108 protein-coding genes and 1 riboswitch (1 of these 109 running past the window's edge) are annotated in these 114,977 nt (G+C 53.0%); of the genes, 51 read left to right on the forward strand and 57 right to left on the reverse strand.

Annotation, left to right across the window (positions count from 1 at the left end):
* Nucleotides 1-141: 141 nt before the first annotated feature.
* From ABDW13_RS03095 to ABDW13_RS03105, 3 genes are all read right to left on the reverse strand, one after another.
* Complete coding sequence (locus ABDW13_RS03095) at nt 142-1,332, reverse strand: MFS transporter (RefSeq protein ID WP_343550942.1); 1,191 nt, start codon at nt 1,330-1,332, stop codon at nt 142-144.
* A 130-nt stretch (nt 1,333-1,462) separates the two neighbouring features.
* Entirely contained in the window at nt 1,463-1,771 is a 309-nt protein-coding gene (locus tag ABDW13_RS03100) for a CcdB family protein (RefSeq protein WP_343550943.1), read from the reverse strand.
* A 2-nt stretch (nt 1,772-1,773) separates the two neighbouring features.
* Nucleotides 1,774-2,013, reverse strand: a complete 240-nt coding sequence (locus ABDW13_RS03105) for a type II toxin-antitoxin system CcdA family antitoxin (RefSeq protein ID WP_343550944.1) — start codon at nt 2,011-2,013, stop codon at nt 1,774-1,776.
* A 188-nt stretch (nt 2,014-2,201) separates the two neighbouring features.
* Here ABDW13_RS03105 and ABDW13_RS03110 point away from each other — a divergent pair, with 188 nt between their 5' ends.
* The gene (locus ABDW13_RS03110) at nt 2,202-2,735 is read left to right on the forward strand and encodes a sterol desaturase family protein (RefSeq protein WP_343550945.1); all 534 of its coding nucleotides are present in this window, start codon (nt 2,202-2,204) and stop codon (nt 2,733-2,735) included.
* Here ABDW13_RS03110 and crtB read toward each other — a convergent pair.
* Genes crtB through ABDW13_RS03135 form a run of 5 tightly spaced genes read right to left on the reverse strand, consistent with a single transcriptional unit; the run spans nt 2,674 to nt 8,438 of the window.
* Nucleotides 2,674-3,603 (reverse strand): 15-cis-phytoene synthase CrtB, encoded by a 930-nt coding sequence (gene crtB / locus ABDW13_RS03115; protein ID WP_343550946.1) that lies wholly within the window; start codon nt 3,601-3,603, stop codon nt 2,674-2,676. The two genes, ABDW13_RS03110 and crtB, sit on opposite strands and share 62 nt — an antisense overlap.
* Nucleotides 3,600-5,081, reverse strand: a complete 1,482-nt coding sequence (locus ABDW13_RS03120) for a phytoene desaturase (RefSeq protein WP_343550947.1) — start codon at nt 5,079-5,081, stop codon at nt 3,600-3,602. The genes crtB and ABDW13_RS03120 overlap by 4 nt, the downstream gene beginning before the upstream one ends.
* Nucleotides 5,078-6,241 (reverse strand): lycopene beta-cyclase CrtY, encoded by a 1,164-nt coding sequence (gene crtY / locus ABDW13_RS03125; protein ID WP_343550948.1) that lies wholly within the window; start codon nt 6,239-6,241, stop codon nt 5,078-5,080. Before crtY ends, ABDW13_RS03120 begins: the two co-directional genes overlap by 4 nt.
* The gene (locus ABDW13_RS03130) at nt 6,241-7,518 is read right to left on the reverse strand and encodes a glycosyltransferase (RefSeq protein ID WP_343550949.1); all 1,278 of its coding nucleotides are present in this window, start codon (nt 7,516-7,518) and stop codon (nt 6,241-6,243) included. The genes crtY and ABDW13_RS03130 overlap by 1 nt, the downstream gene beginning before the upstream one ends.
* A 14-nt stretch (nt 7,519-7,532) precedes the next feature.
* Nucleotides 7,533-8,438: a polyprenyl synthetase family protein gene (locus ABDW13_RS03135; protein ID WP_343550950.1), complete on the reverse strand. Its 906-nt coding sequence runs from the start codon at nt 8,436-8,438 to the stop codon at nt 7,533-7,535.
* A gap of 254 nt (nt 8,439-8,692) precedes the next feature.
* Here ABDW13_RS03135 and ABDW13_RS03140 point away from each other — a divergent pair, with 254 nt between their 5' ends.
* Entirely contained in the window at nt 8,693-9,718 is a 1,026-nt protein-coding gene (locus ABDW13_RS03140) for a Gfo/Idh/MocA family oxidoreductase (RefSeq protein WP_343550951.1), read from the forward strand.
* Nucleotides 9,719-9,928: 210 nt separating this feature from the next.
* A complete protein-coding gene (locus ABDW13_RS03145) occupies nt 9,929-10,912 on the forward strand; it encodes a capsular polysaccharide synthesis protein (protein WP_343550952.1) in 984 nt (327 codons plus the stop codon).
* Here ABDW13_RS03145 and ABDW13_RS03150 read toward each other — a convergent pair.
* On the reverse strand, nt 10,902-11,756 hold the full coding sequence (locus tag ABDW13_RS03150) for a helix-turn-helix transcriptional regulator (RefSeq protein ID WP_343550953.1): 855 nt from the start codon (nt 11,754-11,756) through the stop codon (nt 10,902-10,904). The two genes, ABDW13_RS03145 and ABDW13_RS03150, sit on opposite strands and share 11 nt — an antisense overlap.
* 115 nt (nt 11,757-11,871) lie before the next feature.
* Between ABDW13_RS03150 and ABDW13_RS03155 the strand changes: the two genes are divergently transcribed.
* The gene (locus ABDW13_RS03155; RefSeq protein ID WP_343550954.1) at nt 11,872-13,281 is read left to right on the forward strand and encodes an MFS transporter; all 1,410 of its coding nucleotides are present in this window, start codon (nt 11,872-11,874) and stop codon (nt 13,279-13,281) included.
* A gap of 213 nt (nt 13,282-13,494) precedes the next feature.
* Nucleotides 13,495-15,927, forward strand: a complete 2,433-nt coding sequence (gene bamA / locus ABDW13_RS03160) for an outer membrane protein assembly factor BamA (protein ID WP_343550955.1) — start codon at nt 13,495-13,497, stop codon at nt 15,925-15,927.
* A gap of 300 nt (nt 15,928-16,227) precedes the next feature.
* Here the strand turns inward: bamA and ugpC are convergent, their stop codons facing one another.
* Genes ugpC through ABDW13_RS03185 form a run of 5 tightly spaced genes read right to left on the reverse strand, consistent with a single transcriptional unit; the run spans nt 16,228 to nt 21,251 of the window.
* On the reverse strand, nt 16,228-17,310 hold the full coding sequence (ugpC, locus tag ABDW13_RS03165) for a sn-glycerol-3-phosphate ABC transporter ATP-binding protein UgpC (RefSeq protein WP_343550956.1): 1,083 nt from the start codon (nt 17,308-17,310) through the stop codon (nt 16,228-16,230).
* A 2-nt stretch (nt 17,311-17,312) separates the two neighbouring features.
* Complete coding sequence (locus ABDW13_RS03170) at nt 17,313-18,257, reverse strand: carbohydrate kinase family protein (RefSeq protein WP_343551208.1); 945 nt, start codon at nt 18,255-18,257, stop codon at nt 17,313-17,315.
* Nucleotides 18,257-19,096 (reverse strand): carbohydrate ABC transporter permease, encoded by an 840-nt coding sequence (locus ABDW13_RS03175; protein ID WP_343550957.1) that lies wholly within the window; start codon nt 19,094-19,096, stop codon nt 18,257-18,259. The genes ABDW13_RS03170 and ABDW13_RS03175 overlap by 1 nt, the downstream gene beginning before the upstream one ends.
* Nucleotides 19,086-19,994 carry a sugar ABC transporter permease gene (locus ABDW13_RS03180; RefSeq protein WP_343550958.1) on the reverse strand — a complete coding sequence of 303 codons (909 nt, stop codon included), beginning with the start codon at nt 19,992-19,994 and terminating at the stop codon, nt 19,086-19,088. The genes ABDW13_RS03175 and ABDW13_RS03180 overlap by 11 nt, the downstream gene beginning before the upstream one ends.
* A 9-nt stretch (nt 19,995-20,003) precedes the next feature.
* Entirely contained in the window at nt 20,004-21,251 is a 1,248-nt protein-coding gene (locus ABDW13_RS03185) for an extracellular solute-binding protein (RefSeq protein ID WP_343550959.1), read from the reverse strand.
* A gap of 264 nt (nt 21,252-21,515) precedes the next feature.
* On the opposite strand from ABDW13_RS03185, the gene ABDW13_RS03190 reads away from it, so the two are divergent.
* Both ABDW13_RS03190 and ABDW13_RS03195 read left to right on the forward strand, forming a co-directional pair.
* Entirely contained in the window at nt 21,516-22,685 is a 1,170-nt protein-coding gene (locus ABDW13_RS03190) for an ROK family transcriptional regulator (protein ID WP_343550960.1), read from the forward strand.
* Between the two features lie 111 nt (nt 22,686-22,796).
* The gene (locus ABDW13_RS03195) at nt 22,797-23,165 is read left to right on the forward strand and encodes a hypothetical protein (RefSeq protein WP_343550961.1); all 369 of its coding nucleotides are present in this window, start codon (nt 22,797-22,799) and stop codon (nt 23,163-23,165) included.
* A gap of 60 nt (nt 23,166-23,225) precedes the next feature.
* On the opposite strand, the gene ABDW13_RS03200 is transcribed toward ABDW13_RS03195, so the two are convergent.
* Both ABDW13_RS03200 and ABDW13_RS03205 read right to left on the reverse strand, forming a co-directional pair.
* Nucleotides 23,226-23,516: a hypothetical protein gene (locus ABDW13_RS03200; protein WP_343550962.1), complete on the reverse strand. Its 291-nt coding sequence runs from the start codon at nt 23,514-23,516 to the stop codon at nt 23,226-23,228.
* A 300-nt stretch (nt 23,517-23,816) separates the two neighbouring features.
* A complete protein-coding gene (locus ABDW13_RS03205) occupies nt 23,817-24,953 on the reverse strand; it encodes a phytanoyl-CoA dioxygenase family protein (protein WP_343550963.1) in 1,137 nt (378 codons plus the stop codon).
* Between the two features lie 152 nt (nt 24,954-25,105).
* Between ABDW13_RS03205 and ABDW13_RS03210 the strand changes: the two genes are divergently transcribed.
* The gene (locus ABDW13_RS03210; RefSeq protein WP_343550964.1) at nt 25,106-26,122 is read left to right on the forward strand and encodes a substrate-binding domain-containing protein; all 1,017 of its coding nucleotides are present in this window, start codon (nt 25,106-25,108) and stop codon (nt 26,120-26,122) included.
* Between the two features lie 40 nt (nt 26,123-26,162).
* On the opposite strand, the gene ABDW13_RS03215 is transcribed toward ABDW13_RS03210, so the two are convergent.
* The 7 genes from ABDW13_RS03215 to ABDW13_RS03245 all read right to left on the reverse strand — a co-directional run bounded on the left by ABDW13_RS03215 (nt 26,163) and on the right by ABDW13_RS03245 (nt 33,743).
* Nucleotides 26,163-27,332, reverse strand: a complete 1,170-nt coding sequence (locus ABDW13_RS03215; protein WP_343550965.1) for a Gfo/Idh/MocA family oxidoreductase — start codon at nt 27,330-27,332, stop codon at nt 26,163-26,165.
* The gene (locus tag ABDW13_RS03220) at nt 27,325-28,395 is read right to left on the reverse strand and encodes a sugar phosphate isomerase/epimerase (RefSeq protein WP_343550966.1); all 1,071 of its coding nucleotides are present in this window, start codon (nt 28,393-28,395) and stop codon (nt 27,325-27,327) included. Before ABDW13_RS03220 ends, ABDW13_RS03215 begins: the two co-directional genes overlap by 8 nt.
* A gap of 12 nt (nt 28,396-28,407) precedes the next feature.
* Nucleotides 28,408-29,334 carry a substrate-binding domain-containing protein gene (locus ABDW13_RS03225; protein ID WP_343550967.1) on the reverse strand — a complete coding sequence of 309 codons (927 nt, stop codon included), beginning with the start codon at nt 29,332-29,334 and terminating at the stop codon, nt 28,408-28,410.
* Between the two features lie 141 nt (nt 29,335-29,475).
* The gene (gene iolG, locus ABDW13_RS03230; protein WP_343550968.1) at nt 29,476-30,471 is read right to left on the reverse strand and encodes an inositol 2-dehydrogenase; all 996 of its coding nucleotides are present in this window, start codon (nt 30,469-30,471) and stop codon (nt 29,476-29,478) included.
* Between the two features lie 20 nt (nt 30,472-30,491).
* Nucleotides 30,492-31,484, reverse strand: coding sequence for a hydroxyacid dehydrogenase (locus ABDW13_RS03235; protein ID WP_343550969.1), 993 nt, complete (start codon nt 31,482-31,484; stop codon nt 30,492-30,494).
* Nucleotide 31,485: 1 nt separating this feature from the next.
* Nucleotides 31,486-32,298, reverse strand: coding sequence for an aldolase/citrate lyase family protein (locus ABDW13_RS03240; protein ID WP_343550970.1), 813 nt, complete (start codon nt 32,296-32,298; stop codon nt 31,486-31,488).
* Between the two features lie 11 nt (nt 32,299-32,309).
* Nucleotides 32,310-33,743 carry an NAD-dependent succinate-semialdehyde dehydrogenase gene (locus tag ABDW13_RS03245; protein ID WP_343550971.1) on the reverse strand — a complete coding sequence of 478 codons (1,434 nt, stop codon included), beginning with the start codon at nt 33,741-33,743 and terminating at the stop codon, nt 32,310-32,312.
* A gap of 329 nt (nt 33,744-34,072) precedes the next feature.
* Here ABDW13_RS03245 and ABDW13_RS03250 point away from each other — a divergent pair, with 329 nt between their 5' ends.
* From ABDW13_RS03250 to ABDW13_RS03260, 3 genes are all read left to right on the forward strand, one after another.
* Nucleotides 34,073-35,011: a MurR/RpiR family transcriptional regulator gene (locus tag ABDW13_RS03250; RefSeq protein WP_343550972.1), complete on the forward strand. Its 939-nt coding sequence runs from the start codon at nt 34,073-34,075 to the stop codon at nt 35,009-35,011.
* Between the two features lie 148 nt (nt 35,012-35,159).
* Nucleotides 35,160-37,004 (forward strand): 3D-(3,5/4)-trihydroxycyclohexane-1,2-dione acylhydrolase (decyclizing), encoded by a 1,845-nt coding sequence (iolD, locus tag ABDW13_RS03255; protein ID WP_343550973.1) that lies wholly within the window; start codon nt 35,160-35,162, stop codon nt 37,002-37,004.
* Between the two features lie 28 nt (nt 37,005-37,032).
* Nucleotides 37,033-37,842, forward strand: coding sequence for an SDR family oxidoreductase (locus tag ABDW13_RS03260; protein WP_343550974.1), 810 nt, complete (start codon nt 37,033-37,035; stop codon nt 37,840-37,842).
* Nucleotides 37,843-37,978: 136 nt separating this feature from the next.
* On the opposite strand, the gene ABDW13_RS03265 is transcribed toward ABDW13_RS03260, so the two are convergent.
* Entirely contained in the window at nt 37,979-38,932 is a 954-nt protein-coding gene (locus ABDW13_RS03265; RefSeq protein WP_343550975.1) for a helix-turn-helix domain-containing GNAT family N-acetyltransferase, read from the reverse strand.
* Between the two features lie 412 nt (nt 38,933-39,344).
* Here ABDW13_RS03265 and ABDW13_RS03270 point away from each other — a divergent pair, with 412 nt between their 5' ends.
* The gene (locus ABDW13_RS03270) at nt 39,345-43,193 is read left to right on the forward strand and encodes an autotransporter outer membrane beta-barrel domain-containing protein (RefSeq protein WP_343550976.1); all 3,849 of its coding nucleotides are present in this window, start codon (nt 39,345-39,347) and stop codon (nt 43,191-43,193) included.
* Between the two features lie 20 nt (nt 43,194-43,213).
* On the opposite strand, the gene ABDW13_RS03275 is transcribed toward ABDW13_RS03270, so the two are convergent.
* The 11 genes from ABDW13_RS03275 to fucR all read right to left on the reverse strand — a co-directional run bounded on the left by ABDW13_RS03275 (nt 43,214) and on the right by fucR (nt 53,527).
* Entirely contained in the window at nt 43,214-43,870 is a 657-nt protein-coding gene (locus tag ABDW13_RS03275) for an NAD(P)-binding oxidoreductase (protein WP_343550977.1), read from the reverse strand.
* A gap of 58 nt (nt 43,871-43,928) precedes the next feature.
* Nucleotides 43,929-44,489 (reverse strand): fimbrial protein, encoded by a 561-nt coding sequence (locus tag ABDW13_RS03280; RefSeq protein WP_343550978.1) that lies wholly within the window; start codon nt 44,487-44,489, stop codon nt 43,929-43,931.
* 12 nt (nt 44,490-44,501) lie between these two features.
* Nucleotides 44,502-46,883 carry a fimbria/pilus outer membrane usher protein gene (locus tag ABDW13_RS03285; protein WP_343550979.1) on the reverse strand — a complete coding sequence of 794 codons (2,382 nt, stop codon included), beginning with the start codon at nt 46,881-46,883 and terminating at the stop codon, nt 44,502-44,504.
* Nucleotides 46,884-46,940: 57 nt separating this feature from the next.
* Nucleotides 46,941-47,633, reverse strand: coding sequence for a fimbria/pilus chaperone family protein (locus tag ABDW13_RS03290; protein WP_343550980.1), 693 nt, complete (start codon nt 47,631-47,633; stop codon nt 46,941-46,943).
* Between the two features lie 146 nt (nt 47,634-47,779).
* Nucleotides 47,780-48,490, reverse strand: a complete 711-nt coding sequence (locus ABDW13_RS03295; RefSeq protein WP_343550981.1) for a DUF1120 domain-containing protein — start codon at nt 48,488-48,490, stop codon at nt 47,780-47,782.
* A 264-nt stretch (nt 48,491-48,754) separates the two neighbouring features.
* The gene (locus ABDW13_RS03300) at nt 48,755-49,456 is read right to left on the reverse strand and encodes a GNAT family protein (RefSeq protein ID WP_343550982.1); all 702 of its coding nucleotides are present in this window, start codon (nt 49,454-49,456) and stop codon (nt 48,755-48,757) included.
* Nucleotides 49,457-49,501: 45 nt separating this feature from the next.
* Entirely contained in the window at nt 49,502-51,127 is a 1,626-nt protein-coding gene (locus tag ABDW13_RS03305) for a PTS transporter subunit IIC (RefSeq protein WP_343550983.1), read from the reverse strand.
* A 72-nt stretch (nt 51,128-51,199) separates the two neighbouring features.
* Nucleotides 51,200-51,460 (reverse strand): HPr family phosphocarrier protein, encoded by a 261-nt coding sequence (locus ABDW13_RS03310; RefSeq protein ID WP_343550984.1) that lies wholly within the window; start codon nt 51,458-51,460, stop codon nt 51,200-51,202.
* Between the two features lie 13 nt (nt 51,461-51,473).
* Complete coding sequence (locus ABDW13_RS03315; RefSeq protein WP_343550985.1) at nt 51,474-51,920, reverse strand: PTS sugar transporter subunit IIA; 447 nt, start codon at nt 51,918-51,920, stop codon at nt 51,474-51,476.
* A 33-nt stretch (nt 51,921-51,953) separates the two neighbouring features.
* A complete protein-coding gene (locus ABDW13_RS03320) occupies nt 51,954-52,601 on the reverse strand; it encodes an L-fuculose-phosphate aldolase (RefSeq protein WP_343550986.1) in 648 nt (215 codons plus the stop codon).
* Nucleotides 52,602-52,825: 224 nt separating this feature from the next.
* Nucleotides 52,826-53,527, reverse strand: coding sequence for an L-fucose operon activator (gene fucR, locus ABDW13_RS03325; protein WP_343550987.1), 702 nt, complete (start codon nt 53,525-53,527; stop codon nt 52,826-52,828).
* 194 nt (nt 53,528-53,721) lie between these two features.
* On the opposite strand from fucR, the gene ABDW13_RS03330 reads away from it, so the two are divergent.
* Nucleotides 53,722-54,954 (forward strand): MFS transporter, encoded by a 1,233-nt coding sequence (locus ABDW13_RS03330; RefSeq protein WP_343550988.1) that lies wholly within the window; start codon nt 53,722-53,724, stop codon nt 54,952-54,954.
* Nucleotides 54,955-54,981: 27 nt separating this feature from the next.
* Here the strand turns inward: ABDW13_RS03330 and ABDW13_RS03335 are convergent, their stop codons facing one another.
* A complete protein-coding gene (locus tag ABDW13_RS03335; protein ID WP_343550989.1) occupies nt 54,982-55,857 on the reverse strand; it encodes a LysR substrate-binding domain-containing protein in 876 nt (291 codons plus the stop codon).
* Nucleotides 55,858-55,980: 123 nt separating this feature from the next.
* On the opposite strand from ABDW13_RS03335, the gene ABDW13_RS03340 reads away from it, so the two are divergent.
* Nucleotides 55,981-56,706, forward strand: coding sequence for a pirin family protein (locus ABDW13_RS03340; protein ID WP_343550990.1), 726 nt, complete (start codon nt 55,981-55,983; stop codon nt 56,704-56,706).
* A gap of 186 nt (nt 56,707-56,892) precedes the next feature.
* Complete coding sequence (locus ABDW13_RS03345) at nt 56,893-58,197, forward strand: MFS transporter (RefSeq protein ID WP_343550991.1); 1,305 nt, start codon at nt 56,893-56,895, stop codon at nt 58,195-58,197.
* Between the two features lie 33 nt (nt 58,198-58,230).
* On the opposite strand, the gene ABDW13_RS03350 is transcribed toward ABDW13_RS03345, so the two are convergent.
* From ABDW13_RS03350 to ABDW13_RS03385, 8 genes are all read right to left on the reverse strand, one after another.
* Nucleotides 58,231-59,427, reverse strand: coding sequence for a signal peptide prediction (locus ABDW13_RS03350; RefSeq protein ID WP_343550992.1), 1,197 nt, complete (start codon nt 59,425-59,427; stop codon nt 58,231-58,233).
* A gap of 7 nt (nt 59,428-59,434) precedes the next feature.
* Entirely contained in the window at nt 59,435-60,454 is a 1,020-nt protein-coding gene (locus ABDW13_RS03355; RefSeq protein ID WP_343550993.1) for a GTP-binding protein, read from the reverse strand.
* Between the two features lie 51 nt (nt 60,455-60,505).
* Nucleotides 60,506-60,790 carry a hypothetical protein gene (locus tag ABDW13_RS03360; protein ID WP_343550994.1) on the reverse strand — a complete coding sequence of 95 codons (285 nt, stop codon included), beginning with the start codon at nt 60,788-60,790 and terminating at the stop codon, nt 60,506-60,508.
* A gap of 11 nt (nt 60,791-60,801) precedes the next feature.
* On the reverse strand, nt 60,802-61,548 hold the full coding sequence (locus ABDW13_RS03365; protein ID WP_343550995.1) for an SDR family oxidoreductase: 747 nt from the start codon (nt 61,546-61,548) through the stop codon (nt 60,802-60,804).
* Between the two features lie 9 nt (nt 61,549-61,557).
* Nucleotides 61,558-62,334 carry an SDR family oxidoreductase gene (locus ABDW13_RS03370; RefSeq protein ID WP_343550996.1) on the reverse strand — a complete coding sequence of 259 codons (777 nt, stop codon included), beginning with the start codon at nt 62,332-62,334 and terminating at the stop codon, nt 61,558-61,560.
* Nucleotides 62,335-62,343: 9 nt separating this feature from the next.
* On the reverse strand, nt 62,344-63,717 hold the full coding sequence (locus ABDW13_RS03375; protein ID WP_343550997.1) for an MFS transporter: 1,374 nt from the start codon (nt 63,715-63,717) through the stop codon (nt 62,344-62,346).
* Nucleotides 63,718-63,787: 70 nt separating this feature from the next.
* The gene (locus ABDW13_RS03380) at nt 63,788-64,663 is read right to left on the reverse strand and encodes a polysaccharide deacetylase (RefSeq protein ID WP_343550998.1); all 876 of its coding nucleotides are present in this window, start codon (nt 64,661-64,663) and stop codon (nt 63,788-63,790) included.
* Between the two features lie 12 nt (nt 64,664-64,675).
* Nucleotides 64,676-66,073, reverse strand: a complete 1,398-nt coding sequence (locus tag ABDW13_RS03385; protein ID WP_343550999.1) for an amidase family protein — start codon at nt 66,071-66,073, stop codon at nt 64,676-64,678.
* 317 nt (nt 66,074-66,390) lie between these two features.
* Between ABDW13_RS03385 and ABDW13_RS03390 the strand changes: the two genes are divergently transcribed.
* Entirely contained in the window at nt 66,391-67,401 is a 1,011-nt protein-coding gene (locus ABDW13_RS03390; RefSeq protein WP_343551000.1) for a GntR family transcriptional regulator, read from the forward strand.
* 140 nt (nt 67,402-67,541) lie between these two features.
* Here ABDW13_RS03390 and ABDW13_RS03395 read toward each other — a convergent pair whose 3' ends face one another.
* On the reverse strand, nt 67,542-67,979 hold the full coding sequence (locus ABDW13_RS03395) for a 6,7-dimethyl-8-ribityllumazine synthase (protein ID WP_343551001.1): 438 nt from the start codon (nt 67,977-67,979) through the stop codon (nt 67,542-67,544).
* Nucleotides 67,980-68,215: 236 nt separating this feature from the next.
* A riboswitch (TPP riboswitch) is annotated at nt 68,216-68,335 on the forward strand.
* A 125-nt stretch (nt 68,336-68,460) separates the two neighbouring features.
* On the opposite strand from ABDW13_RS03395, the gene ABDW13_RS03400 reads away from it, so the two are divergent.
* The 10 genes from ABDW13_RS03400 to ABDW13_RS03445 all read left to right on the forward strand — a co-directional run bounded on the left by ABDW13_RS03400 (nt 68,461) and on the right by ABDW13_RS03445 (nt 80,101).
* Nucleotides 68,461-69,405 carry an FAD-dependent oxidoreductase gene (locus tag ABDW13_RS03400; protein ID WP_343551002.1) on the forward strand — a complete coding sequence of 315 codons (945 nt, stop codon included), beginning with the start codon at nt 68,461-68,463 and terminating at the stop codon, nt 69,403-69,405.
* A complete protein-coding gene (gene thiS / locus ABDW13_RS03405) occupies nt 69,389-69,586 on the forward strand; it encodes a sulfur carrier protein ThiS (RefSeq protein WP_343551003.1) in 198 nt (65 codons plus the stop codon). The genes ABDW13_RS03400 and thiS overlap by 17 nt, the downstream gene beginning before the upstream one ends.
* Nucleotides 69,587-69,589: 3 nt before the next feature.
* A complete protein-coding gene (locus ABDW13_RS03410; protein WP_343551004.1) occupies nt 69,590-70,348 on the forward strand; it encodes a thiazole synthase in 759 nt (252 codons plus the stop codon).
* 11 nt (nt 70,349-70,359) lie between these two features.
* The gene (locus ABDW13_RS03415; protein ID WP_343551005.1) at nt 70,360-71,325 is read left to right on the forward strand and encodes a HesA/MoeB/ThiF family protein; all 966 of its coding nucleotides are present in this window, start codon (nt 70,360-70,362) and stop codon (nt 71,323-71,325) included.
* Nucleotides 71,322-72,038 carry an ABC transporter ATP-binding protein gene (locus ABDW13_RS03420; protein WP_343551006.1) on the forward strand — a complete coding sequence of 239 codons (717 nt, stop codon included), beginning with the start codon at nt 71,322-71,324 and terminating at the stop codon, nt 72,036-72,038. The genes ABDW13_RS03415 and ABDW13_RS03420 overlap by 4 nt, the downstream gene beginning before the upstream one ends.
* Complete coding sequence (locus ABDW13_RS03425) at nt 72,022-72,756, forward strand: ABC transporter permease (RefSeq protein WP_343551007.1); 735 nt, start codon at nt 72,022-72,024, stop codon at nt 72,754-72,756. The genes ABDW13_RS03420 and ABDW13_RS03425 overlap by 17 nt, the downstream gene beginning before the upstream one ends.
* A 9-nt stretch (nt 72,757-72,765) precedes the next feature.
* Nucleotides 72,766-73,695 carry an ABC transporter substrate-binding protein gene (locus tag ABDW13_RS03430; RefSeq protein ID WP_343551008.1) on the forward strand — a complete coding sequence of 310 codons (930 nt, stop codon included), beginning with the start codon at nt 72,766-72,768 and terminating at the stop codon, nt 73,693-73,695.
* 254 nt (nt 73,696-73,949) lie between these two features.
* Nucleotides 73,950-77,126: an inverse autotransporter beta domain-containing protein gene (locus tag ABDW13_RS03435; protein WP_343551009.1), complete on the forward strand. Its 3,177-nt coding sequence runs from the start codon at nt 73,950-73,952 to the stop codon at nt 77,124-77,126.
* A gap of 264 nt (nt 77,127-77,390) precedes the next feature.
* Nucleotides 77,391-77,873, forward strand: coding sequence for a hypothetical protein (locus tag ABDW13_RS03440; RefSeq protein WP_343551010.1), 483 nt, complete (start codon nt 77,391-77,393; stop codon nt 77,871-77,873).
* Between the two features lie 371 nt (nt 77,874-78,244).
* Entirely contained in the window at nt 78,245-80,101 is a 1,857-nt protein-coding gene (locus tag ABDW13_RS03445; protein ID WP_343551011.1) for a sigma-54-dependent Fis family transcriptional regulator, read from the forward strand.
* Between the two features lie 43 nt (nt 80,102-80,144).
* Here ABDW13_RS03445 and ABDW13_RS03450 read toward each other — a convergent pair whose 3' ends face one another.
* Nucleotides 80,145-81,200, reverse strand: coding sequence for a 2,3-butanediol dehydrogenase (locus ABDW13_RS03450; RefSeq protein WP_343551012.1), 1,056 nt, complete (start codon nt 81,198-81,200; stop codon nt 80,145-80,147).
* Between the two features lie 318 nt (nt 81,201-81,518).
* Here ABDW13_RS03450 and ABDW13_RS03455 point away from each other — a divergent pair, with 318 nt between their 5' ends.
* Nucleotides 81,519-83,414 (forward strand): acyltransferase family protein, encoded by a 1,896-nt coding sequence (locus ABDW13_RS03455; protein ID WP_343551013.1) that lies wholly within the window; start codon nt 81,519-81,521, stop codon nt 83,412-83,414.
* 6 nt (nt 83,415-83,420) lie between these two features.
* Here the strand turns inward: ABDW13_RS03455 and ABDW13_RS03460 are convergent, their stop codons facing one another.
* The 3 genes from ABDW13_RS03460 to ABDW13_RS03470 all read right to left on the reverse strand — a co-directional run bounded on the left by ABDW13_RS03460 (nt 83,421) and on the right by ABDW13_RS03470 (nt 85,214).
* A complete protein-coding gene (locus tag ABDW13_RS03460) occupies nt 83,421-83,720 on the reverse strand; it encodes a helix-turn-helix domain-containing protein (protein WP_343551014.1) in 300 nt (99 codons plus the stop codon).
* The gene (locus tag ABDW13_RS03465; RefSeq protein WP_343551015.1) at nt 83,707-84,075 is read right to left on the reverse strand and encodes a type II toxin-antitoxin system RelE/ParE family toxin; all 369 of its coding nucleotides are present in this window, start codon (nt 84,073-84,075) and stop codon (nt 83,707-83,709) included. Before ABDW13_RS03465 ends, ABDW13_RS03460 begins: the two co-directional genes overlap by 14 nt.
* Nucleotides 84,076-84,302: 227 nt before the next feature.
* A complete protein-coding gene (locus ABDW13_RS03470) occupies nt 84,303-85,214 on the reverse strand; it encodes a LysR family transcriptional regulator (protein WP_343551016.1) in 912 nt (303 codons plus the stop codon).
* Between the two features lie 141 nt (nt 85,215-85,355).
* Between ABDW13_RS03470 and ABDW13_RS03475 the strand changes: the two genes are divergently transcribed.
* Entirely contained in the window at nt 85,356-86,357 is a 1,002-nt protein-coding gene (locus ABDW13_RS03475; protein ID WP_343551017.1) for a zinc-binding alcohol dehydrogenase family protein, read from the forward strand.
* 66 nt (nt 86,358-86,423) lie between these two features.
* Entirely contained in the window at nt 86,424-87,077 is a 654-nt protein-coding gene (nfsB, locus tag ABDW13_RS03480; RefSeq protein WP_343551018.1) for an oxygen-insensitive NAD(P)H nitroreductase, read from the forward strand.
* Nucleotides 87,078-87,122: 45 nt separating this feature from the next.
* Here nfsB and ABDW13_RS03485 read toward each other — a convergent pair whose 3' ends face one another.
* The 3 genes from ABDW13_RS03485 to ABDW13_RS03495 are packed head-to-tail and all read right to left on the reverse strand — an operon-like array spanning nt 87,123 to nt 89,943.
* The gene (locus ABDW13_RS03485) at nt 87,123-88,487 is read right to left on the reverse strand and encodes a heavy metal sensor histidine kinase (protein ID WP_343551019.1); all 1,365 of its coding nucleotides are present in this window, start codon (nt 88,485-88,487) and stop codon (nt 87,123-87,125) included.
* Complete coding sequence (locus ABDW13_RS03490) at nt 88,484-89,158, reverse strand: heavy metal response regulator transcription factor (protein WP_343551020.1); 675 nt, start codon at nt 89,156-89,158, stop codon at nt 88,484-88,486. The genes ABDW13_RS03485 and ABDW13_RS03490 overlap by 4 nt, the downstream gene beginning before the upstream one ends.
* A gap of 23 nt (nt 89,159-89,181) precedes the next feature.
* On the reverse strand, nt 89,182-89,943 hold the full coding sequence (locus ABDW13_RS03495) for an alpha/beta hydrolase (protein WP_343551021.1): 762 nt from the start codon (nt 89,941-89,943) through the stop codon (nt 89,182-89,184).
* 347 nt (nt 89,944-90,290) lie between these two features.
* Between ABDW13_RS03495 and ABDW13_RS03500 the strand changes: the two genes are divergently transcribed.
* From ABDW13_RS03500 to ABDW13_RS03540, 9 genes are all read left to right on the forward strand, one after another.
* Entirely contained in the window at nt 90,291-90,710 is a 420-nt protein-coding gene (locus tag ABDW13_RS03500; protein WP_343551022.1) for a hypothetical protein, read from the forward strand.
* 297 nt (nt 90,711-91,007) lie between these two features.
* Nucleotides 91,008-91,988, forward strand: coding sequence for a TIM barrel protein (locus ABDW13_RS03505; protein WP_343551023.1), 981 nt, complete (start codon nt 91,008-91,010; stop codon nt 91,986-91,988).
* A gap of 50 nt (nt 91,989-92,038) precedes the next feature.
* Nucleotides 92,039-93,079 (forward strand): substrate-binding domain-containing protein, encoded by a 1,041-nt coding sequence (locus ABDW13_RS03510; RefSeq protein ID WP_343551024.1) that lies wholly within the window; start codon nt 92,039-92,041, stop codon nt 93,077-93,079.
* Between the two features lie 16 nt (nt 93,080-93,095).
* Nucleotides 93,096-94,598 (forward strand): sugar ABC transporter ATP-binding protein, encoded by a 1,503-nt coding sequence (locus ABDW13_RS03515; RefSeq protein ID WP_343551025.1) that lies wholly within the window; start codon nt 93,096-93,098, stop codon nt 94,596-94,598.
* A 24-nt stretch (nt 94,599-94,622) separates the two neighbouring features.
* On the forward strand, nt 94,623-95,594 hold the full coding sequence (locus ABDW13_RS03520; RefSeq protein WP_343551026.1) for a ribose ABC transporter permease: 972 nt from the start codon (nt 94,623-94,625) through the stop codon (nt 95,592-95,594).
* Nucleotides 95,594-96,451, forward strand: coding sequence for a MurR/RpiR family transcriptional regulator (locus tag ABDW13_RS03525; protein ID WP_343551027.1), 858 nt, complete (start codon nt 95,594-95,596; stop codon nt 96,449-96,451). The genes ABDW13_RS03520 and ABDW13_RS03525 overlap by 1 nt, the downstream gene beginning before the upstream one ends.
* A 3-nt stretch (nt 96,452-96,454) precedes the next feature.
* On the forward strand, nt 96,455-97,318 hold the full coding sequence (locus ABDW13_RS03530) for a PfkB family carbohydrate kinase (protein WP_343551028.1): 864 nt from the start codon (nt 96,455-96,457) through the stop codon (nt 97,316-97,318).
* Between the two features lie 172 nt (nt 97,319-97,490).
* Nucleotides 97,491-98,261: an ABC transporter substrate-binding protein gene (locus tag ABDW13_RS03535; protein ID WP_343551029.1), complete on the forward strand. Its 771-nt coding sequence runs from the start codon at nt 97,491-97,493 to the stop codon at nt 98,259-98,261.
* 79 nt (nt 98,262-98,340) lie between these two features.
* Nucleotides 98,341-99,447 (forward strand): DUF2817 domain-containing protein, encoded by a 1,107-nt coding sequence (locus tag ABDW13_RS03540; RefSeq protein WP_343551030.1) that lies wholly within the window; start codon nt 98,341-98,343, stop codon nt 99,445-99,447.
* Here the strand turns inward: ABDW13_RS03540 and ABDW13_RS03545 are convergent.
* A complete protein-coding gene (locus ABDW13_RS03545) occupies nt 99,409-100,179 on the reverse strand; it encodes a 2OG-Fe(II) oxygenase (RefSeq protein WP_343551031.1) in 771 nt (256 codons plus the stop codon). The genes ABDW13_RS03540 and ABDW13_RS03545 overlap by 39 nt on opposite strands.
* Before the next feature lie 99 nt (nt 100,180-100,278).
* Between ABDW13_RS03545 and ABDW13_RS03550 the strand changes: the two genes are divergently transcribed.
* From ABDW13_RS03550 to ABDW13_RS03565, 4 genes are read left to right on the forward strand one after another with little or no spacing between them, the layout of a single operon-like run.
* Nucleotides 100,279-101,178, forward strand: coding sequence for a LysR substrate-binding domain-containing protein (locus ABDW13_RS03550; protein WP_343551032.1), 900 nt, complete (start codon nt 100,279-100,281; stop codon nt 101,176-101,178).
* 54 nt (nt 101,179-101,232) lie between these two features.
* The gene (locus ABDW13_RS03555; protein WP_343551033.1) at nt 101,233-102,531 is read left to right on the forward strand and encodes an SLC13 family permease; all 1,299 of its coding nucleotides are present in this window, start codon (nt 101,233-101,235) and stop codon (nt 102,529-102,531) included.
* 34 nt (nt 102,532-102,565) lie between these two features.
* On the forward strand, nt 102,566-103,423 hold the full coding sequence (locus ABDW13_RS03560) for an AraC family transcriptional regulator (RefSeq protein WP_343551034.1): 858 nt from the start codon (nt 102,566-102,568) through the stop codon (nt 103,421-103,423).
* A gap of 34 nt (nt 103,424-103,457) precedes the next feature.
* Entirely contained in the window at nt 103,458-103,865 is a 408-nt protein-coding gene (locus tag ABDW13_RS03565) for a DUF2000 family protein (protein ID WP_343551035.1), read from the forward strand.
* Nucleotides 103,866-103,945: 80 nt separating this feature from the next.
* On the opposite strand, the gene ABDW13_RS03570 is transcribed toward ABDW13_RS03565, so the two are convergent.
* From ABDW13_RS03570 to ABDW13_RS03580, 3 genes are all read right to left on the reverse strand, one after another.
* A complete protein-coding gene (locus ABDW13_RS03570; protein ID WP_343551036.1) occupies nt 103,946-105,322 on the reverse strand; it encodes an amidase in 1,377 nt (458 codons plus the stop codon).
* Between the two features lie 4 nt (nt 105,323-105,326).
* Nucleotides 105,327-106,148 carry an MBL fold metallo-hydrolase gene (locus ABDW13_RS03575; protein WP_343551037.1) on the reverse strand — a complete coding sequence of 274 codons (822 nt, stop codon included), beginning with the start codon at nt 106,146-106,148 and terminating at the stop codon, nt 105,327-105,329.
* An 86-nt stretch (nt 106,149-106,234) separates the two neighbouring features.
* On the reverse strand, nt 106,235-106,927 hold the full coding sequence (locus ABDW13_RS03580) for an SDR family NAD(P)-dependent oxidoreductase (protein ID WP_343551038.1): 693 nt from the start codon (nt 106,925-106,927) through the stop codon (nt 106,235-106,237).
* 132 nt (nt 106,928-107,059) lie between these two features.
* Here ABDW13_RS03580 and ABDW13_RS03585 point away from each other — a divergent pair, with 132 nt between their 5' ends.
* Both ABDW13_RS03585 and ABDW13_RS03590 read left to right on the forward strand, forming a co-directional pair.
* Complete coding sequence (locus tag ABDW13_RS03585; RefSeq protein ID WP_343551039.1) at nt 107,060-107,965, forward strand: LysR family transcriptional regulator; 906 nt, start codon at nt 107,060-107,062, stop codon at nt 107,963-107,965.
* Nucleotides 107,966-108,036: 71 nt separating this feature from the next.
* A complete protein-coding gene (locus tag ABDW13_RS03590) occupies nt 108,037-108,837 on the forward strand; it encodes an inositol monophosphatase family protein (protein WP_343551040.1) in 801 nt (266 codons plus the stop codon).
* Between the two features lie 45 nt (nt 108,838-108,882).
* Here ABDW13_RS03590 and ABDW13_RS03595 read toward each other — a convergent pair whose 3' ends face one another.
* Nucleotides 108,883-109,521 carry a LysE family transporter gene (locus ABDW13_RS03595; RefSeq protein WP_343551041.1) on the reverse strand — a complete coding sequence of 213 codons (639 nt, stop codon included), beginning with the start codon at nt 109,519-109,521 and terminating at the stop codon, nt 108,883-108,885.
* A gap of 137 nt (nt 109,522-109,658) precedes the next feature.
* Here ABDW13_RS03595 and ABDW13_RS03600 point away from each other — a divergent pair, with 137 nt between their 5' ends.
* The 7 genes from ABDW13_RS03600 to ABDW13_RS03630 all read left to right on the forward strand — a co-directional run.
* The gene (locus ABDW13_RS03600; RefSeq protein WP_343551042.1) at nt 109,659-110,522 is read left to right on the forward strand and encodes a MurR/RpiR family transcriptional regulator; all 864 of its coding nucleotides are present in this window, start codon (nt 109,659-109,661) and stop codon (nt 110,520-110,522) included.
* Nucleotides 110,523-110,648: 126 nt separating this feature from the next.
* On the forward strand, nt 110,649-111,989 hold the full coding sequence (locus tag ABDW13_RS03605) for an aspartate aminotransferase family protein (RefSeq protein ID WP_343551043.1): 1,341 nt from the start codon (nt 110,649-110,651) through the stop codon (nt 111,987-111,989).
* Nucleotides 111,986-112,540 carry a carboxymuconolactone decarboxylase family protein gene (locus ABDW13_RS03610; RefSeq protein WP_343551044.1) on the forward strand — a complete coding sequence of 185 codons (555 nt, stop codon included), beginning with the start codon at nt 111,986-111,988 and terminating at the stop codon, nt 112,538-112,540. The genes ABDW13_RS03605 and ABDW13_RS03610 overlap by 4 nt, the downstream gene beginning before the upstream one ends.
* 131 nt (nt 112,541-112,671) lie before the next feature.
* Complete coding sequence (gene glnH / locus ABDW13_RS03615; protein WP_343551045.1) at nt 112,672-113,424, forward strand: glutamine ABC transporter substrate-binding protein GlnH; 753 nt, start codon at nt 112,672-112,674, stop codon at nt 113,422-113,424.
* Between the two features lie 51 nt (nt 113,425-113,475).
* Complete coding sequence (gene glnP / locus ABDW13_RS03620; RefSeq protein WP_343551046.1) at nt 113,476-114,132, forward strand: glutamine ABC transporter permease GlnP; 657 nt, start codon at nt 113,476-113,478, stop codon at nt 114,130-114,132.
* Between the two features lie 2 nt (nt 114,133-114,134).
* Nucleotides 114,135-114,857 carry a glutamine ABC transporter ATP-binding protein GlnQ gene (gene glnQ, locus ABDW13_RS03625; RefSeq protein WP_343551209.1) on the forward strand — a complete coding sequence of 241 codons (723 nt, stop codon included), beginning with the start codon at nt 114,135-114,137 and terminating at the stop codon, nt 114,855-114,857.
* Between the two features lie 21 nt (nt 114,858-114,878).
* Nucleotides 114,879-114,977, forward strand: partial view of a C45 family peptidase gene (locus tag ABDW13_RS03630; RefSeq protein WP_343551047.1) — the 5' portion only. Its footprint extends 918 nt past the window's final position; only the first 99 of its 1,017 coding nucleotides appear in the window; it begins with the start codon at nt 114,879-114,881; the stop codon falls past the right edge of the window.

Raw genomic sequence — 114,977 nt, forward strand, 5'->3', positions numbered from 1 at the left:
TGAATTGAAGGCGCTGCATGGATACTTTCTCAGTCCAGGGCATAGTGAGTCTCCTCTGCTATGCCGTTTATAACTGTTACCCATGTGCCCGGTCTAAAGTGTTACCCATGTGGCCGGTTTGTACCTTTATGGTGACCTCGATCAAATCACCCGCGCGCGTCCCGCCAGCGTCGCCACCACCATCTGCACCGCCGCAATCACCAACAGCAACATCAGCGGCGCATGCCAGTTGCCGCTCGCATCATGCAACATGCCAAAACATAACGGTCCAAGCGCCGCCAATCCGTAACCGACGCACTGCGCCATGCCGGACAGTTTCGAGGCCTGTAAATGATCGGCAGTACGCAGATTAAACAGTGACAGACAAATCACCATCGATGCGCCCGCGCCCAATCCGGCCAGAATCAACCACATCAGCGCGTAGTTTGGTGCCATTAACAATCCTGCTACGGCGATGAAAATCGACAGCGATGCCAGAAAACCAATCGCCCGCTGATCGCGTAATTTTTTCAATGCGCTCATGCACGCCAAATTCGAAACGATCGCCACAATCTGATAGACAAACAACATGCCGCCCGCTTCAAGTTGGCTGATGCCATTATCTTGCGCGAAAGGGGTGAACCAGCCAATCAAGGTGTAAAACACCAGCGACTGACACGCCATAAACAGTGAAACTTGCCAGCCTAACGCGGCGCGCCACGGCGAGCGGTTGCTGCTGGTTTTTAACGCGGTGTTTGCAGGAGCGGCAGGCTTTTTCAGATAGGGCAGCCAGGCGAAAAGCGCGACGATAGCAGGAATCAGCCACACGGCGAGCGAAAGACGCCAACCGGCACGAGTCATCTCGGCCAGCGGTACCACCACACCAGAGGCAATGCTGGCGGTGATCGCCATGGTCATCGCATACAGCCCAACATAGCGTGCGGTGTGCTCGGTGAAATCTCGCTTTATTAGCGGTGGCAGCAGCACGTTGGCGGCCGCGATACCGGAACTGAGCAGCACCGTTCCGGCCCACAACGCCGTTTCACTGCCGCTGATGCGCATCAGCGATCCCAGGGTAATCAGCAGCAACGCGCCCCACAAACTGCGTTCCAGACCAAAGCGATTACCGAACCAGGCCGCAGGCGGCGCTAAGGTGGCGAACATCAATAGCGGTAAGAAGTTGATAACACCCGCGGCGCTGGCACTGAGGCCAAAGGTTTGACGAATGTTCTCCAGCACCGGCCCAACGGCGGTGATTGGCGTGCGTAAATTTGCCGCGGTGAGCAGCAGCAAGAACAGGAAAAAACCAGAGCGACGCAGGGCAGGAATTGCTGAAAATGCAGATTGGGTCATTTTTCGCACCATAAGAATAAGGCAGACCAAGTCTGCATATGGTGCGTTGGTTGACGTTAACGCTTACGCAGCGGCGCTAACCGCTGAAAGAGGGCAAATACTAGCGAGCAGCATTAAAAATGTAAAGTCTTCAGAAACCGTCAAAAATAAAATCAATCGAATCTTTAATGAGTTGGCGATAGGCTCGGGCATCCATAATGCGCTCACCAATGATTGACGTTCGTATACTGGCCATTTCGTGAGACATAACAAGAAATTCTTCACCTTCAACCTGGATGATAGGATTTAAGCGCTTTACTTGTTTGTTTTTCAATCGGCTAACAGGGAGAAGTGGAATGACAATGCGTGATTTTAAATCGCCAATAATCTCACTTTGCACATCCACTAAATAAGGATAATCACTGTTCTTATTGGTATTTCGATAAATAACATATTGCATCGTTAGAACGTCCTGTATTCATCCGACAAAAGGCCATGTTCATCGATTATTCGGTTGAGTTCCTGTAAACCATCGCTATTTTCTTGCTTCCATTTTTCTGCTTCTGAGGCGCGAATTTCATGCTGCAAAGCTTGTGAAAGAATGGCTGAGAGGTTGAGGCCTGCTTCGCGCGCCTGCTCCAGTAAGGTGGGTTCGAGCGTTACGCTGACTGTTTTCTTTTGTCTAACACTTGTAGATGGCATATTTCCCCCGTGTTATTTACACGTGTACGAACATGCGTACCAGTATGGGTAACGATTATCTTTTGTGCAATGTGTAATGGTCACTTTTCGTTTCATGGCGCATTCGGTATTCATCTCAAGAGATGACTTGCGCCGACGCCCATCCGCGTCCACCTTTACTATCTGCTCTCTCGACGAATGGACGAACAATGCTCTGGTTATGGAATGCGCTCATCCTGTTGGCGACGGTGGTGTTGATGGAGATTGTTGCGGCGTTGTCGCACAAATACATCATGCACGGTTGGGGATGGGGCTGGCATTTGTCGCATCACGAACCGCACAACGGCAAGTTTGAGCTCAACGATCTCTACGCGCTGGTGTTCGCGGTACTGGCGATTGTGCTGATTTATGTCGGCGTGCAAGGCGTGTGGCCGCTGCAATGGATTGGCGCGGGGATGACTACCTATGGCGCGCTCTATTTTATGGTGCACGATGGCTTAGTGCATCAACGTTGGCCGTTCCGCTACATTCCGCGCAAAGGTTATCTCAAGCGTTTATACATGGCGCACCGCATGCATCATGCGGTGCGTGGACGTGAAGGGTGCGTGTCGTTTGGTTTCCTTTACGCACCGCCGCTGCATAAATTGCAAGCGGCGTTGCGCCAGCGTCACGGGCGCAAGGTTAACGTGGACGCTGCCACAAACCCGCCGGACGCGCTTCGGGACGAGCCAAACGCGAAGTAAGCGCCAAACCAGCACCTTTCACCAAAAGCGCCAGTTTCTCGCTGCGACTGGTGCGCTGCCGGCAATCCCAGGCGTGCGCACCGGCGTTCTGCACTTTGACGCCAATTTCGCGATACACGCCACGTGCGGTGGCAATCGCCCACGCTGAACGCAATGGCAAACCAGGCAAACCGGATTGCGCCGATTGGTAATAAGGTTCCGCTTCCGCCACCAAACGCGCCGCCAAAGTTGCCAGAGCGGCGCGATGTTGCGGCGCGCTGAGCGAATCGGCGCGCAATCCGACCTCATCAAGCCAGCTTTTCGGCAAATAGCAACGACCATTACCGGCATCTTCAACGATATCGCGCGCGATGTTGGTTAACTGAAATGCCAGGCCCAAATCGCAGGCGTGATCGAGCACGCTTTCATCGCGCACGCCCATTACTCGCGCCATCATTAAACCGACTACGCCAGCGACGTGATAACAGTAACGCAGCGTATCCTCGAAGCTTTCATAACGTTCTTCGCGCGCATCCATGGCAAAGCCTTCGAGATGGTCAAACGCCAACTGTTGCGGAAGCTGGTGGATCAGCGCCACTTCCTGAAACGCGCGAAACGCCGGTTCATCCATGTGCGCGCCGCTGTAAGCGCGACGCGTTTCAATCTGCAAATGCAGCATGCGCGCCTGAGCATCTTCAACCGCATGTTGCGTGCCACCTTCGCCGAGCGTTTGTCCATCAATAACATCGTCACAGTGACGACACCACGCATACAGCATCAAGGTGCTGCGGCGGGTTGGTGCATCAAATAACTTGGCGGCAGTGGAAAAGCTTTTCGAACCCAGCGCCATGGTTTGCGTGACTTCTTCCAGCAAGGGCTGTCGATTCATTCCGCGCGATCCTCCAGCATCAGCTGGGCGGTGGCTTTGGCGGAACCTATCACGCCGGGCACGCCCGCGCCGGGATGGGTTCCCGCGCCGACCAAATAGAGATTGCGAATAGCGGCATCGCGATTATGCGGACGGAACCAGGCGCTTTGCGTCAAAATCGGCTCCAGCGAAAACGCCGAGCCATGATGGGCATGCAGCGTGTCGCGAAAATCAAACGGCGTAAACATTCTGTGTGTCACCAATTGCTGACGTAATCCCGGCATGTAGTGTTGCTCCAGATAAGCAAAAATTCGATCGCGCAAGCGCGGTCCTTCCTGTTGCCAGTCGATGTCGGCAGTGCCGAGATGCGGCACCGGTGCCAATACGTAAAAGCTGCCGCAGCCCGGCGGCGCCAGCGACGGATCGCTACAGCATGGCGCATGCAGATACAACGAAAAGTCATCTGCCAGTTGATTGCTGTTAAAAATTTCGTCAATCAGCTCGCGATAGCGCGGACCAAAACACACGGTGTGATGCGCCAATTGAGGATGCGGCTGATTCAAACCAAAATAGAGCACAAACAACGAGTTGCTCATACGTTTTTTTTTCAGCGTAGCAGCACGTTTTTGCGCAGCAGGATGATGGCGCAACAAGCGATCGTAGGTGTGCACCACATCCGCATTCGAGGCCACGGCGGCGGCGTCAAAACGGCGTCCATCTTTTAATTGCACGCCGCTAATGCGATCGCCCTGGGTTTCCAGCTGATTCACTTCGGCATTCAGCAGCAATTCACCACCGAGATCGGTAAATAGTCGCGCCATTCCTTGCACCAGCGCGCCAGTGCCGCCGCGCGGAAACCACACACCCCATTCGCGTTCCAGCGCATGAATTAAGGTATAGATCGACGACGTTGCAAAAGGATTACCGCCGACCAGCAGCGAGTGAAAGGAAAATGCCTGACGCAGGTGATCATCCTGTATAAATTTTGCCACCATACTGTAAACGCTGCGCCAGGCCTGCAAACGGCCCAGCTGTGGCGCAACGCTTAACATGTCGCGGAAGTGCAGAAATGGCACCGTGCCAAGCTTGAGATAACCTTCTTTGAATACCGCGCGCGAGTAGCTGAGAAATTCCCGATAACCGGCGACATCTTGCGGGTTAAATTCGGCAATCTGCTGCTCCAGCAAGGTTTGATTGTTGTCGTAATCAAAGCGTTTGCCATCTTCCCAACACAAGCGATAGAAGGGCGTAACCGGCATCATCTCGACGTAATCGCTGAGTGATTTGTCCGCCAGCTGGAACAACTCTTCAATGGCGCTGGGATCGGTGATCACCGTTGGCCCGGCATCAAAAGTAAATCCCTGATCCTGCCAGACATAGGCGCGTCCACCGGGCTTGTCGCGCTGCTCGAGCAGTGTGGTGGGAATGCCTGCCGCTTGCAGACGAATTGCCAGCGCCAGGCCACCAAAGCCAGCGCCAATTACAAAAGTGCGTTTCATTTTGTCTTCCCTGTTGGTTCGGTCAGCAAAGCACGGATGGCTTCGCCGACTGGCACTGGCGGTTTGCCACACAGAATGCGGGCTTTATCACTGAGTCGTAGTTGCCCGGCGTAAAAACGGCGAATCAATCCGCCATCAAGTCGATAAAAGCGTTGCATCACGCGCCAGCGCTGTTGCGGTTCACCGGCGAGAAACAGCATGCGATTTAATAAGCGAAAGAAGCGTTGCTCACGCCATTGTTGGCGGGCGAAATGTTCAATGTGCTGGCTAAGCGTTTGCGCATCGCAGGGCAAATGACGGCTAATCAGATCGGCCAGCGCCACTGCGGATGGCAAGGAATAGCCGGTGGTGGCATGAAACAATCCGGCACGCAGGCCGCTGCACGGTTGGTCGCGCTGCTGTTGCCAGAATTGATTGATATCGCCGCTTAGGGTGATCGGCAGAATTCCGCGCTCTTCACGCAACAGCGACTTCAGCATCCAACCTTGTTGCTGCGCGTATTCATTGATATGTTGACGCGCAACGCCTGCATCCAACATAGGTTGATTGACGTAATGGGTGTCTTCAATCAGCAGCCGGTCGGCGCTGAGCGGCAGCGAGTAAACAAAACGATAGCCATCGCGCTGATCGACGGTGGCATCCATTAAAATTGGCTGGGTTAAACCGTGCGGCTGCATCGTTTGCCATTCCTGGCCGATAAATACCTGAAAACCAAGCTGGAGATGCGGCGTTTGTTGCAAACCGCGGCCATCAATCACCACTTTTGCTGGCAACTTTCGCCCATCGGCAAGCGTGACGTGCGTTGGGCTAAGCGCGCTTACCGCCGCATTTGTCCAAAGATGCTCGCTCATCACATCTATCAACTGACGCGCAAAATCTTCCGAAGCAATCGAGCAATATTCACCACCACAATTACGGCGCAGCGCGGGGAAGCGTACCTGATAGCCTGGCCAGCGCACTGAAATCAGCGGCTCCAGCCAGCTAAATTGTTCTGCGCTGAGGTCGCTGCGATGAAACGACCAGGTATGATTGCCCGCTGGCTGGGCATCGCTTTCCAACAGCAAGCATTTGAGTTGCGGTTGCAACTGGCGCAGACGCAGCGCAATCAAACCATTCGCCAGGCCAGCACCCACCAGAATCACATCATAATCAGGCTGCATCAGGTGGCCTCCGCCAGCACAACTTGCTGCTGACACAGCGCCAGTTCAACAATGTCTGCCGCACGTTCACAGCCACCCGCGCGTTGTAACTGCGCTTGAATGGCCGACATTCGCCGCTTGTAGCGATCGTCAGCCAACAGTTTTTGTAGATGATGTTCCAATTGATGAACCCGGCTAAAACGCGATGCGCGGCGGCCGACACCATGCCATTCAATCCGCGCGGCCACGCCCGGTTGATCAAAGGCAATCGGCAGCGCCAGCATCGGCGTACCGCATTCCAACGCCTCCAACGCGCTGTTCAATCCGGCATGCGTGATAAACAGTTGTGCGTGCTGCAAGGCGGCGCGCTGATCGACAAAATCAGTAACCCACGCGGCACCAGCCAGTTCAAGTTGGCGCACTTGATGGGCATCGAGGCCACCACAATGAGCGATCACTAATGATAATCGCTGCGCGCGGCACGCCTGCGCCAAGTGCTGAAACAAGCTAAAACGATGACCTTGCAGCGTGCCTAGTGAACAATAAACCACGGGTTGATGCAGTTCGGGCCACGGAATGTCAGGCTTTGGAGCCGTAACCGGCGCGCGCAGTGGCCCAACGGCATGAAAACAGGCGGGCAGCTGCTGGCGCGGGAAATCAAACGCCGGCACCATTTGGCTGATTTGCGCCAGCGGCGACAGGCATTGATGCAGGCCGCGACGTGGCGTTAAGCCAAACGCAGCGGCATGTTTAGCGATCACCTCGGCGTGACGTCGCATCAGCCGGTCGTAGATATCGCTGCTGGCCTGAAAACGTTTGAGCGCTTTCTCATCCTGCGCGTACCGGAAAGGCATCACGGCGAGCGGAATGCTGGCTTCACGATTCACCGGCAATGCGCACGCCACGGAAACAAATGGCAGGCGCAAGGCTTCAGCCACCAAACCGCCCGCGGCTTCCATTTCATCGGCAATCACCCCATCGATTTTGAGTGACTTAAACATTGCGGGCAGCTCGCGGCACAGCATGTCGGTGCTTGCCGCCAGATCGCGAATCACGTGAAACAACGATAAACCGCCCGGTGCCGCCAAACGCTGTAATACCGCCGCCAGCGAACCGGCTGGATAGGTCTGATCACCGACCGAAGCAAAGCCGATGCGTTGATCATTCAATAAGTTGCGCGCATCAGCCTGTTGAATAAAGGTGATGCGATGGCCGCGCGCCAGCAGCGTTTGTGCGAGTGCCTGCAACGCATGGAAATGGCTGTACAACGGCGGCGCGATCACCGCGAAATGGCCCATCGGCGGAGCCGCGTTCAGTGGAACATCGCCAACTGTTGATTAAACAGGGCGTGCATATATTGACGTGTGGCGATGCCGCGATGACAGGCGCAGGCGAGATGCGCATCAGCGCTTTGCAGGTGATCGCGCAAGCGGCGTTCTGCACCGTCGGCACCCAGCATCTGCACTAAGGTGGATTTACCCTGATCCTGATGGCGATCTTTGCCGGTGTGCTGGCAACCGTCGATCAGATCATCTAGCAACTGGAAAGCCTGTCCCAAATCCTGGGCGAAGAAACTGAGGCGCTGACGCACCTGCGGCGAGGCATCTGCGGCAATTGCCGCCATCTGCAAAGTGGCACGAAACAGCACGCTGGTTTTCAGTTCATTAGTGATGGCGATAGCTTCTGGGCTGCGGCTCTGCGCGCCATCATGCAGATCCTGGAATTGCCCTTGCACCAAACCTTGTAAACCTACGGCGGAAGAGAGTTCGGCAATGGCTTCGGACTTGTGGAGCGCGGGTAAGCCGGGCGCAACGGCAATCACTTCAAAGGCGCGACTTAGCAGCGCGATCGCCGCCAAAATCGCCACATTCTCGCCAAATTCACGATGTACTGTTGGACGACCACGGCGCATCTGCGCGTTATCCATCGAAGGAATATCATCGAGAATCAGCGATGCCGCGTGCACCATCTCCACCGCACAGGCGAGATCAAGCACGCCATGCTGCGACGATTCGCAGCCCATGTCGCGCGCTGCGAGCAGCAGCAATAACGGGCGAATGCGTTTACCGTGTGCCAGTGTACCGGCACGCATCGCGGCTCTAACCTGATCCGATTGCTGTCCAGCAGGCAATAGATGCTCAAGATGCGCCTGTAAAATTTGCTGCAACTGATGAAGTTCACTTTCCAGAGGTGCTGTGGTGTCGACATGGGCGGTCATAGCGGCTTTCCATGGTTGATGAAATTTTTATGCTTTTTTGATTAACCGTAGACTGCGTAAGGTGAGTTCGCCAGCGTGCAAGGGGTGTTACAGCAGTTTGCATCGATGAAAAGTAATCTCGCCTCGGTGCAATAAAGCCACTTTTATCAAAAATGATATTTTTATGCCAAATGTGGTGGATTGAACGTTTTAAGTTGTTGCAAATATGTTATTACTAAACAGGTTAATCCCGATTCATCTCACACGGAGGCAGCATGAAAATTGGCATTGTGGGCTACGGCGGTGGCGGAAAATACTTTCACGCACCTTTCATTAACGCGGCACAAGGCCTGGAGCTGGCGGGGATTGTTGCTCGCGCTCCTGCAACCGTGGCGCGAGCGAAAGCAGATTTTCCCGATGTGCCGATTTACGCCAGCCTGACTGAGATGCTGGCGGCGGGCATGGATATCGTCACCATCACCACGCCGCCGCAAACGCGTCGCGAATTAGTGTTGGAAGCCATTGAAGCGGGCGTGGCGGTGATTGCCGACAAGCCGTTTGCACCGGATGCGAAGACCGGGCGCGAATTAGCCGCAGCAGCCGCGAAAAAAGGTGTGGTGCTGAGCGTTTACCACAATCGCCGTTACGATGCGGACATCTTGACGCTGAAAAAAATCCTCGATGAACAACGCGTTGGCAAAGTGTGGCGTTTGCATAACCGCATGGATTTTGACGATGCGCTGACGCTGGAAGGTGGACCAACCGGCGGCTTGCTGCGCGATTTAGGTAGCCACATTGTTGATCAGGCGATTTGGCTGATGGGGCCGGTGAAATCGGTGTATGCGCAAATGAATTTCGTTGAATTGCCGGTTGGGCCAACCGATGCCAGTTTTATGCTGACCTTAACCCATCACAACGGCACGCACTCCTACGTTTCCGCTACCAAAATTAATCACATGAAGTGCCGCGAACTGCGTTTGTACGGTGATGAAGGCAGCTACCTGTCGCACGGCACCGATGTGCAGGCACAAGATATTTATGCCGGGAAACGTCCGGCGGATGATTTGGCCGGTTGGGGCTACGAGCCGCGCGAAAGCTGGGGCAGTTTGCACAAAACGGATGGCGACCAGTTGGTGCCATCGGAGCAGGGCGCCTATCACCAATATTACCAACAGTTTGCCGAGGCGGTGCGCAATGGCACGCTACCGCCAGTGACCACCGAGCAAGCAATCAGTGTGCTGGCGGTGTTGGATGCCGCGTTTATCAGCGCGCGTGAAAACCGTGTGGTGGAATTGGAATAGTTGTTTCAATTGATCGAATGAGGTCGTCATAAATGACGACCCTACGAAAACCTGTAAGGTCGCCATTTATGGTGACCCATTCGCACATTTCGCTCCCTCCGTATTCTCTTAAAGTGTTCCATTTCCGCGTTATTAAATTGTCGGAATCACCGCCGTTTGTTAATTTTGAGCCACTTTTGGGGCGAAAATTGGCTACCTGCGGCAGGAATGATGAAAAACAATAAATTCAAAACACATCTGGTTTCGCTATGTTTACTGGCGGAAAAAAAATTCACTAAACGCCGCACGTTGCCGGAATACAATCCCGCGCTGGAACAAGATATCAATCTGTTTTCCCAGCAAAACGCGCCCGCCGCTATTCCACGTCAGGTATGGATGTATTGGGAAAGCGAAACCTTACCTGCTGAAGTACAAATCTTCGTGGATAAAATCATCCGTGAAAATCCAGGCTATCAGGTTACGGTGATTAATAATCTGAACATCAAATCTTATCTTCCTGATTTGGAATTTGTGCATCGCGATATGCGTCCTTCGCACAAAAGCGACGTGATCAGGTTAGAGCTGCTGCATCGTTATGGCGGGATTTGGATGGATGCCACCATCATTCTCAACCGTACGCTGGACGAATTGCTGGCGGTGAATGCTGCGGATAATTATGACCTGATCGCCTTCTATCGCGATGGTTCAACTCTCGATAAAGCCTATCCGGTGATTGAATCCTGGTTCCTCGCTGCACCGAAAAATAACGCCTTTATCGGTCGCTGGCTGCACTATTTCCGTCCGATCATTGAGGTTGGCGCAGAGGAATTTTTCCGCCAGCTGTTAGCGCTGCCAAATTACGAAACCATTGTGCAGGGCATTACGCCGCCGGATTATTTAGTGGTGTATATCGCCCAGCAGCAGGCGCTGCGGGAAAACAATCAATACAACTTCTATCTGCGCAAATGTGAAGCCTGCGCGTTGTTGTATCAAAGCCTGGCGGAATGGCGGCCGGTGAAGTTAAGCCGCATGCTGATGGTGGATCGCTTACCGACGGTGCTGCCGCCGTTAACAAAACTGACCGGCTTGGATCGCAAATATCTCGAAACCAACCTGAAATATGGCGTGGTCAACAAAGATAGTCTGCTGGGCCGGGTGTTGTTGCCCAGCCCGCAAAACACACGTCCGCAGGCGCTGACCAAAATTACGAATTAATCAACTGCTGAAGCGATGTGGCGCTGGTTGCATCGTCCGGCACGTAGACCAGCAAACGATCGCCGTTGCGTGAAGCCGACCACCAGTTATTCTGGCGCAGCGTCATTTCGCCGACTTCCTCGCGATAAAAACGTTTGACGCGATTCTCCACCTGGCCCAATTCGTAACGCTGCCAGGTATGTGCAAATTCATCAGAGCTGTTCAGCAGCCGTGCTAGGAAGTTTTCCCAATGCGGATCGCCCAGATGCTCGCCCATTTGCCCACGAAACATCGCCACCATTTGCGGCATCACCTCGTCCCAATCGCGAATCACTTTGCGCCAAACCGGGTGATTGAACGCCAGCCAGATGCAGTTGCGATCTTCCGGCGCGATTTCCGCCAAATCCACGCCCATTAATCCACACCACGCGGCGTTATAGCCGAGGATATCGAAGCGCGGCGTTTCAATAATCGCCGGTAACTGGATGGCATCCAGCATCTGCTGATTATGCGCGGCAATTTTGCAGCAGGCGGCGGCCACACGCACCGAAGGCAACGCATGTCCCGCCAGCGAGAATAAATGCTGGGTTTCCACATCATTGCATTGCAACGCTGCCGCAATCGCGGTCAGGGTTTTCGGCGAAGCTTTGATATCGCGCCCTTGTTCCAGCCAGGTGTACCAGGTCACGCCAACATCGGCCAACTGCGCCACTTCTTCGCGGCGTAAACCCGGCGTGCGGCGATGACGCATGCGCGGCAAACCGAGGCGATTGGGATCGAGATTTTCGCGTCTGGTGCGCAGAAAAGTGCCCAATAATTTGCGGTTGTTGTGTTCAGCGGTGACGGGCGTGGAAGCGAGGTGCATACACAGATCCTTAACAAGACGGGTAGTGTTTATACCATGATAAACAAGAACTGGTACCCGTTTAACGGTTAGGTGATGCTATGCCGTACTGCAACCAAAAACAAGAGTAAAACCTATGCACACATCGCAACTTCAACGAACAGGATTGATGGTCCTGCTTGCCGGACAACTGCTACCGATGATCGACTTTTCCATTGTCAACGTGGCGTTAGACGCGATGGCCCACTCGCTGCAAGCCACCGCCATCGAACTGGCGCTGATTGTTGCGGTGTACGGTATTGCCTTTGCCATTTGTCTGGCGATGGGTGGACGCCTCGGCGACAACTACGGTCGTCGTCGGGTATTTCTGGCGGGAGTATGGACCTTTGGTATTGCATCTTTATTATGCGGCATCGCCAACAGCGTTGGATTGTTGATGTTTGCCCGCGCGCTGCAAGGTGTGGGCGCGGCGTTTATCGTGCCGCAAATTCTTGCCACGCTGCACATCACCTTGAAGGGCAGAGCACACGCACGTGCGATTGGTTTGTACGGCGGCATCGGTGGCTTGGCCTTTATCATCGGCCAGGTGTTAGGCGGTTTTCTGATCAAAGCGGATATCGGTGGCTACGGCTGGCGCAGCGTGTTCCTGATTAACCTGCCGATCTGCCTGTTTGTGTTGATCACCGCGCGCCGCTTTGTGCCAGAAACGCAAAACAGCCAACGCGTGCCGGTGGATGTCAGCGGCACGTTGCTGCTGGCGGGGGCGATTGGTTGCCTGATGTTGGCGCTGGCGCTCGGCCCGTTATTGCATTGGTCATGGCCGTGCATTCTGCTGCTGGTGCTGTTCCCACTGTTTTTACATCGTCTGCGCCAAACCTCGCTGCGTCTGGAAGCCGCTAACGGCGCGCCGCTGCTGCCGCCTTCGCTGCTGCGTCTGCCGAGCGTACGTTTTGGCTTGACACTGGCGGTGCTGTTTTTCTCCTGCTGGAGCGGCTTCATGTTCTCGGTGGCGCTGACGCTGCAAGCCGGTTTAGGGCTAACCGCATTCCAATCCGGTAACGCCTTTATCGCCCTCGGCCTGGCTTATTTTATCGGCGCGATGCAATCGACGCGCATCGTTGAACGCTTTGGCAAACGCGCCACGTTGCTGATGGGTTGCGGCATTCAAATGGTGGGTCTGCTTGCCTTGATTGCCACATTGCAATTTGCCTGGCCGCAGGTCGGCATTTTCACCCTGATTCCTGCCACGGTGCTGATTGGTTTTGGTCAGTCGTTTATCGTTAGCACCTTCTATCGCATTGGCATGAGCGGTGTACCGCATCATCAAGCCGGTGCGGGCAGCGCGGTGCTCTCGACGGTACAACAATCGGCATTGGGTTTAGGCCCAATGTTGCTGGGTGGCGTCTTCACGCAGATCAATATGCACGGTAATCATTTAACTGCGATTACCGGCACGCTCGGCGTGGAGTTGGCGATGATGGTGGTGTTGGTGATTTTAACCAGCCTTAATCGCCGCACATTCCAGCCGGTGGCGGCAGAAGGGTAATTCTTGTGAAGTGGTTTCGACAGGGACGTTTCAGCTTATTGTAAAACAAACGAAAATCCGTGAGTCGCGCTGAATTTACCTTTGGCTCAGCGGTCTTTTTTCCGGAACATATCGCCGCAATCACGGGCTGAACCGCATGTTCAGCCCGTTTTTATGTGGTGCGGAAGCAAGGCGCTTGAATCAGGCACAGGAAAAACGGCAGGCTCACAGCAGATGAAGAAGATGTTAACCGGGTTACTTTTCATGGTAACCACCACTGCCTTTGGTGCAGATGATTTCACCCTCAAAGACATTCACTTTGATGGTCTCCAGCGCGTCACGCCCGGCGCAGCAATGCTGAGTATGCCGCTGCGCGTTGGCGATCGCGTCAAAGATGATGATATCCGCAACACCATTCGCGCGCTGTTTGCCAGCGGCAACTTTGAGGACGTGCAGGTGCTGCGCGACGGCGATGCGTTGCTAATTAAAGTCAGAGAGCGTCCGGCGATTGCCAGCATTTCGTTCTCTGGCAATAAAGCAATTAAAGAAGATCAGCTCAAGCAGAATCTGGATGCTTCAGGCGTGCGCGTAGGCGAAGCGTTGGATCGCACCACCTTGTCGGATATCGAAAAAGGGCTGGAGGATTTTTACTACAGTGCTGGAAAATATACCGCCAGCGTCAAAGCGGTAGTCACGCCATTGCCGCGTAATCGTGTAGATCTCAAGTTCATCTTCACCGAGGGCGTATCGGCGAAAATTCAGCAAATCAACATCGTGGGTAATAAAGCCTTTTCTTCCGATGAGCTGATTTCGCATTTCCAATTACGTGATGATGTGCCGTGGTGGAATTTCATCGCCGATCAGAAATACCAGAAACAGAAACTCTCTGGCGATTTAGAAACGTTGCGCAGCTATTATCTCGACCGCGGTTATGCGCGCTTTAATCTGGATTCCACTCAAGTCAGTTTAACGCCAAATAAAAAGAGCATTTACGTCACCATCAATATTCACGAAGGCGATATTTATCACATCACTGGCGTAATATTAACTGGCGATATGGCGGGACATTCTGCGGAAATTGAAAAACTGGCAAAACTGCCAGCGGGCGATTTATACAACGGAGCTAAAATTACCGCGAACGAAGAGGCGATTAAAAGTCTGCTCGGTCGTTACGGCTATGCTTTCCCGCAGGTTTCCACGCAACCGGAAATTAACGACGCGGATAAAAGCGTCAAGCTGCACGTCAATGTCGATGCCGGACGGCGTTTTTATGTGCGTCAGGTGCGTTTCTCTGGCAATGACACCTCTAAAGATGCGGTGCTGCGCCGTGAAATGCGCCAGATGGAAGGGGCGTGGCTAGCCAGCAATCAGGTCGATCAAGGTAAAGCGCGTCTCAATCGCACCGGCTATTTTGAAAGCGTCGATGTGGATACGCAACGCGTGCCGGGCAGCCCGGATCAGGTGGATGTGGTGTACAAAGTCAAGGAGCGCAATACCGGCACCTTTAACGTCGGATTCGGCTATGGCACCGACAGCGGCATCAGTTATCAACTCGGCGTCAGCCAGGATAACTGGATGGGCACCGGCAACACTGTGAGTTTTAGCGGCACTAAAAATAGCTACCAAACCTACGTCGAAGTGGCGGCCACCGATCCTTATTTCACCGTCGATGGCGTCAGTTTGGGCGGCAAGTTGTTCTACAACGATTACAGCGCGGAAGATAACGACCTTTCCGAATACACGCTGAAGAGTTTTGGCGCGGGCAGCACCTTAAGCTTCCCGATTAGCGAAAACAGCAGCGTGAATAGCGGCGTAGATTACGTCTATAACCGCGTCAGCAACATGGCGCCGCAGGTGGCGATGTGGCGTTATCTGGGATCGCAAGGCGTGCATCCCAAGGTGATCACCAGCGATGACGACGATGATGATGCAACGGTGGCGGATAAATTCACTGCCAACGATTTCTTCTGGAACATCGGCTGGAGCTACAACTCGCTGGATCGCGGCTTCTTCCCGACCTCGGGCGTGAGCGCAGGCTTTAATACCAAGGTGACGATTCCCGGTTCCACCAACAGTTATTACAAAAGTACGCTGAGCGCCAACGGTTATTTGCCGTTGAGTAGCGATCATCGTTGGGTGTTAATGGGGCGCAGCAAGGCCGGTTTCGCCGATGGTTTAGGCGGAAAAGAAGTGCCGTTCTACGACAACTTCTATGCCGGTGGTTCGAGTTCAGTACGCGGATTCTCCAGTAATACCATCGGCCCGAAAGCGGCGTATTACCGCTGTACCGGCAGCGAAAGCAGTTACGGCGCCTGTCCGGTAGAGAAATCAGACGATGCGGTCGGCGGTAATGCGATGGCGGTGGTCAGCGCTGAACTGATTATGCCGACGCCGTTTATAAGCGATCGTTATGCCGATTCACTGCGTACTTCGTTATTTGTCGATGCGGGCACGGTATGGGATACCCGTTGGGAAAATACCGCCGCCACCAAAGCAGCGGGCATTCCTGATTATGGCGATCCGAGCCAGATTCGCGTGTCGAGCGGTTTAGCGTTGCAATGGCAATCGCCGTTAGGACCGCTGGTGTTCTCTTATGCGTTGCCGATTAAAAAATATGAGGGTGATAAGTCGGAACAATTCCAGTTTAATATTGGCAAAACCTGGTAGCTGTATTTAATCTGTTAAGGGTTGAGATGAGTTTTACATTATCTTTAAACGACTAAGACAAAATAAAATTGCCAGAGGCGTAAACTATCGCTCGTGCAATGCTTAAGGAATGAGTGTTCGCGAATATCGTTGTTATGCATCTAATGAATATTATTTCGCCACCCGGATTGGGTGGCTTTTTTATTTACACATGTTAAACGTCTGCACAAAAATGTAGCGGCGCGATTTATCGCGTTCCTTTGACTTTGTTATCGCGATAAAGATGCGCAATAAATTGCGCCGCTACGGATCGTGCATGCTTTAAATTTCCGTTAACCGCAAGCCGTTTTCGGCATCGAACAGATGAATCTTCTCAGCGTTGAAGCCCAGCATGATGTTATCTCCGCTGGTCGCAGCGTGACGGCCTGCAGCCTGCATATGCAACGCATGTCCGTGCCAGTCGAGATGCAGCAAGGTCGATTCGCCGGTAATCTCGACCACTTTTACCTGCGCCGCCGCAGTGCTGGTGGCTTCCAGCAAATCATGCGGCCGCACGCCGAGCGTCACTGCTGCGCCTTCGCGTTCACGCGCGGCGGCTTGCCAGCGCAGCGGCAGCGGCTGCCACAGATCCTGGCACTGCACGCCCGGCACGCCATCACGGGTAACCAACTGTGCGGGCAACAGATTCATTGGTGGCGAACCGATAAAGCGTGCAACAAAGGTATCGGCTGGGCGATCGTAAATCGCCAGCGGCGCGCCTTGCTGCACAATACGGCCTTCCTTCATCACCACGATTTGATCGGCCAGCGTCATCGCTTCAACCTGGTCATGCGTCACATAAACCATGGTAGTTTTGAAACGTTGATGCAGCGATTTGATCTCCGCGCGCAATTCCATGCGCAACTGCGCATCGAGGTTCGACAGCGGCTCATCGAACAGGAACACTTTGGGATTGCGCACCATCGCCCGGCCCATCGCCACGCGTTGGCGTTGTCCGCCAGATAATGCGCGCGGATAGCGTTGCAACAGCTTGTCGATGCCGAGAATGCCGGCGATGCGCGCAATTTTAGTTTGCTGCTCCTCGCGTTTAATCTTTTTCACCTGCATATGAAACGCCAGGTTTTCTGCCACGGTTAAATGCGGATAGAGCGCGTAGCTCTGGAACACCATGGCAATGTCGCGATCGGCTGGATCGCGATCGTTGATCTGCACGTTATCCATCAAAATCGCGCCATCCGACAGGCTTTCCAATCCGGCCAGCAAGCGCAGCAAGGTTGATTTTCCGCAGCCAGAAGGGCCAACCAGCACGGTAAAACTGCCGTCAGGAATGGTGAGGTCGAGCGGATGCAGCACCGATTGTTTCGCGTAGCGTTTGGCCACTTTTACGAGTTCAACACTGGCCATATTTAAAACTCCTGAGAAAGTTGCAGTTGATGCCAATCGGGGTAGCGCCGCGGCAGGGTGCTGATGGCGAGTGACGCCACGCTGATTCCCCATTGCAGCGCCGTGGCGAGATCTTGTTGATGCAGCAGCGCGGTGAGAAATCCGGCATTGAAACTGTCGCCCGCGCCGATGGTGTCCACTACCGTAACCGGTCGCGCGGGTTGGCTTTGTTGCTGTTCGCCCTGCCAGCAGCGGGCACCTTGCGCGCCGCACTTCACCACGCAGCCGCCGCGTCCGCTCAGTTGCTGCGTCAGGTTTTGCGCGCTGTGTGACAGATCGTCTGACGCGCTTAATCCCAGCGTTTCGACTTCGTTCAGCAACAGCCAATCACACAGCGGCAGCCAGCGCGTGACCTGCTGACGAACTTCATCCGTCCAGCCTTGCGGCGGCCAGCCGGTATCAACGGCGGTGATAAAACCACGTTGTTGTAGCTCGGCCAGCAGCGCCGGGTATTCCTCGTACAGATGCAGACACAAAAAAGTGCCACATAGCAGTACGATATCGCCGTCAGTGGCCTTTTCAGGTAACTGATCCAGCACATCCTGCGCGCTGAGTTTAACGATATGGCCGAGATTACTCAGGAAGGAACGCTCGTGATCGGAATGGGTGACGCCGACGGTCAACGAGGTTTCGCAGTGGTAGCGCGTCCAGTGCGCGGCACTGTGCGGAAAGTGACTCGCCAGCCACGCGCTTAAGCCGTCGTTACCCTGATTCGCCACCGCGCGATGGCGCACCTGCATGGCTTCGAGCGCCAGTGCGCAGTTGCCTGCCGATCCACCCGGACGCAGTTCGCTGTGATTGAGCATCACTTCGGTGCCGCGCTGCGGCCAGTGATCCAGCGTGCCCATGATCAAATCGACATTGATATTGCCCACCACATACAGCGTGGCAGTGAGTTGTGGTTCCATCATCCTTTACTCCCTCCGCTGGCGAGGCCGCTGACCAGCGTCTTCTGCAACCAGATAGCAATAAATAGCGGTGGCACCGAGGCCAAAATCCCTACGGCGGCGATCAGGCCATCGTCGGTGGCGCGCCCGGCGGTAAACCCAGCAATGGTGACCGGCAAGGTTTGCGCGGCGATGTTGCTGGTGAACAGCAAGGCATAGAAGAATTCGTCCCACGCCAGCAGCCAACCAAACAGCGCCGCCGCGCCAAGGACCGGCTTCGCCAGTGGCAACGTTATGCGAAGCAAAACTTGCCAGACGCGCAAACCATCCAACCGCGCCGCTTGTTCAATATCCTGCGGCAACGTGTCGAATTGGTTTTTCAGCATCCAGGTAAGGAACGGCAAAATCAGCGAGCAGTAAACGATGATCAATCCTGGCCGGGTGTTGAGCAGACCAAAGTGTTGCAACAGGAAGTAGAGCGGCAGCACGAACGCCACCGGCGGCACCATGTAGATGGCGAGCGAGGCAAACAGCCAGCCGTCGCGTCCGCGATAGCGCGAGAAGCTGAACGCAGCGGGGATCGCCAACAGCAAGCAGATGATCGTCGCACCGGTTGCCACTAACAGACTGTTACCCATCGCGTGCAGGAACAATTCACCTGGTTGACCGGGTTCCATTGACAGCAGTTTGCCGTAGCGGGTGAAATCCCACTGGCGCGGCAACCATTCCAGCGGCACGCGAGTGAGATCGCTGGTGGCGCTGACGCTCATCAAAAACAGCCAGCCCATCGGCGCGAGCACAGAAATCGCCACCAGCAACGCCGCCGCGTATTTGCCGGTGCTGCGTAATTTAGCCTTCATGGGCGCTTCCTTTGCGGCGTTGACGCCACAGTAACAGCATGTAGACGGTGATCAGCACCGCGCACAGCAAGGTCATCAACATGGCATAAGCTGCGCCGCTGCCGGCACGCAGATAGCTAAACGACTCTTGATAAACGAAGAAGCTCAGGGTTTTGGTGCTGTCCACCGGGCCGCCGCGCGTCATCACATAGATGATGTCGAAGATTTTGAAGGCATCGATGGTACGCAGCACCAGCGCTACGCTCAGCGGGCCAACAATCGCCGGGAAGGTGATGGCACGAAAACGTCGCCACGCCGATGCGCCATCCAGCCGCGCGGCTTCAAACAGATCGTCGGGAATCGATTGCAGCGCCGCCAACACCAGCAAGGTCACCAGCGGATAGTTTTTCCATACGTCGGCGAACATCACCGCGTTGAGCGCCGAATCGGGCGATCCCAGCCAACTGCGATAACCATCGATAATGCCTAACTGCGTCAGCAAGGCGTTAATGCTGCCGTAATCCGGATTGAAGTTGAGGCGCCACATCATGGCGTTGACGATGGTTGGCAGCGCCCACGGCAAAATCACCAGTACGCGCAACAGGTTACGACCGGCGAATCTCTGATTGAGCAACAGCGCCACTAACACGCCAATCACGCCTTCGAACGCCACCGACACCACGGTGAAGTAAAGGGTGCGCCACAGCGAACGGCGAAAATCGTCATCCGTCAGGGCAAAAATATAGTTTTCCAAACCTACCCAGCCTGGCGCTTCACCGCTGCCAATCAAGGCGGCATCGGTGAAACTCAGCCAGATAGTGCGTAACAGCGGCCATGCGGTGAGCAGCAGCATCACCAACAACATGGGTGCAAGCAGCACCCATGCCTGCCGTTGTTCGCGTTGACGCAAACTCAGCATGGTTGCCCCTTAGCGCAGACGCGCCGCACTCTTATCCACCGTTTGCATCGCTGCATCCGGTGTTGCGCTACCGACCAGCACTTGCTGCAACTGCTGCTGCAAGGTGTTGGAGAGGCGCGAATAGTCGGCGGTTTCCGGACGCGACAACATCACGTTCAGCGATTTATCCGCCGCGGCAATCAGGCTTTCCTGGTTTTTCAGCACTGCCGGATCCTGATACGAGCTTTTCCAGATCGGCAGGCTCAAAGTGGCGTACTTGTTCTGCACCGGCTGCGAAGTCATGTAGCTGATGTATTGCCACGCTTGATCGCCATGCGTGCTGCCTTTGGTGATGCCCAAGCCCATCGAACCATTGACCGCACCAAATTTGCCTGGCGCATCACCCGGCGCGGGAACGATTCCCACCTGACCCGCGACTTTGCTCTGCTTCGGATCGTTCGCCATGTTGTACATGTAGGTCCAGTTCAACGCGAAAGCCGCATCGCCATTAGAGAAGGCTTTGCGCACGTCCTCTTCGAGATATTCACGCGACGCCGGGTTAGTTAAGCCTTCATCCAACGAGCTTTTCATCAGCTTGACCGCTTGCAGCGAAGCTGGAGAAGAGAAGTCGAGTTTGTCGTTGCTGTAGAACTTGCCACCAAATCCAGAAACCAGCGTGGTGTAATCGCACACTAGCGCTTCGGCCTGCGACCAGCTCCACACCAACGGATATTTGACGATGTTTTTTTGCTTAATGATGCGCGCATCGTCCATCACCTGCTGCCAGGTTTGCGGCGGCGTGGTGATACCGGCTTTCTCCAACATCGCTTTGTTGTAATAAAGATATTTGGTATCGAGGATCCACGGCATGCCGAGGGTTTTGCCTTTGAATTCCACGGTGTTCATCGCGCCGGAGAAGATTTTGGCTTTTTCATCAGCATTGATGCGACTGCTGACGTCCTGCAACAAATCAAATTTGGTAAATTCAGCCGGCCAGATGGCATCAAACAGCACCACGTCATAGCCGTTACCGCCCGCGCCACGCGCCGCGACGATCTTATCGTGCAGCGCTTCATACGGTACAAACTCAAGATTAACCTGCACGTCCGGGTGCGCTTTCTGAAACTCCTGCGTCATGGCGCGGATATCATTTTCGCTGTACGCCGCTTGCGTCATAAACAGCGCATTCAGCGTGGTGGCCGCCGCTGCGTTGCCGACGCTGGCTAACAGAACCGCTGCAAAACATCCTTTGATCACTGGGTTGAATCGGATTTTCATGGACTTTTCCGCCTTAAAACAGAAGAGGGTGTTTAATTAAATCAATTTGATTGATTTAATAACGCGCACAGGTTGTCAGATTGCTGCGGCTGACATCGCTTAGCTAAAGCAATTGACGTGCCAGGGCATAAATCTCGTTTGCCGCTCGACACTACTTTGCATAGATTTTTGCTGCTGTCAGGTAAACAGGTTGTAAAATGTGTGGGCGATCATAGATATTGATGCGGCGATGCGTAGCGCAGGTTATTAAGGGAAGGGAGCACGGTGAAAACGTCGGGAACCAATCTGGAACATGCACGGGCGCATAATCGCCGCGTGATCATTGAAGCCATCCGCTTGCATGGCGAGCTGACGCGCGCCGAACTGGCTCGCCTGACTGCGCTGACGCCGCAAACCGTCTCGAATATCGTGGCAGAACTGGAACAAGCTGAACTGCTCACCAGCCGCGCGCCGCGTAAGCAAGGGCGCGGACAACCGGCAATTCCGGTGACCCTCAATCCTGCCAGCGCCTTTTCCATCGGCATCCATCTTGATCACCAAACGTTGCTGATTGTGCTGGTGGATCTCACCGGCGAAATTCACTTCCGTCGCCTTATGCTGGTGCAAAAACCCGAGCCGGTTGCCACTTTAGCGCGCATTGCCGAGGTGTTAAGCGAGATTAAAACGCAACTCGGCGAACGCTGGCAAAAGGTGCTGGGCATTGGCGTGGTGATGCCTGGCCCGTTTGGCGTGGAAGGCATTTCATCGGTTGGCCCGACCACGCTGCACGGTTGGGAGCAGGTCGATATCGAAGCGCGATTGACGGAGATGAGCGGCGTGCCGGTCACGCTGGAAAACGATGCCACGGTAGCGGCAATTGGCGAGCGTTTTCATGGCGTGGCGCGTCAGCTCAATTCGTTTATTTATCTGTATATCGGCACCGGTTTGGGCGCGGGTATCATCATGGACGGCCACGTGTACAGCGGTCACGCGCATAACGCCGGTGAAGTCGGGCATGTCGTGGTCGAACCGGGCGGACGCGAATGTTATTGCGGCAATCACGGTTGCCTGGAACGTTATGTTTCGCTGCAAGCCGCCTATGAATTTTGCGGTCTCGATCCGATGACCGCGTTGCCGGAAGATCTGCTGGAAGTCGACCCGGCCCGATTTGATAGCTGGATTGATACGGTGCTGACGCCACTGCGCCAGGCGATTAATCTGCTGGAATGTGTGTTTGATGCCGAAAGCGTGATCATCGGCGGCATGATGCCCGCCGCGCTGCTGGAAAAAATCATTCGCCGTTTGCCGCCGCTGTACCAATCAGTACGCGGGCGCTATCTCACTGGCACGCGACTGAAAATCGGCATGACCGGCAGCGACACCGCCGCGCTCGGTGCTGCGGCTTTACCGATTTTCGACGAATTTAATCCGCAGTTTCAGGTGTTAATGAAGTAATGATTATTTGATATCTGAGATCACGGACAATTTAACAAGTCGATTCTTATATATTGTGTTGATGAGTTTTAGTTAGTTAACGTATTAATTTTGGGTTGAAAAAGGGTTAACATGTTACCTCTCCACAAAACACTCCTGTTCAGTACACTATTTTTTTCTATTCATGCAATGTCGAGTGAAAAACAGGCGGAGATTCGCTTTAATGCACTGTGTGATTTTAAAACGCTCAATATGAACATGATAAAATACCAGGAAATCGATCTGGCATTAGATGTTACCTTGCAGCCTGAAGCACAAGCCAGATTGGCAAAAGTGACGCGTGAAAATATCAGTAAAAAATTAGTGATTGATATCAATGGATTCAAGTTGCATCCAGTTACTGTTCAAAATGAAATGACTAGCGAAAATATACGCGTGTCGATTGAAAAGCAGAAAGCGAAAGCATTATTTTCTGCGTTACTAGATGAGCATGATTGTTAAGTTATCTTAAGAAAATTATTTTTCGCCATCAGGGTCATTACGATGGCGTTTAAACAAAACTTACGCCAAATTAACCCCACGTAAACCTGACCAGCAGCGCGCCGAAGATTCTGTCACTAGCACCGCCGGATCAGGGCTGAACGCACTGACTAAGCTCACCACACGATCGGTTAAATGCCGAATATTGTCTGCACCAACATAGACATACTCATTGGCGGGCAGCACATAAGCAAAACCTTTTTCACACACTAAGCTGCGCGAAAAGCCATTATCGAGCATGGCGTACAGCAATTCGATATACGTGCTGGCGGTCGGATCTTTCAGTTCGATACGGATGGTATAACTGCTCATAAGAAAATCTCCCAGATGAGTTTGAATTTAAGTTTACTTAAATTATATCAAATTGAGTAGGGTTGGATTTTTTTAAGAATTATCTCACTAATGAAGATTTTAATATTGAGAGGAACTCAAATGAGACAAGGAATATTAAACAGTAAAGGTTGGATCTAATAAGCGAAGCGTTAATCGAGTGTTTTATTAATTAATTCCTTAAGCCATTTAACAAAGAATAAATAAATCAATTGACGAGATGAATGGCAGCAACGATCTGTTTTTGTATAAAAGGCCGGATTAAGACCGGCCTGTTGATGATTACGCTTCCCTGCGCGCGCTGTGTTCGTCCAACTTTTGATTAAATTCCGTCGTACTCCACTCGTGTTGCACCGCTTGCTGCACCAGCGCCTGCTGCGTTTGCGGCACCATGCCGCCGACCGGCGGATCGGTATCCAGATTGGTTGGGAATGAATAACCGCGCGCCGCCACATTGATCACGGTGTTTAATTCCTGCGACGTAAGCTGACTGTTTTTCAGCAGCGGATAAATCAGCTTCAGCATCTGTTCATGGTTTACTTTTTCCATCGGCACACCGAATGCAGAGGAAATCTGCAACAGATTGGCGGTGCGCACATGATCGGTAGTGGTGTTATTCCCGGCGGCATGGAATAGCGCCGGGTTAAAGAACAAGCCATCGCCTTTATCCAGCGGCAATTGCACAAAGCTCTGGTTGAAGAACTCGACAAAAGCCGGATCGCGATAGGCGATGTAACCCAATTCGTATTGGTGCGACCACGGCAACAAACGCGTCGGGCCAGAAGGCAACGGCATATCGCTGTGCGCCACTGCGCCTTGCAGCGTCAGATACTGTGAAAGGATCTGGACTGGAATTGGGAATTCACTGGCAAAGGCACTTTGCTGAAATCCCAGATGATAATCACGATGGGGCTGCTGCGCTTCACCGCCTGGACGCACCTGGTTAACTTGTGATGTCATGCTCCAGGCTGGGCCAAGCCAGGCCTGACATATCAGCTCCAGCGTTGGATTGGCATAATAGTCGATGAACGCTTGGGGATCGGTTTCCGCCAGTTTTTGTAATGCGTTCCAGATACGGCCATTATTGCCCGCGCGTGAGAAGTGATCGGCTTGCACTTTGGATTTGGCTTCATCGCTCATGATGGTTTCAAATACCTGCGAAGCGCGATCCACCACCGCCAAATCATCATATAACCCGCGCACCACAAATACGCCGGGGCCGTAAGAGAGTGCTTTATGCAACTCGCTTAGCACCGCTCTTTTATTGGCTTTATCCAGCGTCTGACGATCGTAGATCAATACATTGGCGACGGCTTTGCTGGCGAGCGGATACTCGCTGGCATCAAGTTGTTGGGCGCAGAAGGTTTTAAAGTCTTCGATTGAGATTTGATCTTCTTGAGCAAAATAGGATGACATCATTATGACCTCATGTTAGCGATGATCGGTTGTCACCTTATCTGCTGGTAAAAGGCCATTCATTCGCAGCAGCATAAGGTTGATGCTTGTTAAAATAGCAGCTACATTTCATTAACAGCACCTCAAAAAAACCTCACCCAATCATCATGTGATCTATGCCTAAATTTACTCAGAAGCAGATTTCAGCGCAGTCAGGATTAAGCCTCGCCACCATTGACCGCGCGATGCACAATCGCGGCCGCGTCCACCCGCAAACGCAACACCGCATTAAGCAAGCGTTGGCTGATCTGGAGTTGCAGCAAAAAAGCAGTCTGGCGCAAGGGCGCACGCTCTATTTCGACGTCATCATGCATACGCCCGAACGTTTCAGCGAGTTGGTAAAGGAAGCGTTCAGTAGTCAGATTTCCAGCTTTGCCTCCTTCAAGATCCAACTGCGTTTTCATTGCAGCGAAGAGATGACGGTGGATGAAGTCGAACGTTTGTTGAAGAAATGCTCGCTCAGCACCCACGGCATTATTCTCAAGGCGATGAATGCCAGCCAACTGGTGCCGGTCATCAATAACCTGATTAAGCAGCGTATTCCGGTGGTGACGGTGGTGACGGACATTCCGGGCAGTCAGCGTTTGCGCTATATCGGCATAGACAACGTGAGCGCGGGGAAATCGGCGGCATTCTTGATGGCGAAATGGCTGGGGAAAGAGACCGCCACCATTGCCGCGATTACCGGTGATAAAGCCTTTGTTGGCGAGCAGGATCGTATTCGCGGTTTTGAAGAGGGGATGAAATCCTTTGCGCCGCAGCATCGAATTAAGGTAATCGCTGGAGGATTTGGCATTGATCATTTGATGTATGAAACCTTGCAAAACTTTCTGCAGGTTCATCCACAGATTGATGCGTTGTATACCGTGGGCGGTGGCAATGCCGGGATTTTACGTGCGTTAGATGAACATAACATCCAACCGCAAGTGTTTGTCGGGCACGATCTCGATCGGGAGAACCGTGCCTTAATGCAGGCAGGAAAAATCGACGCTTTGATTGAACACAACTTGCAATTGGATGCGCAGCATTCGTTTAAGGCGTTATTAGAGTTTCATGGTTTTCTGCCGGAAGAGCGCAATTACGCGCCGTATTCGCGCACCAATATCATCATGCGTTACAACATGTATACGTGACGTTTAAAACCGGTCGCCATAAATAGCGACCGATAAACCGCTAACAATATTTCGGCTGTACCCAAATGTTGCCTTGCTGGTGGCTATCGACCACCGCATCGACAAACGCCACGCCTTTTAAACCATCCGCAATCTGCGGGATTAGCGCGCCAATCCCAGCTGTCGAATTTTGTTCATCTCGCGCCCTTAACGCTGCCGCGAAGCCGCTATACAAATTGGTGAAGGCTTCGATATATCCTTCAGGATGACCGGGCGGCGTACGGGTGCGCGCTTGAGCGGTCGCGTCCAAATCATGACGTCCGCGTTTAATGATTTGCGTGGCACCTTCCAGCGGCGTGTAAATCAGTTCATTGGGTTGCTCCTGTGCCCAACTTAAGCTGCCGGTTTCACCGAACACACGCAAGCGCAGCGCGTTGGAACAACCAATTGCCACCTGCGATGACCACAACATGCCGCGCGCGCCGCCTTCATAACGAATCAGCACGTGCGCATTATCATCCAGCGCGCGTCCTGCAACGAAAGTGGCTAGATCCGCTAATACGCTCTCTGCTTTTAACCCGCTGACATATCCGGCGAGATGATAGGCATGGGTGCCGATATCGCCAATCGAGCCACCACGTCCGTTTTTATGCGGGTCAACACGCCAGGCCGCTTGCTGATTGTTTTGCAGCTCAACGCCGGTCGCCATCCACTCCAGCGGATATTCAACCTGCACCGTGCGTACCTTGCCAATCTGTCCGGCGGCAATGCGTGCGCGCGCTTCCGCAATCAGCGGATAGCCGGAATAGGTGTAGGTTACGCCGAGAAAACCTCCGGTCTGGCTCACGACTTCGGCCAGCGCTTCCGCATCTTGCAGCGTGGTGGTGAGCGGCTTCTCGCAAATCACATCGATACCCGCTTCGAGAAACGCTTTAGCGATGGGGAAGTGGGTGAAGTTGGGTGTGCAGATTGCCACCACATCAATGCCATCCTCACGTGCTGCTTCCGCTTGCGCCATGGTGAGGTAATCGCTGTAAGAACGATCGGGTGCGATATAATTTTGCGCGGCGAAAAGATGCCCACGATCGGCATCGACGTCAAACGCACCCGCAACCAACTGATAGTGATCGTCTAAACGTGCGGCATAACGATGAATGCCCCCAATATAGGCACCTTCACCACCGCCCACCATGCCGAGTCTGATGCGGCGTCCACTCAATGATTTACTCATGCTGCGCTCCTTCAAGGCCCAAAATTTTGCGGTTAACTGATTGGTCGGCATACGATTTACAGAAATCATCAAACGATTTGTCGGTGACGCGGATAATGTGATCGTTGATGAATTGGGCGCCTTCGCGTGTGCCATCTTCCGGGTTTTTAAAACAGCATTCCCACTCCAGCACCGCCCAGCCATCGAAGTCGTAGCCGGTTAATTTGGAGAAAATGCCGTTGAAATCGATTTGACCATCGCCTGGTGAGCGAAAGCGTCCGGCGCGGCTGGTCCACGGTTGATAGCCGCCGTAAGCGCCGGTTTTACCGTTAGGACGAAATTCGGCATCTTTGACGTGAAACGCTTTGATGTGCGCGTGGTAGTGATCGATAAAGCTCAGGTAATCAATGGCCTGTAACACCAGATGACTTGGGTCATACATGATGTGGCAACGTGCATGATGCTGAGTTTTCTCGAGGAAACGCTCGAAAGTTAAGCCGTCATGCAAATCCTCGGTGGGATGGATTTCATAACAGAGATCGATGCCTTGCTCATCAAACGCGTTGAGGATCGGCATCCAGCGGCGTGCCAGCTCATTGAATCCCTCATCTATCAAACCTTCCGGCCATTGTGGGTAGGGATAGAGATATGGCCATAACAATGTGCCCGAAAAGGTCACATGTTTATCCAGGCCAAGTCGGCGTGAGGCTTTAGCCGCCAGAAGAAGTTGCTCAGTGGCCCATTGCTGACGCGCGTGAGGATCATTACGCACGCTGGCCGGTGCAAAGCTGTCGGCCGGTAAATCAAACGCCGGATGGAGTGCCACTAACTGGCCCTGCAAGTGGCTGGCAAGATCGGTTAATTGCAGTTGATGTTCAGCCAGCACGCCGAGAATGTCATCGGCATAGGTTTGGCTTTCGGCAGCTTTTTTCACATCGATTAACCGCGTATCCCAACTGGGAATTTCTACCGCCTTAAAGCCTTTATTGGCCGCCCAGGTCGCCATGCCGGATAAGCTATTAAAAGGCGCATCCTCTCCGGCGAATTGAGCGAGAAATACCGCTGGACCTTTAATTGTTTTCATCACGCCTCCGAATTAATTGGTGATAAATTTCTGGTAGTTCTGCGGTGTGACTAATTGGAATGGAATAAATTTAATGTCATCCACTTTCTCTCCCTTGGACGCTTTCTCTGCCATATCCACTGCGCCGAATGCTTGTGATTTGGCATCCTGGAATACGGTAACAGTTAATAATCCGCTTTTAATTGCCTGCAAGCCATTAGGGCCTCCATCGGTGCCGCCGACTAAAATATCTTTGCCGATTTTAATGCCGTTACTTTTAATCGCCATTGCGGCACCAATTGCCATTTCATCAGCGTTGGCGGAAAGAATGTCAATTTTATCGCCGGATAAAATCCAGTTATTCATTAAGTTCATGCCGTCTTCACGCATCCATTTAGCGGTATCTTCAACGATTACGTGCATATTCGGATTTTTTGCGATCACTTCTTTCGCACCTTGAGTTCTAAAACGTGTAGCGTCATTGCTTAATAACCCTTTCATGATCGCGACGTTGACGCTTTTGTGATCTTTAACCCTATCGGCGAGATATTGCATTTGCAGGCGACCGGCTTCGATTTCATCGCTGCCGATATAGCTCACTCCATCGCCCATTTTGGCGTCAGAAGGCATGCGGTTGAGGAAAATCAGCGGCACCTTGGCGGCACGCGCTGCGTCGGCCATGTTTTTAGTGCCTTGGGTATCTACCGGATTGACGATAATGACATCGAATTTACTGTTAATAAAACTCTGCACCTGGCTCAGTTGTTTATCTACTGCACCTTGTGCATCTTCAAATTGTATTTTCATATCAGGATAGGTTTTCGCTTGTTCGATAATATAACCGCGCAAGCGCGAGAGAAATACATCATCCATTTGTGCAATACTGACACCAACTTGAACCGCAAATACCGCCGGGCTAATAGAGAGTAGGGTGAGGCAGAGTAAGATTATTTTTTTCATGATGATCTTCCAGATTAATTATATTGTGATCGTTTGGTCACCCTAAAAGGCGACCCTACAAATGTCGGGTGAGTTTTCGTAGGGTCGCCATTTATGGTGACCTTTTAAGAACAATAAATTAGATGTTTAGTAGATCTAGAATTAATCCACTTTCACCACTGCATGCGTATCAGCGGATAATTGCGCGGCATCGGCTAATTTTAATGCCTGACAACCATCGCGTACTGTAACCGGAACCGAAGTGTTATTACTGATTGCCTGAATAAACGCATCAATTTCTAACCGATACGCATCGGTATAACGCTGCATAAAGAAATCCAATAACGGACCGCGAACTTCGGTGTGCTGTTTACTAAAATGACGCACCGTGGTTTCACGATGATTGTCATTGATCATCATGCCGCCAGAACCAAAGGCTTCGAGGCGCTGATCGTAACCATATACCGCCTGGCGGCTGCAATTGATTTGGCACTGTTTGCCGGAGGCGGTACGCAGTTGCACCATCACCGTGTCGTAATCGCCGAGTGCTTCCAGTGATGGCTCAAACAGGCGGCTGCCGCTGGCAAACACTTCTACCGGTTCTTCGCCCAGTATCCAGCGCGCGAGGTCAAAATCATGAATCACCATATCGCGGAAGATACCGCCGGAATGTTTGAGGTAGTTCAGCGGCGCTAAACCCGGATCGCGGCTGGTGATCACCACTTGATGCAGGTCGCCAATCTCGCCTTGTGCAATGCGCCGATGAATTTCGCTGAAGCCCGGATCGAAACGGCGATTAAAGCCCAGCATCACGCGATTAGCGTGCTCGCCTAACGCTTTTTCTGCCGCCAGCGCTTTATCAATATCGAGATCCACCGGTTTTTCACACAACACCGCTTTACCGGCTTTAGCCGCTGCCAACATCAAATCGATGTGGGTGTCGGTTGGCGTGCCGATTACCACCGCATCTATATCTGGGTGATTAATCGCTTCGAGCGGATCGTGCACAGCCGTGCCGCCCCATTGCGCGGTTAATGCCTGCGCGTTTTCAATAAAAGGATCGGCAACCATCACTAACTGCGCGTTGATGTGACGCGCCACATTCGCCGCATGAACCTGACCAATTCGGCCCGCGCCGAGGATAGCAATTTTGAGCATGATGTTCTCCGCAATAGAGTTTAGGGTAGTTGGCTCATCAACTGGTTAAGCGCCAGCACTGGCTTGTTCACTACCAGATCGCTATCGAGTTGGCCGTTAAAGTAATTGACGATATTGCTGGCGGCAGAGACCGACATGCGCATCGCCGCTTCTTGCGTCAGCCCCGCTGAATGGGGGCTGAGAATCAGTTTGTCGCGCTGTGCCAGCAACGCAGAACTCAACGCAGGAGGTTCTTGCTGCAAGACATCGAGCCCGGCACCGCCCAACGCATTATTTTGCAGCGCCTTTGCCAGCGCCGCTTCATCGACAATTCCGCCACGCGCGGTGTTGATCAGGATGGCGTGCGGTTGCATCAATGCCAGTTCAGCGGCACCAATAATCGCTTGGTCACCGCTGAGCGGCAGATGAACGGTGATCGCATCGGCTTGTTGCAGGCCGTCATCGATGGCAGCGATGCGCGTTACGCCGCTCTCAGCAAAAACGTTGTCAGGTAGAAAGGGATCGTAAGCGATAACCTGCATGCGGAAACTTTGTGCCAGCCGCGCCACTTCGCGTCCAATGCGCCCAAAACCGAGGATAAACAAAGTTCTGCCCGCCACTTCCACCGCCGAAAAGCTGTTGCGGCGATTCCACTCACCCACGCGAATGCTGTTGTCGAAATAACAAAGACGTTTCGCCAGTGACAGCAGCATCGCCAGCGTGTGTTCCGCCACCGATTGCGAGTTGACGTTGCCGACAATGGTCAGCGGAATCTGGCGCGCGGTTAGCGCCTCTACGTCCACCGAGTCATAACCCACGCCGTGGCGTGACACCACGCGCAGCTTTTTACCGGCAGCGATCTCTTTGGCGGTGAGCGGTTGCGTGCGAATCAGCAGGGCATCGGCTTCGGCGATATAAGGTGCGTAGCTTTCCACGCTGACTTCAGGCACCAGCAGCACGTTAAAATCCGGCGCGTTGTGCAGAATATCCAATCCGGCGGGATGAATTTTCCCGGCAACCAGAATCGTTGGCATCTCAATAACCTCCGCTGTGTGCAGGTTTGGCGGTTGCTCCGCCATTCAGTTCGCGGAACTGTTGCACGCTGGCCGCGGCGGCACCGCGCAGCAGCTGTACGTCATTGGATAGCGTCACTAAATCGAATCCCCATTCTGCTGCTTTAGCCGCATAGGCAGCGGAACCGTTGTGCAATCCGGCTTTTTTACCGGCGCGATGGGCGGTGGTGAGGATGTGTTTGATCGCCTCAACGATCTCGGGTTCAGTGCGGTCAAAGCCGGTGCGATATTTTCTACCGGTCAGCCCCAACGTCAGATCGGCGGGGCCGATATACACGCCATCAAGTCCGGGCGTGGCGACGATCGCTTCGATGTTGTCAAAAGCTTCGGCGGTTTCGATCATTGCCAAACACACCACCTGCTCATCGGCATGCTGACCGTAATCCTGCCCGGCAGAAAAGGTCACGCGCGTCGGGCCAAAACTGCGGCTGCCATGAGGTGGATAGCGCACACAGGAAACCAGCGCCTGCGCCTGTTCGGCGGTGCTGATCATCGGGCAGATAATGCCCCAGGCTCCGGCATCCAGCGCTTTCATGATGATGCCCGGTTCCAGCCACGGCACGCGTACCATCGGCGCGACTCCGCTGGCACGCATCGCTTGCAGCATGTGCGTAGCCTGTTCATAGCCGACAAAGCCGTGTTGCAGGTCGATGGTGAGTGCGTCATAACCCTGTTCGGCCATGATCTCGGCACTAAACGCATTGCCGATGCTAAGCCAGCCATTGAGCACCGTTTGCCCATCATTCCAGCGGGCTTTAATATTGTTCAGTTTCATCCTCAAGCTCCTTACAGCACGATTTGCGCCAGTTTGACGTTCATATAATCGTGAATCCCTTCGCTGCCGCCTTCGCGACCCATGCCGCTGGCTTTGATGCCACCAAACGGCACTTCGGCGGCGGCGAGCGCGTAACTGTTAATGCCAACCATGCCGGATTCAAGTCGTGCGACGGTTTCGCGGATGCGCGCTGGATCGCGCGCGAAGGCATACGCTGAAAGGGCGAAGTCAGAGTTATTGACGCGACGCCACAGATCTTCGCTGTCGCTAAAGGAGGTCATGGCGGCAATCGGCCCGAAATTTTCCTCGGCAATCGCCAGCGCATCATCCGGCACATCGGCAATCACCGTCGGCGCGTAGAAATAACCGCCATTCAATTCGATGCGTTCACCGCCGGTGACGATGCGTGCGCCTTTGTCACGCGCATCGGCCACAATCGCTTCGATGGCTTTGAGACGACGTGGATTGATCAACGGGCCCATTTGCGTGGCTTCATCGAGGCCGTAGCCGACCTTGAGACGTGCGGCGCGTTCGGCAAAGCCTTTCACAAATTCGTGGTAGCGGCTTTCATGCACATAGAAACGATCGCAGGTGACGCACACCTGGCCGCAGTTAGCGAACTTGGTGGCGACCGATAAATCGAGTGCTTTTTCCACATCGGCATCGTCAAAGATGATCACTGGCGCGTTGCCGCCCAGTTCCATGCTGAGCCGTTTGATGGTGGCGGCAGAATCGCGAATCATCTGCTGGCCTAATTGGGTTGATCCGGTCAGCGAGACTTTTTTCACGATTGGCGAGGTGATTAGCGGTTGGTACGTTTCAGCGGTAGGGCCAACCACCAAATTAGCCACGCCCGCCGGTAATCCTGCTTTGCGTAAGCATTCGAAAATCAGCATCGCCGAACCAGGTACTTCGCTGGATGGGCGCAGCACCACAGTACAACCCGCCGCCAGCGCCGGAGCCAACTTGCGTGCCACTAACACCACCGGGAAATTCCACGCGGTGAAAGCCGCGACCACGCCGACCGGTTCATGAGAGATCTCGCAGCGCCCGCCCGGCACGCGGCTTTCCACAATGCGTCCGTAAATGCGCCGTGCTTCCTCGGCGTGCCAGATAAATTGGTCGGTGGATAATTCCCACTCACGTTTGGCCTGCGCCAATGGTTTACCGCTTTCCATTGAGATCATGCGTGCGGCATCTGCGGTGATGCTCACCATTTGTTGGGCGACTGCTTGCAGTAGATCGGCGCGCGTCCAGCCGCTGGTTGCTCGCCAGTTGATTAAAGCAGTTTCAGCGCTCGCCAAGGCCTCCCGCGTGTCGGCGCTTGAGGCGGCGGCGATTTCACCGAGGATTTTGCCATTGCCTGGATCGGTAACGATCACCGGTTCCGCGCCACGGCCTTGACGCCACGCGCCATGAATAAACTGTCCGAAATGTTGGTACATGGTGTTCCGTTCCTCCGATAGCATTGATAGTTGCAATGTTGGGGTCGTGGCAATAAAAATTGCAATGAGTTGGCTGGCGTGAGGTGAATATGAGGGGGAATGATTAATTTGCTTTTTATTTCAAATGATTGCCGTCATTAAAGTTTAATGGATGAGCTGTTTCATTTGCACTAAAAGTGAATTCTTCGAAGCGAGTCACAAATCGCGTGAAGAGTTTTTCCGTGTTGAACGCGAATCGGTTAGAACTAGTTGCATTAGCGTTTTACTTGCAATTTTTATTGCGTTAGCGTGCAGATGCGATGGGCAAAGAGCTCGAAAAGGAATGATCAATGGGCAAGATTGAAAAGAGTAAAGCTGCCACTAGCGCGCTGCCACACCAAAATTACGAACAGATTGTCGATGAGATTACGCAACGTTATGCGCAGCTTTCGGTGCGCCATCAACAAGCGGCGCGCTACGTTACGCAAAACCCGAATACCGTGGCGCTGGAATCGATTAATGCAGTGGCCGCCAAATGCGGTTTGCATCCGTCGGTGCTGGTGCGTTTTGCGCAAGTATTTGGCTACAGCGGCTTTAAGCAGATGCAGAGCGTGTTTCAAACCCGGCTTGCCACCGCCGCGCCGGGCTATAACGAGCGTATTACTGCGTTAGAAAATGACCTGCGCAAGAACCAGCAGAAGGGCAATCTCGGTTTTCTGCAAAGCCTGGTGATTCGTGATATCGCCACGTTACAGGAGCTGCTGAGCAACGTGACGGAAAAAGATCTGGATGCCACTGCGCAATTGTTGAAGCAGGCGGAAACCATCTACATCGCTGGTCAATTGCGTTCGGAACCGGTGGCGATGTTACTGCGTTACCTGCTAACCATGCTCAATCGGCGGGTGATCCTGCTGGATGCTGCTGGCGGATTGGCACCGCAAATGGCGAATAATATGCGCGAAAACGATGTGCTACTTGCCATCGCCTTTCGCCATTACGCCAAAGAAGTGGTGGCGATTGCCGAGTCAGCCAGCGCACGCAACATTCCGGTGATCGCCATTTCTGATGGTCCGCTGTCGCCTTTAGCCAAAAGCGCCAGCGTGTTGTTCAACATCCCGGAAGAGGAGTACAGCTTTTCGCGCTCGCTGGCCGCGCCGGTTTGTCTGGCGCAAAGCATCGCGATGGCGTTAGCGGCGGTGTTGCAACCAGAAGAAGCGCAGCCGCGCATTGAAACCATTACCGAACGCGAAAAAAGTGCGGCAACACCCCGTAAACGCAGCCGCGCGTAAACCGATTTAACCGACTCTCGCTCGCTTTAAGCGGGAGTTTTATCGCCTGAAGTTGCAATTTTTATTGCTAATTATTTATGCAAGCAATTTACGTTGTGAAATGAAACCTGATGCTGCGTTGCGGCATCTTTAAGGAGTGAGTGAGGATATGGCTACGATTCGTTGCACGACAGCTCAGGCGATAGTTCGCTATTTGAGCAATCAGTTTACTGACGTGGATGGCAAGCGCGTGCCGCTGTTCCCCGGCGTATATGGCATTTTTGGCCACGGCAATGTCACTTGTCTTGGCGAAGCATTGGAAGCGGCGCAGGATGTGCTGCCTACGTGGCGCGGGCAGAACGAGCAGTCAATGGCGTTCGCCGCGGTAGGTTTTGCTAAAGCGATGGTACGTCGTCAGATCATGGTAGTTACTGCCTCGATTGGTCCCGGTACCACCAATTTGCTGACGGCGGCGGGCGTAGCGCATACCAGCCGCTTGCCGTTGCTGATGATCTGCGGCGACAGCTTTGCGCGCCGTCATCCTGATCCGGTAATGCAGCAAGTCGAACATTTCAACGATCCGACGCAAACCGTGAATGATGCGTTTAAAGCGGTTTCGCGTTACTGGGATCGCATCACGTATCCTGAGCAAATCCTCTCCTCATTGCCGCAGGCAGTGGCGACCATGCTCGATTCCGGCGATTGCGGCCCGGCGTTTATCGGCGTGTGTCAGGACGTGCAGGAGATGGCCTGGGATTACCCGGAAGAATTCTTTGCGCCGCGCCTGCATGTGATGCCGCGTCCGCGTCCCGATCGTTTGCTGCTGGCGCGCGCCGTCGAAACCCTTAAAAAAGCTAAGCGACCGCTGATTATTTCTGGTGGCGGTGTGCGTTATTCGCAGGCAGAAGCGCAACTGGCGCAATTTGCTGAGGCGTATGGCATCCCGGTGGTGGAAACCATCGCCGGTAAAGGTGCGTTGACGCACGATGACCCGGTGCATTGCGGGCCGATTGGCATCCTGGGTTCGACGTCTGCCAACGCGCTGGCCGCTGAAGCCGATGTGGTGATTGCCGTTGGCACGCGTCTGATGGATTTCGTCACCGGTTCGTGGACGGTGTTTCACCCTCAAGCGCAGTTTATCGCCCTCAACGCGGCACGTTTTGATGCGCACAAACATCTGGCGATTCCGTTGGTGTGTGATGCACGTGAAGGGATCAGCGAACTGCACGCGGCACTCGGCAACTGGCACGCTGCCGAGAGTTGGCTGGCGCAAGGTAAAGCTGATTTTGCCCAATGGAATGCGCTGATCGACGCGCGCCAGCAACGCGGCGCGACCGATGGCGATCCCACTTATGCGCAGGTGATCGGCGTGGTGAACGCTGCCGCTGCCGATGAAGATTACATCATCAGCGCTGCCGGTGGCTTACCTGGCGAACTGGTCAAAGGCTGGCGGGTGAAAAATCCCGGCACCTTTGATTGCGAATTCGGCTTCTCATGCATGGGATATGAACTCTCAGCCGGTTGGGGCGTGGCGATGGCGGAGCAGGATCGCGATGTGTTCGTGATGATTGGCGACGGCACCTACATGATGATGAATTCAGACATTTATTCCAGCGTGTTATCTGGCCACAAGTTCATTTTATTGGTGTGCGATAACGGCGGTTACGCGGTGATTAACCGGCTGCAAAATGCCAAAGGCGGCGCCTCTTTCAATAACCTGCTGGTGGATTGCCGGGTGAAAGAACCTTTCCACGTCGATTTCGTCGCGCATGCACAAGCGATGGGCGCGTTGGCGCGCAAAGTGACGTCGTTGGATGAACTGGCAGAGGCGATTCATTGGGCCAAAGGCAACGATCGCACCACGGTGATTTCCATCGTCACTCATCCATTTGACTGGACGCCCGGCGATGCCTGGTGGGATGTCGGCGTGCCGGAAGTCAGCGCGCGTGACAGCGTTAAGCATGCGCGCGAGGAACATGTTAAAGGCCGCCTGGCGCAGCGCATCGGCATTTAATCAAACCATTAGTGGAAGGAGCAAAATAATGAGCCAGTTAACAGGTAAAGTTGCGGTAGTCACCGGCGGCACTCAAGGTGTGGGCGCGGCGATTGCGCGCCAGTTCACGCTGTTGGGCGCCAGCGCGGTAGTGATTTGCGGGCGCAATCAGGAGAAAGGTGAAAAAGTGGCGCAGCGCTTAAACAGTGAAAGCGAAACCAAAGTGGATTTTGTGCGCGCCGATCTATCGAATGTTGAGGATTGTCGTAACGTAATTGCCACTGCCGATCGTTTGCACGGGCGCGTGGATATTCTGGTCAATGCGGGCGGCATGAGCGATCGCGGCACCATTCTGGATACCGATCCTGAACTGTTTGATCGCATTTTTGCCACCAACGTGCGCGGGCCATTTTTCCTGATGCAAGAAGCCATCAAGCTGATGCGTCGCGACAATATCGCTGGCAGCATCATCAATATCTGTTCGATGTCGTCGCTGGCCGGACAACCGTTTATCGCTGCCTATTGTTCTTCAAAAGGGGCGCTGGCGACACTGACGCGTAATACTGCTTATGCGTTGCTGCGCAATCGCATTCGGGTAAATGGCCTGAACATTGGTTGGATGGCATCGGAAGGGGAAGACCGCATTATGAAGCAGTATCACAGCGCGGAAGATAACTGGCTGGAAAAAGCGGCGGCCGCGCAGCCGTTTGGTCGGCTGATTCAACCCGAGGAAGTGGCGCGTGCGGTGGCGTTCCTTGCCAGCGAAGAGTCAGGTTTGATGACCGGTTCAATGATCGAGTTCGACCAATCAGTTTGGGGCGGTTACGACCAGGCCGCTGCACCTGCTGGGCCGTTATAATGTGCTTCCGGTCGCCAAAAATGGCGTAATGTCGATCGATTAAGTCATGCTTTCAATCACCGCACAATTCTGTAGCGGCGCGATTTATCGCGTTCAGTTGATTTTTAAGGTCAACACAACGCGATAAATCGCGCCGCTACGATATGTGCGCTGTAGAATTCCGGGTAAATTGCTGCTCCGTCATCATTTTACCCCACTGATCGCCTTGCCACTCTTTTGTCAGCGTGAAGCCAAAGTTTTCGTAAAGTCGGCGCGCCGCATTGAGTCCGCTGAAAGTCCACAGCTGGGTCGCGGCAAAGTTTCTGGCATCGCAAAACGCCATGGCTTCGCCGATCAATTTGCGGCCAACACCAGCGCCCTGACAGGCTTGATCAAGAATAAACCAACGTAAATGGGCCTGATTATCGCCCAAATCCTGCCCATCAATCGCCACTGAACCGACGATCTGATTGCCGCGTAGCGCCAGCCAGATTTGGTTCGCATCGTGATTTAAACGACCGGCAAATTCTGCTAATCCTGCTGCCACCTTGCCCTCAAAAAAATGACCAAACTGGTGATGTTCGGCGTAATAACGTCCGTGCATCTCGGCGATGCGACCAATCAAGCCGGGCTGATATCCGGTGACAATCGAGATTTCCGCGTGAGTCGGTTGTGTGGTGCGACAGGCTTTTAGCGCGCCAGCATAGGCGGTTAATCCCTCGGCAATAACACGCTGTTGCTGAGCATCGAGGTGCGTCAGCGCATCCACCACGCGAGCCGCGCCGTAGGCATTAATATTGCGAACGGTGCGCATTCCCTGCGCGGAGAGCGACAGTTTTTTTGAGCGCGCATCCAACTCTGAAGGCAGCTCATCCAACTCGCCCGAGGAAATCAGCTTGGCGAGCATACGGCTGACGCTGGATTTTTCCAGGCCAAGAATATCAACCAGTTGTGCCGCAGTCAGTGCGCCGTGCTTCTCGATTTCAACCAGCGAGTGCACGGCGGAGGGGGAATATTGGGTTGCAGCCAACGTCGGTTGCATAAAACCTAGCTCGCGAACCATTAAGCGTGATGACGAGCGGATCTGTTCAATCAGTGAATCAGAAATCATGACAACAGCCTGGAGAGAAAAGGTTGTATAATACAACTATATTTTACGAAGATTGTCAATATGTCTCTTAGCTAAGCGAAACAGTAGGGAGCGTTCTGCCTTAAATGGAAATTGTTGATCCAGACGACGGCCTATATTTCCTGCTCCACCAATAATAAATACTTTGGATATCAATACCCTCTTTGATGGCATATATTTTTTCTAATAGGTTTAGAAAGAATTGAGCATCTATTTAACAAAATTCACTTTATCACCTTAGTCGTTTTTAGCAGGGAAAAATGCGCCTTTAAAATTATTTTTACCGCCAAAGTACATCCAAGACCTAGCTTGGTTATTACCTCGATTCGTCTCCGTAGAATGGCTGGCATGTAAGATTATTCTCGTTTTTAATGCCTAACTATGGAGGAGTGTCATGCACTTCAAGCAGCCATCAATCAAAAAAAATACCCTGCCGGTGGTCAAGACTGAAGTGCCACTATTTACACTGAATCCTTTAACTTTGTGTCTTTTTTCATTGGGTATGTCTATGGGTTTCAATGCCCAGGCTGAGACATGGAGTTTTAATAGCAATCGTACCGAAGATATTGCCGATCAACGCAAGGAGATCGAGGGTTTAGGTGTCGGTAATAACATTACGGGCACGATTATCGGCAGTGGAGGAACGTTGGTTTATAGCGGTGCTGCTAATATGGTGATCGGCGGTAACGCAGCAAATACCACATCTACTCTTGATATGAGCGGGCTGTCTAATTTTGTGTTTGATAATGCTTCAGGCACTCTGGTGATCTCGGGCCGGCGTTCCGGCGGTGCAGCAAACTCTACTGACCGCAGCAACGGTATCGTCACATTGGCTGGCGAAACAAACATTATTACGGCCAGTATATTAGGAGTTGGATCAACTTCGCGTGCTGTTAACGGACCTGGAATCAATACTGGTGAATTGCATCTAGGACAGCAAAACACATTTAATGTCGACTCCCTCATTTTGGGAACCAACCAAGCCAGTGGCACACTGGCTTTCGCTCCATCCGTAATGAATGGCTCGCTCAAATTACGCGCCACCAATGGTGTTGATGCGGTGCAAAATATTGCCATCGGAACGGGTGTAACCAGCAATTACAGTGGTTCAACCGGACTTTTTGACACATCTAACGGTACGTTAGATGCCAAAGTTGAAACATTAAGAATCGCCAATGCAACGTACGGAACCCAGGCAGCCCGTGGCACATTTATGATGGGGGCGGGATTGCTAGAAGTAGACAATATTCTATTGGGAGAAAGCAGTCGTTCTTCAGGTGCGGGCAGTACCATTGCGGATCTGAATTTAAGTAATGGTGGCACAATTAAAGCAAATACTATCTCAATGGGCGATGTTATTAGCGGCCCAGGAGCTATGACTTCACGTATTAGCGTTGATACTGATGGAATATTACGTGCTGGCACTATTCTGGCCGGTAACGGGAATGCTATCAGGCAAATCACATTAAATGAAGGCACTCTGGCGAATTTAAGTGCTGATGCTGATATGCGCAGTGACGTGAATATAGCACTCAGCGGCACAGGCACTTTTCTAACCGAAGGTGCGGCGTCGAATATGAATATATCCAGCGTCGTCAGTGGTGCTGGGGCGCTGAATAAAGCCGGGGAAGGGACGCTAATATTAAGTGGCAATAATATCTGGAGCGGCGGCGCCAATATAAATCAGGGTACGCTGTCGTTTGCGGATGCAAGAAATTTAGGAAGCGGTGTAGTTAATCTCAACGGCGGTAAGCTGTTATGGCAGACAGGTAATACAAGCGATATTTCAAATCGCCTACGCGTGGGTATTAACGGTGGGGTAATTGATGATAACGGCAATAATCTGCTGTTTACCAATGGTATTATTGGCGATGGTGGTGTGTTAACCAAACAGGGCAATGGCACACTGACCTTATCCGGCGATAACAATTGGAATGGAGCCACCATTATTAATCAAGGTGCAGTGCAAATTGGTAATGGTGGAACTCAAGGCAGTTTGCTGGGCGATATTATCAATAACACCCAATTAATCCTCAATCGTTCAGACGTTTTGGCGTTAACCAACAATATTGCGGGTAGCGGAGACCTTATTCAGCGTGGAGGCGGCACCAGCGTTATTACGGGTGATGTTTCTACCAGCAATTTGCAGATTGAAGCGGGTAACGTACAACTCGGCGATGGTGGCACTCAGGGGAATCTGGTCGGAAATGTACAGATTGCCGCAGGTTCTGCGTTGTTAGTGAATCGCGTAGACGCGACATTACTCAACGGAGTGATTTCCGGCGAAGGGCATTTTACCCAGGTTGGTAACGGCACCATAGTGTTGAGTGGGGATAATACCTGGACCGGCGGCACAACGATTAGCAACGGTACGCTACAGGTCGGTAATGGGGGTACGAGTGGCAGCCTGGTTGGCAATGTCCTTAACGAAAGTACCCTGCAATTCAATCGCAGTGATGATGCTGCGATGGATATCATCGTGACTGGCAGTGGTGATGTAGTGCAGGTTGGCAGCGGTTCATTGACGCTTAATGGTAATCAGACTTACAGCGGTGCAACGCGTGTTGAGAATGGCACCTTGCGCATTAATGGTTCCGTTCAGTCGGATACCACCATTGCCGCAGCAGGTACCTTGTCGGGGGATGCACAGATATTTGGCAATCTCACCAATGCCGGAACCATACGACCAGGCTCGGTGGGTGCTTCGGACTATCATGCCATCACGGTGACCGGAGATTACATTGGCAGTAATGGCGTATTAGCACTGAATAGCTGGTTGGGAACAGATGATTCGCCGACCGATCAACTGATTCTCGATGGGGGGCATGCCAGTGGTACCACGCGTGTGGCCATTAATAACACCAACGGCACAGAAGGTTACACCTATGCGGATGGCATAAAGATCGTTGACGCGATCAATGGCGCAACCACCGAGGCCGATGCTTTCCGTATGGCAAGTGATACGCGCAGTGGAGCGTTGAGTTATCGTTTGTTCCGCGGCAGCTTGAGTGGACTAGAGATAGACAGCTGGTATCTGCGTAATCAATTTATTGTTCCACCTGACCCAGTTGACCCAGTTGACCCAGTTGACCCAGTTGACCCAGTTGAGCCGATTGGACCCGTTGTTCCAATCGATCCAGTTGACCCTGGCGAAGGCGGTGACATTGAAAAACCGGTGACTCCTGAACGACCAGGCACCACCTTGCCGTTAACACCGCCACCGTCAGTATTGCCGCCTGGCGAGTATCCGGTCATTGGTCCTGCAATCGCGACATATGGAGTGATTCAGCCGGTTGCCCGAGAATTGGGCATGTTGACACTGGGCGTTTATAGCCAGCGCGGTGGCGATTCAGCAATGCTGATCAATTCTGACACCGCACAAGGCCCATCCGTGTGGACGCGTGTGTTGCTAAATGAGATTGATCATACGTATCAGGCCTATGCTGCGCCGACAGCGAAAGGTTCGCTGGGTGGATTGCAGATCGGTGCTGATGTGTGGCAACACTTGACTGAGGATGGAAGTAACGAGCGTTTTGGGCTATATGCCGCACAAACGCGTGCCAATGTCTCCGTGAGTGGGTTAGTCACTAATGACGCAGGTACGCAGTATGAGCGTCAAAATACGGGCAAAGTAAAACTCTCGGGCACTTCTCTTGGGGCGTACTGGTCGCATATCGGGGTGAATGAAAACTATGTAGATGCCACGGTACAAGGCACTCGCTATCGTGGTACTGCCGCCAGTGAATCAGGCAGCATGGATGTGCTAGGTTCAGGCTTCATGGCTTCGCTTGAAACAGGTTATCCTTTCTCGATACCTGCATTTGGCGCGGGCTTCACTCTTGAGCCACAAGCTCAATTGATCTGGCAGAAAACGCAGTTTAAGGACAGTGAAGATCGCCAGAGCAGCGTGGCATTGGGTAAAACCACGGGAACGACAGCACGCGTTGGTTTGCGGGCAAAATGGAATATCGAAACCGGCGCTGGTGTTGCGATCCAACCGTTTGCTAGCATTAATTATTGGCAAGACTGGAATGGTCAGTCCACTACTGTTTATGACGGTAAAGACCGTGTTCCATTGGCGTCATCAACAGGTCGCATCAGTACCGATGTCGGCGTGGGCACTGAAATAACCAGCAACTTGAAAGTTTTCGGAGCGCTGGGTTATCAAACCGGTGTGTCTTCATCAAGTCTTGAGAAGCGTGAAAGCTACAATGCTGGGGTAGGCATCCGTTACTCCTTCTAATTAGTGCTAAAAATGGCGGCTTAGGTCGCCATTTTCTTTACTGCATCCTGTACGGCAACATCTCCGCCGGTTAATTCAATAATGACGCGATTGACCGCAGGTTGTTCGATGATCGCCATCAACGTAGCGGCGACATCATCACGTGAGATGCTGCCATAAGGAATGGCCAAACCGCTGCGAACCAAGCCGCAGCCTGGCTCATCAGTCAAGGTTCCTGGCCGGATAATCACCCAATCCAAACCGCTTTCCACTAACGCTACGTCGGCTAATTTTTTCACGCGCATGTAGTTTTCGAAGGTTGGCGAAAGGTTTTTGGCGCGTCCGGCTTCCGGAAATGCTGAAACCAGCAAGAAACGAGAAATTCCCGCCTGTTGCGCGGCAGCAACGGCGGTTTCTAAGCCTTTGCCATCAATGGCGTTGGTCATCTCCTCGCCGCCTTTGCCGCCAGCGCCGGCAGTGAACACCACCACATCGCTCCCGTTCATCAAGGCCGCCATTTCGCTGATACTCAATGCGGTCAAATCGCCTTTGATCGGTTCGGCACCTGATTCGAGCAACGACGCTTCCTGATCCGCATGGCGGAACAGCGGGCGGGCGATATGCCCTTTGGTTGAAAGTTGAGCCGCCAGACGACGGCCAATTTTTCCTGCACCACCAATAATAAACACCTTCGACATATTGACCTCTTAATCCAATCACAAGTCAGTCAGTATAGTCGGCGCAATCGGCATCGTTTCACTCGATTAATTCCAGGCTCAGTTGGGATTGCGTGGTATGTGGCTGGGTGACGCGGGCATCACCTTCGGGCACCATTGGTTCAATCTCTATGCGCGCGCTGAACGTTTTTCCCGTTAGCCGTTGTCCGTTACGAGTGGCGGCAACATATTGGCCGGGTTGCAGCAGCATGTCATTCGTGGCGGCGGCGTCACCCTGCGCAGAAGTATCAACTATCTGCACATGTTGACCATCCAGGTTGACGTCAAGCAGGCGCAAGATTACATCACCACGGTCACCATAACGCAGGTTGCCATTGGCGGCACGATCGCCTTGAATCGCAATCACCATAGTTTGTGCAAAGGGGCAAACCACGTTAATCATCAGGTTACGTTTGCCGGGAGAGAGGCGACGTCCGCCGTTACTCTCCTGCAATTGACCGCGTGACTGCACGCCAAAATCAATATCACGTTCGCTGGCAGAAATAATGCAGCGTTTCTCTGCTGGCAGAGAAGGATTGAACTCTGATGCTCGCGCTGAGGTGGAAAACATAAAAAACAGTACAACTGAAATGGCTTTCATGGTGCCTTCCTGTTAAAGACAAACCGCCGTCGCGGTTTCATATAATCCGCTGGTATCAGCTTGCTCAGGCAGAGCCAGAGAGAAGGAACACACGGTCTGGCCTGAAGATTGAACATCAAGTTGATGGGCGGTGGCATCCGGGATGAAGACGCTACCGTGGCTGCCGACCACGGTGACAAAGTTGCCTTCACTATCAAAGACGCTGGCACCGTGGCGGAGATCATTTCCCTGGCGATCTTGCACGCTGACCAATACACGACGCGTGCGCACCACGTCGAAATTCAGTAGGGAGACAGAACCACGTGCGGCGGCGGTTTCCTGCCAGGCGTTTTCAATATCGACGTTTTTCGCCAAGCTGCGGGTATCGACCTGAACGCTTGAGCGCTGGTAAGTGGTGATCGAAGGCAAAACCGCGTAACCACGGCTATCGGTCCAGGTCGGCCCGCTGGCTGTTTGCAGGCGCACGCTGGATTCAGTGCCCACTTTGGCGATGCCGAAGGTGTCGCTGATACGATAAGGCGAGAGCGTCACGCCGCCACCGTGCGCCACCAATCCGCCGGAAGCTCTTGCCAACCAACTGGTGGTGCTGTCAGAACGCTGACTCACTGAACCATTAAGCTGGGAAAATGAGGTCACATAATCAAGCGTTGCAGTGTTGGTGGTTTGGCGATGGCGGAAATCACGCTCACTGGCCAGGCTCCAGTTACGATCCTGGCTGGCACGATTGCTGTAACGTACGCCACCACGCGTATTGCGGTTCGAGCTGTTTAAATAGCTGCTGAAGTTTTGTGCATTACCAAAAGGTATGCTCACCGTGACATAGAAACGGTCATCGCTGTGGGTATTGCGGCTGCCGGTATCATGCTCGAGGCTGGCACCGACATAAGTGCGACCGATCTGCTTGCTCCAGCCGGCGCGTAAATAGGATGTGCTATCGCCATCAAAAGTACGGGTGCGCGCCCATGAAAACGACAGGTTACCCACGGTTTTCTCAGACCAGCTAACCGTGCTGCCGATTTGGTCGCGGCTTCTGCCATTTTTGCTACGCGCATTGTTTTGAAGAGCATCACTGAGTTCTGCGTATCCCTCAGTTTGCTGTGTGGCATTTGCGCTAATCGAAACGCGATCGGTCAATTTATGGTTCAGCGCCGCACGTGCCAGCAAGCCGCTGTTACCGTGATGATTGTCGCGCGCTGCGGTGGTTTGCACAGAGAGCACTGTCGCGTCAAAAATTTGGCTATCAATGCCTACTGCGCCTGCTCGGTAAATATTGGAGCCTAAAACGCCGACGTTAAACGCAGTCGCAGGAGATAGCGCCCAACCGGTCGCCAGCGTTGCCAGCAATGGTGATGGCGAATCCCCTTGTTGATCGAGTCGCCCCGCACCGAATGACCATCCTGGAGAAACCGCAGTCCCACTTTGCAAAAGCGCCGCAGCGGGGACGATAAAATCCCGTTTATCACCGTCACTGCTGGTTACCGTAACGTTGAGATCGGTGCGCGTATTCAATAGCGAGAATCCCTGCAAACGAAACGGCCCGGCAGGAACAGTGGTGCTATACACCAATAAGCCTGATTGGCGAACTTCAACCACCGATTGGCTCGTGGCAATTCCCTCAACCAACCCCGCGCCCATGCGACCATTTTGCAACGCCGCTTCGGGCACCATTTGCAATCCGATCACTTGCCCCGTACCAAACATCGAGTTCGATAAGCTGATCTGACCAGCTTGCAGTGTTTTCTTCAGGCCGGTGAAGGTGCGTTGCGCATAGGCGCCCTGATGTTGCAGCGTTTTTTTACCATCAAAGTTGGAATAGGTCTGACGGCTACGCACAATCCAGTCACCGATATTCAGTCCGGCTTCGGTATTTGTCTGGAAAAAGTTGATGTTGGAAGCGGAGCTGGAAGAATCCAGATATTGCGCATCGTAGTTAAGCATGCCCGCGGTTCCGCCGTGATTAAGATCGTCGAGATCATCACGCGATTGCGCCACTGCTGCGGCGGGAACCACGACAGACACTTTTTCTTCTCCAGGATCTAGCGTGACTTCAGTTTGTGGCCACAGGCTGGTCAGGTTCGGGCAAGCTTGCTGAGCTGCTGCGCGAGTAGGCGGGATTAACCCGGCTTTTTTCAGGAAATCTGCATCTGCGCACAACGCACCTTTGTCGTCGAAACGCACTTGGGTTTTGCCACGCGTGAGGCCATTGACGACCAGCGTTACAGACGATTCACCGGCCAAAAATCTCGGCGTTTGGCGGAACCACTCGGCAAGTTTGGGATCGACTCCACGCAACTGCAACGAAGTGCGGTCAAACTCGATATCACCTGTTTCAGCTATGACTTCGTTCGCAAAAGCAGAGTTGAAATGACAAAGCGCGATAAGCGACACCGTCATTAATGCAATGCAGACATTCCCTGGTATGTTGTCATTCCGTTGCACCGGCTTACTCCGTTAGTGACTTAATGGTGCTTCATATTTCGCAACGCTAAAGCCCCACGTGGTGGCAGGGAAAATTCGAACCTGTTGGGCCGACTCAGGTTTTTTATCTCCGGCAGATTTAAGACTGATAGTTTGTCCTGGCAGCAGGTAACTATTGGGCAGCGTCCACTCAAGGTTTTCGGGCAGCGTTTTGACCATCCGTGAAAGTCGGACGACATAGGGCGAGGGATTATTGACCGTTAAGGTATCGCCCTGTTGTTGCCAAAGCAGATGTGTCCACGGGGATAAATCTTTCACCAGCCCGGCGGGACGGATGATCACCGGTAGATTCTGGCGCACCATTATTCTGACTTCGCTTTTATCTTTCTTTTGTGGCGGAACGCCTTCGAAAATAACCCGTTTGAGGCGTTCAGTTTTAAGCGGTTCTTTACTGGTTAAAATAAAACGTACACGTTGCGTTTTTCCGGGTTCCACGCGGGCGGCGGGTGGCGTAATAACCAGTAAGGCGTCGTTATCGTCGGAGGTATTCTCAAGCGTTGTTAACAACAGAACAGGAAAGGTATCGCTATTCTTAACATTCATTGCGCCTTCGCCATCGCTTTGTTCAACAATGACAACGGAGGATTCGGGTTGCATACCGGTGGCCTGCACGTTTGTGGCAGATAATAGGAGAGATAACCCTACAATTTTAAATAAGGATGACATTTTTATCATGATTACCTGGTTAAGAATAAAAAATATTTATGCTGTAATGTTAATAAATAAATAGCCAGATAAAGTTAAAAAGCCCCTCAAAAAAGGGGCTGAATAGATGTTGTTATTAATTCTATATAATGATCTTGACTATCAAATTATAAGTAAACTAATTCGATTGTGGTTGAACCATCAAGTTCAACAGGTTTAGACAGATCAAGTTCAGAGGTTTTATTAATATAAGCTTGAATATCCATTTCAGCGCTTAAGGTGGTCAGAGCTTCCGGTTCTGTACCGGCGTTGGTTTTGGTCCAGGAAAGGTGAGCGAGCGTATCAGTTCCGTATAGAGGTTGAGAAACCGACTGGGCCAGCCAGGTATTTTTGTCATCGATAGAACGTAACGTGGTTGCTGCTACGCCATCAGCAATGGCAGTCAGCGTAAAGCGTGTTGCATAGCCACCAATTTTAGTCGTGCCATCCAGACCTAAACCGGTAACGGGCAGTGAGCTTTGATTGCCAAAGAAACGCAGACCGGCTGGGGATATTGCAGCACCGCCAATACCTTCTTCACCAGTGGCATTCGAACCCGCACGGTTATTAATCGCTTTAATCGCGACTTTAGTTGGCGCATCACAGTTAATCGAGAACTCGACACTTTTTACATCCAACACCGTATAATTATCAGGCGACAGTTTTTCAGCTTTAATATCACCATAATCGATTGCACCACCGCCAGCAATTGTCGGTACACAAGCCGATGGGGTAATAGTGCCCTTGACTGTGAAGTCAACGCTATCTGCTAAAGCAGGTAGTGTAGTGGTTGCTAAAATAGCCAGCGCACAAGCGCTTTTTTGCATTGCTTTCATCATTTGTTAATTCCTTTTATTAATGGGGTTCGGATGTACCTTACCAATCGTTCCTGGATGGCTATTTAAGAATTGGCTTGAAAGTAGGACAAGGAGCGATATTTATATAAATAATTTTTATGCTTGCATTGCTGCCAATGAAGGCCTTTTGATGACAACTATTAAGTAGAGAGGTTAAAAAAACAGCTAATAAGTCATTCGCTAATTAACGAATGACAAATACGAGAGTGATTTCTTTAGAATTGAACGGACGGCTTTCGGCTGTAATTAATCCGGCATAAAACAGCGTAATTTTTGCTGTTCACGTCCGTTGTCATCCATATTTGCTGCGCTAAGCCAGTGTTTCAAAGCTCGCTGAATCTGCGGCCATTCCTGATCGATGATCGATAACCAATCGGTGTCGCGATTGCGTTGTTTGCGCGTCATGGCCTGGCGAAAGCGGCCTTCAAAGGTAAAACCGAGGCGCTCTGCTGCGCGGCGGGAAGCATGGTTAAGTGAATCACAGCGCCAAGCCACGCGGCGATAATCTTGCTTAAATGCCTGCTGGATCAGCAAATACAACGCTTCGCTGCCCAGTACGTTGCGCTGCATCAGCGGCGACCAGGTGACATGACCAATTTCAATCGCGCCGTGCTGTTGATCAATATTGGCGAAACACACCGCACCAACCGCTTGCTGACTGGCTTTGTCGATTACTGCATAACAAACTAATCCGCTGTCATCGAGTTTCGCCGCAATCCAGTTGCTCATTTCGATTAACGATTGCGGTTGCGATGCGCCAAGCCAGGTCCAGTCACGATCGTCCTGAGCCTGTGAGAAAGCGGCAAACAACGCCGCGCTGTGTTCAAATATTAACGGCGCGAGTTGGCAAAAGCGTCCGGCGAGGATAATAGAAGGGGGGAAAGTTGCAGGCAGCCAGTCGGGAAGCGCAACGCCGACTGGCTGACCGTATTGATTGACGTGTGTCACCGGAATTCCTCTTGTTGAGCACTTTTCCGGTTTATTTCTAACACATTAATGGAACAAGCTAAAAAACTTCCACAGTAAGAACGACAGAACATGTGAGCCCTGATCGAGCGATGAAATCTCGCTGGTGCCGGGCGGGATATTAAAGCCGATGTTGTGTGCAACCTGAGTAATCAACGGTGCCATCGCGGTGCCAATCCACAAAATAGCGCACACCACCACAATCGATGAAAGCAACGAACGGAACAGGTTACCGGCGCAAGGGATAATCACCCAGGTCAGGAAGATCGGAATGACCGGTAAATCCGCAAAAGGCAGGATCTTATTGCCCGGCAAAATAGCGGCAATAAACAGCGTGAGCGGCACCATCAGAATACCGACGGAAAGGATCTTTGGATGTCCTAATGCAATCGCGCCATCCAGTCCGATATACACCTTGCGTCCGGGAAACTTCTTCGACATATAGCTTTGCGCGCCAATCGAAATAGCGGATAAGCCTTCCATTAATTTGCGCGTCATCATTGGCAGCAGAATCATCACGGCGGCGAGCTGCGTCATCAGCACTAAGGTGCCTTTAACGTCATATCCCGCCAACAGTCCAATACCCAAACCGATTAACAAGCCGAGGATGCCGGGATCGCCAATGATTTTATACAGCACGCCAATACGGTTTTCATTCTGACTGTCGGCGCTATCGCCAGCCTGATGAGTAGAGAAGATTTTCTCCATAATCTGATCATAAATTTCATTGCCAGCTGCACCTGCGAGGATTTTCACACCCAACCAGGAAGGGCAGTCAAGCTGCGTTCCTGGCGGCAATGCCGCGGAGTGAATAACAAAGTCAGGTTTGACTGATTGCGCATACTGTTCAACTTCAGCCAATTTGCATTGTGAAATCTCTAATTGAATATTCAGGTCATCAAAATGCTTTTGTACTTTCTTGATGATCATCGAAGATGTCGCCACGCCAGAAGGGCAGCACACCAAACATTTGGCGCGGGTTTGACGATTAATCACATCCTCAGCATCACGGCTTTTTTCACCGATTTTATTGATGCCGGGAATAATGCTCCATAATTTGTTTAATCCGTATCCAACCGGCAGCCAGTTGATGGTTTCCAAATGCGCAAAGGTTACGCCCGGCATCTGGAAATATTTCTCGACAATGGGCGCGCCCCAATCCGCTAACTTCAATACCACAATAATACTGATAGCAATTGCCAGCAGGCTTAAGAAAATTGAGCCGGTGGAGTAATATACCAATGCGCCAGTGAAGATGAAGTGCCAGTAATTCCACAAATCAACATTCAGCACATTGGTCCAGTTGCGCCACAGCATGATGCCGTTAATCAGGAAATGCAGGACGAATACCCAGAGCACCAATGGCGTAGCGTAAGATATCGCTGCGCCAACCGACCAGCCGGTATCTAATACCGTTAAGTGGATATCAAAGCGTTCAGTCATTAATTTGGTCGCCGCACCGAGATTTGTCACCATAAAACCAATCATCAGGTTGATACCAATAAAACCGACAGATATCGCAATGGCGCTTTTAACGGCATCCAGCAATTTCACTCTAAAAAATAACGCCACAAATAGAATTAATATTGGCACAACAATGGTTGCACCATAAGAGAGGAAATTATCGATGTAACTCATAATCAGAGCAACCATGGTACAACCTCTATGTTTTATAAATATGTGGGGTCGCCAGATATGGCGACCACGAACCCTGGTATTGACGACTTAATCTTTTAATGCAGCAACAAATGATGAAAGGGTATTTAATGCCGCCTCTTCATCAGGCCCATCGGCGCTGATGGATATTTTGTCCTGATAAGAAATACCCACTTGCAGCAGTTTCATCAGGCTTTTGCCGTTTGCTGTTTTCTCACCTTTCTGCACGGTTATTTCTGATTGGAAAAGTTTGGCTTCTTTAACAAATGCGGCACCGGGCCGGGTGTGTAATCCAGTGGGATTAGTAATTACGATTTCAATTGATTTCACCTCGTCCTCCTTATCAGGAAAGTAACGCGCGCAGCGTGTCGGCATCTTTCGCCTGAGTCAGTTGCTCAATGAGTTGTTCATCATCCAGTAGCTCCATGATTTCCATCAGAATGCCTTCGTTGAGCTCCTCGGTACTTTTCGCCGCCATGGTAAAAAGCAGACTGACCGGATCATGATCTTCGTGTCCAAACACCACCGGCTCTTTAAGGACCACCAGGCTGCATCCGGTTTTCAGCGCACCGGCTTCTGGCCGGGCGTGCGGCATAGCGATGCCCGGCAGGATCACGAAATAAGGACCGTGTTCCGCTACGCTGGCAAGAATGCCGTGATAATAATCGGCAGTGATATAGCCTTTTTCCTCGAGTAGTGAGCAACCATGTTTGACTGCTGCTTGCCAATCGCTGGCAATATAGTGTGTCGAGAATAAGTTATCCGCGATAATTCTGGCGCCTAATTTCATAATCAATCCTATTAATAAAATGAACGGAGAGAATTAATGCGTATCGCTTAATCCATAACCGTGGAATTTAATCAGCACTTCATCAATCTGCGCATCCGATAAGATTGGCGCGGGATCCATAATCGGCAGAATAGACAGATAAAGTTTGGCTAACACTTCCACTTCCTGCGCCAGCCACAAGGCTTTTTCCAATGTTTTCGCCGTGGTGATCATGCCGTGATGCTGTAACAGCGTGGCTTTATAACCTTGCAGTGCTTTAACCGCATGTTCGGATAAGGCTTGTGTGCCATAGGTAGCGTAAGGCGCACAAGGAATCACTTTGCCACCCGCCGCAGCCACCATGTAATGAATGGCTGGAATCTCTTTATTCATCACCGCAACCGCCGTGGCGCAAATCGCGTGGTTATGCAGCACCACATTTTCTTCCGGTTTGGACTTTAAAATATCCAGATGGAAGCGCCATTCGGAAGAGGGATTTTTGCCCGCATCGGCGTTTCCATGTTCATCGACGAAGACAATGTCTGCTGGACTGAGATCTTCATACGGCACGCTGGTGGGGGTAATTAGCATGCCATTTTGGTAGCGCACGCTGATATTGCCCGAAGTTCCCTGGTTCAAGCCCATGGCACTCATCTTCAAGCAGGTGTCAATAATTTGCTGGCTAATCTCTGCACGACTCATATTTCGCTCCTTAGGTTGATTGGCTAAGAAGGTAAATGCGTCGCGTAATGAGGTGGCTGGGGATTTCCGGCAAGCTGTGATGCCAATCATAAAAAATGGCGGTGATAGACGATTTTATTGGCTATTCATCACAGTTCATTTTGACTATTTGATACGGTTTTTCATCAAACGGTCATTCGGGTGCGGGAAAGGACGGTCACCATGAATGGCGACCCTACGGGAATTCAGCTGTAGAATATTGAAGTGACTTCATTGAGGTTAAATAGATTCAGTTCGCCGCGTGACCCGATTTTGCTTTTATCGATCAGCAGAACTTTGTTTTTCGCCCAGCTAAATACATACTTTTTGAATTTAGCGTTGCCATTATTGGTGTCCCAAATATTGCCGAGATTATCAATGCTGTCGCAAGAGAAAATGAACACATCAATCTGTTTAGATTTGATGGTTGAAATCGCATCGCTGTTAATAAAGAAACTTGAATACTTTCTTACTAACGTGCCGCCGGTACAAATTAACGTGATGTTCTCTTTCTTTTCCAGTTCACAGCAAATGCGGAAGCTATTGGTGATCACCATAAGTGGAATATCGGGCAACTGTTTCGACAGATACCAGCAGGTGCTGCTGGCGTCGAGTGCAATACACATCTGCGGTTTAATCAGTGAAAGCACCTGCGAAACCACATCTTTTTTATTTCTGGCATGACGGCGAAAGCGGTCAACAAATGACAAGCCGTTATCACTGTTATCATCCGCCAGGCCTTTAATTTTGCCGTGCTGGCGAATGATTTTCCCTTGCTGATGCAGTTCACGAATATCACGCCGTACCGTTTCAACACTGACGCCCAATTTTGCCGCTAACGCATGGGTCGCTAAAGATTGTTGGCTGTCGATCAGTGCCAAAATGGTGCGTTGTCGTTGCTGTTTCATCGCCCGTTGTATCTCTTAAAATCCGATTCCGCACTATACCCTAAATAATTCGGGTTTCAGCCAGGCGGCGCAATGGCATCGCAACGTTCTGATGCGCTATCATGCGCGTCTCAATCTTTTCAGTCATCACGATGGTTGTTGTTCAAGGCAACCACGATTTTGGCTGAACTTTTCACCTGTGGTTCGGAAAAATCATGTCATCAGTACAACCTCAACTTACGCAGTTGCCCAATGAGGCATCGCTGCCGCGTGCCAGCGTGCTCAAAGCCCTGTTTGCGCTCGGCACCGGCGGTTTCGCCATTGGTACCGGCGAATTCGTTATCATGGGCTTGCTGCCCGACGCCGCCAAAGGCCTTAACGTCTCGATTCCTTCCGCCGGGCATCTGATCAGTATTTATGCGCTGGGTGTGGTGATTGGCGCGCCGCTGCTGGCGGTCTTGGGCGCACGCGCTTCACGTCGTAACTTCCTGATGACCTTAATGGGATTGTTCGCGGCGGGCAATTTACTCAGCGCCATCGCGCCCGGCTACTACTCGATGCTGCTGGCGCGTTTTTTAGCCGGTTTCCCGCATGGGACTTTCTTTGGTGTTGCCGCGCTGGTGGCGGCGGGATTGGTGGAGCGCGGCAAACGTGCGCAAGCGGTGTCGATGGTGCTGTTTGGCCTGACCATTGCCAACTTGCTTGGCGTCCCGGCGGTCACCGCCATTGGTCAATGGTTTGGCTGGCGTGATGCGTTCGCCATTGTCGGCGGTTTAGCGCTGATCACCTTGCTGCTGGTGTGGATGTGGGTGCCGAACGTGGCGGGCGATAAAAATGCCAGCCCGCTGCGTGAGCTTTCGGCGTTAACCCGCAAGCAGGTGTTGTTGACGCTGGCGATTGGTGCGGTCGGCAGCGGTGGCTTGTTCTCGGTGTTTAGCTACGTCAAGCCGACCATGACCGAATTGGCGCACATGCCGGTGAGTTGGATCCCGGCGGTATTGGCGCTGTTTGGTTTAGGTATGATTGTCGGCAACGTGGCCGGTGGTCGTCTGGCCGATCGCGGCATCGAAAAAACCATTCGCATTTTGCTGGTGTGGTCGATTCTGGTGCTGAGCGCGTTTGTGTTTGCCGCGCACTATGCGTTGGCAGGCGCGATTAACGTGATGCTGGTCGGTACCATGGTGGCATTAGCCAGCGTGCTGCAAATCCGCTTAATGGATGTGGCGGGCGACGCGCAAACCATGGCGGCGGCGATGAATCACTCGGCGTTTAACCTCGCCAATGCGTTAGGTGCCTGGTTGGGTGGCGTGACCATTTCTGCTGGCATGGGTTGGCAGTCAACCGGTTGGGTCGGTGCGATTCTGGCGGTGTTCGGTTTGCTGATTCACGGCGTTGCGATGCGTGATGCGCGCCGTAAATCCATCACATTTGCCCACGAAAGCGTTTAGTTATGATGGTCGCCAAACATGGCGACCTTACGCTAATTTCTGCTGCAAATACGCCATAAACACCCGGTTAATCTCGCTGCGCTGGCGATGTTGTGGATACAGCGCATTGAGATTGAGCGAAGCCGGTTGCCACTCATCGAGTACAGTAACCAGTTCACCACTGGCAAGAGCAGGGGCGACGATAAATTCCGGCAGTAGAATCAAGCCCAAACCCGCCACCGCCGCATCACGCAGCATTTCCCCGTTATTACTCACCATCGGCCCTTGCACACTAATCACCTTACGTGTGTCGCCATGAAACAATTCCCAGCCGGTCTGGCTTTCGCGTCCGTAGCGCAGGCATAAATGGTCGGTGAGATCTTCCGGCGTGCGTGGCGAGCTTGCACCCTGAAGATAAGCCGGGCTGGCACAAATCACGCGACGAAACTCGCCCAGCCGTTTAGCGATCAGGCTGGAATCCGGCAGCGTGCCAATGCGGATGGCCATATCAAAGCCTTCGCCAATCACATCCACGTAGCGATCGGCCAATTCAACCTGAAACTGCAAACCGGGATGCAAGCTGAGGAATTCGGCGATGTACGGCGAAAGATGGCTGATGCCAAACGACATCGGTACGCTCAGGCGGAAATTGCCCTGCAAAACCTGCTGGCGACCGGAAACCGCCAACTCAGCTTCTTGCACATCATCCAAAATGCGCTGCGCGTGTTGGGCAAAAATCTGCCCGTTATCGGTGACGGAAAGCTTACGCGTGTTGCGATTCAGCAGACGCGCGCCCAATGAATCCTCCAGCGCGGCAATGCGGCGACTGACGTATTGCTTCGATAACAATAACTGCTCGGCGGCGGCGGTGAAGTTACCGGCCTTAATCACGGCTACATAAATGCGGAGATCTTCAATCTGCATATTGTCCACTTATCGGTGACAGTCATTGTCTTTGTGACGCATTGTTGGGCAAATCAGTTTACGTATACTGATGTGCATCGGGAAGCGCAATCGCCTTCTAACCGCACAATTGAGGAGCAGATCATGATTGAACAACGCCTGGCAGAACAACGCGGAGTGGGTGACCACGGTTGGTTGAACTCGCATCACACCTTCTCGTTTGCCAATTATTGGGATCCAAAACAGAGTGGCTTCTCGGATTTGCTGGTGATCAACGATGATCGCGTGGCGCCGGGACGCGGTTTTGGCGCCCACCCGCACAACAACATGGAAATCATCTCCTACGTGTTGGAAGGCGCGTTAGAACACAAAGATTCGATGGGCACCGGTTCGGTGATTATACCGGGCGATGTGCAATTGATGAGCGCCGGCAGCGGCGTGACGCACAGCGAGTTTAACCACTCGAAAACCGATAACGTACATTTCCTGCAAATCTGGATTGTGCCGGGCGAACGCAACAGCGCGCCGGGTTATCAGCAGATTTCGGTGGCGGAAAGTGAAAAGCGCGGCCAACTGCGTCTGATCATCTCGCCAGAAGGTGAAAACGGTGCGCTCAGCGTGCGTCAGGATATCCGCATTTATGCCGGATTGTTTGACGGTGCCGAACAGCAAACTTTCGCCCTCGACGCCGATCGTTATGCCTACATCCACGTGGCACGCGGCAGCATCGAAGTGAATGGCGTCAAGTTTAAAGAAGGTGACGGCGCGCGCGTACGCAATGAAACCGCGCTGCATTTTGCCAACGGTAACGATGCCGAAGTTCTGCTGTTTGATTTGCGTCCGCTGGAAGTCAATCATCCGCAACGTTAATCATTCATAGCCTAATTAAAAGCAGCGTGCTTGATGACGCTGCTTTTTTTATGCCCGATCACAGCGGTTGTAACACTTTTTCTTAACATTGATTGCAGTGATTAAGATCGCAATAAAGTTTCCCATTCCCTCTTAAATAGTTAGCCAAACAACGTTCGCATCATGGCTAAACATGGAGAGGGCAACATGCAAGAAAAAATCCCCGGAACCCGTTGGTATCGCGTTATCGCGCCAATTCTGATTACCTGCATTGTCTCGTTCATGGATCGCGTCAACATCAGTTTTGCCTTACCCGGTGGCATGGATCAGGATTTGGCAATCACCAGCCAAATGGCTGGCGTGGTCAGCGGCATCTTCTTTATTGGCTATCTGTTTTTGCAGGTGCCGGGCGGGCGTATCGCGGTAAACGGCAGCGGCAAACGCTTTATTGCCTGGTCACTCACCGCGTGGATGGTGGTGTCGATCGCCACCGGTTTCGTCACCAACCATTATCAGTTGCTGGCGCTGCGTTTTGTGTTGGGCATTTCGGAAGGTGGCATGTTGCCGGTGGTGTTAACCATGGTCAGCAACTGGTTCCCGGAAAAAGAATTAGGACGCGCCAACGCCTTTGTGATGATGTTCGCGCCGTTGGGCGGCATGTTCACCGCCCCGATTTCCGGTTACATCATCAATGTGCTGGATTGGCGTTGGCTGTTCATCATTGAAGGATTGCTTTCTGCCGTGGTGCTGTTGGTGTGGTGGCTGGTGATCGCCGATCGCCCGCAAGAGGCGCGCTGGCTGCCTGCGCGAGAAAAGGCGTATCTCATCCGCGAACTGGCGCGCGAAAAAGCGCAACACCGCTTGCAGCAACCGGTTAGTAATGCGCCGTTAAAAGCCGTGTTTCGCAACTCAGGGCTGATGAAGTTAGTGGCGCTCAACTTCTTTTATCAAACCGGCGATTACGGTTACACGCTGTGGCTGCCTAGCATTTTAAAAAATCTCACCGGTTCGAATATGGCGGGCGTTGGCTTGCTGGCGGCGATACCGTTTGTCGCCACGGTGCTCGGCATTTACACCATTTCATGGTTAAGCGATCGCACCGGCAAGCGGCGTTTGTGGGTGATGGTGTCGCTTTTCTGCTTCGCGGCGGCGCTGCTGGCTTCGGTGGTGTTACACGACAATGTGGTCGCCGCATACATTGCGCTGGTGGTGTGCGGATTCTTCCTCAAAGCTGCCACCAGCCCGTTTTGGTCGATTCCCGGACGCATTGCCTCGCCGGAAGTGGCAGGCAGCGCGCGCGGCGTGATCAATGGCTTAGGCAATTTGGGCGGATTCTGCGGGCCGTATTTAGTGGGCATCATGACGCTGCTTTACAGCCAAAACGTGGCGATTTGCTGGCTGGCGGGATCACTGGTGGTGGCGGGGATTTTGACGCTGCTATTGCCGAGGGCGTGTGACATCAATCCTTCAGTACCGCGTGAAGCGTTAGGCCAAAAGCCGCTTCATCATTGAGTTCAGCAGCGGAGCGCATGCTCCGCTGTTGACTCATTTGCGCATCAACGCATCCTGCCAGCGACGCGTGAGATAATTGTGCTCATCCATCACTGAATTCCACACTGCAATATGGCCCATGCGCTGAGCATAGCTGCCGCCATCACGCACTTCACCGGCGGGAATCAGCGGCGCGCCCCACGCATCGAACAGCATTTCCGCTGCGGGTTTGCCGCCATACCAAAAGTCCCATTCGGCGGCGGAGAGATGAGCGCGGCTGCGTTCCGGGTTGGAGATGTAATAGCCCTGACGCGCCATTACTGCGCCTGGCCAGCCGGATTGCCACCAGTTAAGGTAATCGTAAGCGGCGTCTTTGATATTGCCGGTGGCGCAGCGCGATAACGACATGCCGCCGTACCACGCGCGATAACCTTCACACGGATGCGCCATTTTGTAGCCGCGCTGGTGGAAATGATGACGAAAATAGATCGGTGCCCACAGGCTCTGCACTTCCACCTGATGATTGTCGATCAGCTCACAGGCTTGCTCCTGGCTGGCCCAAAAAGCGGCAAAATGGCCCTGACGATTGAGCCGCGCCAGCGCATGAGTGAGCACATCAATCTCTTCCAGCGACAAATTGCCGGTGTTGGCGAAGCGCGCTAATCCTGCGCCTTGCATTGCCAACGCCGCATCCAATCCGCCCATCGCCGCATCTTCCTGCAACGCCACTTGCCCGGTGAGTGCTTCATGCAGCAGCCAGCCCCAACTCTCCGCTTCATTGCGCAGCGCGGCGGGCAGGCGATCAACGTGATAGGCAAAGCTGTCGGCGTTATGGGTCAACGGCAACATGCTGATGCGATCGCTGGGTTGGCTGCTGAGATGCAGATCGCGCTGCACATACAAGCGCTGCGACGGCACACTACCATCAGCAATGATGCCATCGCCGGTTATAGTGCCGGTTTTTGCCAACGCATTGACTTCGTCCCAATAGTGCAGACGCTTGATCTCTAACGGTTGAATGGCGCGCGCTGGCCAGACAAAATCAATGTTATGAAACCATTGATCGTAGATATCGTAGCTTTCCGGATGCATCACCGCGATGCGCTGCGCATCTTCCACACTGTGCAGCAGGTATTCGATTTTTATGCCGAGATCTTGCTCGGCACGCACGCGTAACATCTCCAGCAGCGTAACTGAGGTGCCAAGCACGCGTAAGGTCAGCTGGTTGTTCACCCTCGCCGCAGAATTCATGGCTTATTTACTCCTGTAATGCCTGCATGTAGCGGCTAAACGCCTGTTGTAAACGGTCAGCATCCAGACCGCGCAGAATAAAGACCAGCTTCGAACTGGCTAATTCTCCCGGCCAGTCGCGCAGATGCACCGGCGGATGCAGCGTGTGTTGTACGCCATGAATCACAATCGGCGTGCTGCTGTCGCTGACGCGCAAAATACCTTTCATCCGCAGCACCGTACTGCCATGGCAATGTAATAGCATTGATAACCAGATGGCAAATGCTGGCCAGTTCAGCGACTGCTGCAAGGTGATGACGCAGGTTTGCGTTGCCGGATGTGAGGCGCTGTGAGCAGTGGGTTGCAGCGTAAACTGCTCATCGGCACATGCGCCGAGCCAGCGGAAACGCTGCTCGCGTGAACCCCTAATAACCTGTGATTGAAATAATTGCTGCGGTGTTTGCAGCGCCTTCTGCGTATCACTCAATTGCGCCAGCGGATTGAGCTGTTGCAACCAAGCGTGCAATTGCTGGGCCTGATCTTCGCTGACGCGATCGCGTTTACTGATTAGCAGCTTATCGGCAGCACTAACCTGCGCCAGCCATTCGGGTTGGGCATCAGCCTGCATTCTGCCGTGTTCGGCATCCACCAAGGTCACCAGTGTGCCTTGCACAAAATGGTGTTGTAGTTGGCGATCGTGCAGCAAAGTGGACAGGATTGGCGAAGGATCAGCCAGGCCGGTGGTTTCGAGAATCACCTGCTTAAACGGCGGCAGCAAACCGCGCGCGCGGCGTTCATACAGATCGAGCAGGGCGGTTTTCAATTCACCACGAATCTGGCAGCAGACGCAGCCGCTCGGCAGTAATACCGTGTCGGGTGCGACTTCATTCAACAAATGGTGATCGATGCCAACTTCACCAAATTCGTTGACCAGTAACGCAATATCGTTGAGGTTTTGCTGCGCCAGCCAGCTTTTTAATAAGGTGGTTTTGCCGCTGCCGAGAAAGCCGCTGAGTACATGCAGCGGCAGTTTTTCTTCATATTGCATGTTGGAGATTTCCATACATTTAAGCGCTGGCGGTCAACCTCAATGACGACATCATAATGATGCAAGCCATTGGTCATCCAACGGGTCAATCGGGCGGCGAATCATCTTTTCGGCTTCTTTCCACAACACATCCAGCGAATGCACCAGCGTTTGTTGGCCGGTTGGACTGGCTAGCAACCAGCTGTTATGAAACTCGCTCAACGTTAAGCGCCAAGGCTTCAAGGCGCGATTCAGCATCTTCAACTGCTGCAAGCGCAGTTGGCGTTGAGGCACATCTTGCCGCAGTGGATCGCTCCACTGCGGCCCACTATCAAGCAGGCCGCATACTCCACACATCGTTTGCTCCGTTACGGCATCACATCGCCGGAATTTGGGCCAAGCGTCTGACCTACAAACAAATTACCGCCCGGCTCGCTGGCTAACAGCAGCGCAACCGGGGCGACTTCTTCGGCACGTCCGAAGCGCCCCAGCGGCAATTCAGTGGCTTTGGCCTGTTTCCACGCGCTATTGATGCCGTCGATCAACGGTGTTTCAATCGGTCCAGGCGCAATGGCGTTGACCAGCACATTGCTGGCTGAGACTTCCAGCGCCAGCGATTTGGTAAAGCCAATCACGCCGGCTTTGGCTGCCGCGTAGTGACACAGTTCTGCGCCACCTTTGATACCCAACTGCGAGGCGATATTGATCACCCGTCCCCAACTTTGCGCCAGCATCGACGGCAAAGCACGCTGCGTGGCGAGAAACACGCTACGCAGATCGACCGCCATCATCTCCTCCCACATTTGCAGCGTGATATCGCTACACCTTGCCTGGGTTAACATGCCCGCATTATTCACCAACACATCAATGCCAGCATAAAGCGTGATGCAGCGATCAACGCCGGCAGTTGCGCCCGCCACATCGCCCACGTCGGCCACCACGCCTTCGCAGGTGGCACCCAGCTGGCGACAAATCTCCACCATGCTGGCGAGTTTGTCGCTGTCACGATCGGTCAGCACTAACTTCGCGCCTTCACGTGCATAAAGCTGCGCGATGGCAGCACCAATGCCACTGGCCGCGCCGCTGATCACACAGCGTTTGTTGTTGAGTTGCATGGTTGCTCCTTAATCCGGCCAGCGCACGGTTAATCCGCCATCGACAATCAGGCTTTGCCCGGTGAGATAGCTGCTCTCTTCGCTGGTAAGGAAGGCGATCACTTTGGCGATTTCCTCTGGACGACCGACACGATTGAGCGGAATAGTTTTGGCGGCTTTTGCCAGGCCTTCTGGGCCGAGTGAGTTCTGCTTATCCAGCGACTGCGGCGTCTCAATCAGGCCAGGAATAATGGCATTACAACGCACACCTTGTGGAGCCAGTTCCACGGCGAGCGAACGACAGATGCCCGGCACCGCGGCTTTGGCCGCCGCATAATGCGCATGATCCTGCCAGCCATACACGCCACCGGCGATGGAGGAGACTGCCACCAAACTGGCACCTGATCCCAAATGAGGCGCCGCTGCGCGGAAGCAGCGCATCACGCCAGTGAGATCGACGTTCAGCATGTCGTCCCAACGCGCATCGGTCATCTCGGCGATTGGTGCGCGGCGCAAGATCCCGGCATTGGCAATCACATAATCCAACCGACCAAAATGGGCGATGCCTTGGGCAATAAAACCATCCACTGATTCAGTCGCTGCCACATCCAGCGGCAGCCAAATCGCGTCACCGCCTGCGGCTTCTACTTGCGCCGCCGCCACTGCCGGATCGTGCGGATCGGCAGGATAATAACCGGCAATCACTCGCACGCCGCGCTGGGCGTACAGAGTTGCCAACGCCAGGCCAATACCGCTGGCAGCACCGCTGATGGCAGCGACCGGTTGTGTAGAGGAATGTTGTTGCATGAAAACTCCTTAAGCCTGCGGCTGTGTGGTGGCGGTAGCGTTAACATCCACGCTCTGATGCGCGCCTGCACGGGCAAACAGAATGATGATGCCGGAGATGAAGCACGGCACGGCACCGAACCACAGCGCAGCATCTTGCCAATGACCGCCGCTGCTCAGCACGCTGGTGGTGCCCACGCCGGCGATAATGGCGCCAACCGGGCCCATTGCGCCGATCAATGCCCCGGCGGTCGCGCGGATCGCAGTCGGGAAGCTTTCGCTGATGAAGAACAGGGCAGCGGCGTACGGGCCGATCAGGAAGAACAAACCGATGCTGTACAGGGCAACGATGGTGGCGAAGTTGTCCGGGCAGAACAGCATGCCAGCAAACGCCACGCCACCAAGCATCCAGCCCACCGCGATGGTATTGCGACGGCCAATGCGATCGCCTAGCCAGCCGTGTACCAGATAACCGCAGTAGCCGACGAGGTTCGACAGGATCAAAATCAGCAGCGAGTTATTAAAGGAAACATCGTGAGTTTTGGTGATCACCGTGGTGCCAAGCACGCTGAAAATCTGAATCGCAAACCAGTTAATCAACACCGCTGCGCCGAGTACCAAAGTAGCGCGCAGTGACGGGCCACGGAAAGCAGCCGCCAAACCGGCGCGATGCTGTTCTTCGTAAGGCACCTGATAATCTGCGGCGACCTGGCGAGCATCTTTATCGTTACCCGCCGCGCGCAGTTGCTGGATCTTTTTCTGTACTTCGAACTGTGGCGTCTCTTTTAACTTCAAGGCCAATAGCGCGATCACCAGCGAGGGCAGAGCGGCAAAAATAAAGCTGCCTTGCCAACCGATGATCGGCATCAAGATGGCGGTTAATGCCGAAGCCACCAACGCGCCAACCGGCCAGCCGCCTTGCACCAGGCTATAGACAAAGCCTTTGCGCTTGTTGAGTTTGGGGTCATCAATCGCGGTGTACAACTCGGATAAATAGGTGGCGTTGACGGTCTGTTCGGCGTAACCCAAGCCCGCTACCGAACGAATCGCAGTCAGCGCGCCTTTGCCCCAGGAACCGCCCACTGCGGTGAGCAGAGAACACAGCGCCGCGCCTCCCACGGTGAAGACAATGCCCATGCGGCGTCCGAGGCGATCCACTAATGGCCCAATCGCCAGCGCGATCACCGCGCCGCCGACCGCCACCCAGGTGGCGATTTCAGCTTGCTCAACCTCGCTCCAGCCAAAATGGCCGCCAATTTCCGGCAGCAAAGTACCGAAAAGAATGAAATCGTATACGGCAAAAACCCAGGCGAAAAAAGCAATCCAGGTGGCAAATTTCACATCCCTGATGGTCAACTGCTGCGGCTGCCAGCCATTTACGGAGATTTTCTTAAAGATGCTCATAGCGCTATCACTCTGTCAGGGGTTAAAAAACGGTTAATGGGCGCAGTGCAATACGCCCTTAAGCGCAGGCTTAGCGCGGTTGGCGCGCTTTAAAGTCATCGGCGATTTCATCGAAAGTCACGAAACGCACGCCTTCGTGGCTGCGGATGTACTGGATCAAACGCTCCAGCATCAGCAACACTTGCGGACGACCAGACACATCTGGGTGAATCGTCATGGTGAACACCGCGTAATCGTTCTCGCGATAGACCCAATCGAACTGGTCGCGCCACATCTCTTCCAGGTGGCGCGGATTGACGAAGCCGTGGCTGTTTGGCGACTTTTTGATGAACATCATGGGCGGCAGATCGTCGAGATACCAGTTGGCCGGGATCTCAACCAAATCCGTTTCTTCGCCACGCTCCAGCGGTTTCATCCAGCTATCCGGATGTTGGCTGTAATCGATCTTGGTCCAGCTGTCGCCGACGCGAACGTAATAAGGATGGAAATCGTTGTGCATTAGGCTGTGGTCATACTTGATGCCTTTTTTCAGCAGCAATTCATTGGTGACATTGCTGAATTCCCACCACGGCGCGACGTAACCAGTTGGACGTTTGCCCGCCAGTTGTGTGACCAGTTCGATACTGCGATCCAGCACCGCTTCTTCTTGTGCTGGCGTCATGGCAATCGGGTTTTCATGGCTGTAACCGTGAATACCAATTTCATGCCCGGCATCAACCACCGCTTTCATCTGCTCAGGGAAGGTTTCGATCGAGTGACCGGGAATAAACCACGTGGTGCGCAGATTGTGTTCGGCAAACATTTTCAGTAAACGCGGCGCACCCACTTCACCGGCAAACAGCCCGCGAGAGATATCATCCGGCGAATCTTCACCGCCGTATGAACCTAACCAGCCGGCGACGGCATCAACGTCTACGCCAAATGCGCAAAGGATTTCTTTGGCCATTTTTGAGTTCCTTCAGGGTTGTGTTGCAGAAAATTCAGCGCGAGCGATATTGCCCGGCGCGAGTACATCGGCTGCCGTTTGGGCTGCACGTAACAATCGGCGGTCTTCACCGCGGGGTAACGAGAAAAGCAGGCTGGTGAACAAGCCGTTATCTGCCACGCCGCTCGGCAACGCCACGCCGGGCATATCCAGCAAACTGCCGGGCATGGTCAGGCGCAGCGTGGCGGCATTGGTGGCGGCAAACGCTTTGGCGTCAGCCGTCAATGGGGCATACAACGGCGCGGTGTGATTGACGGTGGGCGTGATCAACACCGCGCCATCGAGTTCGTTTTGCAGCGCTTGCTGCCAATTCGCGCGCTGGCGCAGAAAATCGCTGAGCAGCGTTGGATTTAGCTGCCCGGAAGCCAATAAACGACTGCGAATAAAAGGATCCATTTTTTCGGCTTGCGGCGAATTCAGCAGTGCGGCATGCAATTGATAGGCTTCAATCGCGCCGGGCCAACCGTGGGTGGCAATCCACTGCAACGCCTGATGGAAGGCTGAAATCTGGCGGAATTCTACCGCGTAACCGGCGGCCGTCAGCAGCGCCAAACAGTGATAACCGTTGGCGCGTACCGCGGAATCGGCGTGATCGAGCAGGATGGGATCGGCGACAAAACGTGGCTTGGCAGCCAGTTCGTGCGTAGTGCCACACAGAATCTCATCCAGCGCACGGGCGTCACGCACGCTGCGACACAACGGCCCGAGCGTATCCAGTGAAGCCGCCAGCGGGAACACACCGAGATCGTTATAGCGTTGACGGCTGGCGCGATAACCGGTGATGCCATTGAATGCCGCGGGAATGCGAATCGATCCGGCGGTATCGGTGCCCATCGCAAAACAGGCCAAACCGGCTGCCACCGCGCGCGCCGAGCCGCTCGACGATCCGCCCGGCACATGCTGTGTGGCGTGATTCGAATCCAGCAATGGCGTACCAAACGCTGGATTGATGCCCAAACCGGAAAAGGCAAATTCGCTGAGATTGGTTTTGCCGATTGTGACCATGCCCGCTTGGGTGAGTTGGGCCACCAGTGCGGCATCTTGTTGTTCGAGCATCACATTATTGCGCGTAGCGGAACCCGCTGTGGTGCGGGTTGCAGCGAGGTTAAACAGATCTTTCCACGCCAGCGGAATGCCATCTAATGCACTTAAGGGCGCGCCTTGTTGCCAGCGCGACGTGGCGGCGGCCGCTTCCGCTCGGGCGCGTTGTGGCGTCAACGTAATAAAGATACTGCTGCTTTGCTCAGCGGCACTCAGGCAAGCATCAACAAATGCAGATGGCGTGATCTTCCCCTGCGCGTACAGAGCGGCAATCGCACAGGCATCAAGCTGACCTTGTTGGAACTGTTGGCGGACAATCTCAGCGTTCATACTCACCTTAAATGTACATTTAAAAACAAAATCCATTTAAACATAGCAAGTACGATGCCAAACCAGAGAGATCAAAGTGACTAAATTGTGATCTTTGTGTATTAAATTTGATAAATAAGCGCTATTTCAAGAGGTTAAATAGAAGGTTTTAGTGATGAATTGCGATCGCCTTGAAATTGTGGATATTTCTACAAGATGGATATTTAAATTAATGATCCGTTATTGTGCAGTCTGCACTACAACAGTGCTGCTGCATGAAGCGGGTTTGTCCGAGGGAAGATGTGATAATGTATCGCGACAAAAACAGGACCGATGAAATGAGTATGCCGACAAACAGTGCACGCGCGCCCAAGGATGAAACGGGATCTGCGCGATATGAAGCCATTCGCCAGGTTTTACATAACATTCTGGTTCAACAGCGAATTCCGCAGGGTTTAGTCCTGCTGGAAGGGCCGTTAGCGCAGCTGTTTGGCACCAGCCGGGTACCGGTGCGTCGCGCGTTAAGTTTGTTGCACGAAGAAGGGCTGATCGCACGCTTCGAGGGGCGTGGCTTCATCGTGGCGCAGGATGCAGACGAAGTTGAACCGCTGCGCGTAGCGTTGACTCGTGAACTGTTTGGGCTGGATGAGCAACAAGAGTTGGTCGATACCCGCAGCAGCGGCGAGAAGGTGCTGGAGAATCTGCAAATCGTTCTGTCTACCGCGATGGTGTTTGGTTGTTATCAGGTTGATGAGCAGAAAGCGGCGCAGCATTACAACATCAGCCGTTCGGTGATCCGTGAGAGTTTGATGCGGCTACGCGATAAAGGTCTGGTAGAGAAAGAGCCGTATTCGCAATGGTTAACCGGCCCGCTGACGGCGCGCGAAATCGCTGACCATTTTGAAATACGCGCCAGCCTTGAACCCACCGCGTTGCGCAAAGCCGGACAACATTTGTCGGTAGAGTGGCTCACCGCTTCGTTAGAGAAAGCGCAAAAATACAAAGGCAAACAGCTTACCGCGACAGAATTGGAGTGGTTGGAAGAAGATCTGCACGTGCGCTGCCTCGAACCGGCGGGCAATAAGTTGATGATGCAAATCCTGCGGCAGAATCAATCACCGTTTATCGTGACGCGCATCTTTTATGATCTACTGGCGATTCCTGTGGAAACCGCGATGCTGGAAGAGCATTGCCTGGTGTATGAAATGTTGCTGAAGGGCAATTGGGAACTGGCCGCGGCTTGTTTACGCGATCATCTGGAACGTGCGCAAGTACGCACCCTGCAACGGCTTAAAGTGTTGTCAGTGTTGCCTGTGCCAAGTTTGCCGGAATTTATGGAAGCGCGTTAAGTTTAGGGGTATGAGCAGAAGTTATAGAAGCTGAAATAGCATTGCTGCGCGGATGAATAAAATTTTTTTAATTTAATTATAAGAAATAAATATAAGAAAGATCACTTCACAACAATTATGAAGTGATCCTCAATCGCACATCAATCAATTGAAAGCTGATGAATGGCTAATGCAGCGCGAGCGGCTTCTTTGCCTTTCTTAATAAAGTGTTCGGTATAGAAGTTTTCAATCACATCAACCGGCTGGAAATTATGCGGGGTTAATGACACGGAAAATACCGGCACATTGGTGCTCAGCTGCACATTCATTAGGCCATCAACTACCGCTGCGGCAACGAAATCATGGCGATAGATACCGCCGTCAACCACCAGCGCGGCGCAGACAATCGCATCGTATTTGCCGGTTTCTGCCAAACGTTTTGCTAATAATGGCATTTCAAATGCGCCCGGTACTTCCAGCACTTTTAATTCTGCTTGCACAGATTGATCGGCTAATTCTTTTTCAAAGCCCACCAAAGCATTGTGGACGATTTCTTTGTGCCAGCCGGCTTTAATAAATGCAATTCTAATCTTGTTCATAATTATTCCGACATCACCTGTAATTTGTTTCGCGCCAATAAGAAAGAGAGAATATCCAGACTCTCAGCAATAATGTGTTTATATATCATATGTTACGGTTGTGATCCACCGGCGGCGCGTAGCGATAAATGCCGTTTATGTAGGGTCATCATTTAGGGTGACCGCGATTAACACCAATCCCATGCTAATGCTGCGGTTATTCCACGCTTGACGGCAGCCAGCCGCTGCAATACAAATAGACGCGTCGGGGGAGTCTCGCCAAAGAGACTGAGAGGCTAATAGCGCACAGCGCGGTTTAGCGACCCTTTGAACCTGACCCAGTTGATACTGGCGTAGGAAGACTGACAGTCTTTGGTTTGGGCTGTCTGGCGCAAAGGTTACCTCTCTCGCGCCATTTCCCTTCTTCGGTATCTGCGGGTCTCAGCTAACACTGAGAGGCCGATGTGAATTCCCCATTTTGCAACAACCTGGAAGCTGCGCTGTGAGCCGCTGGAGCGTGCTCGGCTGCGGCGTGGCCGGTTTGTGCGTTGCCACTCTGCTGGCAGAACGCGGTGAAGACGTTGAGGTAATCGACGATGAATCGCGCCGCCCGGCATCGTGGTTTGCTGGCGGTATGCTCGCGCCATGGTGCGAAGCGGAAAGCGCGCCGCGCGAAGTGATTTCCCTTGGACAACATTCTGCGGCGTGGTGGCAACAGCGCGTCAGTGGCGTCGAACATCACGGCACGCTGGTGGTTGCGCCGCCGCGCGATAGCCAGGAACTCAATCGCTTTGCGCGCATGACCGAGCAGCACCAATGGGTTAATCCCGGCGAGATTGAACCGGCGCTGGAAGGGCGTTTTGCGCGCGGTTTGTTCTTCGCTGAGGAAGCGCATCTCGATCCGCGTCGCGCGCTGTCGGAAATGCGCGAGCAGTTGATGCAGCGCGGCGTGCGATTCAAAACACAACATCCTCAAGGCCAGATTATCGATTGCCGTGGCATTCACGCCGCGCCTGAATTGCCGCGCCTGCGTGCAGTACGCGGTGAGATGGTGATCTTGCACAGCGACGAGGTGCAGTTTTCCCGTCCGATTCGCCTGCTGCATCCGCGTTTCCCGTGCTATTTAGTGCCGCGCCGCGACGGCCATTTCATGCTCGGCGCCACCATGATCGAGAGCGACGATGCCAGCGCTATCAGCGCGCGCGCCATGATGGAGTTGCTCAGCGCGGCCTATGCCATTCATCCGGCACTTGCCGAAGCGCGCATTGTGGAAAGCGGCAGCGGGCTGCGTCCAGCCTATCCGGCGAATCTGCCGGAAATCCATTATCAAAACGACACCTATTATCTTAACGGCATGTATCGTCACGGTTTTCTGTTGGCTCCAATGCTGGCAGAACAACTGATGCAGCGCCTTTTCGCGGAGCAATCTCATGAATATTCAGCTTAATGGTCGGGTGATCAGCACCCAAGCTAGCAATCTCAGTGAATTGCTGATCGAACAGCAAATTGATGTCGCCTGCGTCGCCACCGCCTTCAATGGCGCGTTTGTGCCGAAAAGCCAGTATGACGCGCAGCTGCTCGACGAAGGCTGTCAGCTGGAAGTGCTGTCACCGATGCAAGGAGGTTGAGCGATGTTTTACGATTTTGCTGGTCAATCTCGCTTCCTGTTGGGCACCGCGGGCTATCCTTCGCCAGCGATTTTGCAGCAGGCAATTGCCGCGTCAGGCACCGAAATCATCACCGTGAGTTTGCGACGCGAAGGCACAGCGGGCGCGGCATTTCGCGAATTGCTCACTGGGCTGAATCTGCGCGTGCTGCCCAATACCGCCGGTTGCCACACGGTGAAAGAAGCGGTCACCACTGCGCATATGGCGCGTGAATTGTTCAACACCGCGTGGATCAAACTGGAAGTGATCGGTCATGCCGACACGTTGCAACCTGATCCCTTTGCGTTAGTGGAAGCCGCGCGCATCCTGTGCGATGACGGTTTTCAGGTGTTTCCCTACACCACCGAAGATCTGATCGTCGGTGAAAAATTGCTGGCAGCAGGCTGCGAGTTGTTAATGCCGTGGGGCGCGCCGATCGGATCGGGTCAAGGCTTACGCAATATTGAAGGCCTGCGTGCGATGCGTGCGTGGTTCAGCGACATCCCGTTGATCATCGATGCGGGCATTGGCGCGCCATCTCAGGCGGCGCAAGCGATGGAGATGGGCTTCGACGGCATCTTGCTGAATACCGCCGTAGCGAAAGCGGGCGATCCGGTGGTGATGGCTAACGCTTTTCGCCAGGCGATTGAAGCCGGACACGCCGCATCCCGCGCCGGATTGATGGAAAAACGCGACATGGCTGCCGCTTCCACGCCGATTTTTGGCCTGGCCAACTTAAGCTGAGAGGCGGAGATATGGAACGTTATCAGCGCCAAATGATGTTGCCGGAAATCGGTGACGCCGGGCAGCGCAAACTCTGCAACGCGCGGGTGCTGGTGGTGGGTGCGGGCGGGTTAGGTGCGACTTTGTTGCCACAATTGGTCGGCGCTGGCGTCGGCTATATCCGTTTGTATGATGACGATCAGGTGGCGTTGCACAATCTGCATCGGCAAACGCTGTTCACCATGCAGGATATCGATCAGCCCAAAGCCAGCAGCGCGCAGCAAGCATTGCAGCAGCGTAATCCTGAAGTGCAGATCGACGCCGTGCAGCAACCGCTGAGCGCCAGCAATACGCTAACCGCGCTGGCCGATTGCGATTTGGTCATCGATGCCGCCGATAACTTTGCCGTGACCTATCAACTTTCTGATGCCTGTTGGCCCGCAGGCATTCCCTTAATCAGCGCGTCGGTGTTGGCAAGGCAAGGTTATGTCGGCGGATTTTGCGGCACAGCGCCGAGCTATCGCGCGCTGTTTCCAACCTTGCCGCGCTCGGCGGCTAACTGTAACACCGCAGGCGTGATGGGCCCGGCGGTCGCCACATTGGGTGCGATGCAGGCGCAGATGGCGCTCAGCGTGCTACTGGATTTGCAACCATCGCCGCTCGGCTGCGTGGTCAACTGCGACTTCGTTAACTGGCACTTCCGCCAGTTCCGTTTTGATGGTGCGGAGGAACCGGCCAACAGCGTGCCGTTTATTGATCGCACTTTATTGCGTGGCGACGATTGCATTGTGGAGCTGCGCAGCCATGAAGAAGCGCCGACCAGCGTGGCGCCGCAGGTGCAGCGCATCCTGCCGCCCGCCATTGCCACGTGGCAGCCGCCGCACGATCAACGCATCGTGCTGGTGTGCGCCAGCGGCATACGCGCCGCGCAGGCAGCGACAGAACTGGCTCAGCGTGGATGTAAGCGCTTAGCGATTTTGGCAGCAAATCGTCCATGAGCCAGGATATCGTTTTCGACCACGTCGGTTTTAGCTGGGATGACAAACCGTTGTGCCAGCAGCTTAATCTGCATCTGCGCGGCGGTAAAACCACCGTAATGCTGGGGCGCAGCGGCATCGGCAAAAGTACCTTATTGCGTCTTGTGGCAGGATTGCTCACGCCACAGCAAGGAGAAGTGCAGGGCGTTTCAGGCCAGGTTGCGTGGATGGGGCAGCAAGATCTGCTTTATCCGTGGCTGACGGTGCTGGAGAATGTGATGCTATCGGCGCGACTCAGCGGTGAGAAGCCAGATCGACAACGCGCCTTGGCGCTGCTCGAGCAGGTAAAACTAGGCGACGTGGCGCATGCGCCGCCCAATCATCTTTCCGGTGGCATGCGACAGCGTGTGGCTTTGGCGCGCACGTTGTATGCACAACGTGACGTAGTGCTGATGGATGAGCCGTTTGCCACGCTGGATGTGATGACCAAACTCAGCCTGCAAACGCTGACCGCCAGCTTGTTAAAAGGCAAAACCGTGTTGCTAGTGACGCACGATCCGCTGGAAGCCTGCCGCATGGCCGATGACATCTTGCTGCTGGATGGGCAACCCTTAACCATTGAAAACTGGCCGATTCCCGGCGGTGATGTGCCACGCAAACTCGACGATCCCGGCCTATTACTGGCGCAGGGCCAACTCTTTTCCCGACTGAATCAACATGAAAAACCTGTTTAGCGCGATCTATTTGATCGTGGTGCTGCTGTGCGCATGGCTATTGGCGCGCCACAGCGGCGTACCCACTTTTCTGCTGCCTGAGCCGCAGGCGGTGCTGGACGCGCTGTGGCAACATCGCCAACTGTTGTGGCATCACGCGCTGTTTACCCTGGCGGAAATCGTGTTGGCGCTGTTGGTCGGCGTTGGCGCGGGCGTCACGCTGGCGGTGACGATGGCGGCCAGCCCGTTAATGCGCCGCATGCTGTTTCCGCTGGTGACGGCCAGCCAGGCTATTCCGGTGTTTGCGCTGGCGCCGTTGCTGGTTCTGTGGCTCGGCTTTGGTATCGCTTCGAAAGTGGTGGTGGCGGCATTGATCCTGTTCTTTCCGTTATGTCTGTCGTTGTTTGATGGGCTCTGCCGCACGCCCAGCGGCTGGCTGGAACTGGCGCAAACCACCACGCAATCACGTTGGCGTATTTTCTGGCAAGTGCGCTGGCCCGCAGCCTTGCCACAGTTCTTCTCTGGCTTACAAATGGCGGTGGTGCTCGCGCCGATTGGCGTGGTGATTGGCGAATGGGTAGGCGCCAGCGAAGGACTGGGCTATCTGATGATGCAATCCAACGCCCGGCTGGAAACCGCCACCAGTTTTGCCGCGCTATTGCTGTTACTGATTTTGGCGCTGCTGCTGTCTGGCAGCGTGGCGCTGATCCGCAAGAAAACCCTCTGGCAATCACAATAAGGACACACCTTGAACACCTTACGTACTGCAATTACCGCATTGCTCCTGCTGGTTACTGCCAGCGCACACGCTGAAGAAAAAGTTCGCCTGCTGCTTGATTGGTTTATCAACCCGAACCACGCAGCGATTTTTGCGGCGCAATACAGCGGCGCGTTTAAAAAACAGGGGCTGGATGTCGAGATGATCGCACCTGCCGATTCCGCTTCCGTACCGCTGTTATTGGCGGCGGGGAAGGCCGACCTAGCGATCAGCTATCAGCCGCAGTTGTACACGCTGGTGGAGAAAGATGTGCCGGTGATCCGCGTGGGCACGCTGATCAATCAGCCGCTTAACACCTTGACCACAGTTTCCAGCGATATCCACTCATTGAAAGATTTTGCCGGTAAAACGCTGGGATATGCGGTGCCGGGCACCGAAGATGTGGCGATCCGCAACATGCTGAAATCGCAGGGTGTCGATGCGGACTCGGTGAAGCTGATTAACCTGAATATGGACGGCGTTTCCGCGCTGCTGACGCACAAAATTGATGGTGCGATGACGGTGTTTCGTAATTACGAATTACTGGATTTAAAGGATAAAGGCGCGAGCCCAACGGTATTCAAACCGGAAGATTTCGGTGTGCCCGCTTATGACGAATTGATCATTCTGGCCAACCAGAAAAGTGCCGCAACCGACAAACGTATTCCGGCGTTTTTGCGCGGTTTAGATGCGGGCGTTGCGTGGCTTCGTGCGCATCCGCAACAGGCATGGCAGGCATTTATTAAACAGTATCCAGAACTGAATACGCCATTAAATCACCAAGCCTGGCAAGCGACATTGCCGTATTTCGCCACGCATAGCGCTGAATTTGATCAAGCGCGTTATCAGGCGTTTGGTGAATATATGAAAGCGAATGGGGTGATTAAAAATATTGCGCCAATGAGTCGTTATACATTGTAATGTGATCTCATCAACATCTCTCTTTAATGTTATTCCCCTCGGTGTCTCATCGAGGGGGATAACACAACTCAATACTTATTAATCCCTTGTCACGCACCCTGGCTTTGCCCCGCTTTTTCATTACCTAAGAATTCATTGAGAAGTTTCTTATAATTTTTCGCGCTGTTTTAAGGTGGCATTCTCTTTTAAGTAATCTTATTATTTTTTTTGCGATCGCAGGATGCAAATTCATTCATAAATAAAATGGACGAAAAATGAATAATCACAGCGAAAAAACACCTCTGGCTCGCAAGGCTGTGGGTTGGGCGACAATATGTTTTCAATTTGCCCTGCCTGTAATCACACCTTTTTCCGCGCATGCTAACCAAAATGAAAAATATGTTCATTATACAAATGGTGATGAACGATATGATCAACAGTTTGCAGAAGTCGCTTCGCGTACCGGAAGTTTTTTCGCTGATAATCCTGATGCTGATGCAGCAAATACGATGATGCGGAGCTATGCTGCCAGTGAAGGCGGTACGCAGGCACAGCAATGGCTAAGCCAATTTGGCACAGCACGTGTGCAACTCGAAGTTGATGAAAAATTCTCACTTAAAAATTCACAGTTCGATCTTCTGGTTCCGTTTTATGACAGTCAGGAAAAGATCATATTCTCACAAGGCAGTCTGCACCGAACCGATGATCGCACGCAATCTAACCTTGGGTTGGGTTACCGTCAGTTCGATAATAACTGGATGTTTGGGCTGAATAGTTTTATTGATTACGATATTTCCAGACAACATACGCGAATTGGGTTTGGCGCGGAATATTGGCAGGATTTTTTCAAGTTCGGTCTAAATAGTTATCATCGTCTAACCAGCTGGAGAGATTCCCCAGATTTAGAGGATTATCAGGAACGCCCAGCTAATGGCTGGGATGTACGTGCTGAGGGCTGGTTGCCAGCCTACCCGCAGCTTGGCGGTAAATTGCTTTATGAGCAATATTATGGCGATGAAGTAGCGTTATTCGGCCGCAATAATCGTCAACAAGACCCACGCGCTATTACTGCAGGAATTAGCTATACACCTATTCCGTTATTCACCCTTAGCGCAGAACAGCGCCAGGGACAGAGCGGTATTCATGATACGCGCTTTGGTTTGGAAATGAATTATCAGTTGGGCCTGCCATGGCAATATCAATTTAATACCGATAATGTGGCGGCTATGCGTAGTCTGGCGGGAAGCCGTTATGACTTAGTCACGCGTAATAACAACATTGTGCTGGATTATCGCAAGAAGGAGGTGATCTCCCTCAGTGTTATGAAAAACTTGCAAGGCGTTAGCGGTGAACAAAAACCACTGAATGTGCAGGTTAGCAGCAAACACGGGTTGAATCGCATCGACTGGACAGCAGCAGAAATGACGGCAGCAGGAGGCAAGATTTTGTCCGATGGTTCCAGTCACAGTGTTGTCTTCCCGAGCTGGCGATCAGGCGCGGATGCCGTGAATCGCTATACCTTGCATGGGGTGGCAGTGGACAGCAAAGGCAACCGTTCAGCGCGCAGCGAAACCATTATCGAAGTTAATCCTGCCGCAATGAACGTCCAAAACAGCAGCTTAACGCCAATTGATGGTGCGCTGCCTGCTGATGGTCAAAGCCAATTGGTGATGACGTTAAATGTACGAGATGAACATCAACAGCCCATCGACATAGCTATAGCTGAAGTTTCAGTCGCTCTAAAAGCGACGCGACAGGCACAGAGTGCCACCTTATCAGCTCCTATACGCAAGGCGGCTGGTGTGTTTGAAGTGTCATTAACTTCAGGTTTGCAGGAAGAAGCGTTAATTATCACGCCGAAGGTGCAAGGTATTGCCTTAGCCGAGGTTACGGTAAACGTGCTTAAAGGCTTGCCTGATAGCAACGCGTCTTCGATGGCAATTTCCACAGAGCAGGGCGATACATCAATTCTTTCGTTTAGAGCAAAAGATGCTGATGGAAATCCGATTAGCGGCATCGCCGACAAACTGGATTTTGCAGTGAAAACTCGTAGTGGCTCAGATGCCAGTTCAGCGGTTCGCTTTGGCCCAATTATCGAAACGCGTGCAGGCGGAAATTATCGAACTACGTTAAAAGCCTCCCAGGCTGATGCGTATGAGATCACGCCGCAATATAGTGGCGTGCCGATGAATAATTTGACCACGTCGATCAATTTGGCAGGGAGTTCAGTGCCAAAAATTGATACAGATATCTCTTCATTTGATGCTTCGCCGGTGTATGTTGCTAGCCGTCAAGAGTCTTCGACGCTAAGCCTATATGTCGTAAATGATCAAGGTGAGCCGATGACAGGATTGGCTGATTCCCTGCAATTTGACATCAAAGCCTCTGACGGTTCGATTGCCGGCAGTCGCATAAGTCTTAGTACCATTATCGAACACGGTGCCAGCGGCTTTTATACCGCTACAATAGAGGGGACAAAAGCTGATGGTTACATCGTCACTCCCAAGATTGATGGGCATTTAATTAGCAAACTTGCCACTACTGTACTGGTTCACGACATACCTGATGGTGCGCGCTCAACCTTGATTGGCTCCGTTGATCAGAGTTCACCGACAAATCAAGCACGTGTCGCCCTTGCTTTCACCGCGAGAGATGCTGAGGGGAATTTAGTCAACAACATTACTGAGAAGCTCTCAGTACGCGTTAACGCCCAAAAGGGGTCAGTCGTATCGAAACCTGAGTTTGCTATGCGTTCCACGGACGGCGTTTACAATGCCACTTTTGTTGCGAGTCGAGATGATGTTTACACCTTGACCATGCAATTTGAAGGACGCGATCTGCTTGGCAGCCAACCACTGGTATTGAATTTCAAATCTGAAGTCGCTGAAGTTGATTATCTGGAAGTCAATTCACACAATTTTGCGGTGAACAGTGGTTTCCCGACAACGGCTTATCCTGGCGCATCTTTCAAGGTCCGGCTGAAAGATGCATCGCCGGCGGACTATGACTGGCGTGTGAACGGTGCGGCAGACGCTGTTACTGTTGATGCGGATGGGGTAGTCACCCTTCACAATAGCGGCGCGGCTGGCAAAGATATCACCATCACCGCTACGGCAAGACAGGGAACGGCAACGGCGACATTTAATTTCCGTGTCCGTCAGTGGTTCAGTCCAACAGGAAGGAAGTCTGCTGCTTCTTCATTGCCAATTCTTTGTGACGGTTCAAATAACAATCATCAGCCTGAGCTCAGCGATATGTCACAAGGCACCAATGTGCGAGGTGTCGGTACATTGTGGTCTGAGTGGGGTGATGGCTTGCCTTACTTGATGTGGGCAAAGAATGAACGCAGCGGCTTAAGTTACAACTCTTACATGAACGGACGTAACGGCCTTAAAGGATTCTTTTCAGCAAGCAACCTGATGGATATCGTTTGTACTAGCCAGCATAACTAACCGGGTTGAATGCGACCGCTAAAGGTGAAGCACTTGTCAGTCTTACTTTCATCTTTGCAGTTAGCCAATGTTAGTTGTTCTCGCGAGTATAACTTCCGGCGGCCTCTCTGGCCGCCGTTTCCCTTACACATTCTGTGCGGCGGTTTACCTCGCGATACAGTTCGTCGCGGGTTTTCAGAAAAAACTGTATTTGTGTGACTGTCATCACTCTGCGAGGCACGCTAATATTAACACTTCTCATTTAGCAGAGGTTTTTTCGTCGCGATGTTATCCCGTTTCACTCTAGCCACTTTGATGGCGACACTCATGCTTACCGGCTGTGCACGTCTTGCTGCCGTTACCGGCACATCTACCGACAAGACCGCAACCGCTGATGCCGCAGCTCAGCCTGCCACCACTGGCGCGCCAATTGATAACCAGGATTCGCCATCGCCGTTCGAGAGCGGCCCGACGGTGATCAATGTTTCTCATCTGGTCACGCGTACCGATGATGGTTCTTCCGTGTATGTCACGGTGGATGGACAAGATGCAGGCCTGTTGAAGAAGGGCGAAAAGCGCGAGATTCACGTCGCACCCGGTAAACACCAGATTGGTGGTTACGTGCAGACACTGTTTGGCTTCGGCAAAGTGACCATCGCCTCAGTGGATGTCACCACCGATCCTAAAGCGCCGAAAAACGTGGTTTATTCTGTAACACGTCAGAAACCTGCGTTTAGCGAAACCGACACGCCGCCAAACAACTCTTGATCGCGATGTTTTGTAAGGTCGCCTTGTAGGCGCAGTGCATATCAGTTAAGAATTAGCCACCGCAACTCCAAAGCGATCGCATCGTAGCGGCGCGATTTATCGCGCTGTGTTGATCTTTTAAAATCAACTGAACGCGATAAATCGCGCCGCTACGAAATTGTGCGGTGATTTAAAACATCACTTAACTGATCGGTATTACGCCATTTATGGCTATTCTCGTCGAAATCCCTCCCCCGCATTACCAACGTGCATCGCTAAAACGGTTAAGAACACAATTTTCTATGGCAGATCTGTTAATTAGGTGTTAATTCGCTATGCTGTGGTTTCGCTTTAAACCGGCGTGTAACCCGCGCTGAAGCAGGAGAACAGCTGTGAACTTTAGCCAGCGTGAGCACATCGCTAATGTGGTCGCTCAAGTTGAAAACGCGCACGCAGCCAGCGTGCTCAATCCGCTGGACAATGCGGTTCAGGCTTCGTGGTTACGCTGCGTCAGCGAGCATGGTTTAGATCCCAGCCGCATGCAGGCAGCGCGTATTCTGCCTGCACACCAATTACGCGAACATCGCCAGCAACTGGATGAACTGCGCTTCGTAGCGCAATCCGCTTTGCAGACGCTTTATCAACAAATCGCTCCCGCTGGCTACATTCTGTTGCTGGCCGATGCGCAAGGTGTGGCGGTGGATTATTACGGCGATAGCAATGCCGAGATCAGCTTGCGTCGCGCCGGGTTATTTCTCGGTTCACAATGGTCTGAAGCCTTGTCGGGCACCTGTGCGGTGGGCACGGCACTTGCTACGGGTAGCGCGATTACCGTGCATCAAACCGATCATTTCGATGCTACACATATTCCTCTCACCTGCAGCGCTGTGCCGCTGTTTGACTCGCAAGGTGTCGTTCAGGCGGTGCTGGATATTTCTGCGTTGACCTCGCCACAGCCTCGCAGCAGCCAACATCTGGTGATGCAACTAGCACTAAATCAGGCACAGCAAATCGAGAACGCATGGTTTCTGCATCACCATCGACAAGACTGGATCCTCAAACTCAGCCGCACCTTCGCGTGGGCGGATGTGCATCCAGAACTGCTGCTGGCATTCGATGCCGCAGGTCGTTTGGTCGGCATGAACCAGCCCGCACGCCGGCAGCTTGGCGATGTGCTGGGTTCATCGATCTCGACACTGTTTCGTACCTCGGTTGATCAACTGCCAAATTGGTCTTCGACTGCGCAACAGTTAGAAGACATCAGCGGTCAGCAGCGTTTCTTTGCGCGCACTCAGCAGCCAACGCCACTGCGCATTAAAGCGTCGACAGTAAAAACAGCGCCTGAACTGGCGAAATTAAGCGGCGGCGATAAGCAATTAGATCAGCAGTTGCAGCGTACTACGCGATTGCTCAATGCCTCACTGAACGTGCTGGTACAAGGGGAAACTGGCTGCGGTAAGGAATATTTTGCGCGGGCTTTCCATCAGGCCAGTTCACGCCATCGCGGACCATTTGTCGCGATTAACTGTGCGGCGATTGCCCCCTCATTAATCGAAAGCGAATTATTTGGCTATTTACCGGGCAGTTTTTCCGGGGCAGGCAATCGGGCGCGCAGCGGGCTGATTCAGGCGGCGCACGGTGGCACTTTGTTCCTCGATGAAATAGGTGATATGCCGCTGGAGATGCAAACGCGTTTGCTGCGGGTACTGGCTGAACAAGAGGTGTTGCCGATTGGTGCACGTCAGGCGCAAAAAGTGGATATTCGCGTGATTTCGGCTTCCCATCATACGCTGATGCAGCGTGTGAATCAGGGCCTGTTCCGTGAAGATCTGTTGTACCGCTTGCAGGGCGCGACCATCACGCTGCCACCGTTACGCGAGCGCGAAGATATCGACTGGTTAATCGATCATCTGCTGCAAGCACAGGCGCAACTCAGCGAAAAGGCGCGAGAATTGTTGCGTTGCCATCGCTGGCCGGGCAATGTGCGCGAACTGCACCACGCGCTGCAATTTGCCTTAGCGATGTGTGAGGATGGCGAAATTCAGGCGGCAGATTTACCGGATGCCTTGCAGATTTGTATATCCTCATCGACGTTAGAAAATGAAACACAACGTTTATTACGTCAGCTCAACGCGGCAGGCTGGAATCAAAGTGAAGCGGCGCGACAAATGGGTATTAGTCGTATGACGTTGTATCGCCATATTCAAAAGTTGGGTATTAAACCGCCAAATAGCATTTCGCCATCATAAGGTCGCCATATTTGGCGACCAATTTACGCATGAATTCATGCAATTATTGTGGTGGACGCACCAGAATTTTCACCTGCTGCTTCTCTTTCACCAGCGCTTCAAAACCTTGCTCGACTAAATCATCAAGTTCAATACGCTTAGTCACCAACTTATCCGCCTGGAAATAACCCTGAACCATCAATTCCATTACCGCCGGGAAAATATGACGATAGGCAATAATGCCTTTTACATTGCGTTCGGCCAGCACCACTTTATTTGGATGGAACGAGGCTTCACCTTCCCAAATTGAAACAATAATGGTTTCGCCTTCATAGCGGGTGCTATCAATGCATTGTTTCAACACCACCGGCACACCAGTGACTTCAAACGCCACATCGACGCCACCATTGCTGAGATCGCGGATTTTCGCCACCGCATCCTCTTTACTCGGATCGATCACCACGTTGGCGCCCAGTTCACGCGCTTTCGCGCCACGCTGCGGCGACAGCTCGACCACGTAAATCTCAGCGGCACCGGCGGCGCGCAACGCTTCGATCACCAGCAAACCAATGGGACCTGCGCCAAACACCGCGGCTTTATCACCGGCTTTGAGTTTGCTCATGCGCACCGCATGCAGCGCCACGGCGGCGGGTTCAACCAATGCGCCTTGTTCATAAGAGAGCGCATCAGGCATGCGATGCACCATGTGTTCCGCGACCACGGTGAAACTGGAGAAACCGCCGCCGCCGCCGGATAAACCGTGGAAGCCAAGATCGCCGCACAGGTTATATTTGCCTTCACGGCAGGCTTCACATGCGCCACAGGAAAGAATCGGTTCGACGACCACGCGATCGCCGGCTTTCACGCGGGTTACGCCAGACCCGACCTCAACAACTTCGCCGGAAAATTCGTGTCCCATGACAATCGGTGCGATGTCGTGGCTGATTTTGTGCGGTTGTTCAACCGGTACAAAGATCGGTCCAGCCAAATATTCATGCAAGTCGCTGCCGCAAATACCGGTCCACGCCACTTTAATTTTAACTTTCCCGGCTGAAACCTGCGGTTCTTCAATCTCATCGACGCGAATATCGCGTGCTTTATACCAACGTGCCGCTTTCATTATTTTCTCCTTGAGGTTGGCTGTATTTCTGTCCATTGCCGATAGAGGCCGGTGCAGAATCTCAATGCGGAATTTGCGAGAAGCGTGCCAACAGTTACCGTCGATATATTTTTAATAAAAACAATGCGTTGAGTTTATCTGCATCAGCGATGCTGATGTAACAGCGTTACAGGTGTAACACGTGCAGTTGTCACACTGTTACACCTTGGTCTTAATATGGTTGCGCGCTGCAATTACTCTGATTATTCGCGTGCGTATTGCTTCGCCCTGGCACAATCCTTACATTCAGACACATATCCCGCGAGTGGACACACTGAGATGAAATTCCGTGCTGATATAAACGGCCTGCGCGCCTACGCCGTTATTTTGGTGGTGCTGTATCACGTTGGTGCGGTTGGCGTCAGCGGCGGATTTCTCGGAGTTGATGTGTTTTTTGTTATTTCTGGTTATCTGATGACCGGCATTATTTTAACCGGGCTGAAAAATAACACCTTCTCTTTATTAGTTTTTTATGCCGCTCGTTGCCGACGCATTATTCCTGCATTAGCCGTAATGTGTGCGGCATTATTATTGCAGGGTTATTTCTTCATTCCGCCGGAAGAATATAAAACCCTTGCCAGTCATATTGTTGCCAGTCTGACGTTTACCTCCAATATCGTCTATTTCAAAGAAGCGGGTTATTTTGAAGCGGGCTCAGTCTATAAATGGCTGCTGCATACCTGGTCGTTGAGCGTGGAGTGGCAATTTTATCTGCTATTGCCGCTGGTATTGATGTTCACCGCGCGCTTCTTGCGTCGCCGCTTTGCCTGGGTAATCGGCGTTGGTGCGCTGCTGTCATTTGCCCTGGCGTTGGTCATGGCCCATTTCAGCGCTAGCACCGCGTACTTTATGCTGCCAACCCGCGCATGGGAAATGCTGGTTGGTGGTTTGCTTTTCCTTGCCCCGAAAAGCAGATTGAGTGGCCAATCTTGGGTACCGATTGTGGCTGTTATCGGTTTGGTGCTCAGCGCGTTTTACATCGATTCGGACATGACGTGGCCGGGCATGATGACGTTGATTCCGGTGACATTAACCGCGTTGATTATCCATGCTGGTGGCAGCAACAGCGTGCTGTTTAACAATCGCGTCGCGCAAGCCCTCGGTAAATGGTCGTATTCGATTTATCTCTGGCATTGGCCATTATGGGTGTTCTGGCATCTGGCGGATTTTCCGGTCAATATTGCGTCGCAAACGGTACTTGTGATTCTGTCGATCGTCGCCGGTTGGGCTTCCTTCAGCCTGATCGAAAGTCAGCGCAGTTGGCTCAGCGCACGAACCGCAACAGCATTAGGTCAACCGGCATTAGTGCTGTGCGTCGGACTGCTGGTGATGGCTAAAGACGGTTTACCGGCACGCGCGCCAGAGGTGGTTGCCAGTATCAATCACTATGCACAACAGCGCTTTAACGCGGCACGCGGTTGTTTCACGCTGGATGGACTGCAATCGCCGCAATGTGTGTTTGGTCGCGCGGAACACGTTAATTTGGTGGTGCTGGGCGATAGCCATGCGAACGCGCTGTTATCGTCGGTGGTCGCCAGTGCTAATCAACAATCCGATTCTGTGGTGTTTATCGCCCAATCGAGTTGCCCAACTATTCCCGACATCAATCGTCGTACCCGCCCGGAATGCGGCGCCTTCGTGAAAAATGCGTTTGCGCTGATAGAGCAGAAATATCCCAACGCCTCGGTGCTGATTATCAACCGCTTCTCGCTTTACCTGCACGGCGAGCAGGGCAGCGTGGGTAGCCAGGAATATTCGTTTGCGCAGGATGGCAGTTCGCTGGCGGCTTATCAGAAACATTTTGCCGCTGCGGTGCAGCAACTCGCGCTGCATCGCAAAGTGTTCATCATGACCCCGGTGCCAGAATTTGGTTACGACGTGATTTATCGCATGTCACGTAACGCGATGCGCGGCAATGCGTTGGCGATGACCTTACCGCGCGCAGATTACGATGCGCGCAATCGCGATGCATTGGCGATGCTGAACCAGATTGTGGCGCAAACGCCGAACGTCACGCTGCTTGATGCCGCACAGGCGTTGTGCGATCAGCAATTCTGTTACGGTGCGAAAGACAATGTGCCGCTGTATCGTGACGACAACCATTTATCAGAAATCGGCAATAAAGCGCTGAGCAATGTGTTTTCTGGTATGTGGCGATCGATAAATCGAACGTAGCGCCACTCAAACGAGCAGATCAACATGCGTACCGCCCGGCATTTTTACGCCCAACGTAAGCTCCCCACCTAAAGCTTCGACGTAGCGCTTAAGCGTAGAAATTTTCAATTCAACACCGCGTGCCTCAATCGCGGCCACTGATGGCTGCGCGATATTCATGGCTTCCGCCTGCTGACGCTGAGTGCGCTGCATTTGTTCGCGTAACTTATACAGTTGGCTTTCGAGACGCATTTGGCTGACGCGTTCATCAACCTGCTGCTGCTGCTCTGGCGTTAACGTCGCCAGCATTTCATTAAGTGTTTTCATGTTGGCTTTTCTTCAATGAGTTCAGGTGAAGTTGATATTCCTGCTCGGCGATAATGAGCATCTCTCGGTAGAAGCGCTTTTCGTTCTTGCCGGCTTTATTGCCAGCACAAAACACAATGGCTTTGCGCAGAGGATCAAAGACAAAGAAACCACGTAATGGCCGACCATTACTCTGTACGCGTAGTTCTTTCATGTTAGATATCTTTGAGAAATAAAGCGTATCAACAAAAGGGCGTCCTAAGTGTGGTCCTTCCTGAGCCAGTAGTTTCAACGCCGCGAGCATATCAATGCGTATCGCGTCATCTTGTAATTCAAGCCAAGACCAAAATCTGTCCGTTGCTTCAACATTCCACACAATGACCATCCTTGATAGGGTAGAGTCTATTTTATAGCTCGTAGTCTATCAAGAAGAATTGCGTAAAAGTCCTCACCCAGCACAACAATCGTGATTGCTGGATCTCGTCCACAAGAAATTTAGGCCGCGTTTCATCACCAAACTATTTTCTGTAATGCAGATGGCATTTTGAGATTGGTTGATCGACTGCTTAGCCGCCAGAAGTTAGTCGCAAACGTAATTCATGTTCAATGCAGCCGGGCAGTTAAAGCCCGTAAATGCCCGCGCAATAACGCATGCAGTGCGCGGATGGCGGGTGAAAACTGTTTGCGGTGTGGGCAGATCAGGTGCAGCGGCGTGCTTTCGCCGGGTAAGTGTGGCAGCACGATTTCCAGCCGTCCCGCCTGCACATCGTCACACACATCAATCCATGATTTATAAGCGATGCCCATGCCAGACATCGCCCAACGGCGCGCTACTTCGGCGTCATCACAGAGCATGCGACTTTTCACGGTGATCTGTCGGCGCATGCCATCTTGCGGAAACGTCCATTTGTCGTAAACGTGGCCGCCCATAATGAACAGCAAACAGTGGTGATGCTGGGCGATCTCTTCGAGCTGCTGCGGACGGCCATGATGATCCAGATAGTCCGGTGACGCCACCATCACGCGGCGATTGTCTTCGGCCAGCGGCAGCGCGACGTAACTGCTGTCCTCTAATTTGCCGTAGCGAATGGCGATATCCACCGGATCGCGGAATACATCGCTGATCTGATCAGAAAAGGCGAGACGCACAAACAACGCCGGATGTTCGCGACAGAAGTCAGTAATTAGCGGCAGCAGGATATTGCGGCCAATATCCGAAGGCAGCGCGATTTTCAGTTCGCCGCTCAACGCATCTTCATCGCTTTGCAAACTGTCGGCACCGGCATGCATCAGCGCCAGCATCTCTTGGGCATACGGCAGATACTTTTCACCTTCAGCGGTGAGACGCAGGCTGCGGGTGGAGCGGGCAAACAGGCGTCGATCCAGTTCGCGCTCCAGCCGCTGAATCGCCGCGCTGACCTGACCGGGCAGCAAATTTACCTCACGTGCTGCGCGCGAAAAGCTGCCAAGCGCCGCCGATCGCACAAACAGCGTGACGTCTTCCAGTCGAACCATCTTCTTTTTAACCGTAATAGTACTCAGGGATTTTCACTCTAAAAGTGAAAGTGTTGTTCTGCAACCGGCATTTTTCATCGCCCACTGGCTCGCTATGCTCAATGCCACTGACCAAAACTGCTCAACAATAAGGATTGCTGAATGAAAGCCATCGTTTATAGCCAAAACGGTTTACCGATTTCTGATGAAAAGGCGCTGTACGAACTTGATGTGGCGAAACCCACGCCTGGCGCACGTGATCTGCTGGTAAAAATTCACGCCATCGCAGTGAATCCGGTGGATACCAAAGTGCGTGCCGGTGCGCCAACCGACAAGCCGCGTATTCTCGGTTGGGATGCGGTTGGGGTGGTGGAAGCGGTGGGCGCGGATGTCACCTTGTTCAAGGCGGGTGATGAAGTGTTTTACGCCGGTGATATCACGCGCGCGGGCAGCTACGCCGAATACGGTTTGGTGGACGAGCGCATTGCCGGGCATAAGCCGCAATCGCTGAACGCCGCCGATGCTGCTGCGCTGCCGCTGACTTCATTAACCGCGTGGGAATTGCTGTTTGATCGTTTGGAAGTCGAAGCCGATGACAACTCCGCGCTGCTGATTATCGGCGCAGGTGGCGGTGTGGGATCGATCCTGACGCAGCTCGCCAGCAAGTTGACCAAACTGACGGTGATTGGCACTGCATCGCGCCCGGAAACCGCGGATTGGGTGCGTTCACTCGGTGCGCATCATGTGATTGATCATTCTCAACCGCTGGCAGAACAACTGGCGGCGATTGGACATAAAGAAGTGCGTTACGTCGCTTCGCTAACGCACACCGACAGTTATTACGATCAGCTGATTGATGTGATTGCCCCGCAAGGCAAACTGGCGTTGATCGACGATCCGCAAACGCTGGATGCGGTGCCGCTGAAGCGTAAAGCGATATCCCTGCATTGGGAATTGATGTTCACGCGCTCGTTATTCCACACCACAGATATGCAACGTCAGCATGATATCCTGCAACGCGTGAGCCAACTAATTGATAATAAAACGCTACAAACCACCGCTGGCGAGCATCACGGCACCATTAACGCCGCCAATTTGCGTAAAGCGCATGCGTTGATCGAGAGCGGACGCGCACGCGGAAAGATTGTGTTAAGCGGGTTTTGATTCTGTCAGGTCGCCATTTAGGATGACCGAGAAAACGTATTAATTTTATTAGATTAAGGATATGTCATGACACTGAACGATGCAGTTGCACGCCGCCACACCGTAAAAGCTTTTGAACAGGGCAAAAGCTTGCCGCAGGAAGAGATCGAAACCTTGCTCAACGTGCTGCGAAACAGCCCGTCCTCGGTGAATTCACAGCCGTGGCATTTTGTGGTGGCATCCACCGCCGCAGGTCGTGAGCAAATCGCGCAATCCACCGATGGCGCGTTTGTCTACAACAGCCCAAAAGTGCTGAATGCATCGCACGTTATCGCACTCTGCATGCGTACCGATCTGGATGAAGCGCATCTGAATAATGTGCTGGCTAAAGAAGAAGCCGACGGACGCTTTGCCAAACCAGAAGGCAAAGCCGGGCAGGATAAGAGCCGTCGCAGCTATGTCGATATGCATCGTTATGAATCGCGCGATATTCCACAGTGGATGGAAAAACAGGTTTATCTGGCGCTGGGTGGATTGTTGCTAGGTGCCGCGATGTTGGGCATTGATGCTACGCCGATGGAAGGCTTCGATCAGAGCGCATTGGATAAAGCATTGGGCCTGCGTGAAAAAGGCTTTACCAGCGTGGTGCTGGTGTCGCTAGGTTATCGCAGCGATGCTGATTTCAACGCCGGATTGCCAAAATCACGCCTGCCGCGCGAAGAGATTTTCACCTTTATTTGATGCTTTGAGTCGTTGCTGGTCGCCATGAATGGCGACCTTACGAAACTAATCAGGAAATTGCAGCATAAAGCGGTTCACACCATCTGCACTGCGAACGCTGCAACTGCCATGATGTAATTGCATAATGCTGCGCACTATCGACAAACCTAATCCGCTACTGCTGTGCTGCCGTGCGGTATCCGCGCGCCAGAAGCGATCAAAAATACGCGCCTGCTGCTCTTCAGTTATCGCCGGGCCGTGATTCTCCACCATCAACGCAGTGCCCTGATTAAAGATGCGCACCGTTGAATGGCGGTCGCCGTAACGCAATGCGTTCGCCATCAAATTGGCCAGCGCGCGTTGCAGCAATTGCGCATCGGCGTGAAGTTCGCCGTGCAGCGCCATGTCTAGCTGCATCGCTTGTTCTTCCGCCATGCCGTCAAAATAGTCCTGTAATTTATCGCCAAGCCGCGCCAGATCGATGGCCTGCAAATCCAGCACCTGACTGGCATCTTCCGCTTTCGCCAGAAACAGCATGTTGTCGATCATCTTGGCAAGCCGTTCCAGCTCTTCATAATTGGAACCGAGCAGCGCTTGATAATCGCCAACGCGGCGCGTTTGGCTGAGCGCGACTTCAGTTTGTCCGATTAACGTATTGATTGGCGTGCGCAGATCGTGCGCCATATCGGCGGAAACCTGGCTGAGTTGCTGATAACCGCGTTCCAGGCGGCTGAGCATCTGATTAAACGACGCGATCAGCGGCTGCAACTCGGTCAACGAGGGATCGGGCATGCGAGGTGCAAGATGGCGTGCATCAATCGCATCCGCTTCTGCCGCCAGATGGCGCACCGGCGCTAAACTGCGTCGCACCAGAGCAATGCTGATTGCTGCCACCATCAACGCTGCCAGCGCGGTAGCAACAATGATTTGATTGCGATAACTGTTAAGTGTCTGAGTGCGATCGCTCATCAAGCGGCCCGTGACGATCTCAATCTCGCCGCTGCCATCGCGCGTGGATGTTAGCGCCGCCGCCGAGATAAAGGGCGTGCCATCCTCGCTAACCTGATGATGCACCGACGAAAGCGCCAAAGGTTGATCGGCAGCAACCGGGGTTATCGTCGGCACGGGACGCTGGCCGGGATTCACCACAATCAATGGCGGCTGGCCGGGAAAGCGCAACACCAGCAGCGACTCGGTATTGCCGAGCATGTTGGCGAACAAGCGCGGTTTCTGCTGAATCAGCGTGATGGCATCTTCATCGCGCAGCAAGGTGCGGATTTGGTCAATACGCGTCAATAACGCCGCATCATCGCGCACGCCAATTTGCGCGGCTAAGGAGTGATAAAGCGCAATGCCGCTGAGGGAAAAAATCACCATCACCGCGAGGCTCAGCAGCAACGACAGGCGATTGGCGAGAGAATGGCGCTTCATGATTCGGCTTCGCAGCGGTAACCGACACCGTGCACGGTATGAATCAGCGGTTGGCTAAACGGGCCATCGATTTTATGCCGCAGACGTTTAACCGCTACATCCACCACGTTGGTGTCGCTGTCGAAATTCATATCCCATACGCGTGAAGCAATTACTGTGCGCGTTAATACTTCGCCGGGATGCTGCATAAACAGATGCAACAGATTGAACTCTTTATTGGTGAGATCGATGCGCTGACCGCCGCGTTCCACGCGACGTTTCAGGATATCGAGTTGCAAGTCAGCGAGCGTGAGCACATCCGGCAGCTTTTGCTGGCTGCCGCGCCGTAACTGGGTGCGCACTCGCGCCAGCAATTCGGCAAAGGAAAACGGCTTGACCAGATAATCATCAGCGCCCAACTCCAGCCCTTTAATGCGATCTTCCAGCGTGCCTTTGGCGGTGAGGAAAATCACCGGCGTGTGAATCTGTTTATCCAACGTCGCCATTACTTGCCAGCCGTCCATTCCGGGCATCATTACGTCGAGCAATATCAGATCGTAATGATGCTCCTGGGCATAGAACACGCCATCCTGACCGTTTTCCGCTACATCGACGATAAATCCCGCTTCGGTCAATCCTTTGCGCATGTACTCGCGCGCTTTGGCTTCATCTTCAATCACCAAAATTTTCATGCGCATCTCCACGGGAGGTTTATTTATGACTGAGCGTGTTGCGCGGCTTGTTCTATCAACTTCGCGACATCAGCAGGGTGCGATTGATACACCGAATGGCTGGCTCCGGCGATTTCTACCGTGTGGCTGTGCGCGCGTTTGGCGTACATCCGCTCCAAATCTGGACTGATGATTTTGTCAGCTTTCGCCACCATGTACCAGCTAGGCTTGGTCTTCCACGCCGGGTCTGGAATATTCGCCGTGAACACTGCGGCGTTGGTTGGCATCTGGGCGTGCGCTTCAAAATCGGCCTGCGCGGCGGGTAAATCAGCGGCAAAATCGCTGTGATAATACTGGGGCGCGATGGTCAGATAGCCATCGATCGATTTAGCAAAAGGATGCGCGCTGTTAGGGAATTTCTTGCCGTTGCTGGCTTCGGTTTCGCCGTTATCCAGCGCATGCGCGGCGATATACACCAATCCCGCCACTTTATTATCGTTGCCTGCTTCACTGATGATCGCGCCGCCGTAGCTGTGGCCGACCAAAATCACCGGGCCATCTTGTTGATCGATGATGCGGCGTGTGGCGGTGACATCTTCCGGAAAGCCGGTCAGCGGCTCCTGCACCAGCGTCACTTTATAGCCATCATGCGTCAGACGATCGTACACCGGACGCCATCCGGCACCGCCGACAAACGCACCGTGCACCAACACAATATTCTTCACGGTTTGCGCCTGAGCCTGAGCCGCGCCACCTGCCATCGCCAGCAAAATACCTGCTGCTAGCGTGAGTTTTTTCAATGTCATTTTCGTGCTCCTGATTGGAAAGGTTGGTCCACAGGATATGAAAAGCGCGCTGACAACGTGGTGAGTGAGTTATGACAAAAGAATGACATTGGTGGCGATTGTCAGGGCGCAGTCCTTATCAAATGCATCCAGTCATCATCGGAAACTGTCATGAAGTGATATTTGAAGTAAAAAATCATAAGTTGATTATTATATGTATGGAGGATGCAATAGTAATAGTCTTTCAGCATTGAGCTGATATTTAATAGTTAGGGGGTAAACTTCAATTTCCAATCATTTAACAACTATGAGCGGGTATCGATTTTATTTACTTCGCTATCATAACTGTATTAATAAGGAGTGCGCATATGCATTTTCATAATAAATCATGGAAAGATAAAGCGTTTGATCTCGCGGAAAGCGGAATTTCATTGGGGATGCTTTGTCAGCTGCAAGCATCAGTGTACGCATGGGCTGCCGCAGCTGAACTTGCTGAACAATATTTGCAGAATGACGACATATATTATTGGATTATGGGGGGATATGGAAAATCCTTGCAAGAGAATGGAAGCCATGATGAAGCGATTAAATATTCAAAACGTGCCTATGAATGGGAGCTTAAGCGAGGGCAGCCTTTATCTTCACTCACCATCGCTCAATCTTTAATGATAAAAAAGGATGTTGATTCAGCAAAACCGTTCATACAAGCTGCTTATAAAATTATTGGTGACGAGATCTATTCACAATTCCCTGATGACCAAACAGCGCTGTTAAAAACGTTGCTTTAGCACCTTATATTCCTGTCTTAATTAATTTATGAACAGCATGCCTTGGGTACACCAGCAATCTAACGCTTGACCCGGCATGCGATCTTATCTTTATCAGCATGCCATCCCAAATCGAGAGCCTTGGCCACCACTTCCGCTCAATCAAAGCATAAATTTCGTGAACATCCTCGCAAATTGAACAGTTCCTGCGCGTGACGACTTGCCAAACTTCGTGGCATATGTAATTTATTACATAACTTCACAAATAATCGTGAAGAAGGAAAGTACATTACAACTCGTTGCCAAGGATCCTTCCTCATGTCCGAACTCAAGTTTGCTACACGTTTGAACTCTTTTGCCTCCGGGGCGCACCTGTATTGGCCCGATTTGCAGGGCAAACCCTCTGTACTGCAAATGATTGCGCGTGCCGGAAACGTAAAGGGGCTAACCCATCTGGATCTCAACTATCCGCAGCATATTACCAGCGATATCAGCACCATGCGTGAGGCGATTGCCGATGCGGGTTTAGCCGTGAACGGTATGCAGATGCGTTGGGATGCGCCGCAATTCAAAATCGGGGCTTTCACTAACCCAGATGCAAAGATTCGTCGTGAAGCGATCGAACTGACTAAACGCGGTATTGATGCCGGGCGTGAATTTGGTTCCAGCTTGATGACGTTGTGGATGGGGCAGGATGGTTTCGATTACTGCTTCCAGGCCGATTACAAAAAAATGTGGGAAGACGCAGTTAGCGCGGTGCGTGAAGTGGCGGAATATGCGCCAGATATCGACGTCAGCATTGAATACAAACCCAATGAACCGCGCGCGTACAGCATCTTCCCGAATGCCACCACGTGCTTGCTGGCGGTGGAAGAGGCCGGTTGTGCCAACCTCGGCATCACCCTGGATTTCGCGCACGTGCTGTTTGCCAACGAAATTCCGGCCTTTGCCGCCGCGATGGTCGCGCGCCGTTCGCGTCTGCTCGGTTTGGATCTGAACGATGGCTGGGGCAAACGCGACGATGGCTTGATGGCCGGTTCCGTCAACCCACGCGCTACGCTGGAATTCCTCTGGCAGATGCAGCGCGATGGCTATCAAGGCGCTTACTACTTTGACACCTTCCCGGATGCCAGCGGCCTTGATCCGATTCGTGAAGCCGAAATTAACATCGCCACTGTGACGCGCCTGCTGAAATTATGCGAAAAACTCAATAATAATCCGGCACTGGAAGAAGCGATCAGTCGTCAGGATGCGGTGGCATCGCAGCAAATTGTCAATGACATCATGCTGGCCCGTTAAGCACCAGCCAACCCTGCAATACTCGCTAAAACTATAAAAAGGTTAACACCATGAAAAAGCTCTTACTCTCTGCTCTCACCTCGGCGCTGCTGTGCTCCAGCGTGTACGCTGCCACCTTAGCGCCGCTGAAATCTGACTCTGAACCCGATCGCACCGATTGGACGCAGTTGGAAAGCAAATATGGCCCAATGCCGAAAGTGGACGCCAAACTGAAAATTGGTGGCGTGTCGAAAACGCTGACCAACGAATACTGGCGTTCACTCGGCGAAGGCTATCAAAACGTCGCGAAACAATATGGCTTCACCGTGGCGTATCAAGCGGCAGCCAATGAAGATGATCAATTAGGCCAGTTGTCGATTGCTGAAACGCTGATTGCGCAAGGATTTAACGGCTTGCTGGTGTCGCCGCAAACCGATATCAACCTGGAACCGGCGCTGGAAAGTGCCAGCAGCAAAGGCATTCCGGTGGTCAACGTTAACGATGCGGTGGTGCCAAGCGCGCAGTATTACGTCGGCAACGTGCAGAAAGATAACGGCGTGCGCGTGGCGAAATGGTTCATTCAGCATCATCCAGAAGGTGGCAAAGTGGCGGTGATCGAAGGCCAGCCGGGCGTGTATGCCGCCGGTCAACGCACCGCCGGATTCAAAGAGACGCTGCAAGCTAACGGTAAGTTCAACATCGTTGCCAGCGTGCCCGCCAACTGGAGCCGCGAACAGGCGTTCAACGCTGCATCGACCATTTTACAGCAACATCCTGATTTGATTGGTTTCTACGCCAATAACGACACCATGGCGCTGGGCGTGGTGGAAGCGGTTGCGGCGCAAAGCAAGTCGAAGCAAACCGCGGTGTTTGGTACTGATGGCATTTCAGATGCATATGCATCAATCAAACGCGGCGAATTGACCGGCACGGTGGATAGCTTCCCGGTGTTGACCGGCGAAGTGGCAACTGAAGTGATCCTGCGCATTATCGGCGGGCAGAAACTGTCGCGCGTCGTGGCAACGCCGCAAGCGCTGATCACCAAAGACAACGCCGATGCATTCTCAACCAAAGACAACAACAAGCTGCGTCAGTTGCTGGCTCAGCAATAAAACAGGCGGAGAGCGTATGGAACAGTATCGCTTAATGATGCGTGGCATCACGAAAACCTACGGCAGCGCGATTGCGTTGCAAGAGGTGGATTTTATGGTTCGTCCTGGTGAAGTTCACGCGCTGATTGGGGAAAACGGCGCGGGGAAATCCACGCTGCTGAACATCCTTTCGGGCGTGCGTCCGGCGGATAACGGTGAGATTCAGGTCAACGGCCAATTGGTGCAGATGAAGAATCCGCTGAGTGCGCGCCATGCTGGTATCGCCATGATTCATCAGGAGTTGCAGCATGTTCCAGAGCTCTCCGTAGCGCAGAATATGTTTTTGGGCCGCCCGCTGACCACCATGAACGGTTTGTTTGTCGATAAGCGGGCGCAACTGGCGCGCGCGGTACACATTCTTAAGCAACTCGATCCCAGCATTAATCCCGCTGAGCCGATTAAGAATCTCAAAGTGTCGCAACAGCAGATTGTGGAAATCGCCCGCGCTTTGCTGGATGAAGCCAAAATCATCGCGATGGATGAACCGACTTCCAGCCTGACGCCGCGCGAGTTTGAGCGTCTGGCGGAGTTGATCAGCGATCTCAAATCGACCGGCGTGTCACTGATTTACGTTTCGCACAAGATGAACGAGATTTTCCAGGTCTGCGATCGCGCCACTATCATGCGCGATGGTCGCCAGGTGGGTGTGGTGAACATCTGCGACGAAACTGAAGAGAGCATCGTCGCCAAAATGGTCGGCCGTAAAATCGAGAAGCTGGAGCACCATTCGTGGGCTACCGATCGTCAGGTGTTGCAGGTGGAGAATGTGGCGCGCGGCCATGAAATCAAACCGGCCAGTTTTAATGTCTGCGCCGGGGAAGTGTTGGGCATTGCCGGATTGGTCGGCGCAGGGCGCACTGAACTGCTGAAGCTGATCGCCGGTATCGACAAACGCAGCGCCGGTGAAGTTCGGGTGAATGGCAAAGCGGTGAAGAATCACAACGTCAGCGCCGCGATTCGCGCAGGCATTGGTTTGGTGCCTGAAGATCGTAAGAAAGAGGGCATTATCAAGGCGCGTGCGGTGAAAATGAATATGGCGTTGCCTTCGATGCGCAACTTCACGCTCGGCGGCGTAATCCGTAAAGCGAAACTGGATGAAGTGGCGCAGGAAGTGATGTCGGATTTAAAACTGCGCCCGCTCAACATCGAAAAACCGATTGGCACGCTCAGCGGCGGTAATCAGCAAAAGGTGATTATTGGACGCTGGGTGGCGGCGGATGCGGAAGTGTTTTTATTTGATGAGCCAACCCGGGGAATTGATATTGGTGCCAAATCGGAAATCTATAATCTGATTGAGAAACTGGCGCAGCAAGGCAAAGCGATTGTGGTGGTCTCTTCGGAAATGACGGAGATATTGCGCGTGTCCGATCGTGTGTTAGTGATGCGCGAAGGGAAAATTACGCGAGAGTTACAGGGCGCAGAAATCACTGAAGAGAATATTGCACGCTTCGCCATTAATGATCTTAAAGAAGCCGTTTAACGCTTACTCTACCAAGGCTAAATTATGATGACGCAAACAACTACTCAGCCTGCGGCTGCGCCGTCGGCACTGCTGAAATTCAATCTACGTGATGCTGGCACCTTAATCGGGCTGGTGATTATCGTGGTGACTTTTTCATTCTTATCGCCGGTATTTTTCACCGTGCCGAATTTACTGAATATTCTGCAACAGTCATCAATTAATGCGTTGATTGCATTAGGCATGACGCTGGTGATTATTTCAGGTGGGATTGATTTATCGGTTGGGCCAACCGCCGCGCTTTCTGCCGTATTAGGCGCAACCATGATGGTGCTGGGCGTGCCGGTGCCGCTGGCGATCATGGCAACATTAGGTATTGGCGCGCTGTGCGGCGTGTTTAGTGGCACGTTAATCGCTTATGCCGGATTACAACCGTTTATTGTGACGCTGGGCGGATTATCGTTATTCCGCGCCATTGCACTGATTTTTACTGGTGGTAATCCGGTGTTTGGTATTCCAATGGAATTCCGCAGCATTATTAATAGCGCCGTATTTGGCGTGCCGACACCGATTGTTATTGTGGCGGTGATCGCACTGTTATTATGGGTAGTAATGAATAAAACCCCGCTCGGTGAATATATTCTGGCGGTCGGCGGTAATGAAGAGGCGGCACGCGTCGCCGGTGTGCCGGTAAAACGCACCAAAGTCACGGTGTATATTATTTCTGGCACCTTAGCGTCACTGGCTTCTTTAATCCTGATTGGGCGCTTAGGCGCGGCAGAACCGACCATCGGCAATCTGTGGGAATTGGATGCCATCGCTGCTGCGGCGATTGGTGGCGCATCGTTGATGGGTGGTAAAGGCAGCATCATCGGCACGTTGATTGGTGCGATCATCCTCGGTGCGTTGCGTAATGGCTTGACTCTGCTAAATATTCAGGCTTTTTATCAATTGCTTGCTACCGGCCTAATCATTATCATAGCGATGTTGATTGACCGGGCGACAAGAGGCAGGTAATGAAGCAAGATCCGCGAGCCATTGGCGCTCAAATTCGCATGCGCTTACCGCAACTGACGCCGCTAGAACGACGCGTAGCAGAAGCGATAATTGCCAGAACCGACATTAATGAACAAACATCGTTGCAGGAAATCGCCGAAGAAAATGGTGTTTCACAAGCGATGATTGTGAAAATTACGAAAAAGCTCAACTTCACTGGCTTTCGTAATTTTCGTACCGGATTGATTTATTATAATCAGTCAGAAGTGGCCGGTTTGCATGCGGAAATTGAGCCGGATGATTCGTCGGAACAATTGCTGGCGAAAGTATTCAGAACCTCGATTCAGGCAATAGAAGAAACGTTGTCGATTCTGGATATTGCGCAGTTTAATCGTGCAGCAGAAATATTATTTAAAGCGCGTCATATTGATTTATATGCGGTGGGTGGCTCGGCCACGGTAGCGCGCGATTTATCGCACAAGCTACTGAAGATTGGTATTAAATCCACCGCCTATGACGATGCCCATATTATGCTGATGTCGGCAGCGGTTTTGTCTGATGATGATGTGGTTATTGCCATCAGTCATTCCGGTGCCACGCGTGCGGTAAATGATCCTATTAAGCTAGCGGCACGCAATGGCGCAAAAATTATTGCGATTACCAATTATGCCGAGTCGCCTATTGCGCGTAATGCGCATGTGGTTCTTACATCAACTTCTCAGGGATCGCATCTGCTTGGCGAAAATGCCGCATCACGTATCGCGCAATTAAATATTCTCGATGCGTTATTCGTCGCGATTGCCAAAAAAGATTTAAAGCTGGCTGAAACCAATTTAATGAAAACCCAGCGAGCGGTTCAGGATCTGCGGGATTTTTAAATCATGAACAAAATCATTGTTGCCGGCAGCTTGCATTACGACATTATGCTGGCGGCTCATCATCGCCCGGAAAAAGGCGAAACGGTGATGGGCAGCGGCTGCAGTTATAAATTTGGCGGTAAAGGTGGCAATCAAGCCGTTGCTGCTGCGCGTGCAGGCGTGCCGGTGAGTTTTATCGGTGCAGTTGGCGATGACGCTCAAGGTGAGTTCTTGCTGGCTGCGCTGCGTGAAGCAGGCGTAGATAGCACATCCGTCGCGATTCTAGCCGGGCAACCTTCTGGCATGAGCGTGGCGATCAGCGATGCGGAAGGCGATTACGGCGCGGTGGTGGTTTCCAATGCCAATCTGCACATTGATGCGGCGGCGGTAGGTGAAGAAGTATGGCGCGATGCGGGTTTGCTGGTGCTGCAAAATGAAGTGCCGCCGCGGGTGAATTTGCAACTGGCGCAACAGGCCAAACAGCGTGGCATCGCGGTGTGCATCAATGCGGCACCGGCGCGTGATATCGAACCTGAGCTGGCGGAATGCGTGCAACTGCTGATCGTTAATGCGGTTGAAGCGCGTGATATGTGCCAGATTGCAGTCAATGATTTGGCTTCGGCGTGTGAAGCGGCACAAGCATTGGCGCAGCGTTTCCCGCAGGTGATCGTCACTGCCGGTGAACACGGTTTGGCGCTGTGCGAGCAGGGCAGCAACGCGTTCAGCATCGCGGCGATCCCGGTCAAACTGGTGAGCACGCACGGCGCGGGCGACTGCTTTGTCGGCGTACTGAGTCAGTCGCTGCTGGCCGGTTGCAGGCTGGTTGAAGCAGCGAATAACGCCAATCAAGCTGCTGCTGCACATGTTTCTCGTCCACTTCCGGTGTAACCCTTTTCTCCGGCATTAAGATTTGCTTACTGCCGGAGATAAAATCGCTTAACTCCTTCTGTTTAATAAGAAATTCCTCTGCACTAAAACCCTTTTTTAGTGGTGGCTTTGTATCCGCCATGTTATTAACTCTGCATGCTGTTGTGAATTTCACTGCCTGCCGGAGATAACAATGAAGAAAAACCTGTCCTTCGCGTTACTGCTTTCACTGACCGCTTTTAGCCATGTGGCGCTGGCCGAACAAACGCTGCGTTTTGGCGTCGATCCTACGTTCCCACCGTTTGAATCTAAAGCCAGCGACGGCACCTTGCAGGGCTTTGATATCGATATTGGTAACGCGATTTGCGCGCAAGCCAAAGTGAAGTGTGAATGGGTGCAAATGGGCTTTGATAGCAGCATTCCGGCGCTGCAAGCCAAGAAGTTTGATGCGATTCTGTCGGCGATGTCGATGACCGAGAAACGTCGCGCGCAGGTGGCATTCAGCGACATGCTGTACAACACACCAAGTGCGCTGCTCACGCCAGCCAACAGTAAACTCACTGACGATCTCGCCACGCTGCACGGCAAAACCATCGGCGTCGCGCAGGGCACCATTCAGGAAACTTACGCGAAAACCAAATGGGCGACACACGGCGTGAATGTGGTGTCTTATGCCAATCAGATGGAAGTGTATCCGGATTTAGTGGCGGGTCGTTTGGACGCCAGCGTAGCGAATGCGGTATCGGCGGAACAGGGGTTCCTGCAATCGCCGGAAGGCAAAGGTTTTACTATCAAAGCGACCTTAGTGGATAAACAGATCTTCGGCGATGGTGTGGGAATTGCGCTGCGCAAAGACGATGAAGCCAATCTGAAATTGATTAACAGCGCGCTGGCGGAATTGCACAGCAACGGCACCTATGATCAACTGGCGAAAAAGTATTTTAAATTCAAAGTTTACCCGTAACTTCACGTTCCGCACCTGACTGCTCCCTCTCCCGCATGCGGGAGAGGGTTGGGGTGAGGGGAATTCATCAGGAATCATCATGCCAGCTCTACCGCACTACACCACGCAACGCGCGCGCTTCCTGGCCGCCGTCCACCGCCAGAATGGCGCATTAACCTCGTATCCGCATCCGTTACCTGGCCCGCAGGGCGAAGAACTGTTCACCGATGTCGCAGTGATCGGCGATACCAGCGCCGCAAAAATCATGCTGGTGATCTCTGGCACGCACGGCGTGGAAGGCTATTACGGCTCGGATTGCCAAATTGCCTGGCTGGATCTGTTCAACCTCACCGCGCTGCCAGAGGATACGGCGATTGTGCTGCTGCACTTGCTTAATCCGTGGGGCGCGGCGCATTTGCGGCGCGTCAATGAAGACAACATCGACCTGAATCGTAACTTCGTGGATTTCACGCAACCCACGCCGGCTAATCCTGATTACGCCGCCTGGCATGCGATCTATCACGGTGATCGGCAACAAGCCGACGATCTGTTAAGCGCAACGCTGAATAGCGCCGGTTGGCCAGCGGTAAAACGTGTGGTGGAAGCGGGACAATATGTCGCGGCGGATGGCTTCTTTTACGGCGGAAAGCAGCCAAGTTGGTCATATCAAACCTTGCAACGCATCATTGCCGATCACTTGTCGCAGGCGAAAAGCATCATCAGCTTTGATCTGCATACCGGCGCAGGCGCGTGGGGACATCCGATGTTGCTGTCGATTGCCGAGCAGCCGGTTGCGGCACACGACTGGGGCAAAGCCATTTACGCCGAATGGCTGACGTTATTGTTCACCGGCGCAGGACGCGATAGCGAAACCGGCGTAACCGCGACAGCCACCGGTTATGTGTCGCAGTTTCTGCTCACATCACTACCGAACACGCAACTGCTGCCGCTGGTGGTGGAGTGCGGCACTTATGCCGGTGAAGAGATGCATCGCCGGGTGCGCGAGGATCATTGGTTGCATCTGTATGGCGATCCGGCGAGTGAGGCGGGTCAGGCGATTAAGCAACAGTTGGTGGAAGGATTTTGGCCCGCCGACGCCGATTGGCGCGCCTTAGTGGCGTTTCGTACCCAGCAAATTTTCGTGCGCGGCTGGCGGGCATTATTAAATCTACAAGCGTCCGTAAAACGTCATGCGTGCGGTTTCTGACAGCGCAATACCCGGTTCGGTGTTGTAGGCCAGCACCGCCAACATCCGCGTGATATCGCCTTCAGTTGGCGTCACGCGATGCAACGAATTACGGCCACGAAACAGCACCAAATCTCCGGCATCAATCGCCAGCGCCTCTACCGGCTGGCGCTGATCCAGCACCGCTGCTACGCCAGCGAAATTCATCTCGCCCGCATCGGCGTTACGCAGATCCTTCACATACTGGAACACGCCCCCCGCGCGCGGTTTTTGCACCAGCAAAGTGATGGCAAAAGAGGAGTTATCGAAATGCCAGCCCAACTCCTGGCCATCCGGCGCGTAATGCAGATTGATCGAGGAGAGCGGGTCGGCGTAAGGATAAAGCGCCTCTTCACCGAGCACATCGCACAGGAAGCTTTTAAATAATTCGTCGTTGTAGAGCTGGCGCAGTGGGGAGTCAGCGGCAATCACATCATCGGTGATGCAACCTTTGGTGCTGATGACATCACGATTGCGCGGATGATCGGCATCGAACGCTTCATCCTTTTTCATCAGATAGACATTGTGTTTGCTGGCGGTGTGATACGCCAGATGGCGCTGTGCATCGCCTTCGCGAATAATCGCTTGCAGCGCGGCGGGCTGCAGGAATTGGCGCAACACCAACGCGCCGTGCTGATTCAGTTGCTCGCGGCAGGCGCGGCGCCAATCGGCGTCAGCCAAAGGATGCTGTTCGAAACGGATCAATGCAGACATGGCTACAGTTCTCATATTTTGCAGAGGTGTAATGACTGTAACTCGCTGATATGTTAGTGCGTAACGATAAATTTTTACCACCTTGCTAAGGAAACCTTAATGCCTGCGCCTTCCTCGCGTTTGCCAAAAATCAGCGTTATCCAGTCATTTAAAGTGGCGGCGGAGTTGGGGAGCCTGGCAAAAGCCGCTGCGCAGTTGGCGTTAACGCCCGCTGCGGTGAGCCAGCAGATTCGTCAGTTGGAGGAACAACTCGGCAGCGCGCTGTTTGTGCGCACGCAAAGCGGCGTGATGTTGACCGACATCGGCAAGGAGTATCTGCGCTATGTCACCGAAGCTTTCGACATTCTGCATCTTGGCCAGCAAAATCTGCGTCACGCCGCCGCGGCACCCAAACTAACGCTTTATTCGCTGCCCGCGTTGGCCTCCAAATGGCTGTTGCCCAACATTACGCAGTGGCGCGAGCGCTGCCCGGATATCGATTTATCGCTGCACGGCACGCACGCGCAGGTGGATTTTAATGCCGCACCCGCAGATTTTGTGGTGTGCTTCGGTGAAGATCGCTATCCGCAATTGGACAAGCAGTTGCTGTTTCGCGATGAGGTGCTGCCGGTAGCCAGCCCCGCGTTATTGCAGCGTTATGCCGGACAAACGGTGTTGCAACAAGCGCCGCTCATCCATCTCGATTGGGGCAATGAAGGGCGTTTTCTACCGGATTGGCGTAGTTGGTTTCAGGCCAAAGGTGTGGTCGAGCCGCCTGCACAGCCGTCGTTCAGTTTTAATCTCACCTCACTGGCGATTGACGCCGCGGTGGCAGGTGCCGGTTTGCTGCTGGGCCAGCGCCGTTTGATTGCGCATGAGTTGGCACGCGGTGATTTAGTGATGGTTGATGCGCTCAGCTTGCCGCTCAGCAAACCCTATTTTCTCGCCTGGCCGCAGCGTTCATTGAGCCAGCCTGGCAGCGAAGCGCTGATGAATTGGTTAAGCCAATTGTCGATGTAATATTGTCGTAAGGTCGCCATTTAGGGTGACCAAAACAGGAAAGGGAGTTCATCTGTGACATCAGACCTCAATATATGGCTCACCGCGTTGGTGGTGGGCTGCACCATCCTGCTGTGGGCCAGCGCCAAACTGCCCGAATATCTCACCGCATTATTGTTCTTCGCCGCCGCGATGCTGTTGCATCTCGCACCCGCCAGCACGGTATTTAGCGGTTTTGCCTCATCGGCTTTTTGGCTGGTGCTAAGCGGATTTGTGCTCGGCACAGCGATCCGCAAAGTCGGCCTGGCAAAACGCTGGGCCAACTATCTGGTGGTGCCATTTAGCCAAAGCTGGCCACGAATGATCGCCGGAACCGTGTTAATCAGCTATTTGCTGGCCTTTTTTATGCCGTCAAACATGGGACGCATTGCGCTGCTGATGCCGGTGGTGCTTGCGATGGGCGAAAGAGCCGGGATCAAAGCCGGCAGTCGCGGCAGCATTGGCTTGGCGCTGGCGGTGGGATTCGGCACCTTCCAACTCTCGGCCAGCATTTTACCGGCCAATGTGCCCAATTTGGTGTTGAGCGGTGCGGCGGAAAGCGCCTATCAACTGCATCTGCAATGGTTACCGTGGTGGTTGCTGCATATGCCAATAGTGGGCATCGGCAAAGGGCTGATATTGGTCGGCTGCTTGTTATGGCTGTTTCGCGCCCAAACCACGCCGGTACAACAGCGCGACACGTTAGCGCCGTTAAGTGCCAGTGAATGGCGCTTGATGGTCATATTGGCGGTGACGCTGCTGCTGTGGATGACCGACAGCCTGCACGGTTTATCCGCCGCCTGGGTAGGATTGGCGGCGGCCTGCATTTGTCTGCTGCCGCGCGTTGGTTTCTTGTCTGGCGAGGATTTTGCCAGCGGCGTGAACATCCGCACCTGCATCTACATTGGCGGAATTCTCGGCGTGGCAACGCTGGTAGTGGCGTCTGGTTTAGGTCGCATCATCGCCAACGCACTGCTTAACGTGTTGCCGTTGCAGCCGGAAGCCTCATTTGGCAATTTCGCGGTGCTCAATGCACTGGTATCGCTGCTGAATTTTGTTCTCACCGCCAACGGTGTACCGGCGATGGTAACGCCGATGGCGCAGGAACTGGCAAGCGCTTCCGGCTTCCCGCTGCTGACGGTGATTATGTTGCAGGTATTGGCTTACGCTACGCCGCTGCTGCCGTATCAGGCATCGCCGGTGGTGGTAGCGATGGGGCTGGGTAACGTGCCAGCCAAAGCGGGATTACAGTTGTGTGCAATGATTTTTGTCTTTAGCGCGCTGCTGTTGTTGCCACTGGATTATCTGTGGTTCCGACTGCTAGGCTATGTCTGAGATGCTTGCCTGATATGTCTGCCTGAGAACGCCTATGCCAGCCAATAACGATTGGGTTGATTTTCGTCGTGATGAAGATACCGGAATTGAAAGCGTCAACGCGCATTTTCGCGGTCACGCTTACGATCCGCACGATCATGATGAATTGCTGGTGGGCGTCACACAGCAAGGTCTTCAGCGCTTCAACTGTCATCGCTCGCTGCACACCAGCACGCCGGGCCGGGCGATCTTGATTGAGCCGGGCGCGGTGCACGATGGCCACGCGCCCGATGCTGAAGGCTTCACCTATGTGATGCTGTATCTGCCACAAACGTGGGTGGCGGAGATGATGCAGCGTCGCGGTTTGGGCGATGTGTCGAATATTGAAGGTGCGTTCCGCCACACGCTCACCGATGACGCGCTGCTCGCCAGCGCTATCCAACAAGCCTGGTTTGCGGTGCATCAAGGCGAAGGGCGGTTGGCACGCGATCAAAGCCTCGATCATCTGTTAACCATGCTCTCCCGCCATCTGGATACCAAACCCAGCGTGCAGCACAGTGAAGCGATGCGCCAGATGCAGCTGCTGCGTGACTATCTGCATGATTTTATGGCGCAGGATATTGGGTTGGATGAACTCTCACGCCTTTCCGGCATCGACCGTTTTCGCTTAACTCGCCAGTTCAAACAGGCGTTCGGCCAATCACCGCATGCTTATTTAGTGCGTTTGCGCCTGCGCAGCGCGCGCGCGTTATTGGCGCAAGGCATCGAGCCGGTCAACGTAGCCGCGCAGGTGGGATTTGCCGATCAAAGCCATCTGGGCCGCTGGTTCCAGCGCGCCTATCGCATGACGCCCGCCACTTATCAACGTCAGTGCACAAACGTTCTATACCCGCAGGTACCGGCTCTTAGATGATGAGGTTTTCGTTGTCATCGGAGAGTTGTTACAGATGTTTGATACCAAAATCGCCCTGATCGTACGCGATGATTTAGCCACCTGGCAGCGCCTGAATGTGGTGGCGTTTCTTGCCACCGGCATTGCCTCTGCTGCGCCGGAGATGATGGGTGAACCATACGTGGATGCGAAAGAGCGGCAGTACGGCAATATGGCGGGTCAACCGATGCTGGTGTTCGCCGGTGATTTGACTGGCTTGCAGCGCGCGCATCGTCAGGGATTGGAACGCGAGCTAACCTTGATTCCTTACGTGGAAGCGATGTTTTCCACGGGCCACGACGCGGCGAACCGCGAAGTGTTTAAAGCCGAAGATGCCGATAATTTGAATCTGGTCGGCATCGCGCTGCGCGGGCCGAAGAAAGCGGTAGATAAGGCGATTAAGGGGTTGGCGTTGCATAGTTAGGGTGGGTGCGCGCTGTCCCTCACCCTAACCCTCTCCCGCAAGCGGGAGAGGGAATAATTAGGTGGAGTGATTGATTAACATCATCGCTCGGTCGGCCCCCTCTCCCGCTTGCGGGAGAGGGCTGGGGTGAGGGCCACATCGCACCGATCCGCCGCCGCTAACAACAGATCCTCCCGCCCACGTAGCGCCAGCAGTTCCAATCCAATTGGCAAACCTTCATCGCTCAACCCGGCTGGAATGCTGATCGCGGGCATCCCCGTCACCGCTGAAATCAACGCGTTGCTGCCTTCCTGCATCTCGCCGTGCTTCACTGGCGCGTGGCGCACCACGGGATAAGCCAGCAAATCAATCTGCTGCGCACTGAAGAACGCGGTTAATTGCTCAAGCAACGCGCGCTGGCGCTCAAGCACTGCTTGATAGGCTTCCGAATCTGTGCCCGGATGTTGGGCGCGAGCGCTAAAAATCGCCTCCAGCTGCGGATGAAAGCGCTTTGACGCCACAATTTCCGCCAGCGTATGGCATTCCGCCGCCGGTTTATCTGCCAGATACGCCGCCAATGCTTCAGCGAATTCATAGCCGATAATGTTGGCCTCCGTCGCCAGCGAGGCCAGCTCAGGAAAACTCACCTCACGCGGCGCAAACTGACTTAGCGCAGCGCGCACCGCTTGATTGATTTCATCCTCATTGGCAGCAAATCCTTCTTGCCAAATGCCGATGCGCAGCGGTTGGTCATACGCTTCAAAGCGTTGTCCGCTTAACACTTCGGTTGCCAGGCGCAAGTCAGCTGCTGAACGTGCCAGCGGGCCGGGAATATCCTGCGTTGGCGAAAGCGGCACAATGCCATTAATGTTGATTGCGCCACGCGTCATACGCAAACCAAACAAGCCATTAAATGCTGCCGGAATGCGCACGGAACCGGCAGTATCGCTGCCGATCGCCAGCGGCACATATCCGGCAGCGACGGCCACCGCGGAACCGCTGCTCGAGCCGCCTGGAGAGCGCCCTTCCAGCCACGCGTTATGGGTAAAGCCGCTTAACGATGATGCGCCAGTAATACCCGCCGCCAGTTCATGCATCGCGGTTTTGCCAATCAGAATCGCGCCTGCATCACGCAGCTTGGTCACCAGCGGCGCATCTTCCTCGGCAATCACCTCACGCAGCAGCACTGAACCGGCGCTGGTCGGCCAACCTTTGACCTGAATATTGTCTTTAATCAGCAGCGGAATGCCTTCCAGCGGACCAATCCTCTCACCGCGCTGGCGACGTGCATCGCTGGCGTCCGCCGCCGCTAGCGCCTCATCGGCAAATAACCAGGTCATGGCGTTGTAACGCGGTTGATCCACGTCAGCAATGCGCTGTAAGGCAAAAGTGGTTAGCTGACGCGCGCTCACCGCGCCTTGTTGTAATGCCTGCTGTAATGCGTCAAGCGACGCGCCGAGATAATCGGTGTACTGCATTGGGTTAAACCTCCAGCGGAATCCATTGTCCGTCATGGGAAACGTGTCCGCATGAGCTGCCAGCAAAATGTGTGCTGAACCAGATGGCCTGATGTTGCTGACACCAGTCTACAACGCGTTGGCGGGAATGGATGGCAAGCGGTTGATCAACGCAAAACAGCGAGTTCCACGCAGGGTATTGAAACTGGATCTCATTGTGTATCACATCACCGGCAAAAATGGCCGATTCGCCGCCACTTTCCAGCACAATAGAAGCATGATCGCTGCAATGACCGGGCGTGGACATATAGCGCAGCGCACCGGCAAACAGCGGGGAATCCTGTACGTTGATGGTGTCCAGCTGCCCGGCTTCAATCAACGGTAAAATACTGTCGAGGTAGAGTTCCTGCGCCGCAGGATCGTTCTGGCAGCGCGCCAATTCCAGCGCCGAGCAGACATAGCGCGCATTGGGAAACATCGGTTGCCATTGGCCGTCACGTTGGGTGGTGTTCCAGCCAACGTGATCGGTATGAATGTGTGTCATCAGTACCAGTGTCACTGCGGCAGGATCGACGCCTGCCGCAGCGAGGTTTTCGGCATAGGCGGTGTTGAGCTGGTGAAACAGCGGCTTGTTGGCACGATTGCGTCCATTTCCGGTCGCGGTATCAATGATGATGGTGTGTTCCGCGTTGCGCAGCACCCAACTATGAATCGACATTTCGGCTGTTTGTTGCGCCAATTCTTCGCTCATCTCCGCGCGATGTGGCGTAAAAAGCACGCCCATCGGGAAGGGCGCGATTTGTTCACACACTTTCGTTATCTGCCAATCGCCAACACCAATCGTCATGCTGTATTCCTCAAGGGTTATCGTGATGTGGTCTCACTATACTGACGGCATCACGATTTTGTTAGCCCATCAATACGCGCCCTGATTCACCAAGGCACCACACGTCCTAAATAATCCAGATAATGAATACCGCCTTTGCCTGCCTGCGCTTGCATGGTATTCAGTAAATTCGGGATGCTCTCCTCGATGGTTAATCGCGCCTCTGGCCCGCCCATATCGGTGCGTACCCAGCCTGGCGCCATCAGCAATAACGTGCGTTGACCAGCATTACGCGCCGCAAAACTGCGCATGAACATATTCAGTGCCGCTTTGCTGCCGCGATACACCTCGTAATTGCCATTGGTGTTATTGGTCAAACTGCCTTGCCCGGAAGACATCACCGCAATGGTGCCGGTGGCGGTGACCTGATCTTTGAAGGTTTCAATCACGCGCAGCGGGCTGAGCGCATTGGTAACCATCACACGGGTAAATTCCTCGGTTGAAACATCGGCGATGGTTTCAGCGTCGTCATTTTTCACACCCGCATTAACGAACAGCATTTCGAACTGGCGATCGGTCAATCGTGTATGCAGCGCTTTGACCTGTTCAGGTTGATTGATATCCACGCATTCCACGCTGAGTTGCTGCGGGTAACGCTGTGCCAGCTGTTGCAGATTGTCGGTCGAATTTTCACGTCCGGTTGCTACCACCTGAAAACCGCGTTGCAGCATGGTTTCCGCCAGGGCAAATCCCAGGCCACGTGAGGCGCCAATCAGTAATACGCGCATTGGTGTTGTCATGTTCACTTCCTCTCTTTAAGTGGTGAGAACAGTGTAGCGTGGCGCGAGAGCAGGCGGAACGCGCAGTACCTGCATTGATAACCTGCACCAAACGCCTTGTGCTAATTGGGTGAATAAGTAAGGATAACCACCATGAATGATGCCGACCTGAACTTACTGATTGCGCTGGATGCGTTGCTGATTGAAGGCAGCGTAATCGGTGCTGCGCGTCGCCTGGGATTGAGCGAATCAGCGATGAGCCGCACGTTGGGACGTTTACGCGCCACCACGGGCGACGCGTTATTGGTGCGCGCGGGACGTCACATGGTGTTAACGCCGTATGCCGAAGCGATACGTGAACGCACCCATCACACGGTCACGGAGGCGCGCGCAGTATTAAGTCCGGCAGCACAAACGCTGGATTTACAACAATTGGAACGCTGCTTCACCTTGCGCACCAATGAAGGATTTGTTGAAACTTTTGGCAGCGCGCTGATCGCTGCCGTGGCCGCGCAAGCGCCTAAATCATGGTTATGTTTTGTGCCAAAGCCGGAGAAAAGCGCGCGCGATTTACGTGAAGGCAATATCGATGTGGAAATTGGCGTGCTGGGCAATATGGGGCCGGAGATCCGCTTGCAGGCGCTGTTTCGTGACCGTTTTGTTGGCGTAGTGCGTACTGGACATCCCTTAACCGCACATTGCGATATTCAGCAGTTTGCGGCCTTTGGCCAGATTGTGGCTTCGCGTTGCGGTGAATTGGGCGGCCCGATTCATGACGCGCTGCAACAGGCGGGTTACACGCGCAAAATTGCGGCGCTGGTTCCGGCATTCTCCAGCGCCGTGGCGCTGGTGCAGGATACGGATTTCATTGCCTTAGTACCGCATTCGCTGTTCCTCCATCATCCGCTGATCAAAAACAGCGCCTCGCTAGCGATGATTGAACTCCCATTCGCTACACCAGAAATGACTGTGTCGCAATTGTGGCATCCGCGTTTGGAAAATGACGCGGCGCATCGTTGGCTGCGCAGTGTGGTAAAGCAGGTCTGTAACAGCAAATAGCGCCTACAATCAGATAATTGTCATGAATAAAGGCGATATTGCCTGATTGCCGGTTGAGCTGAGGATGGATGATGAGTGAATTAGATTACGACCCGCTGTTATCGCGCCTGATTCTGGCGGAGAAAGTCGCCCGTGCAGGCGGCGCTAAAGCGCTGGAGTATTTCCATCAGCGCGACACTTTAGTGGTGGAAACCAAATACGATTTGCAGGATGTGGTATCACGCGCTGACCGCGAAGTGGAACAGATGATCGACCAGCAAATTCGCGCGCAATTTGCCGACGATGGTTTTCTCGGCGAAGAGTATGGTTTGCAAGATGGCACATCGGGTTACACATGGGTGGTTGATCCGATTGATGGCACCAGCCCATTCCTCAACGGCATGCCGAACTGGTGTGTTTCCGTCGCCGTGCTGCATGATGGCGTGCCGGTGATTGGCGTGATCTTCGCGCCGACCTACCAAGAGTGTTACGTGGCGGCGATTGGGCAAGGCGCGACACTGAATGGACAGCGTTTGCAGGTGGATGCAACGCGCACGCTGCAAAACCATGTCACCGGTTTCGGTGCCAATAGCCATGTTAGCCCGGCAGAAGTCGGCAGAATTCTTGCGACGCTGCTGGAATCCGGTGGCAACTTTATCCGCATTGGTTCAGGTGCATTGATGCTGGCGTGGGTCGCGGCGGGGCGCGTGGTCGGTTATTACGAACCTTGCATGCATGCGTGGGATTGTCTGGCGGGTTATTGTCTGGTGAAAGAAGCGGGCGGTTGGTATCACCCGTTCAATACCGAAGGCGAGCGATTGCTGCAAGGGGCGAAGGTGTTAGCGGTTGCGCCCGGTGCGGAGGCCGATTTGAAACGTATTGCCGGAATATAATGTCGTTTGCCTTGCGGTCACCATAAATGGTGACCGTTTTCGAAATCAGAGCAATATAAACTCGCGATATCCCGACCAAATCACGTAAACCGCGAAATAGACGAAAATAATCGCCGACGCCAAATAAGAATATTTCAGTAAACGCTTGCCGAGCAATTTACCGCCCATACTGCCGACGAGACACAGCACGCAGGTCCATACCACACCAGCAATAAAGAATCCGCCAAGGAACGAGGATGTCGCCGCGGTGCTGCCGTGTCCCATGCGTGAAATTAACGCGCCGCCGACGCTGGCAAACCACAAAATGGCGGTCGGCGATGACATCGCTAACATCACGCCACGACTAAATTCGCGTAGCAACGAACGATACGGCTGCTGTTCGCTGTCCGGCAAAGTGGCCTGTTGCTTCAACGCCGCATACAGCATTTTGCCGGCAAACCACAGCAGCAAAATGCCGCCGCCAATCCACAATGCCCAACGCACCGCGGTGAATTGCAACACAATCGCCATACCGGCCAGCGCCAGCACGGCGTAAATCAAATCACCAATGCAGGTGCCAATTCCCAGCCAGAAACCATGAAAATAGCCGCGCTGCATCGCCAGCGTAATCATGGCGATGTTGGCAAGGCCGATATCGAGGCATAACGACAAACTCAGCAGAAAACCATTTGAAAACTGCAACATAGCAACGCCAACGTCCCTGATCCGATTAGAGAGCGTTATTAAAACATGTTGCGCATTGATTCGCACTCGCTGCCCGCTAGAGTCACACGCGCAATTATGTTTAGATGCACAGATACGAAATCTGCTGACCGAACGCCATGAATCTTCGAGAAAATATTGTTAACCAGTTCAACGCGCTGTCACCTGAATTGCAACGCGCCGCCGAGTTTTCCCTGCAAAACAGCAATCAGCTGGTGGTGCAATCGATGCGCGGCTTTGCTGCGGAAGCGGGGGTGAAACCGGCCACCTTGTTACGGCTGGCCCAGCGTCTCGGCTTTGAAGGTTGGAACGAACTAAAAGATGCGTTTATTGATGATCTCGGATTGCGCAGTGATACATATGGATCAAAAGCCGAGAAGCTGATCGCCAAAGGCCCGCAATCTGAGCTGTATCAGGAAGTATTTGCCGCGCATCAAACCAATCTGGCTTTCACGCAAAATGAGAACCAAGCGGCTATGGAGCAGGCTGTCACGCTGTTAGATGCCGCAGATAACGTCTATATCTGCGGCTTTCGCGCCAGCTTTCCCATCGCCTGGTCGCTGTTTTACGTTTACCGCCTGTTCAATCGTCAGGTCTCTTTGATTGATGGTTTAGCCAGCAATATCGAAGTTTTCACCCGCGAACTCAGTGCCAAAGATTGTGTGCTGCTAACCAGTTTTGCGCCGTATTCGCGCGAATCGCTGGATGTGCTGCATGCCGCCAAACAGGCGGGCGCGCAGATCATTACCATCACCGATTCACCTGTTTCGCCGTTGGCGCAAGCCGCCGATTGTACGCTGCTTTTCTCCACCGACAGCCCCTCATTCTTCCCTTCAGTGGTTTCCGGCATGGGCATCGCCGAATGCTTAATGGCGATGTTAGTGGCGCGACATGGGCGCGATGCAGTCAATAAAATCGAAAATGCAGAACGCTATTTGATTGATTCGGGTGCTTACGTGGTGCCGGGCAAAAGCTGGAAATGATTCATCTGTTTCCATCATAAGAAAATACAATGCATTTGAATCATTATTGCGTTGACGTGATTCAAATGAATCCTGCACTATGACGTCATTAATTGATGAGCGAGCATTTTCAGGAGCTGTATTTTCATGAGTCACATCATTCACCGTAGCCTGCGCAGCACGCCTGCTGTGGCGGTGGGCGCAGCAGGCGCTTACATCACCGATGCACAGGGTAAACAATATCTGGATGCCTGCGGTGGCGCGGCGGTTTCGTGTTTAGGTCATGCACATCCTGATGTGCTCGCGGCGATGCATCGCCAAATCGATCAACTGGCGTATGCCCACACCAGTTTCTTCACCAGTGACACGGTTGAACAACTGGCGGAGCAATTAGCCCGCACCGCGCCTGGCGATCTCAATTATGCCTATTTTGTTTCCGGTGGCTCAGAAGCGGTAGAAACCGCGCTGAAACTGGCGCGTCAATATTTCGTGGAAATCGGTCAGCCTGCGCGCACCAAATTCATTGCGCGCAAACAGAGCTATCACGGCAACACCTTGGGTGCGCTGGCGGTTGGCGGTAATGAGTGGCGTCGTCGTCAATTTGCCCCATTGCTGATCGATGTGATTCGCGTCTCGGCCTGTAATGAATATCGCGATCGGCGCGCCGACGAGAGCCAACAGCAATATACCCAACGTCTATTGAATGAACTTGAGCAGGCGATCATCGATGCAGGCCCGGAAACCATTATCGGTTTCTGTGCCGAAACGGTGGTCGGTGCTACTACCGGTGCAACGCCGCCGACGCCGGGATATCTGCAAGGCGTGCGCCGTATTTGCGATCAATACGGCATCTTGTATATCGCTGATGAAGTGATGTGCGGCATGGGACGTACCGGCACTTTGTATGCGTTTGAGCAAGATGAGGTAGTGCCGGACCTGGTCACCATCGCCAAAGGTTTGGGCGGTGGTTATCAACCGATTGGTGCGGTGCTCGCCAGTGAGAAAATTGTCACAGCGCTGCAAGCTGGGAGCGGTTTGTTCCAACACGGTCATACTTACATTTGTCACGCCACCGCAGCAGCAGCAGCCTTAGCGGTACAGCAGGTGATTGAGCGCGACAATCTACTCGATGCAGTAAAACAGCAGGGCGCTTATCTGCAAAAGAGGCTGCGCGAGGTGCTCGGCGAGCTGCCGCACGTGGGTGATACGCGTGGACGCGGATTGTTTGCTGGCGTTGAGTTGGTGCAGGACAAAGCCAGCAAAACGCCGTTTGATCCTGCATTGAAACTGCATGCAGCGATCAAAGCCAACTGTATGACACGCGGTTTACTGGTTTATCCGATGGGCGGCACAATTGACGGCCAATATGGCGACCACATTCTGATCGCACCACCCTTTATTGTCACCACAGAGCAACTCGATTTTATCGTTGATACGCTGCATCAAGTGATCAGCGAAGAGACCAGCAAACTGGCGGAGCGCGTATGATCAATCGCTTACCGCCGTTGCCGCTATCGGCCTGGGACGACCAACAGCGCCCGCTTGCCGAAGAGATCATTAACGGCCCGCGCGGCGCATTGCTGCCGCCGTTTGAACCCTTGTTGCGCAGCCCAGAATTAATGGCGCATGCACAACGCATGGGCGAATATCTGCGTTATCGCAGTTCAATTGGCCAGCGCTTATCTGAACTGGCGATTTTGATGACGGCGCGGCATTGGTCGCAGCCGGTGGAGTGGGCGATTCATGCACCCATCGCGCGTGATAAAGGTATTTCCGCGGCGGCGGTGCAGGCGATTAATGAAAACTGCTTGCCGGACGATCTGCTGGACGATGAATGGGTGGTTTATCATTTTTGCCAGCAATTACATCAACAGAAAAAAGTCAGCGATGAGATCTGGCAACAAGCCATTGCCCTGTGGGGCGAAAAAGGCGTGGTCGATCTGATTGGCATTAACGGTTATTACAGTTTTCTCTCTATGATCATGAACGGTGCACAGACGCCGGTACCCGACACCCAGGATTATATTATTCCTGAGTAACTGCCCGATGTGCGAATAGAGCGTTATTTCTATTCGTACAGCAATACCACTTTAATATTGCTATCGCTGGCCGATCTTATTCTGCTGCGCGATCTTCTTTGCATACTGTTTCACTGACACTGAGGATTATTATGTCTACATTTTTTACCAAATTAAAAGTGACGCTGGCGTTAGTGGCCTGTTCAGCGAGTTTTATCGCTACGGCACAGGATAAAATTGTGGTTGGGGTTGATACTGCGTTCGTGCCGTTTGAATTTAAGCAGGGCGATAAATATGTCGGCTTTGATATTGATTTATGGGATGCCATCGCCCAGAAAATGCATGTCAGCTATGAATTACGCCCGATGGATTTTGGCGGCTTAATTCCTGGCCTGCAATCACGTAATCTGGATGTGGCAATGGCGGGAATTACCATTACCGATGCGCGTAAGCAAGTGGTGGATTTCAGTGACGGTTATTACGACGCCGACTTATTGATGGCGGTAAAAAGCAGCGACAATGGCATCAGAAAATTTAGCGATTTAGCCGGTAAGCGGGTTGGATTAAAACAAGGCACCGCTGCTGCCAGCTTTATGAAAAGCCAATATAAAGCCAATTACGTCGAGTTCCCGAATATTGATAACGCTTATCTGGATCTGCAAGCAGGCAATCTCGATGCGGTGGTGCATGACTCGCCAAATGTGTTGTATTACGTCAAAACGGCTGGCGGAGGAAAGGTGAAATCGACCGGCGAAACCGACAGCATTCTGCCGCAGCAGTACGGTTTTGCGATGCAGAAAAACAGCAACTGGACGCCGAAAGTCAACGCGGCATTGCAAGCGTTGCGCGCCGATGGCACTTACAATCGCATCTACGTTAAGTGGTTCGACAAACAACCTAAATAATCGGTTATGGCCGGAGATATCCGGCCTTATTTCGCCACAACGGATCGTATTATGAATTTCGAAACCAAATATATTTGGGAATCTCTGCCGCTGTTATTGCAAGGATTGCAGTTAACGCTGATTATTTCGCTCTCAGGCTTGTTAGGTGGCTTTATTATTGGCCTGTTTGCTGGCACCTGTCGCGCTTTGGGTGGACGCATTAGTAAAACATTATCACTGGTATTTGTTGAGGTGATTCGCGGCACGCCGATTATGGTGCAAGTGATGTTTATTTACTTTGCCTTGCCGATGGTGATGCCGATTCGTATTGATCCGGTTACCGCCGCAATTGTAACCATTATTATCAACTCCGGTGCTTATATCGCCGAGATAACACGCGGTGCGATCTTATCAATTAATAAGGGCTTTAAAGAAGCCAGCCTGGCAATGGGGTTATCGCAGCGTAGTACCTTGTTATATGTGATTATGCCGTTGGCATTACGCCGCATGATTCCAGCGTTGGGTAATCAATGGATAATTAGCATTAAAGATACCTCACTGTTTATTGTGATTGGCGTTGCGGAATTAACCCGTCAAGGACAGGAGATCATTGCCGGTAATTTCCGTGCGTTAGAAGTGTGGAGTGCGGTAGCGATGATTTATCTGTTAGTCACCTTATGTCTTAGCTTCCTGCTCAAACAGTTGGAAAAAAGGATGCATATTTTATGAGCATGGTTGAATTTAGCGGCGTGGCAAAAAGTTTCGGTAGTACGCAGGTGCTGCACGATATCAATTTGAAGATTGAAGCCGGTGAAGTGGTGGTGATCATTGGGCCATCGGGTTCGGGCAAATCAACCTTGCTGCGCTGTATCAACAAACTGGAAGAGATTTCCTCCGGGACGCTGCAGGTGGCTGGCATGCACATCACCGATCCGCACGCAAATGAGTGCGATATCCGCCGCGAAGCGGGCATGGTGTTCCAGCAATTTCATCTATTCCCGCACTTAACCGCGCTGGAGAATGTGATGTTTGGCCCGATTCGCGTGCGTAAGCTCAGCAAGGCGGCGGCGCGTGAGCAAGCCATGCTGCTGCTGGAGCGGGTTGGTTTACGCGAGCGCGCCAACCATTATCCGTCTGAACTTTCTGGTGGTCAGCAGCAGCGCGTTGCTATCGCGCGCGCACTGGCGGTCAAACCCAAAATGATGCTGTTTGATGAGCCAACTTCGGCGCTCGATCCTGAATTGCGTCATGAAGTGCTAAAGGTGATGCGCTCGCTAGCAGAAGAGGGCATGACGATGGTGATCGTCACCCATGAAATCGGCTTTGCGCGTGATGTCGCTTCACGTTTGATCTTTATTGACGGTGGAACCATTGCCGAAGATGGCGCACCTGATAAGCTGCTCACCGCCAGCAGCAATCCGCGACTGAAAGAATTTTTGCAACACGTATCCTGATCAGAAATGAAGACTCTCTCTATGAAAAAAATCACCCTTAGCGGTTCAGCCTTCGAAGTCGGTCAGCAACTCGGCGAATTTGGCCGCGCCGCCTGGCATAACAAACTGACAAAAATCGCG

The sequence above is a fragment of the Pantoea sp. genome, assembly GCF_039594315.1.
Taxonomy (GTDB): domain Bacteria; phylum Pseudomonadota; class Gammaproteobacteria; order Enterobacterales; family Enterobacteriaceae; genus Pantoea.

Excerpts from the sequence above, each read along its gene's own strand:
- ABDW13_RS03205 (WP_343550963.1), bottom strand. The coding sequence starts at position 24,953 with ATGATGTCATCCTATTTTGCTCAAGAAGATCAAATCTCAATCGAAGAC.
- ABDW13_RS03380 (WP_343550998.1), bottom strand. The coding sequence starts at position 64,663 with ATGGCCAAAGAAATCCTTTGCGCATTTGGCGTAGACGTTGATGCCGTC.
- ABDW13_RS03440 (WP_343551010.1), top strand. The coding sequence starts at position 77,391 with ATGTTATCCCGTTTCACTCTAGCCACTTTGATGGCGACACTCATGCTT.
- ABDW13_RS03550 (WP_343551032.1), top strand. The coding sequence starts at position 100,279 with ATGCCTGCGCCTTCCTCGCGTTTGCCAAAAATCAGCGTTATCCAGTCA.
- nfsB (WP_343551018.1), top strand. The coding sequence starts at position 86,424 with ATGACACTGAACGATGCAGTTGCACGCCGCCACACCGTAAAAGCTTTT.
- ABDW13_RS03185 (WP_343550959.1), bottom strand. The coding sequence starts at position 21,251 with ATGAAAATCCGATTCAACCCAGTGATCAAAGGATGTTTTGCAGCGGTT.
- ABDW13_RS03275 (WP_343550977.1), bottom strand. The coding sequence starts at position 43,870 with ATGTCGAAGGTGTTTATTATTGGTGGTGCAGGAAAAATTGGCCGTCGT.
- ABDW13_RS03565 (WP_343551035.1), top strand. The coding sequence starts at position 103,458 with ATGTTTGATACCAAAATCGCCCTGATCGTACGCGATGATTTAGCCACC.
- ABDW13_RS03330 (WP_343550988.1), top strand. The coding sequence starts at position 53,722 with ATGTCATCAGTACAACCTCAACTTACGCAGTTGCCCAATGAGGCATCG.
- ABDW13_RS03470 (WP_343551016.1), bottom strand. The coding sequence starts at position 85,214 with ATGGTTCGACTGGAAGACGTCACGCTGTTTGTGCGATCGGCGGCGCTT.
- ABDW13_RS03260 (WP_343550974.1), top strand. The coding sequence starts at position 37,033 with ATGAGCCAGTTAACAGGTAAAGTTGCGGTAGTCACCGGCGGCACTCAA.
- ABDW13_RS03270 (WP_343550976.1), top strand. The coding sequence starts at position 39,345 with ATGCACTTCAAGCAGCCATCAATCAAAAAAAATACCCTGCCGGTGGTC.
- ABDW13_RS03335 (WP_343550989.1), bottom strand. The coding sequence starts at position 55,857 with ATGCAGATTGAAGATCTCCGCATTTATGTAGCCGTGATTAAGGCCGGT.
- ABDW13_RS03285 (WP_343550979.1), bottom strand. The coding sequence starts at position 46,883 with ATGACGGTGTCGCTTATCGCGCTTTGTCATTTCAACTCTGCTTTTGCG.
- ABDW13_RS03475 (WP_343551017.1), top strand. The coding sequence starts at position 85,356 with ATGAAAGCCATCGTTTATAGCCAAAACGGTTTACCGATTTCTGATGAA.
- ABDW13_RS03135 (WP_343550950.1), bottom strand. The coding sequence starts at position 8,438 with ATGACCGCCCATGTCGACACCACAGCACCTCTGGAAAGTGAACTTCAT.
- ABDW13_RS03375 (WP_343550997.1), bottom strand. The coding sequence starts at position 63,717 with ATGAGCATCTTTAAGAAAATCTCCGTAAATGGCTGGCAGCCGCAGCAG.
- ABDW13_RS03580 (WP_343551038.1), bottom strand. The coding sequence starts at position 106,927 with ATGACAACACCAATGCGCGTATTACTGATTGGCGCCTCACGTGGCCTG.
- ABDW13_RS03105 (WP_343550944.1), bottom strand. The coding sequence starts at position 2,013 with ATGCCATCTACAAGTGTTAGACAAAAGAAAACAGTCAGCGTAACGCTC.
- ABDW13_RS03240 (WP_343550970.1), bottom strand. The coding sequence starts at position 32,298 with ATGAAACTGAACAATATTAAAGCCCGCTGGAATGATGGGCAAACGGTG.
- ABDW13_RS03095 (WP_343550942.1), bottom strand. The coding sequence starts at position 1,332 with ATGACCCAATCTGCATTTTCAGCAATTCCTGCCCTGCGTCGCTCTGGT.
- ABDW13_RS03390 (WP_343551000.1), top strand. The coding sequence starts at position 66,391 with ATGAGTATGCCGACAAACAGTGCACGCGCGCCCAAGGATGAAACGGGA.
- ABDW13_RS03140 (WP_343550951.1), top strand. The coding sequence starts at position 8,693 with ATGAAAATTGGCATTGTGGGCTACGGCGGTGGCGGAAAATACTTTCAC.
- crtY (WP_343550948.1), bottom strand. The coding sequence starts at position 6,241 with ATGCAGCCTGATTATGATGTGATTCTGGTGGGTGCTGGCCTGGCGAAT.
- glnP (WP_343551046.1), top strand. The coding sequence starts at position 113,476 with ATGAATTTCGAAACCAAATATATTTGGGAATCTCTGCCGCTGTTATTG.
- ABDW13_RS03610 (WP_343551044.1), top strand. The coding sequence starts at position 111,986 with ATGATCAATCGCTTACCGCCGTTGCCGCTATCGGCCTGGGACGACCAA.
- ABDW13_RS03515 (WP_343551025.1), top strand. The coding sequence starts at position 93,096 with ATGGAACAGTATCGCTTAATGATGCGTGGCATCACGAAAACCTACGGC.
- ABDW13_RS03455 (WP_343551013.1), top strand. The coding sequence starts at position 81,519 with ATGAAATTCCGTGCTGATATAAACGGCCTGCGCGCCTACGCCGTTATT.
- ABDW13_RS03120 (WP_343550947.1), bottom strand. The coding sequence starts at position 5,081 with ATGAAACGCACTTTTGTAATTGGCGCTGGCTTTGGTGGCCTGGCGCTG.
- ABDW13_RS03245 (WP_343550971.1), bottom strand. The coding sequence starts at position 33,743 with ATGTACCAACATTTCGGACAGTTTATTCATGGCGCGTGGCGTCAAGGC.
- ABDW13_RS03345 (WP_343550991.1), top strand. The coding sequence starts at position 56,893 with ATGCAAGAAAAAATCCCCGGAACCCGTTGGTATCGCGTTATCGCGCCA.
- ABDW13_RS03370 (WP_343550996.1), bottom strand. The coding sequence starts at position 62,334 with ATGCAACAACATTCCTCTACACAACCGGTCGCTGCCATCAGCGGTGCT.
- ABDW13_RS03180 (WP_343550958.1), bottom strand. The coding sequence starts at position 19,994 with ATGCTGAGTTTGCGTCAACGCGAACAACGGCAGGCATGGGTGCTGCTT.
- ABDW13_RS03110 (WP_343550945.1), top strand. The coding sequence starts at position 2,202 with ATGCTCTGGTTATGGAATGCGCTCATCCTGTTGGCGACGGTGGTGTTG.
- glnQ (WP_343551209.1), top strand. The coding sequence starts at position 114,135 with ATGGTTGAATTTAGCGGCGTGGCAAAAAGTTTCGGTAGTACGCAGGTG.
- ABDW13_RS03525 (WP_343551027.1), top strand. The coding sequence starts at position 95,594 with ATGAAGCAAGATCCGCGAGCCATTGGCGCTCAAATTCGCATGCGCTTA.
- ABDW13_RS03295 (WP_343550981.1), bottom strand. The coding sequence starts at position 48,490 with ATGATGAAAGCAATGCAAAAAAGCGCTTGTGCGCTGGCTATTTTAGCA.
- ABDW13_RS03450 (WP_343551012.1), bottom strand. The coding sequence starts at position 81,200 with ATGAAAGCGGCACGTTGGTATAAAGCACGCGATATTCGCGTCGATGAG.
- ABDW13_RS03365 (WP_343550995.1), bottom strand. The coding sequence starts at position 61,548 with ATGCAACTCAACAACAAACGCTGTGTGATCAGCGGCGCGGCCAGTGGC.
- ABDW13_RS03425 (WP_343551007.1), top strand. The coding sequence starts at position 72,022 with ATGAAAAACCTGTTTAGCGCGATCTATTTGATCGTGGTGCTGCTGTGC.
- ABDW13_RS03590 (WP_343551040.1), top strand. The coding sequence starts at position 108,037 with ATGAGTGAATTAGATTACGACCCGCTGTTATCGCGCCTGATTCTGGCG.
- ABDW13_RS03315 (WP_343550985.1), bottom strand. The coding sequence starts at position 51,920 with ATGAAATTAGGCGCCAGAATTATCGCGGATAACTTATTCTCGACACAC.
- ABDW13_RS03320 (WP_343550986.1), bottom strand. The coding sequence starts at position 52,601 with ATGAGTCGTGCAGAGATTAGCCAGCAAATTATTGACACCTGCTTGAAG.
- ABDW13_RS03505 (WP_343551023.1), top strand. The coding sequence starts at position 91,008 with ATGTCCGAACTCAAGTTTGCTACACGTTTGAACTCTTTTGCCTCCGGG.
- ABDW13_RS03495 (WP_343551021.1), bottom strand. The coding sequence starts at position 89,943 with ATGACATTGAAAAAACTCACGCTAGCAGCAGGTATTTTGCTGGCGATG.
- ABDW13_RS03520 (WP_343551026.1), top strand. The coding sequence starts at position 94,623 with ATGATGACGCAAACAACTACTCAGCCTGCGGCTGCGCCGTCGGCACTG.
- ABDW13_RS03210 (WP_343550964.1), top strand. The coding sequence starts at position 25,106 with ATGCCTAAATTTACTCAGAAGCAGATTTCAGCGCAGTCAGGATTAAGC.
- ABDW13_RS03410 (WP_343551004.1), top strand. The coding sequence starts at position 69,590 with ATGTTTTACGATTTTGCTGGTCAATCTCGCTTCCTGTTGGGCACCGCG.
- ABDW13_RS03225 (WP_343550967.1), bottom strand. The coding sequence starts at position 29,334 with ATGAAAAAAATAATCTTACTCTGCCTCACCCTACTCTCTATTAGCCCG.
- crtB (WP_343550946.1), bottom strand. The coding sequence starts at position 3,603 with ATGAATCGACAGCCCTTGCTGGAAGAAGTCACGCAAACCATGGCGCTG.
- ABDW13_RS03500 (WP_343551022.1), top strand. The coding sequence starts at position 90,291 with ATGCATTTTCATAATAAATCATGGAAAGATAAAGCGTTTGATCTCGCG.
- ABDW13_RS03290 (WP_343550980.1), bottom strand. The coding sequence starts at position 47,633 with ATGTCATCCTTATTTAAAATTGTAGGGTTATCTCTCCTATTATCTGCC.
- ABDW13_RS03175 (WP_343550957.1), bottom strand. The coding sequence starts at position 19,096 with ATGAAGGCTAAATTACGCAGCACCGGCAAATACGCGGCGGCGTTGCTG.
- glnH (WP_343551045.1), top strand. The coding sequence starts at position 112,672 with ATGTCTACATTTTTTACCAAATTAAAAGTGACGCTGGCGTTAGTGGCC.
- ABDW13_RS03170 (WP_343551208.1), bottom strand. The coding sequence starts at position 18,257 with ATGGAACCACAACTCACTGCCACGCTGTATGTGGTGGGCAATATCAAT.
- ABDW13_RS03355 (WP_343550993.1), bottom strand. The coding sequence starts at position 60,454 with ATGCAATATGAAGAAAAACTGCCGCTGCATGTACTCAGCGGCTTTCTC.
- ugpC (WP_343550956.1), bottom strand. The coding sequence starts at position 17,310 with ATGGCCAGTGTTGAACTCGTAAAAGTGGCCAAACGCTACGCGAAACAA.
- ABDW13_RS03350 (WP_343550992.1), bottom strand. The coding sequence starts at position 59,427 with ATGAATTCTGCGGCGAGGGTGAACAACCAGCTGACCTTACGCGTGCTT.
- ABDW13_RS03155 (WP_343550954.1), top strand. The coding sequence starts at position 11,872 with ATGCACACATCGCAACTTCAACGAACAGGATTGATGGTCCTGCTTGCC.
- ABDW13_RS03200 (WP_343550962.1), bottom strand. The coding sequence starts at position 23,516 with ATGAGCAGTTATACCATCCGTATCGAACTGAAAGATCCGACCGCCAGC.
- ABDW13_RS03575 (WP_343551037.1), bottom strand. The coding sequence starts at position 106,148 with ATGACGATTGGTGTTGGCGATTGGCAGATAACGAAAGTGTGTGAACAA.
- ABDW13_RS03130 (WP_343550949.1), bottom strand. The coding sequence starts at position 7,518 with ATGGGCCATTTCGCGGTGATCGCGCCGCCGTTGTACAGCCATTTCCAT.
- ABDW13_RS03585 (WP_343551039.1), top strand. The coding sequence starts at position 107,060 with ATGAATGATGCCGACCTGAACTTACTGATTGCGCTGGATGCGTTGCTG.
- ABDW13_RS03145 (WP_343550952.1), top strand. The coding sequence starts at position 9,929 with ATGAAAAACAATAAATTCAAAACACATCTGGTTTCGCTATGTTTACTG.
- ABDW13_RS03490 (WP_343551020.1), bottom strand. The coding sequence starts at position 89,158 with ATGAAAATTTTGGTGATTGAAGATGAAGCCAAAGCGCGCGAGTACATG.
- ABDW13_RS03150 (WP_343550953.1), bottom strand. The coding sequence starts at position 11,756 with ATGCACCTCGCTTCCACGCCCGTCACCGCTGAACACAACAACCGCAAA.
- ABDW13_RS03560 (WP_343551034.1), top strand. The coding sequence starts at position 102,566 with ATGCCAGCCAATAACGATTGGGTTGATTTTCGTCGTGATGAAGATACC.
- fucR (WP_343550987.1), bottom strand. The coding sequence starts at position 53,527 with ATGAAACAGCAACGACAACGCACCATTTTGGCACTGATCGACAGCCAA.
- ABDW13_RS03305 (WP_343550983.1), bottom strand. The coding sequence starts at position 51,127 with ATGGTTGCTCTGATTATGAGTTACATCGATAATTTCCTCTCTTATGGT.
- ABDW13_RS03595 (WP_343551041.1), bottom strand. The coding sequence starts at position 109,521 with ATGTTGCAGTTTTCAAATGGTTTTCTGCTGAGTTTGTCGTTATGCCTC.
- ABDW13_RS03510 (WP_343551024.1), top strand. The coding sequence starts at position 92,039 with ATGAAAAAGCTCTTACTCTCTGCTCTCACCTCGGCGCTGCTGTGCTCC.
- ABDW13_RS03485 (WP_343551019.1), bottom strand. The coding sequence starts at position 88,487 with ATGAAGCGCCATTCTCTCGCCAATCGCCTGTCGTTGCTGCTGAGCCTC.
- ABDW13_RS03415 (WP_343551005.1), top strand. The coding sequence starts at position 70,360 with ATGGAACGTTATCAGCGCCAAATGATGTTGCCGGAAATCGGTGACGCC.
- ABDW13_RS03605 (WP_343551043.1), top strand. The coding sequence starts at position 110,649 with ATGAGTCACATCATTCACCGTAGCCTGCGCAGCACGCCTGCTGTGGCG.
- ABDW13_RS03340 (WP_343550990.1), top strand. The coding sequence starts at position 55,981 with ATGATTGAACAACGCCTGGCAGAACAACGCGGAGTGGGTGACCACGGT.
- ABDW13_RS03530 (WP_343551028.1), top strand. The coding sequence starts at position 96,455 with ATGAACAAAATCATTGTTGCCGGCAGCTTGCATTACGACATTATGCTG.
- iolD (WP_343550973.1), top strand. The coding sequence starts at position 35,160 with ATGGCTACGATTCGTTGCACGACAGCTCAGGCGATAGTTCGCTATTTG.
- ABDW13_RS03395 (WP_343551001.1), bottom strand. The coding sequence starts at position 67,979 with ATGAACAAGATTAGAATTGCATTTATTAAAGCCGGCTGGCACAAAGAA.
- bamA (WP_343550955.1), top strand. The coding sequence starts at position 13,495 with ATGAAGAAGATGTTAACCGGGTTACTTTTCATGGTAACCACCACTGCC.
- ABDW13_RS03100 (WP_343550943.1), bottom strand. The coding sequence starts at position 1,771 with ATGCAATATGTTATTTATCGAAATACCAATAAGAACAGTGATTATCCT.
- ABDW13_RS03265 (WP_343550975.1), bottom strand. The coding sequence starts at position 38,932 with ATGATTTCTGATTCACTGATTGAACAGATCCGCTCGTCATCACGCTTA.
- ABDW13_RS03215 (WP_343550965.1), bottom strand. The coding sequence starts at position 27,332 with ATGAGTAAATCATTGAGTGGACGCCGCATCAGACTCGGCATGGTGGGC.
- ABDW13_RS03435 (WP_343551009.1), top strand. The coding sequence starts at position 73,950 with ATGAATAATCACAGCGAAAAAACACCTCTGGCTCGCAAGGCTGTGGGT.
- ABDW13_RS03460 (WP_343551014.1), bottom strand. The coding sequence starts at position 83,720 with ATGAAAACACTTAATGAAATGCTGGCGACGTTAACGCCAGAGCAGCAG.
- ABDW13_RS03385 (WP_343550999.1), bottom strand. The coding sequence starts at position 66,073 with ATGAACGCTGAGATTGTCCGCCAACAGTTCCAACAAGGTCAGCTTGAT.
- ABDW13_RS03570 (WP_343551036.1), bottom strand. The coding sequence starts at position 105,322 with ATGCAGTACACCGATTATCTCGGCGCGTCGCTTGACGCATTACAGCAG.
- ABDW13_RS03360 (WP_343550994.1), bottom strand. The coding sequence starts at position 60,790 with ATGTGTGGAGTATGCGGCCTGCTTGATAGTGGGCCGCAGTGGAGCGAT.
- ABDW13_RS03250 (WP_343550972.1), top strand. The coding sequence starts at position 34,073 with ATGGGCAAGATTGAAAAGAGTAAAGCTGCCACTAGCGCGCTGCCACAC.
- thiS (WP_343551003.1), top strand. The coding sequence starts at position 69,389 with ATGAATATTCAGCTTAATGGTCGGGTGATCAGCACCCAAGCTAGCAAT.
- ABDW13_RS03235 (WP_343550969.1), bottom strand. The coding sequence starts at position 31,484 with ATGCCAACGATTCTGGTTGCCGGGAAAATTCATCCCGCCGGATTGGAT.
- ABDW13_RS03280 (WP_343550978.1), bottom strand. The coding sequence starts at position 44,489 with ATGAAAGCCATTTCAGTTGTACTGTTTTTTATGTTTTCCACCTCAGCG.
- iolG (WP_343550968.1), bottom strand. The coding sequence starts at position 30,471 with ATGCTCAAAATTGCTATCCTCGGCGCGGGCCGAATTGGTCAGGTTCAT.
- ABDW13_RS03600 (WP_343551042.1), top strand. The coding sequence starts at position 109,659 with ATGAATCTTCGAGAAAATATTGTTAACCAGTTCAACGCGCTGTCACCT.
- ABDW13_RS03540 (WP_343551030.1), top strand. The coding sequence starts at position 98,341 with ATGCCAGCTCTACCGCACTACACCACGCAACGCGCGCGCTTCCTGGCC.
- ABDW13_RS03220 (WP_343550966.1), bottom strand. The coding sequence starts at position 28,395 with ATGAAAACAATTAAAGGTCCAGCGGTATTTCTCGCTCAATTCGCCGGA.
- ABDW13_RS03545 (WP_343551031.1), bottom strand. The coding sequence starts at position 100,179 with ATGTCTGCATTGATCCGTTTCGAACAGCATCCTTTGGCTGACGCCGAT.
- ABDW13_RS03195 (WP_343550961.1), top strand. The coding sequence starts at position 22,797 with ATGTTACCTCTCCACAAAACACTCCTGTTCAGTACACTATTTTTTTCT.
- ABDW13_RS03420 (WP_343551006.1), top strand. The coding sequence starts at position 71,322 with ATGAGCCAGGATATCGTTTTCGACCACGTCGGTTTTAGCTGGGATGAC.
- ABDW13_RS03535 (WP_343551029.1), top strand. The coding sequence starts at position 97,491 with ATGAAGAAAAACCTGTCCTTCGCGTTACTGCTTTCACTGACCGCTTTT.